Consider the following 113420-nt stretch of genomic DNA (forward strand, 5'->3'; position numbering starts at 1 on the left):
TTCGGGGTGAGCCCGCGGGAGATGCGGGCGATGGTCGAGAAGCTGACCGTCATCGGCCTTCCCGGCGAGGCGGGCTACTGGCAGCAGCCGCAGGAGATGTTCGACATCAACTGGGACCTCCTCGACCTCGAGGACGTCATCGAGATCACGAACGACGTGGCCCTGCGTCGGGTGCCGCGTTTCACGGCGCGTGAGGCCGCGGCCCTGCTCGCGGGCCTGCAGATGGTCGCCGCCGTGCCCGCCGTATCCGACTCCGGGCTCGTGGCCGGACTCATCTCCAAGCTCTCGCGGGGGGCCGCTGACGCCCCGGCCGACGTCATCGTCGCCCCGACCGCGGTGGACGAGGTGCGCGAGGTCGTCTCCCGCGGCCTGCAGACGGGCGTGGCCGTCTCGTTCACCTACCAGGCTCCCGACGCGGCCCCGATGACCCGCACCGTGGATCCCGTGCAGATCCTCATCACGAACGGACAGTGGTACCTGCAGGGCTGGTGCCACATGCGCGAGGCGATGCGCACGTTCCATCTCGATCGTGTCAGCGCGCCGACCCTGACCGACATCCCCAGCACGCACGGCGGCGACCGGGTGCCGGAGGCGTTCGCCGGGCTGGAGGAGGAGCGCGAGGTCACCGTCCGCGTCCCGGAGCGCCTCGCTCCGCTGCTCAGCGGTTTCGTGCCCACGGAGACGCTCCGCATCGGCGACGGGATGGTGACGACGCAGCTCCACCTCGCGGACCCCCGTGGCATCAAACGGCTCGCGGCCCGTTTCGGCGGTGCGATGGAGGTCACGGATCCGGGGATCGCGCGGACCGCAACCCGGGAGTGGGCTGCCGCCGGACTCGCGCTCTACCACCGGCCAGATGCCGAGGTTTGATCTGTAGACTGGGCGGAAAGCCCCCCTACGACGGGATTGTCGATATGTTCGCTGGAATGCAAGGCTGGCACCTGCTCATCGTGCTGGCCGTTATCCTCCTCCTCTTCGGCGCTGCCAAGCTGCCGGCTCTCGCGAAGAGCATGGGCCAGTCGGCCCGCGTCTTCAAGGGTGAGATGAAGGCCATGAAGGAAGAAGACGCGGTTCGTGCCGAGTCGGCTCCCGCGGAGCCGACGACGGTGAAGGACTCGGGCACCGACCCTGAGACTCCGCCTCGCGCCTGACCGGCCGTGGCAGCCATCGAACCGACCGTGATGCCGACGGCGGATCGGGATCGGCGGATGTCGCTGGGCGCACATCTCGTCGAACTGCGCAAGCGCCTCATGTACGCGGCGATCGCTCTGGTCGTCGGCATGGTCGTGGCGTTCATCATCGCGGACCCGGTCATCCATTTCATCACCGGTCCGATCCGTATCATCTCGGAACAGCGCGGTGATGACTTCAGCGCCTTGAACTTCGCGACAGTGACGTCCGCGTTCGACATGCGTATGCGCATCGCCTTCACGATCGGCCTGTTCCTCTCCGCACCTGTCTGGCTGTGGCAGATCTGGGCCTTCATCATGCCCGGCCTCACCCGCAAGGAGATCCGTTACACCGTCGGCTTCGTCGTCGCCGCAGTGCCGCTGTTCTTCGCAGGCTGCTATCTCGGGGTGCAGATCATGCCGCACGTCATCGAGCTCATGTGGAGCTTCACCCCGGAGGGCGGCACCAACTTCTACTCCGCCCAGGAGTACTACGACTTCGTGTTCAAGCTGATGATCGTCATCGGCATCTCGTTCGTCCTTCCCGTCTTCCTCGTGGCGCTCAACCTCGCCGGGGTGATGTCGGGTCGCGCGATCCTCAAGGGGTGGCGGGTGGCGATCCTCATCGCGACGATCTTCGCCGCGCTGGCGACCCCGGCCGCGGACGTGGTGAGCATGCTCATGCTGGCCGGCATCCTCATCGTCCTCTTCTTCGCAGCGGCAGGACTGTCGCTCCTCTTCGACCGACGCAAGCGCAAGCGGGACACCGCCGCTGGACTCGTCCCGGACGCCACATGAGTTCGCCGTCCGAGCGATATGCGCAGGCGCAGGAGAGTGCGGCGCATCCGGAGACGGCAGCTTTCGCGGCGCGCCAGCGCTTCCAGCTCGACCCGTTCCAGCTCGCCGGATGCCACGCGCTGGAGAACGGTCGCAGCGTACTCGTGGCGGCCCCCACCGGCGCCGGGAAGACCATCGTGGGGGAGTTCGCCATCCACCTGGCGATGCAGACCGCGACGGACAAAGCCTTCTACACCACGCCGATGAAGGCGCTCTCCAACCAGAAGTTCCGCGAACTCGTCGATGTCTACGGTGCGGACGACGTCGGTCTGCTGACGGGCGACACCAACATCAACGGCAACGCCCGCATCGTGGTCATGACCACCGAGGTCCTGCGGAACATGATCTATGCCGACTCCGCGGCGCTGCGCGACCTGCGCTACGTCGTGATGGACGAGGTGCACTATCTGGCCGACCGCTTCCGGGGAGCCGTGTGGGAAGAGGTCATCATCCACCTCCCGCCCCGTGTGCGCCTGGTGTCGCTGAGCGCGACGGTGTCGAACGCCGAGGAGTTCGGCGACTGGCTCGACACGGTTCGCGGTGACACCGAGGTCATCGTCTCCGAGATCCGTCCGGTGCCGTTGGAGCAGCACGTGCTCGTGCGTGACGACCTGCTGCCGCTCTTCGACGACCGTGCCGGCATCGCCACGGCCCAGGTGAATCAAGAGCTCATGCGGATCCGGTCGTTCACCGGTTCCACCTACGAGAGCAACCGCCAGGCCCAGTCCTACCGAAGCAACCGGCACGCCGGGCGCCAGGCCCCTCGTCCGCCTCGGGGCGGACGCCGCCCCGTGCGCGCCGCGAACGCGCGCCGGATCGAGCGCATGGACCGTCCCGATGTGGTCGAGCTCCTGGCGCGATCGAACCTTCTTCCCGCCATCTTCTTCATCTTCAGCCGCGTGGGCTGCGACGCGGCGGTGCAGCAGGTGCGGCGCTCCGGTCTCCGTCTGACCTCGTCGGAGGAGCGGGCCGAGATCCGGGCCATCGTCGAGGAGCGCACCCGCACACTCCAGGACGAAGACCTCGGGGTGCTCGGCTACTGGGACTGGCTGGACAACCTCGAACGGGGCGTGGCCGCCCATCATGCCGGCCTCCTGCCCGCCTTCAAGGAGGTCGTCGAAGACCTCTTCCAGAGGAAGCTGCTCAAGGTCGTCTTCGCGACCGAGACGCTGGCCCTCGGCATCAACATGCCGGCGCGGACGGTGGTCCTCGAGAAGATGGAGAAGTTCAACGGCGAGGCTCGAGTCGCGATCACCTCCGGTGAGTACACACAGCTCACGGGCCGCGCTGGGCGTCGCGGCATCGACGTCGAGGGGCATGCGGTCGTGCAGTGGAGCGAGGGCATGGACCCGCAGGCCGTCGCCGCCCTCGCGTCTCGGCGGACCTATCCGCTCAACTCCAGCTTCCGGCCGACGTACAACATGGCCGTCAACCTGATCGATCTCTTCTGTCAGACCAGAGCCCGGCAGATCCTGGAGTCGTCGTTCGCCCAGTTCCAGGCGGACCGCGCGGTGGTCGGACTCGCCCGACAGGTGCGGGAGGCCGAGGAGTCGCTGGCCGGCTACCAGTCGGCGATGGCGTGCGAGCACGGCGACTTCCCGGAGTACGCCGCCATCCGCCGCGAGCTGAGCGACCTCGAGAAGAAGAACCGGCAGGACACCCAGGCCCCGCGCGCTGCTCGGGACAAGCGGATGAAACGGATCCAGACGCTCCGGACGCGGATGCAGCGCCACCCCTGTCACCGGTGCCCCGACCGCGAGAAGCACGCCCGGTGGGCCGAGCGCTACTGGAAGCTCAAGCGCCAGACCGATCGCACGCGCCGTCAGATCGAGACCAGGACCGGCACGGTGGCCCGCGTCTTCGACCGTGTCGTCGAGGTGCTGGAGACGCTGGACTACGTCCGTCGCGGCGAGGATGGAATGCACCTGACCGATGCCGGGCGCACGATGCGGCGGATCTACGGTGAGCGCGACCTGCTCGTGGCCGAATCGCTGCGTCAGGGCCTCTGGAAGGGGCTGGATGCGCCGTCGCTGGCCGCGATGGCCTGCTGCCTCGTGTACGAGCCGCGCCGCGACGAAGCGAATGCAGGGGAGCGGGGCCTCCCGAGAGGCGCCTTCCGAGCGGCCTACGAGAAGACGACCGCGCTGTGGGCTGAGCTCGACGACCTGGAGCAGGACCACCAGTTGCCGGGAAGCGAGCCCCTGGCGGCCGGGCTCGCGGGTGCGATGCACGCCTGGGCGCGCGGCGGGATGCTCGATCGTGTCCTGATCGATGCCGACATGGCGGCCGGCGACTTCGTGCGGTGGGCGAAGCAGACCATCGACCTCCTGGATCAGCTGTCCATCGTCGCGGAGGACGCTGCGCTGGCACGCACTGCCCGGGCTGCCCTCGATGGTGTGCGCCGTGGCATCGTCGCCTACTCCTCGATGTGAGATCCACCCGCATGACCGAAACCTCCGTCCGTCGACGCGCCCTCCTGCCCCTGTGGGCCGCCGTTCCCGTGGCCGCACTGGCTGCGCTGCTCATGGACCTCGCGTTTCCCGAGGCCGCGGTCTGGATCCTGGCCTTCCCGGCCACGGGGCTTCTGCTTCTCGCGCTGATCGGCCGACGGGCCGGCGGAGCACTGCTCGTGGGGCTGGTCTACGGCATCGTGTTCTTCGCTGTGCTCGTGTCCTGGACCTCGCGGTACCTCGGGCCACTGCCGTGGGCCGCCCTGAGCGTCGTCGAGGGCGTCCTCACGGCCGTCGCGCTGATCCCCCTGACCCTCGCGTACCGCTGGCTGCCCCGCGCCTGGCCGGGCACCGCAGGGCGTCTGCTGACCCTCCCGGCCGTGATCGCTGCGCTCTGGGTCGGGCGGGAGCTGTTCCTCGGCTGGTGGCCGTACGGCGGCTTCCCCTGGGCCCGCCTCGGGATGAGCCAGGCCGAGAGCCCCCTCGCCGCGCTGTCCTCCTGGGTCGGCGTGAGCGGGCTGAGCTTCCTGATGGTGTTCCTCGTCGCGATGGTGATCGAGATCGTGCGCCTGGAACTGTGGCGGCGACCGGTCGCCCTGCTCGCGCCTGCTGCCCTCGTCCTGGTCCTCTTCTTCACGCCGCTCTTCCCGACGACGCCGTCCGGATCGATGCGGATCGCCGCGGTGCAGGGGAACGGGCCGACCGGCTACTTCGACGAGCGCGAGCCCTTCGCCGTGATCCAGGCACAGACCGAGGCGACCGAACCGCTGTACGGCGAGGACGTCGATCTGCTCGTGTGGCCGGAAGGCGGCCTCGACACGGATCCCTTCGCGAACTCCGCCATCGCACGACGGATGACTCTGGTGTCGAACCGCATCGATGCGCCGCTGCTCGCCAACGCCGCCACCGGCCGCGGGAACCTCTACTACAACACCTCGATGCTCTGGCTGCCGGACGGCACAGCGCCGCAGAAGCACGACAAGCGTCATCCCGTGCCCTTCGGCGAGTATGTGCCGGATCGCGCGTTCTTCAACGCTCTCGCGCCCGATCTCATCGGACTGATCCAGCGCGAGTACACCCCGGGGGCGAACCCGCCGATCGTCGAGGTCGACGATGTGCGGGTCGGCCTGGCAATCTGCTTCGACGTCATCTACGACGACGTCATCACCGAGGGCCTTTACGGCGGCGCCGAGGTACTGGTCTTCCAGACGAACAACGCCGACTTCCGCGGCACCGATGAGAATCTCCAGCAGCTCGCGTTCGCGCGGATGCGCGCGATCGAGACGGGCCGGAGCGTCGTCAACATCTCCACGGTCGGCACGAGCCAGGTCATCCTCCCGGACGGGCGGACGGTCACGAGCCTGGACGCGGATGAGGCCGGAGCGATGCTCGAGGATGTCGAGCTCCGCTCCGGCCTCACGGCGGGAATCGTCCTGGGCCCCTGGCTGCAGCAGGTGCTGCTGTGGGGCGGGCTGGGCGCACTCGGTCTCGGGTGGTGGCGCGCCCGTCGGCGCTAGGCGCCGATCTTCTCGCGGGTGGGGTCCTCCCCGGCACCGCGCCGGGCTCGGATGTAGGCGAGACGCTCCTCGAGAAGCTCCTCCAGCTCCGCACGGGTGCGACGCTCCATGAGCATGTCCCAGTGCGTGCGAGCGGCCTTCTCGTCGGTGGCCTCGAGGGTGACGGCCTCGCCGTCGACCTTCAGGCGGGCTTCCGCACCGCAGGAACGGCACTCCCAGGTCTGAGGCGGTTCGGCATCGGCAGCGAACATGAGCGTGGTGTCGTGTCCGCAGGTGTCACAGGTGTAGGTGGTCTCACGGCGCTCCATGAAAACGACGCCCTCTTCGCTCTGTAGGCTCTGGGCGCCGAGTCGGATGCCGCGCAGGCTGCGATCTGCCATTGTGTGGTCCTCTCGTCGCTGTCAGGTATAACGTTCGAGCCTGTGCGCTTCATCCACGTCGGGACGTTCTCCGCGGTATTCACAGGGGAATCCCAGCGCCGGAGGATAATGGGGGCTCAGGGCTTCCGGAGCGTGGCGACGGCGAGGTCGGCGCGATCGGTCACGATGCCGTCCACGCCGGCGTCCACGAGGCGGCGCATGTCGTCCGCGTCGTTCACGGTCCAGACGTGGACCTCGGTGCCGGCCCGGTGGGCGGCGCGGAGGAGCGCCGGCGTCAGCACTCGGATCGCCCCATGACGCTCGGGGATCTGCAGGGCGTCGATCTCCCGGAGCGCTCTGGCGGGGGAGAGGCGCACGGCGGAGAGCGCACGCACCGCCGCGATCGTCCGACTACCGCCGGAGGTGGCGGGACGGAGCCCGGTGCCGATCTGCCGTACGGCCTCCAGCGTCGCCCGCCGGTTGGCATCCGAGAAGCTGGTGACGAGGACACGATGGGTGTGCGCCGCGAGGATGGGGCCCAGCGGCGCCGCGGCGGCCGGTGTCTTCACGTCGATGTTGAACCGGGTCTCCGGGAAGGCGGAGAGCGCCTCGGCCACCGTGAGCAGACCGCCGTGCTCGGCGAACAGGGCGCTCAGCTCCCGCGTCCTGACCTCGTGCACAGCGCGCGGATCGTGAACCAGACGGCGCAGGTCGTGATCGTGGAAGAGCACGACGTCGCCGTCCGCGGTGACCTGGCAGTCCGTCTCGATGTACTCGGCTCCGGCGGCATGCGCCGCGGCGAAGGCGGCCGCGGTGTTCTCCCAGACGCCGGACTCCCGCCCCTCGGCGGTCACGAGACCCCGATGGGCCAGGATGCGGGGCTGCTCGGCCTTGACGAAGTACGGGTGGGTCACGCGCCCGCGGGGGGAGTGGTCGACCCGGGTCCGACCTTCGGGGTGAAGGCGGTGCCGATGCCCTTGAGCGCCTCGGTCAGCTCGCTCGGGATGATCCAGAGCTTGCTGGACGGGCTCTCGCTGATCTTCGGGAGCATCTGCAGATACTGGTACGCGAGGAGCTTGTCGTCCGGCGCGCCCTGGTGGATCGCGGAGAAGACGCTCTGGATCGCCTCCGCCTCACCCTGGGCGCGGAGGACGGCGGCCTGCTTGTCACCCTCGGCGCGGAGGATCTCCGCCTGACGGAGGCCTTCCGCTTCGAGGATCGCGGACTGCTTCGTGCCCTCGGCGGTCAGGATCGCGGCACGGCGGTCCCGCTCGGCGCGCATCTGCTTCTCCATGGAGTCCTGGATGGACACGGGCGGGTCGATCGCCTTGAGCTCGACGCGGCCCACGCGGATGCCCCATTTGCCGGTCGCCTCGTCCAGGACGACGCGGAGCTGCCCGTTGATGTTGTCACGGCTCGTCAGCGCCTCTTCGAGGTTCAGACCGCCCACGACGTTACGGAGAGTCGTCGTGGTGAGCTGTTCCACGGCGCCGAGGTAGTTCGCGATCTCGTAGGTCGCCGCGCGGGCATCGGTCACCTGGAAGTAGACGACGGTGTCGATGGAGACGACCAGGTTGTCCTCGGTGATCACGGGCTGCGGCGGGAACGACACCACCTGTTCGCGCATGTCGATCAGCGGCCGCAGGCGGTCGATGAACGGCACGAGGATGTTGAGCCCGGGGGAGAGAGTCTTGTGATAGCGGCCGAGCCGCTCGACCACTCCCGCGGTCGCCTGCGGGATGATGCGGATAGCCCGCGCGATCGTGACGATCACGAAGATGATGACCGCGATCACCAGGATCCAGATGATCACGGTCGGGATGATCGATGCGTCGTCCACGCGTGCTCCTAGTCGTTGAGGGGTCGGACGATGGCGGTCGCGCCGTTGATCGCGCTGACGGCGACAGGCGCCCCCGCGGGGATCGCCATCGGGGTGGTCGTTCGGGCGGTCCAGGTGTCGCCGTTCGCGAGCTTCGCCTGACCGGAGATCTGCGTGATCTCGCTGAGCGCGATGCCCCGCAGGTCGACGAGCGCCTCCACGTTCGAGCGTGTGGGGTCGGCACCGCGGTGCAGGCGCCGCAGGAGCGGCGGCCGCAGGAAGAGGATGAAGAGGGCGGATGCCAAGGCGGCGATGAGGATCTGGATCCAGACCGGGAGCCCGACGAAGTCGGTGACGAGTCCGATCACGCTGCCGAAGCTCAGCATCAGGAAGGTGAAGTCGAGGGAGAGCATCTCGATGACGAGGAAGACCGCGATGAGGACCAGCCATCCGATCCATGCCCAGTGGTCGATGAACGTGACGAACGTCGAGAAGTTGTCCATGCGGCCTCCTTTGCCGTCAACGTACCACGCGCGGCGGCAGCCGACCGGCCGCCACTGCGCCCCTTGGTAATCTGTGAGAGCCGTGCGCTCACGGCGTTCCACGCACCATGAGGAGTCACCCGTGACCGACGTTCTTCCCGCAGGATCCCTCGACGGCAAGGTGGCCCTCGTCACCGGCTCATCGCGGGGGATCGGCGCCGACACCGTGCGATACCTCGCCGAGGCCGGCGCCGACGTCGTCATCAACTACCGGAACAAGGCCCCGCGCGCGGAGAAGCTCGCGGCGCAGCTGCGCGAGCTCGGCCGCCGGGCGCTCGTCGTCGGCGCGGACCTCACCGACCCCGCGTCCGTGGCCGAGATGTTCGACGCCGTCCGCGCCGAGTACGGACGCCTCGACGTTCTCGTCCTGAACGCCTCGGGCGGCATGGAGTCGGGGATGGCCGAGGACTACGCCCTGAAGCTCAACCGCGACGCGCAACTCAACGTCCTCGACGCCGCGACGCCGCTGCTGTCGGAGGGCGCACGCGTCGTGTTCGTCACCAGCCACCAGGCGCACTTCATCCGCACGACGCCGACGATGCCGGAGTACGAGCCCGTCGCGCTGTCGAAGCGGGCCGGTGAGGACGCGCTGCGGGAGCTCATCCCCGGTCTCGCGGAGAAGGGGATCGGCTTCACGGTCGTCTCCGGCGACATGATCGAGGGCACGATCACCGCGACGCTGCTCGAGCGCGCGAACCCCGGTGCCATCGCCGAGCGCCGCGAGTCCGCCGGGCGCCTCTACAACGTGTCCGAGTTCGCCGCCGAGGTTGCCAAGGCCGCGATCGACCCCATCCCCGCGGACAACACCCGCCTCGTCGGCGACGTGAGCGCGTTCGCCGCGGAATAGCCGTCAGACGCGAGACGCCCCGGACCCGCTGCTGCAGGTCCGGGGCGTCTCGCGTGTGCGGATCAGACGGCGGCAGCACCCGTGGTGAAGGCCTTCTCGTCCTTGCCGAGCGTGATCGCGCGGATGATCTGCACGATGCCGAGCACGACGAGCGAGATGCCCAGGAGCAGCCAGAGCGCGAATCCGGCGATGACCGGCGAGAAGAGGACGATGATTCCGGCGATGATGCTGAGGATCGCGTAGATCAGCGTCCAGACCCGCGATCCGTCGCTGCCGAGCAGCGAGAGTGCCACGACACCATCGACGATCCAGCTCACGCCGATGAAGATCACGACGACCAGCGCCAGGGTGGCGGCGGCGACGTTCAGGTTGAAGAACGCGATGACGCCGGCGACGATGTAGAGCAGGCCGAGCACGATGTGTCCGACGCGCGACCAACCGCCCTTCGCGCGGGAGAAGATGCCGAGGCCGATGTACACGACTCCCGCGACGATCAGGTAGGACGCGAAGATCGCCGTCACGATGACGGCGGACTTCACCGGCCAGACCAGCAGCGCGATGCCCGCGAGCAGCGCGAGAACGCCGGAGACCGCGAGAGCGACGCGGATGGATTTGAAGAACGACTTCGTTTCAGCGAGTGCTTCAGACATGGCGGTGAACCCCTTCTGAGAAAATCCTGTGAGGATGCCCCCAGGGTAGCGCCGGATCTCCGACAGGCGGGGGAGGAGGGCCTCCGCGCGTCGCGGATGGTCATTCCGCGTCTTCCGGGGTCATGGCAGGATCGTCACGTGACACCGGTGGATGAGGCTCGCCTGCGGGAGCTGGTCGTGATGCGGAAGGTCCGCGACCGCATCGACCGCGAGTACGCGAAGCCCTTGGACGTCGAGGCTCTGGCGCGGGGCGTGCACCTGTCGGCCGGCCATCTCAGCCGGCGGTTTCGCGAGACGTACGGCGAATCCCCGTACTCGTATCTGATGACCCGCCGCATCGAACGCGCCATGGCACTGCTGCGTCGCGGCGACCTCACCGTCACCGAGGTGTGCTTCGCCGTGGGCTGCTCCTCGCTGGGAACCTTCAGCACCCGGTTCTCGGAACTGGTGGGTGTCTCACCCCGCGTGTACCGTGAACGCGCCGCCGACGTCGAGGGCATCCCGTCGTTCCAGGCCAAGCAGGTCACCCGACCGATCAGGAATCGAGAAGCGCCGCGCCCCGAGGCGCACCTAACGTGAGCATCATGAAGATCCGCATCCATTACGCCTTCCTCCCGCACACCGACGCCGAGGCAGCCCTCGGCTTCTATCGCGACGCCCTCGGCTTCGAGGTGCGCAACGACGTCGGGTACGACGGCCTGCGCTGGCTCACGGTCGGCCCGGCCGGCCAGCCCGAGACCTCGATCGTGCTCCATCCGCCGGCCACCGACCCCGGCATCACCGACGCGGAGCGGCAGACCATCCTGGAGCTCATCGCGAAGGGCAGCTACGGCGCGCTGACTCTGGCGAGCGACGACCTGGACGCCCTGTTCGACCGGCTGGTCGCTGTCGGCGCCGATGTCGTCCAGGAGCCGATGGACCAGCCCTACGGCGTCCGCGACTGCGCCTTCCGCGATCCCGCCGGCAACCTGCTCCGTATCAATCAGGCCGCCTGACGGCCCCACCACCACGAAGGACGCCGCATGACCGCTGCCGAGCACCCCGCGGACACCCACGACCTCATCCGCGTCCAGGGCGCGCGAGAGAACAACCTCAAGGACGTGAGCGTCGACATCCCGAAGCGACGTCTGACGGTCTTCACCGGAGTCTCCGGGTCGGGGAAGAGCTCTCTCGTCTTCGACACGATCGCCGCCGAGTCGCGTCGGATGATCGACGAGACGTACAGCGCGTTCGTGCAGGGGTTCATGCCGTCTGTGCCGCGGCCCGACGTCGACGTGCTGGAAGGGCTCACCACGGCGATCATCGTGGACCAGGAGCGTCTCGGCGCGAACCCGCGGTCGACCGTCGGCACCGTGACGGATGCCAACGCCATGCTCCGCATCCTGTTCAGCAAGCTGGGCCAGCCCTACATCGGCGGCCCGACGGCGTTCTCCTTCAACATCCCGACGCAGAAGGCCAGCGGCGTCATGACCGGGCCGGGTGGCGAGAAGAAGATCGTGAAGGACGCGATCTACCTCGGCGGCATGTGCCCGCGCTGCGAGGGCAGGGGAGTGGTGTCCGACCTCGACCTGTCGCAGATCGTCGATGAGTCGAAGTCCCTCGACGAGGGCGCGATCATGGTGCCCGGGTACACCGCCGACGGCTGGATGGTGAAGGGGTTCTCGCAGTCCGGGTTCTATCCGGGGGACAAGCCCATCTCGTCGTTCACAGAAAAGCAGCGTCACCTCTTCCTCTACGGAGAGGTCACGAAGGTCAAGATCTCCGGCATCAACATGACCTACGAGGGCCTGATCCCGAAGATCACGAAGTCCATGCTCTCGAAGGACCTCGACGCGCTCCAGCCGCACATCCGCGCGTTCGTCGAGCGCGTTGCCACCTTCGCGGTGTGCCCGGAGTGCGACGGCACCCGGCTCACCGAGGGCGCACGGTCGTCGAAGATCGACGGCGTGAGCATCGCCGACGCGTGCCGCATGCAGGTGACGGATCTCGCCACGTGGGTCCGCGGCCTGGATCTCCCGGGAGCCGGGCCGCTGCTCCAGGCGCTGAGTGCCAACCTCGACGCCTTCGTGACCCTCGGCCTGGGGTATCTGAGCCTGGATCGACCGTCGGGCACGCTGTCCGGGGGAGAGGCGCAGCGGATCAAGATGCTGCGCCATCTCGGCTCCTCGTTGACTGACGTCACGTATGTCTTCGACGAGCCGACGATCGGGCTGCACCCGCACGACATCGAGCGGATGAACGGCCTGCTGCTCCGCCTTCGCGACAAGGGGAACACGGTGCTCGTCGTCGAGCACAAGCCGGAGACCATCATGATCGGCGACCATGTCGTGGATCTGGGTCCGGGTGCCGGAAGCGCCGGGGGAGAGGTCTGCTATCAGGGGAGCGTCGAGGGTCTCACGGCCAGTGGAACGCTGACGGGGCAGCACCTCAACGACCGTGCACAGCTCAAGGACGCCGTGCGTGACCGCACCGGCGCGATCGAGGTGCGCGGCGCATCCACGAACAACCTCCAGAACGTGGACGTCGACGTCCCGACCGGCGTCCTGACCGTCGTCACCGGTGTCGCCGGCTCAGGTAAGAGCTCGCTCATCCACGGTTCGGTGACCGGACGCGAGGGCGTGGTGGCGATCGACCAGTCCGCCATCAAGGGCTCACGTCGCAGCAACCCCGCGACCTACACGGGGCTGCTCGAGCCCATCCGCAAGGCCTTCGCGAAGACGAACGGCGTGAAGCCCGCCCTGTTCAGCGCGAACTCCGAGGGCGCCTGTCCTACGTGCAAGGGTGCCGGTGTCATCATCACCGAGCTCGGGTTCATGGACACGATCGAGACACCCTGTGAGGACTGCGGTGGTAAGCGCTTCCAGGCGGCGGTGCTGGAGTACAAGCTCGGCGGGAAGGACATCACCGAGGTGCTCGACCTTCCGGTGTCTGAAGCCCGTGTGTTCTTCAGCGAGGGTGACGCGAAGCTCCCGGCTGCGGCCGCCATCCTCGGACGCCTGGAAGACGTGGGGCTCGGCTACCTGTCGCTCGGACAGCCGTTGTCGACTCTGTCGGGCGGAGAGCGCCAGCGCATCAAGCTCGCGATCCAGATGGGTGAGAAGGGCGACGTCTACGTGCTGGACGAGCCGACGACGGGTCTGCATCTCGCCGACGTCGACACGATCCTCGGTCTGCTGGATCGACTTGTCGATGCTGGCAAGACGGTGGTCGTGATCGAGCATCATCAGGCCGTCATGGCACACGCCGACTGGATCATCGACGTCGGACCGGGAGCCGGCCATGACGGCGGTCGCATCGTGTTCGAGGGAACGCCCGCCGAGCTCGTCGCAGACGGGTCGACGCTGACGGGCGAACATCTCGCGGCGTACGTCAACGCATGACCGAGGGCCACGGTGGCGACTTTCCCGCCCTCTCTCGTCCCGCAGATCCCTGGTACGGATTATCCGATAATGCACATTATGTCAGCTTGAGAACAGAACGCTACCGCGACCATCTCCCCGTCATCCCTCGAACGCCCACCCCATGATCGCCTGCTGCACGCTCTTCAGGTGACGTTTGAACTCGTAGCCCACGAACGCGGGATGGTTGGCGGCAGCGACCGAAACCTCACGCCCGCGGACGAACGGCGGGCACGGCGCGAAACGAACACCGTCAGGGGCGCTGTCCAGGAGATCCGCAGTGATCCGATAGGGCGCCATGGCCGCACTGTGCTCCCCCGGCCCATCTGTGATGATCACGTCGGCCTCCTGCACGGCATCGCTGAGATCCTCCTTCCACGGCAGCGCGGGTGTGCGGACCTTCTCCGGGCAGGCCTGCACGACATCGATTCCGAACGCCCGATGGGCTTCCTCCCAGGCTCGAGCGATGTTGCCGTCTGGTCCCACTACGAGGACTCGGAGTGAGCGGACATCCGTCTCGCGCGAGAGCGCGAAGAGATCGGACAGCACCTCGCAGGGGTGGTTCGCGTCGGTCATCGCGTTGACCACCGGGAGAATCCCAGGGGCAGCCAGCTCACGAAGCACTTGGAGATCGGCATGCCGGACGACGAGGAGTTCGACCCACGCTGACAGGTATCCGACGATGTCAACCGCGTCCTCGACGGTGTCGAGCGCCTCCGGAGGGAAGACGATCGGCTGCAAACCCATCTCCGCAGCGCCGCGTTCGAACGAGACACGCGTCCGCAGGCTCGAGGAAGGGAAGAACAGCGCGGCCGCGCCGTCCCTCCTCGCTAGGGTTCCCGCTTCGATCCGCGCGGCGCGCGCGAAGATCTCCCTCAGATCGTCCCAGGTGAGTTCGGTCAATGAGAGAAGGTGGCGCACTCCCCTGTTGTCGCGGACGGCTCCAGCCTCATGACGTCGTGAAGATCTCTTGCGCCCGCGCAACGATGTCTTCCACTCGCGCTTGGAGGAACGGGCCGGGACACTCCGTTCCCGACCACGTCTCCTGGTGGGTGATGACGTGTACTCCGGGGCTCCGGTGAAATCGAGCGTCTCCACCGCCACGGACCGCCAGTTCCAGTCCGCGCCGGTGGACGACGGCTTCGCTCCCGGGCGGATGGTCTCGATGACCGAGCCGTCGTGCCGAAGATCGAAGGTGGGAGCCGATGATCTCCTGTTGCAGCGGGAGAAGAAGTCCAACTGATCCGTTGTCGTGCCGGTGTGGTGGATGATGAAGCGGTCGATGACCGGACTCACGGTTCGACGTTCGCTGCCCGCGATGCCCCGGTCTGCGCGAACCGTGGGGTGGGCGCAGTCGTCGAAACCGAGCGGTACCTCGAGACCTGTGACCGCGCGGTCGTAGACCGGCTCGTACTCGGACAGTCCTCGGGGGTTGTCGGGGCGTCCGGTGACGTCTGCCTCTCCCCCGGAGCTCGTGGAGAGCCAGATGCCGACGCCGGTCACCGCGACGCCGGTTCCGGCAGCGATGAGGAATCCCCGCCGCGTGTGCGTCGGGACGTGCTCATCGGCGTCCCGTGCTCCCGGGCCCTCCGGATGCTGACCCTCCCTGCCCGTGCTCACGCGGCCTGGTCGTCGTCTCGGGGTGCGCGGAACCCACCCCGCCGGCGTCGCCGTGGCCAGACGAAATGCGCGACCGAGAAGGCGAGGACCGACCACGAGATGACGAACACCCACCACGCGAGTGCCGCTCCCCCGCTAACGCTCGCCAGCACGACCGACACGATGCAGGCGCCGAGTCCGACGACGACCCCGACGACGGTGAGCTCGCCGTGGGCGAGCCACCGCGCGCGCAGCGCCGAGACGAGGCGAAGGGGCAGACCGATCACCAGCGCGGTGACGATCGACACGACGGATAGCACGACGGCGATGATGCTCGCCCCGGTGAAGGACGTCACCCCGTCGTACTCTTCCGCAACTCCGAGCGCGAGGAAGAAAGCCACGATGAACAGGAAGAAGCCACCGACGAAGAACTGGCCAAGGATGAGCGAGGCGGTCGAATCGTCGGCTCCCCGAAAGCCCCCGCGTTTCCGCAGGTCTGCCGGGATGCGGCGAGGGGAGGTCATGTCGCGATCCTACGAGATGGGATGCGCGCGTCGGTCACAATGATCGGCGGAACGTGATCATCGGCTCGCCCCCGAGCGGATGATCCGCCGGGCCCGAAGTGGCCCGAAACCCGAGGGCCTCGTACAGGCGGACGGCTGGGTTCCCTCGACGCACGGCCAACTCCATCGCCGACCGCCCTCGTCGCCGGGAAGAGTCGATGGCATCGGTCAACAACGCCCGCCCGATCCCCTGCCCGGTCTTCCCCGGTGCGACCGCGATTCGCTCCAGTACCGCCGTCATCGGCTCGCCGACTTTCCCGACAGTCACCGCGAACCCCGAAAAGGGATGGTCGACGATGGCGAACCTGATGAGCGGACGACCGAAGACGCCACGTGTCCTTTCGCCGACCGCGTGGCTGTCGACTTCTCCGTCTCGTGCGAGGAGAGCACGGACCCACAGTTGGACACATCGGTCCACATCGTCAGGGAGCGTGCCGCTCACGATGACCCCGTCCGGCACCGCCGCCACCCTCCCCTCGGCGCGGGAACTCTGGCTGAGCGTCCTGACGGTCAGGATGTTTCGACCGTGGACGGAGGACGGGCGTTCCCGTCCGGATTCGACGAAGCCGAGCTTCTCGAGCACGCGCCGGGACGGGAGGTTCCATTCCCAGACGCCGGCCCAGACGCGGCCGATTCCCACCCCAGCTGCCCATGCCACGACAGCCTGGGCAGCTTCGGTGGCATGCCCCCGATTGTGCTCGGCACGGAGCAGCTCGAACGCGAGCTCCGGCTCATCGCCCACGCCGTCACCGCCGTAGACGAGACCGCAGTACCCGATCGGATCCCCGGTGTCGGTCCGTTCCACGGTGAGCAGCGACGACTTCTCGGCATCGCGGATCTGCGCTCGGATGTCGTCCACGTCGGGGCGACCGTCCGGGTCGAGCCGCCGGTGCGCGGGGACTCGTTCGTCACGTTCGGTCCACAGGTGCCGGAACACGGTAGCGTCCTCGATCGCCTGCCTGCGCAGGCGGAGGCGCGACGTCTCCATCTCCGGGATGCGGGGCGGGTGGCTCATCCTCGCAGTCTGGCACTCATCCGCCCCGCGCTGTGTTCTGCAGCGCCTAGTGGGAGGACCAGACGCCGAGCTCGTTGCCGCTCGGGTCGGCGAAGTGAAGGCGCCGGCCACCGGGGAACGCATACGGCTCCTGCAGGATCCGGCCGCCTGCGTCCTGGATCGTCTCCCTCGTCGCATCGAGATCGTCGGAGTAGAGCAGCACGAGCGGACCGCCGACGGGTCGCGGTGCGTCCGCGAGCAGGAGCCCGCCGACCTCGCTCCCGTCTCCGCGGGGCGAGAGGATGCCTGCATAGCCAGGGCCGTAGTCCTGGAAGCTCCACCCGAAGGCGGTGGCGAAGAAGCGTTTCGCCACGTCGAGATCCGTGACGACGAGCTCGACATAGTCGAGGGCGTGGTGCTGCGAGGAGGCTGTCATGCGGGCACTCTAGCCACGGCGTCGGACATCGCCGGTCAGGAGTAGCGTGGAAGGGTGCCTCAGGTCTCCCACTCGCCCGTCTCCACGCCGGGGTGGCGGGCCTGGGCGATCTGGTCCGTCGGCGTCGCGGCCTACGTGCTCGCCATCACCAACCGCACATCTCTGGGCGCGGTCGGTGTCGAGGCCGCCGACCGCTTCCAGGCGGACGCCTCCACGCTCGCGCTGTTCGCGGTCGTGCAGCTCGCCGTCTACGGGGGGATGCAGATCCCGGTGGGAGTCCTCCTCGATCGCTTCGGATCCCGTCCGATCATCACGGCGGGGATGCTGCTCATGGCGGCCGGACAGCTCACCATGGCCCTGTCCCCCAGCATCGGCATCGCGATCGTCGCGCGTGTCCTCCTCGGAGCCGGTGACGCCGCGGTCTTCCCCGCCGTGCTGCGACTCGTCGCCACGTGGTTCCCCGCGCAGCGCGGCCCCGTCATGGTCCAGTTCACCGGGATCATCGGGCAGGCCGGACAGCTGATCGCGCTGGTGCCGGTCGCCGCCCTGCTGCACGCCACCACCTGGTCGATCACGTTCGGCAGCATCGCCGGTCTCGGCCTGCTCTTCACGATCCTCGTGTGGCTCATCGTGCGCAACAACCCCGCGGAGAGCGGTCCCGACGTGTCGGTGAACACGGACACCGGAGTCGTGCGTGTCGTGACGTCGGCGATCGACACGGGCGTCGGCATCCGGGCGGCCTGGGCGCATCCCGGCACACGGCTCGCGTTCTGGTCGCACTTCACCACCCCGTTCGCCGGCACGGTGTTCGTGCTGCTGTGGGGCATGCCGTTCCTCACGGCCGGCGAGGGCCTGACCACCGCCCACGCGGCGGGGATCATCTCGATCTACGTGGTCGCGGGCATGATCCTCGGCCCGATCATCGGCGATCTCTCCCGCCGCCTGCCGAACCACCGCTCCCTCGCCCTCGTCCTCCCCGCCGTCGGTGTGCAGATGGCCGCGTGGATCGCGGTAATCGCCCTCCCCGGCCCCGCCCCGGACTGGCTGCTCTGGGTCCTCGCGATCGCTCTGGCGACCGGGGGCCCCGCGTCGATGATCGCCTTCGACCACGCGCGCACGCACAATCCCGTGCATCGCCTCAGCACGGCCACCGGCGTGACGAACGCGGGCGGCTTCATCGCGGCCCTGATCGCCGTGTTCGTGATCGGTCTCCTCCTCGACGCCCAGGGCGCCGGCACCCCGGACACCTACACGCTCGGCGCGTTCCGTGTCGCGTTCCTCACTCTGATCCCGCTCTGGGTCCTCGGAGTCGTGTTCATCCTGATCGAACGCAAGCGGACGCGGATCCGCATGGGGCTGGATCCCGAGCGGCGTCGCTGAGCGCCCATAGGATGAGGCTTGGCCTCCGCTCCCCCGTCGACCGCCGCCCTCCCGCGCGCCCGAGACGGCCGCACGAGGCCGCCGTTGACGGCGGGACTGCTCGCCGGACTGATCCTCGGCGCACTGTGGATCGTCTCCGGCGCCATCGCCCGACTGACCGGTTCCGACATCGTGCTGACGCGGTTGCTGAGCTTCGCCGGTATCGGATCGCTGCAGAGTCATGCCTGGCTGCTCCCCGGTGCGTGGGGCGTCCTCGTGCTAACGGTGACGGCCGCCGTCCTGTGCAGCGTCGTCTGGGTCGCGGGACGGGGTGCGCAGGGCGTCGGCCGGGCACCCGCGGTCGTCGAGTCCGCGCCGGACACCGCCTACTGGGGATTCGCCTGGGGCTGGATCCCCGCCTGGGCGTTCTCGCGCAGGGCCGGTGAGGAATCTGCGCGGCGGTGGTCCCCGCGCCTTCTCGGCGTCACCGTCGCGAGCGTGGTCGCTCTCGTCGTCGTCGGGAGCCTTCGTCGATCCGGCGGCCGTGGGCGATCCGGTACCGGAGCGGGCCCCGGGGGCCTCGACTCCCCAACTCCCCGCGGACGCCTGCACTCCCGACCGGGCCACGCTGCTACTCGGAACGGCCGACGGGGCCACGGGGCACCGTGCCCAGAGCATCCGTCTGATGAACATCAGCGAGGAGCCGTGCGTGGTCGAGGGGTATCCCGACATCGCCTTCGCCGACCAGAACGGGCATGCGCTCGACGTCGAGGTGCGACCCGGTTCGTCCTTCCTGGCCACCGACCCCGGCTCCGCGCCCGTCACCGTGCTGCCCCAGGGCGAGGCGACCGCGGTGATCGGATGGGACGCGAATGCCACGGACGGCGCTCTCGTGGCGCGTGCGTTGCACGCCTCGCTGCTCCCCGGGTACGACCGCGGTTCGTGGCCGGTCGAACTCGACATCGTGTCGGGCTCCGAGGTCGCGATCACCGCCTGGCACCTCGGCGCCGCACCCGCCGCGCCGTGACGGCACTCCGCGCCGTCAGCGCAGCAGGTGCTGGACCGTCTCCACGATCAACTCGACGCTGACGCGCTCCGGCACCTCCGCGTCGCCCGCCTCGAACTCGGCGAGCTCCACGCCGCGGACGTCCGCGGCCGGGATCGCGGCGAACAGCGCGGCCACCTGGTGCGGCAGCAGACCGTCGCCGACCCGATAGGCCGCGGGGATGTAGCCGGGCTCCAGGACGTCCCAGTCGACATGGATCCACACCGGTCGCCCGGCGATGAGAGCGCTCAGTCGCTCCGGCGTGCTCTCCGCGGGGCTGAGGACGGTCACTCCCGCGCCGGCGAGGAGCTCTCCCTCGGCGGGGTCGATGTCGCGGCCGCCGACGACGATGACCTGCCGCGGGTCGATGCCCGCCCCGTGGCCGCTGTCCCACAGCCCGCAGGCGGCGGCGAGGACCATGCCGCCGAGGTAGCCGGAGTCGGTGGTGTCCGGCGTGTTGAAGTCGCCATGCGCATCGATCCAGAGCACCACCGCGTCGGGGTGGTGCTCGGCGACGCTCGGCAGCGTTCCGAGGCTCGCCGCACACGTGTTCGTCACGAGGAGCGGCGTCGTCTCCCCCATGATCGCCTCCTGCACCGCGGCACGGAGGCCCGTGAGCGTGTCCGAGGCCTCGGGCAGCGCGACCGACCAGTCGTCGAGCCGACCGGGCTCCGGAGTGCCGACCACGACGGGCTCCCGCCGGAGGAGCGAGGACAGGGCGTCGGCGACGCGGCGCGCCCCGACGAGGGCTCCGTCCGTGCGGTCGGCGACGCGACCCTGGTTGAGGATGAGCGCGAAGGGCCTGGTCATCCGCTCAGTCTCCCACCCGGCACAGATCACGGCCAAAACCGCCGCACCCGGCCTGCACTAACGCCGGCGCGGCGTCCATCCCGACGGGAGCCCTCCGTCGACGAAGGCGCGGTCCCTGTCCGCTGCTGCCGACCAGCCCTGCGCCTCCTCCTCGGTGTCGAAGGCGCCGCGGGCCACGCGGAAGCCGACGTCCTCGTGGTGCATGCGCGGCGCTCCCCCACGGCGGACCGAGGCGCGGACGCTCCAGGCGTCGTCGGCGAACCCGCCGCCCCGGAAGACCCGGTAGTCGTCGTACCGCGCGGGGTCGAGGAGGTCCCAGCACCATTCCCACACGTTCCCGAGCGTGTCGAAGAGCCCGTGCAGGTTCGGGAGCTTCCCGCCCACGTCCTGCGGCGTGCCGACTCCGTCGGCAGCCGTCCAGGCGGCCTCCGCCAGCGGCGCGTAATGCGGCCCGGTGGAACCGGCGCGGCAGGCGTACTCCCACTCGGCCTCGGTCGGCAGGCGGTAGCCGTCCGCTGTAGTGTCCCAGGCCACATCCTCACCCTCGAAGTGGTAGACGGGATCGAGCCCCTCCCACTCCGAGGCGGCGTTGCAGAAGTGGATGGCCCGCAGCCAGCTCACGTCGGCGACCGGGCGACGAGGATGCCGTGACGGGGTGCCCAGGACCTCGGTGACCTGTTCTTCGGTCACCGGGAAGACACCGAGGGCGAAGGGTTCGAGTTCCACGGTGCGGCGCGTGCGTCGCCGGGCGTCGTGCAGCGTCACCGTGCCGGCGGCGAGACGGACGAGCTCGATATCGCTCATGCGCGGGGTACGGCGACGCTCACGCCGGAGTCCGTTCGACCCAGGTGGGGTACTTCGCTGCGCGGCCGTCTCCCGACGAGGTCCTCGTCACGCGTCGACGCACCCAGGGCCCGACGAACTCCCGGTAGTAGGCCAAACCCGCGGGGCCGGCGGTCCAGCGATCGAGCGGCGCCCACCAGGCTGCCGGCGGCTCGAAGCCGAGTCCGTGCAGCACGCGGGCCGCGACGCGATGGTGTCCGGCCGCGTTCATGTGAAGCCGGTCCTCCGACCAGTACGCGGGCTTCGAGAGCTCCGTGTCCGGCCAGTTGAGGGCGCGGATCACGTCGGGGCGGTCCTCGATCCGCCGCAGGACCGCCTCGGAGAGCAGGTCGCCCCGGCGCTGCACGAGGGAGCCCATCGGAAGCTGCCCGCTGGGGTTGGCGCCGGAGAGCAGGATCATCGTCACCCCCTCTTCGTCGCACCGTCGCAGGACCCGGCTGAACGCATCGGCGATGTGCTCCACGTCGGTCCGCGGCCGCAGCATGTCGTTGCCGCCACCGTTGAACGACAGGTGCGTGGGACGCAGGGCCAGCGCTGGTTCGAGCTGCTCCTCGACGATCGGCCAGGCCAGCTTCCCCCGGATCGCCAGGTTCGCGTACTGGATGGTGTGCCCCGCGGCATCCGCCCACCCCTGCGCGGCGATGTCGGCCCAGCCGCGCTCGCGCCCATCGGGGAGCACATCGCCCACGCCTTCGGTGAAGGAGTCGCCTATCGCGACGAAACGTACATCAGCCACGCGCCCAGCCTATTCCCGGTCCCGGACGTCACCGGTCGTCCAGCGCCGCTCCGCTCCGGTCGACGAGTCCCCACGCGGCGGCCGCCGCGACGAGGAAGCAGGCCGCGAACACGACGAACAGCAGAGGAGCGCCGCCGGCGACGAGGAGGACAGGAACGGCGAGGGGCGCCACGATGGAGGCGATGCGTCCGACCCCCGCGGCCCAGCCCGCCCCGGTGCCGCGCAGCGAGGTCGGGTAGATCTCAGGCGTCACCGCGTACAGCGCGCCCCACGCGCCGAGGGTGAAGAACGACAGGGCCATGCCGGCGCCGATGATCATCGGCACGGTCGTGGCGGTGCCGAAGACGACGGCCGAGGCGGTCGCCCCCAGGAGGAAGACCGACAGCGTGATGCGTCGTCCCCACACCTCGATGAGCCAGGCCGCCACGGCGTAGCCCGGGAGCTGCGCGAGCGTGATGATGAGGGTGAAGCCGAACGAACGGACGAGGTCGAATCCGGCGTCGACGAGGATGCTGGGGATCCAGATGAAGGCCCCGTAGTAGGCGAAGTTCACAGCCAGCCACACGAGCCAGAGGCAGGCCGTCCGCACCCGGAACTCCGCGTTCCAGAGGGTCGTGAGCCGGGCCCGCGCCGTCTTCGCGATCGCCCGCGACGCCGGCTCCTTCCGAAGAGGCGGGGTGTACTCGACCCCCGCATCGGCTTCGAACGCCGCCACGATGCGATCGGCTTCCGCGATGCGTCCGCGGGACGCCAGCCAGCGCGGCGACTCGGGCAGACCCCACCGCACGACGAGCGCGTAGACCGCGGGGATCGCGCCGAGTGCGAAGGCCCACCGCCAGCCTGCCTCGGAGGCGGGGATGACGAAGTACCCGATGAGCGCGGAGGCGGTCCAGCCGACGGCCCAGAACGCTTCCAGGATGACGATCAGCCGTCCCCGGATGCGCGCGGGGGCGAACTCGCTCACGTAGGTCGAGGCGACCGGCAGCTCCGCCCCGAGCCCGAGGCCGACGAAGAAACGCAGCACGAGCAGGGCCGCCACTGACCCGACCAGAGCACTCGCTCCGGTGGCCACGCCGTAGATGAGCAGCGTGAGGGCGAACACCTGCCGGCGGCCGAAGCGGTCAGCGAGAAGACCGCCGAGGGTCGCACCGACCGCCATGCCGACGAAGCCGAGCGAGGCGATCCAGCCGGCCTCCCCCTTGGAGATGCCCCACTGCTGTGTGAGCGCCGCGATGATGAAGGAGATGAGCCCCACGTCCATCGCGTCCAGGGCCCAGCCCACGCCGGACCCGGTGAGCAGGCGCAGGTGTCGGCGGGTGAACGGAAGGACGTCGAGGCGCTCGGCGAGCGACGTGCGGCTCGGCAGGGCGGTATCGGCCATGATTCTCATCGTAGGGCCGTCCCGTCCCGCCGAGCCGCGAGATGACGCCGGCTCAGTCGCGGTCGGCGAGGAGCTTCCGCACCCGAGGGATCACCTCGGTGCCGTACAGCTCGATGCTGCGCATCATCGACTCGTGCGAGAGGGTGCCCGTCGCGTACTTGAGGTCGAAGCGGCCGAGCCCGAGGGTCGTGATCGTGTCGGCGATCTTCGCCGCCACACGCTCGGGCGAGCCGGCATAGAGGGAGCCCTCGGGACCGATGTCGTTCTGGAACCGCGCACGGCTGTAGGGCGGCCAGCCGCGCTCACGACCGATGGTGTTGTTCATCGCCTCGAAGCCCGGGTAGGCCTCGTCCCATGCCTCCGCGTCGGTGGGCGCGATGTGACCGGGCGAGTGCACGGCCACCGGGTGCGCCGTCGTCCCGAAGGAGGCGACCGAGCGGTGGTACAGGTCGACGAACGGCTTGAACCGCCCGGCCGGGCCGCCGATGATCGCCAGCATCAGGCCGAGACCGTGACGCGCGACACGCACGACGGACTCAGGACTCCCGCCGACGCCGACCCACGTGCGCAGACCCTTCTCGGTCTTCGGGAACACGTCCGCGTTGTCGAGCGACGGCCGCAGCGACCCAGACCACGTCACGGGCTCCTCCTTGAGGAGCTCGACGAACAGCTCCAGCTTCTCCTCGAAGAGCCGGTCGTAATCGCGCAGGTCGTAGCCGAACAGCGGGAAGGACTCGATGAACGAACCGCGCCCGAGCACGACCTCCGCCCGCCCTCCGGACAGGGCGTCGAGGGTCGAGAAACGCTCGAACACGCGCACCGGGTCGTCCGAGGACAGGACGGTCACGGCGGTGCCCAGCCGGATCCGCTCGGTACGGGCGGCGATCGCCGCGAGCACCATCTCCGGTGAGGACACCGCGAACTCGCGCCGATGGTGCTCCCCCACGCCGAAGAAGTCCACGCCGACGGTATCGGCCAGCTCCGCCTGGGCGACGACGTTCCGGATGGTCTGCGCGCCGCTGAGCAGCTCGCCGTCCTGATCCCGGGTGATGTCGCCGAACGTGTCCAGCCCGAATTCGATGTCCATGTCACACCTTCCTATTCAGGTGAATGGAACGCGCGGACTCGAGCCGGCATTCCCGTCACCGAGGGAGCAGCGCGCTCCGCAGCGTGTCCAGTCCGACGCCGCCCAGATCGAGGGCGCGCTTGTGGAAGCCCTTGAAGCTGAACGCGTCGCCCTCCGCCTGCTGGACGGCGTCGCGGACCTGCTCCCAGATGCGCTGACCGACCTTGTACGACGGCGCCTGACCCGGCCAGCCGAGGTACCGGTTGACCTCGAACTGCACGAACTGGTCCGACATGTTGACGTTGCGACGGAGGAAGTCGAGCGCGTAGTCGGCATCCCAGACGCCGTCACCGTCGAGACGGGGCTTGCCGAGGTGCACGCCGATGTCGAGGACCACGCGCGCCGCCCGCATCCGCTGCCCGTCCAGCATGCCGAGGCGATCCGCCGGGTCGTCCAGGTAACCGAGCTGCTCCATCAGTCGCTCCGCATACAGCGCCCAGCCCTCCGCGTGGCCGGAGGTGCCGGCGAGCAGCCGTCGCCACGAGTTGAGCTCGGCGCGGTTGTACACGGCCTGGGCGATCTGCAGGTGATGCCCCGGCACACCCTCGTGGTACACGGTGGTGAGCTCGCGCCACGTGTCGAACTCGGTGACGCCCTCGGGGACCGACCACCACATGCGGCCGGGGCGCGAGAAGTCGTCGGTGGGGCCGGTGTAGTAGATCCCGCCCTCCTGCGTCGGCGCGATCATGCACTCCAGGGTGCGGATGGCCTCCGGGATGTCGAAGTGCGAGGCGCCGAGCTCGGCGACCGCGCGGTCGCTGGTCTCCTGCATCCACCGCTGAAGCGCCTCGGTGCCGACGAGCTTGCGGGCGGGGTCGGACTCCAGATGCGCGACGGCCTCTTCGACGGAGGCGCCGGGGAGGATCTCGTTCGCGATCGCCGTCTGCTCGGCCACCATGCGGGCGAGCTCTTCGCGACCCCACTCGTAGGTCTCGTCGAGGTCGATGGTGGCGCCGAGGAATCGACGGGAGTTGAGGGCGTAAAGGTCGCGCCCCACGGCGTCCGTCTCACCGGCCTCGGGCGCGAGCTCCTCGGCAAGGAAGCGCCGCAGCTCCCCGTACGCGACCCGCGCAGCCGCGGAGTTGTCCGCCAGGGTGCGGGCGAGCGAGGCGGGAAGCTGGCCTTCCTCGGGATCGGCGTGCGCGACGAACGCCGCGAAGAAGCCGTCGTCGGCGATGTAGCGGTCGATCTGCGTCGCGACCTCCGCGACCTGGCGTCGTGCGGGCGTCACGCCCTCGGCGATGCCCAGGCGCAGCGTCTCGACGTATCCGCGCAGCGCCGCGGGAACCGCGGAGAGCCGGGTGGAGATGACCTCCCAGTCCTCGACCGTCGCGGTGGGCATCAGGTCGAAGGCGGAGCGGACGTCCTGCGCGGCGGAGGCGATGACGTTCAGGTCGCGCAGGTGCCACTTCGCGTCGTGCAGCTCGAGGTCGAGGCGCAGCTCCGCACTGAGGTCGGTCTTGGTGACCTCGTCGATCGCGTCGACGGGCTCCAGCGCCGAGAGCTTGTCGAGCGTGGCCCGCGTCGCCGCGGCGATCTCCTCATGACCTTCCGGGCTCAGATCGCCGAACCGGTCGTTGACCTCGGAGCGGCCGATGTAGGTGCCGAGAGTCGGCGCCAGAACGGCGATCGTGTAGACCCATTCATCGGCGACCTTGTCGATGGCGGAGGGGGTGCGGGGTGCTGAAGTCATACCTTCCAGCCTAATCCCCGCCCCCGGCGGCCACCGGGATCAGTGCGCGGCTTCGTTCCAGTCCCGACCGCGGCCCACCTGCACGTCGAGCGGCACGGAGAGCTGAGCGGCATCCCCCATCCGCGTGCGGACGATCTGCTCCACCGCATCCCACTCCCCTGCCGCGACCTCGACGACGAGTTCGTCGTGGATCTGCAGCAGCACCCGCGACTCCAGCTTCGCGGCGTGGAGGTCGTCGTGGATGTGGAACAGCGCGATCTTCATGATGTCGGCCGCGCTCCCCTGGATCGGGGCGTTCAGCGCCGCACGCTCGGCGTTCTCCCGCAGCACACGGTTGGGGCTCGCGAGGTCGGGGAACGGCCGCCGACGCCCGAAGATCGTCTCGGTGTAGCCGACCTCCTTCGCCTTCATCACCGAGGCCCGCAGGTAGTCGCGGACCGCGCCGAACCGCGCGAAGTACTCCACCATGAGCTGCTTGGCCTCGGACTGCTCAATGCGCAGCTGCTTGGACAGCCCGAACGCGGAGAGGCCGTAGACGAGGCCGTACGACATCGCCTTCACCTTGGTGCGCATCGCCGGCGTGACCTCGGAGGGATCGACCCCGAACACGCGGGCGCCGACGAAGCGGTGCAGGTCTTCACCGCTGTTGAAGGCCTCGATCAGTCCCTCGTCGCCCGAGAGGTGCGCCATGATGCGCATCTCGATCTGCGAGTAGTCGGCGGTGAGCAGGGTCTCGTACCCCTCGCCGACCTCGAAGGCGCTGCGGATGCGCCGCGACTCCTCGGTGCGGACCGGGATGTTCTGGAGGTTCGGGTCGGTGCTCGACAGGCGCCCGGTCTGACTGCCGGTCTGCACATAGGTCGTGTGCACCCGGTGGTCTTCGCGGATCGCGGTGTCGAGGGACTCGATGATCTGCCGCAGCTTCGTCGCCTCACGGTGCTGCAGCAGCAGGCTCAGGAACGGGTGCGGGTGCGACTCCTGGAGGTCGGCGAGCACTGCGGCATCTGTCGAGTACCCGGTCTTCGTCTTGCGCGTCTTCGGAAGCTGCAGGTCTTCGAACAGCACCTCCTGGAGCTGTTTCGGGGACCCGAGATTGAACTCGCGACCGACGACCGCGAACGCCTCCTGGGCCAGGGCATCCGCCCGCGTCGCGAGCTCCGCCGAGAACGTCGACAGCACCTCGTGCGACACGGCGACGCCCGCGAGCTCCATGTCGGCGAGCGTGCGGAGCGTCGGCAGCTCGATGTCGCGGAGCACCGCATCCACCGGCTCCGGCAGATCGTTCCGCAGCGCCTCGGCCACGCGCAGGATGAACCACGCCTCCTGCGATGGGGTGGCGCCCTCGGTCTCCGGCACGAGTTGCGACGGATCGGCCTCGGGGAGCTTCTCCCCCAGGTAGCGCTGGACGAGGTCGGACAGCGTCTTGTCGGGGAAGCTGGGGCGCAGCAGCCAGCCCGCGAGACTCGTGTCGTAGGCGAGCCCGCCCAGACGGATGCCCTGACGGAGCAGCGCCTTCACCTGCGGCTTGGCATCGTGCAGCACCTTCGGCGCGTCGGACTCCAGCCACGGGCGCAGCGCCGCGGCCGCCTCCTCCGACCAGTCGAGCTCGCGCAGCTCGCTTCCGGTGGCGACACCGACGCGCGCCGGTGCCCCGGACTGCACCACGACCCGGAGCGCGACGTGTCCGGCCTGAGCCGCGGCCCAGGTGGCCAGATCGGCGGCGGACACCTGTGCCGGCGCGGGCATCTCGACGACGGAGGCCGGGTCGTCGGCAACCTCGCCCGCACCGACGGCTTCGAAGACCCGCGGCAGCAGCGTCCGGAACTCCAGCCGGGCGAAGATGTCGCGGACGGCCTCGGCGTCGATCGGGGCGACCGCGAGGTCGGCCGGTGCGACCGGCAGCTCCACGTCGGTGAGCAGGCGGTTGAGCTTGCGGTTGCGGCGGACGTCCTCGATGTGGTCGCGGAGGTTGCCGCCGACCACGCCCTTGATCTCACCGGCACGCTCGAGCAGCTCGTCGAGGGAGCCGAACTGCGTGAGCCACTTGACGGCCGTCTTCTCCCCCACCTTCGGCACGCCGGGGAGGTTGTCGCTGGTCTCACCCACGAGGGCGGCGATGTCGGGGTACTGCTCGGGACGGACGCCGTAGCGCTCCTGCACGGTCGCCGGGTCATAGCGCTTGAGCTGCGAGACACCCTGCACGGACGGATACAGCAGCGTGACGTCGTCGGTGACGAGCTGGATGGTGTCGCGGTCTCCCGAGACCACGAGCACGTCGTAGCCCTGGGCCGCCCCCTGCGTGGAGAGGGTGGCGAGGATGTCGTCGGCCTCGATGCCCTCCTGCGTCAGCACGGGGATCGACATGGCGGCGAGGCAGTCCTGCAGCAGCGGGATCTGGCCCTTGAACTCCTGCGGCGTCTCGGACCGGGTGGCCTTGTACTCCGGGTACTCGTCGGTGCGGAACGAGTGACGGGAGGTGTCGAACGCGATCGCGAGGTGCGTGGGCTGCTCGGCCTTGATCAGGTTGACCAGCATGGACAGGAACCCGTAGATGGCGTTCGTGTGCTGGTTGTCCTTGGTGGTGAAGTTGTCGACCGGGAGGGCGAAGAAGGCCCGGTAGGCGAGCGAGTGGCCGTCGACGACCATGAGGGTAGGCTTTGCGGAGTCCGTCACCCTGTCAGCCTAACGAGGAGCACGGACACCCGCAGAGGAGGATGCATGAGCGAGGTCGCCACCAGCGAAGGACTCGAGTGGGCGGCCGCCCGCCGCATGGGTGCGCTGGCCGAGAAGATGGGCATGGAGTTCGTCGAGTTCGGCGTCGATCGGTGCGTGGCGACGATGCCGGTGGAGGGCAACACCCAGCCGGTCGGTCTCATGCACGGCGGCGCCTACGTCGTGCTCGGCGAATCGCTCGGCTCGATGGCGGCCAACCTGCACGCGGGCGCCGGCCGCCTCGCTGTCGGCGTCGACATCAACGCCACACACACCCGGTCAGCCACCTCGGGCGTGGTCACCGGAGTCTGCACGCCCGTGCACCTGGGCCGGAGCATCACGGTGCACGAGATCGTCGTGACCGACGATCAGGGCCGGCGCTGCTCGACGATCCGCATCACCAACATGATCAAGGACGCTCCCGCCGCGGGCTGAGCGGCTCCTCCAGCAGCAGCTGGAACAGGATGTGGTCCTGCCACTCCCCCGCGATCCGCAGGTACTTCGGGGCGATGCCGATGCGCTCGAAGCCGGTGGCGGCGAGGACCCGCTGCGAGGCGACGTTGTGCAGCAGCGTCGACGCCTGGAGGCGGTGCAGCCGCAGCTCGTCCCGCGCGTGCTCCGCCACGAGGGCGACCGCGCGCCCGGCGAGCCCGCGGCGCAGTCGGGTGGAATCGATCCAGTACCCGAGATCGGCGCTCCAGAACGCACCGCGCACGATGGTGTTGAGGTTGACCCGGCCGCGGATCTCGCCGTCGTCCGAGAGGATCACGAACCGGGAACTCCGGCCGAGGGCGGCTTCCGCGACGCACTGCTGCGCGTTCTGCTCCTGCCAGTCCTCGGTGAAGAACGCCTCGGAGCGCTCCGGCTCCCACGGGGCGAGGTGCTCTCTGTTCGCGAGGTACGCGCGCGCGAGCGCCGCACCGTCGCCGGCGCGGACCGGCCGCAGAACGTGCTCTGCGTCCAGCCGGAGCACCGGATGCCCTACTTCTTGGGAGCGAGCTGTTCGATGATCGCCTTGGCGACGTCCTGCATCGTCAGGCGACGGTCCATCGACGCCTTCTGGATCCAGCGGAACGCCTCGGGCTCGCTCAGGCCCATCTTCTCGTTGAGCAGGCCCTTGGCCCGATCGACGAGCTTGCGGGTCTCGAAGCGCTCGACCATGTCGGCGACCTCGGCCTCGAGGGTGATGATTTGCTCGTGGCGGGCCAGGGCGATCTCGATCGCGGGGAGGAGGTCGTTCGGGGTGAAGGGCTTCACGACGTAGGCCAGGGCTCCGGCCTCGCTCGCCCGCTCCACGAGCTCCTTCTGGCTGAACGCGGTCAGCAGCACGACGGGGGCGATGTTGCCCTTGTGGAGCTTCTCGGCAGCGCTGATGCCGTCGAGCTGGGGCATCTTCACGTCCATGATGACGAGGTCGGGACGCAGCTCGGTGGCGAGTGCCACCGCCGTCTCGCCGTCGCCGGCCTCGCCGACGACATCGAAGCCGTTGTCGCGGAGGATCTCGACGATGTCGAGACGGATCAGCGATTCGTCTTCGGCGACGACGACGCGTCGGGGTGCGGATGCCGTGGGCTGCTCAGCCTGTTCTTGCTCGGTCACCCCTCCATCCTAACGGAGAGGCCCCCGCCGCCGGCTGAAGACGGCGGGCGCGCGGGGAACCGTCCGTCGTCTGCGCTACAGTCGAAGTCGCGAGACACGGGCCGGCGTGGCGGAATGGCAGACGCGGAGCACTCAAAATGCTTTGTCCGAGAGGGCGTGTGGGTTCGAGTCCCACCGCCGGCACCAGTATCGCGAGCCCCTCGCCCCGTCACTCGGTGAGGGCGGCGAGTTCGGCCATCACGCGGGGGTGGGCGAGGATGCGGAAGTGTCCGCCCGTCTCCAGGACGACGTTCTTGGCACCGGGCAGCTCGCTCCCCTCCGGGATGTGCGGATCGAACGCGGCGTAGATCGAGACGATGCGCGCGTTCACGTCGAGCTCCCGCCCCAGCGCGACGATCGAGGGGTCGTCAGGCGCGAACGCCCGCAGCACCCGACCGGGCAGGAGCCGCGCATATCGGGAGCCGCCGAACGGCGTCGCGATGGCGAGCATGCCGCGGATCCGCGCACCCTCCGGGCCGGTCATCACCAGCTTCCCGGCGAGACCGCCCTTGCTGTGGGCGACGAGGAACACGCCGGAGAGGTCGTGCGCGCGCAGGTAGTCGGCCACCTGATCGGCCTCATCCTGCACCGGGAACTGGTTGCGGCGCAGCGCATCCACGACATGGACCGGATGACCCCTCTCGTGCAGCGCGACGATGAGCGGCTCCAGGAAGCGCCAGGTCTCGTAGACACCGGCGAGCACCACGATGGGGGCGCGGTCTCCGGTGGCGAAGTCGTCCGCCTGGTCACGGCCGAAGAACGAGCGGACCTGCCAGAACCCCGCGTAGGCGTAGTCCGCAGCCCACCAGCCCAGGATCCTCAGGACGCTGATCGTGCCCTCCCCCGTCGGATGGGTGCGGCCGGCACCGCCGTCGGCCATGCTCCCGTCGTGTGGGCCAGGATCGCGGACGCCACCGCCCGGGGCGCGGACTGCTGCGCGACATGATGATGACCGGGGATCTCCACCAATCGCGAGACGGCCGCCGCGTCGCGCAGCCGCCGGCACCACGCGCGTCCGGCGATCGGATCGTCGCTCCCCCGGACGACGAGCACCGGCATGGTCAGAGCCGCAACCCTCTCCTCCAGGGGATACGCGAGCATGTGCCGGACCTGACCGAGATACCACCGCACGCCGCAGCGCAGATAGTCGGTGAAGACGACGGCGTTGATCGCAGGGGTCTCACCGAACGTATCGAGGGCCAGTGCCTGGGCCTGGGCGCGGAGAGTCCGGTGGGCGTCATCGGCGACGGGACCGATCGTCACGACGGTCCGGACGTACTCGGGATGCCGCAGCGCCGTGTCCACGGCCCACTGCACGCCCATCGAGTGCCCGACGAGCACGACCCTGTCGTCGTCGAGGCTCGCCACCACCTGAGCCAGGCCCGCCGCCATCTGCGGGATGGAGACGTCGAACCGGGGCTTCGGCAGGCCGCCGAAGCCCGGCAGGTCGACGGAGACCACCCGGGTCGTATCGGCGAGCACGGCGTGCAGCCGCGACAGGTACCGGTGCGACATCCCGATCCCGTGCACGAGGACCACGGTCGGAGCGGTGCTGCCGGCGGGCCGCGGACTCTCCAGGATGCGGAACGTCAGCCCGGAGGTGACGAGGAGACGACGGAGGACCATGGCAGCACGCTAACCGAGACCGCCGCCCCGGCCGAGAGGCTTGACGCCCCGGCCCGGAGATGACAGAGAGGGGCGAGACCGAAGCCCCACCCCTCTCGGAACGCCCTGCGTCAGACGCCGGCCTTGTAGATCGGCGCGGCGCCACGGAGCGCATCGCCGACCTTGTGCACGCGCAGGTCGTTCGTGGATCCGATGATCCCGGGAGGGGAACCGGAGATGACGACGACCTTGTCCCCCTCGACGGCGAGGCCGTTCCCGAGGAGGTACTCGTCGACCTGGTGGTACATGAGGTCGGTGTGCTGCACCATGTCAACGAGCGTGGAGCGCAGGCCCCAGGTGAGCGCCATCCGACGACGGATGCCCGGCTCCGGCGTGAAGGCCAGCATCGGGATGCGGGAGCGCAGGCGGGACAGACGGCGCGCCGAGTCGCCCGACTGCGTGAAGACGCACAGGAACTTGGCGTCCACGAACTCCGCGACCTCGAGGGCCGCGAGCGTGATGGCCCCACCCTGCGTGCGCGGCTTCGTGGTGAGCGGCAGGATGCGCTCCAGACCGTGCTCCTCCGTCGACTCGATGATCCGGGCCATCGTCTCGACGACGACGACCGGGTAGTCGCCCACGCTGGTCTCGCCGGAGAGCATGACCGCGTCGGCACCGTCGAGGACGGCGTTGGCGACGTCGGAGGTCTCGGCGCGGGTCGGCACCGGGCTGTTGATCATCGACTCGAGCATCTGCGTCGCCACGATCACGGGCTTGGCGTTGCGACGGGCCAGCTCGACGGCGCGCTTCTGCACGATCGGGACGGCTTCGAGCGGCAGCTCCACGCCGAGGTCGCCACGGGCGACCATGATGCCGTCGAACGCGTCGACGATCTCTTCGAGCGCGTCGACGGCCTGCGGCTTCTCGATCTTGGCGATGACCGGGACGCGGACGCCCTCCTCCGCCATGATCTCGTGCACGCGGGTCACGTCCGAGGCGTTGCGCACGAACGACAGCGCGATGAGGTCGGCACCGGTCCGGAGGCCCCAGCGGAGGTCCTCCTCGTCCTTCTCGCTGAGCGCGGGGACGTTGACGGCGACGCCGGGCAGGTTGATGCCCTTGTTGTTCGAGACGGCGCCGGCGACGACGACACGCGTGGTGACCGTCACGCCGTCGGTCTCGACGACCTCGACGCGCACCTTGCCGTCGTCGATCAGCAGGAAGTCGCCGGGCTTGACGTCCTGAGGAAGCCCCTTGAACGTCGTGCCGCAGATCTCCTTGTTGCCGATGATGTCCTCGGTGGTGATCTTGAAGATGTCGCCCTTGGCGAGCTCGTACGGGCCGTCCTCGAAGCGGCCCAGACGGATCTTCGGACCCTGGAGGTCCACGAGGATGGCGACGGCACGACCGGAGTCCTCCGCCGCACGGCGCACGTTCGCGTAGTTGTTCTCGTGCACGGAGTAGTCACCGTGGCTGAGGTTCAGTCGGGCGACGTCCACACCCGCATCGATCAGTGCGCGCACCGTCTCATACGTGGAAGTGGCGGGGCCCAGGGTGGCGACGATTTTCGCGCGTCTCAACATGTCTCCAGGGTAGAAGTGGGGGATTACAAACAGGCGACACTGCCGGCCTCAGCCTACGCGGGCTGGAGGCCGATCGCGACATCGCTCGGGCGCACCGGCTCCGGCAGCACGGTGGTGCCCATGAGGAAGCGGTCGACGTTCGCCGCCGCCGCCCGGCCCTCCGCGATCGCCCAGACGATGAGCGACTGCCCGCGTCCCGCATCGCCGGCGACGAACACGCCAGGGATCGACGACTCGTAGCTCGCGGCACGACGGAAGGCGCCGCGCTCGGTCACCTCCGGCCGGGTGTCCTCGGTGTAGCCGTCCTGCTCCGGTCCGGTGAAGCCCATCGCGATGAGCACCAGGTCGGCCGGGATCTCCCGCTCCGTGCCGCTCTTGGGCACGCGGCGACCGTCGATGTACTCGGTCTCGGCCACGCGCAGCGCGCGGACCTCGCCGACGTCGTTCGACAGGAACTCCACGGTCGAGGCGAGGAAGACCCGCTCTCCGCCCTCCTCGTGAGCCGAGGCCACCTCGAAGATCGTCGGCATCATCGGCCACGGCTGGTGATCCGGCCGCGTCTCGCTCGGCTGCTTGCCGATGGCGAGGTTGGTGACGCTGAGCGCGCCCTGGCGGTGCGCGGTGCCGATGCAGTCGGCGCCCGTGTCGCCGCCGCCGATGACGATGACGTGCTTGCCCTCGGCGGTGATCTGGTCCGGGACGGTGTCGCCGGCGACCGCGTGGTTCGACTCGACGAGGTACTCCATCGCGAAGTGGACGCCGTCAAGATCGCGACCGGGGATCGGCAGGTCGCGCGGGAGCGTGGCGCCGGTGGCGATCACGACCGCGTCGTACCGGGCGCGCAGGTCGGCCCAGGAGATGTCCTTGCCGATCTCGACGCCGGCACGGAACCGCGTGCCCTCCTCCTGCATCTGGCGCAGGCGCGCTTCGAGCTGGCTCTTCTCCATCTTGAAGTCCGGGATGCCGTAGCGCAGCAGGCCGCCGATGCGGTCGTCACGCTCGAAGACGGCGACGGTGTGCCCCGCGCGCGTGAGCTGCTGGGCGGCCGCGAGACCGGCGGGGCCCGAGCCCACGACGGCCACGGTCTTGCCCGTCAGACGCTCCGGCGGCTCCGGCTCGACCCAGCCCTTGGCGAAGGCCTCGTCGATGATGGAGACCTCGATCTGCTTGATCGTCACGGCCGGCTGGTTGATGCCGAGGACGCACGAGCTCTCGCACGGGGCCGGGCAGAGCCGTCCGGTGAACTCCGGGAAGTTGTTCGTCGCGTGCAGCCGCTCGATCGCCGCGCGCCCCTCCCCGCGCCAGGTGAGGTCGTTCCACTCCGGGATGAGGTTGCCCAGGGGGCAGCCGGAGTGGCAGAAGGGCACGCCGCAGTCCATGCAGCGACTGGCCTGGCGACGGAGCACCGCCTTGTCGCCGGGCTCGTACACCTCTTTCCAGTCCATGATGCGCACGGGCACCGGACGGCGAGCGGGAAGTTCCCGCTCGGTCACCTTCAGAAAGCCTTTGGGGTCAGCCACCGGTCACCTCCAGGATGCGGTTCCAGACGATGTCGCCGTCGGGGTCGATCCCCTCGGCCAGTGCCTCCTCGCGCATGCTGCGCACGGCGGCGAAGTCGCGCGGGAGCACCTTCACGAACTCCGCCGCGCTGGCGTCGAAGTCCTCCAGCAGGGCGGCGGCGCGCGGGGACGCCGTGCGCTCCACATGCTCCACGAGCAGCCCGCGCAGCACTTCGAGGTCCGCGCGGTCCAGCGGCTCGAGCCGCAGCTCGCCGCTGCCGAGCGACTGCGCGTTGACCTTCGCGGTGTCCAGAGCGTGCACGTAGGCCACTCCCCCGGACATGCCGGCGCCGAAGTTGCGGCCGGTCGATCCGAGGATCACCGCGAGGCCGCCGGTCATGTACTCGAGCGCGTGGTCGCCCACGCCCTCGACCACCGCGGTCGCACCGGAGTTGCGGACGAGGAAGCGCTCGCCCACCACACCGGAGATGAACATGGTGCCGGACGTGGCGCCGTACCCGATCACGTTGCCCGCGATGACGTTCTCGTGCGGGGCGATCGCGGAGCGGCGGGGCGGCCGGATCGTGATGTCCCCACCGGAGAGTCCCTTGCCGACGTAGTCGTTCGCGTCGCCCTCCAGCCGGAGGATGATGCCCGGCGGAAGGAACGCCCCGAGCGACTGCCCGGCCGTGCCGGTGAGGGTGACGTCGATCGTCTCCTTCGGCAGTCCGGTGGCGCCGTGGCGCGAGGTCACCTGATGGCCGAGCATCGTGCCGACCGCGCGCTCGGTGTTGGCGATCGGGAGCTCCGCCATGACGGGCTCTCCGTTCAGCAGCGCCGCCTTCGCGATGTCGATGAGCTGCACGTCGAAGTGCTTGTCGAGTTCGTGGTCCTGGGCGCGGCCGCTGCGACGCGGCTCGCCGGCCGGGAACGCCGGTCCCTCCAGCACCGGGCTGAGGTCGAGCCCCTCGGCCTTCCAATGCGCGATCGCCGCGTTCGTCTCCAGGAGCTCGGTGCGACCGACGATCTCGTCGATCGAACGGTAGCCGAGCTCGGCGAGCAGCTCGCGCACCTCCTCGGCGATGAACTCCATGAAGTTCACGACGAACTCGGGCTTGCCGGTGAACCGGTCGCGCAGGACGGGGTTCTGCGTGGCGACGCCCACCGGACAGGTGTCGAGGTGGCAGACGCGCATCATGATGCAGCCGCTGACCACGAGGGGCGCGGTGGCGAAGCCGAACTCCTCGGCACCGAGCAGGGCGCCGATGATGACGTCCCGTCCGGTCTTGAGCTGCCCGTCGACCTGCACGACGACGCGGTCGCGCATGCCGTTGAGCATGAGCGTCTGCTGCGTCTCCGCGAGCCCGAGCTCCCATGGCGTTCCGGCGTGCTTCAGCGAGTTCAGCGGGCTGGCGCCCGTACCGCCGTCGTGACCGGACACGAGGATGACATCGCTGAGCGCCTTGGCGACACCGGCCGAGACCGCGCCGATGCCGGACTGGCTGACGAGCTTCGTGTGGATGCGCGCCTCGGGGTTGGCCCGCTTCAGGTCGAAGATGAGCTGCTTGAGGTCTTCGATCGAGTAGATGTCGTGATGCGGTGGCGGCGAGATGAGGCCGACCCCTGCAGTGGCGTGCCGGGTCCGCGCGACCCACGGGTAGACCTTGGTGGGCGGGAGCTGGCCGCCCTCACCGGGCTTGGCGCCCTGGGCGAGCTTGATCTGGATGTCGTCGGCCTCGGTGAGGTAGAGGCTCGTGACGCCGAATCGACCGGAGGCCACCTGCTTGATCGCACTGCGCCGCTCGGGGTCGACGAGACGGTCGGGGTCTTCCCCACCTTCCCCCGTGTTCGACTTGCCGCCGATCCGGTTCATCGCGATCGCGAGCGTCTCGTGCGCCTCCTTGGAGATGGAGCCGTAGCTCATCGCCCCCGTGGAGAAGCGCTTGACGATCGCCGAGACGGGCTCGACCTCGTCCAGCGGCACGGGCTTGCGCGTGCCGGTCCGCAGCGAGAACAGGCCGCGCAGCGTCTTCAGCTCCGCCGCCTGGTCGTCGACGAGCTTCGTGTACTCGCGGAAGATGTCGTAACGGCGGGTCCGCGTGGAGTGCTGCAGCTTGAACACCGTCTCCGGGTTGAAGAGGTGCGGAGAGCCGTCGCGGCGCCACTGGTACTCGCCACCGGTCCACAGCCGCTCATGGGCACGGGCCGCGGCATCCTCCGGGTAGGCGTAGTCATGGCGGGCCTGGTTCTCGGCGAAGATCTCCTCGATCCCGATTCCGCCCAGCTTCGACTCGGTACGCGTGAAGTAGGCGTCGATGAACTCCGGGCTGAGGCCGACCGCCTCGAACACCTGCGCTCCCGCATAGGACGACACCGTGGAGATGCCCATCTTCGACATGATCTTCAGCACGCCCTTGCCGAGCGCGTAGATGAGGTTCTTGACCGCCTTCTCCGGGGAGATGCCCGTGATGTAGCCGGTCCGCACGAGGTGCTCGACCGTCTCCATGGCGAGGTAGGGGTTGATCGCCGAGGCACCGTAGCCGATGAGCGTCGCGACGTGGTGCACCTCGCGCACGTCGCCGGCCTCGACGATCAGACCGACCTTCATCCGGTTCTCGCGCCGGATGAGGTGGTGGTGGATGGCCGACACCATGAGCAGCGACGGGATCGGGACGAGGTCCTTGTTCGAATCGCGGTCGGACAGGATGATGAACTCCGCACCGTCCTCGATGGCCTGATCGACCTCGGCGCACATCTCGGTGAGGCGCTCCGCGAGGGTGTGGGGTCCCGCGTCGAAGTGGTAGAGGCCGCGGATCGTGGCGCTCGAACGCCCGGGCAGCGCCTTGTCGATGTGCCGGATCTTCGCGAGCTCGTCGTTGTCGATGACCGGGAAGTCGAGCGACACCGTGCGCGTGTGCTCCGGACCCCAGGTCAGCAGATTGACCTCAGGTCCCAGACCGAGCTTGAGGCTCGTGACGACCTCTTCGCGGATCGAGTCGAGCGGCGGGTTGGTCACCTGCGCGAACTGCTGCGTGAAGTAGTCGAAGAGCAGCCGCGGGCGCTTGCTGAGCACGGCGATCGGGGTGTCCGATCCCATCGCGCCCAGCGGCTCGACACCCGTCTGGCCCATCGGGGTGAGGAGGATGCGGACCTCCTCCTCGGTGTAGCCGAAGGTCCGCTGTCGCCGGGTGATCGACGCGGGCGGGTGCACGATGTGCTCCCGCTCGGGAAGGTCGGCGAGGCGGACGGAGCCGGCGTCGAGCCACTCCTGCCACGGGTGCATCGTCGCGAGGTCGTGCTTGATCTCCTCGTCCTCGACGATCCGGCGCTGGGCAGTGTCGACGAGGAACATCTTGCCGGGCTGCAGCCGGCCGCGACGCTTGATGCGCTCGGGCTCGAAGTGCAGGACACCGGTCTCGGAGCCGATGACGACGAGCCCGTCGGTGGTCTCCGTCCAGCGTCCGGGGCGCAGGCCGTTGCGGTCGAGGGTCGCGCCGACGAGCGTGCCGTCGGTGAAGATGAGGGCGGCCGGGCCGTCCCACGGCTCCATCTGGTTGGAGTGGTACTCGTAGAACGCGCGCAGCTCCGGCGAGATGTCGGCCTGCTTCTCGTAGGCCTCCGGCACCATCATCATGATCGCGTGCGGCAGGCTGCGGCCGGTGAGGGTGAGCAGCTCCAGCACCTCGTCGAACGAGGCGGAGTCGCTGGCGCCGTCGGTGCAGATGGGCAGCAGGGGCGAGATGTCGCCGAGGAGCTCGGACTCGAGCTGCGACTGGCGGGCGCGCATCCAGTTGCGGTTGCCGCCGACGGTGTTGATCTCGCCGTTGTGGGCCAGCATCCGCAGCGGCTGCGCGAGCGGCCACGACGGGAACGTGTTCGTCGAGTACCGCGAGTGAACGACGGCGAGCTCGGAGGCGAAGCGCTCGTCCTGCAGATCCGGGTAGAACGGCTCGAGCTGGAGCGTGGTGACCATGCCCTTGTAGCCGAGCGTGCGGCTGGACAGGGAGACGAAGTAGGCGCCGAGCTCGTGGCCCGCCCGCTTGCGGAGGCGATAGGCGACGCGATCGAGCGCGATGCCGGTCAGCGGCGCATCGGCCAGGGTGGCGCCGCCGGCGCTCACGAAGAGCTGCTCGAAGGCCGGACGGGCCTCGTCGGCGAGCTTGCCGAGGTTCTCGTTGGCCGTGGGGACCTCGCGCCAGCCGAGGACGCGGAGCCCCTCCGCGCGGGCGATCTTCTCGATCCCGGCCTTCTGCTGGCGGCGCTCGCTCGAATCGCGAGGAAGGAAGGCCAGCCCGGCCGCGTACTCCCCCACGGGCGGCAGTTCGAAGCCGGTGACCGCGCGGAGGAACTCGTCCGGCATCTGGGTGAGGATGCCGGCTCCGTCCCCGGTGCCCGCATCGGACCCGATGGCCCCGCGGTGCTCCAGGTTGCGCAGGGCCTCGAGGGCCAGCGCGATGATGTCGTGCCCGGCTTCGCCGCGCAGCGTTGCCACCATGGCCAGGCCGCAGGCGTCCTTTTCAAACGCCGGGTTGTACATGCCCTGCTTCGGGGGGTATGCGCCGGAGGCGCCGTAAGGGGGCTGGAAGTACACCAGTTACCGTCCTCAGATCTTCAGTGAAACCCGGGGACGTCGTCGGCCCGCTCGTTCAGTGCAATGGTTCTCCCGCCGCGAGTCGGCGTTATCGGGAGCCGTCCCCGCTCGAGGGAGCAGCGCTTGTGGCAGTGGCTCCGGCGGCGACTTCTTCGGCCGGAGGCTCGCTCACGTCCACGAAATCAGAGGGATTGTCCTGCGATTGTACATCAGCGTCCACGTCCTTCCGTCCGCGGCCCGGCTGGTACGGCGAGGGCTCGAGACCGGGGTGACGGCGCGTCTGCACCACGAGGATGACGAGGCCGAGGACCACGCCGATGATGGCGGCCCAGACGTTGCTGCGCAGGCCCAGGATGATCTCGCTCGGGTCGATGCGGATCGACTCCCACAGGATGCGTCCGGCGCTGTACCAGATGAGGTAGATCGCGAAGAGACGGCCCCACTGGAAGAACAGCTTCCGGCCGAGCCACAGCAGCACGAGGACGCCGAGGCCGTTCCAGATGACCTCGTACAGGAAGGTCGGGTGGAAGAGGGTGCCCTCGGGGAGACCGGGAGGGAAGGCCGAGTTGTCGGACGGGATCTCCAGTCCCCACGGCAGGTCGGTCGGCAGGCCGTAGAGCTCCTTGTTGAACCAGTTGCCGAACCGGCCCATCGCCTGCGCGAGGAGCAGTCCGGGAGCCAGCGCGTCCGCGAACGTCCAGAAGCGGATGCCCGTCCACCGGCAGCCCAGGTAGGCGCCGACGGCACCGCCGATGAGCGCACCGAAGATCGCGATGCCACCCTCCCAGATCGCCCAGACCGAGCCCGGTTCGAACGGGTTCCAGGTGTTCTTGCCCTCGCCGAAGTAGAAGTTCGGGTGGGTGAGCACGTGGAAGATGCGCGCGCCGATGATGGCGAGCGGCACCGCGAGGATGGAGATGTCGATGACCACCCACGGCTCTGCGCCGCGCTTGGTGAGACGGTGGTTCGTCATCAGCACGGCGACGATGATGCCGGCGATGATGCACAGCGCGTAGAAGTGGATCCGGAGCGGGCCGAGATCGATGTACGAGACGGACGGGCTCGGGATGCTGGCGAGCACGCTGGCGGCGGTGCTGTGGAGCGCGGAGGACATGAGTGCGATCCTACTTCTCTGAGGCGAAGCGCGCCGACGCGGTGCCGGCGGCCAGGGTTCGGGTGACTTCGGCGAGGGCCGGCACGCCGCCGTCGCGGAGGGCGCGGACGAGCGCGGTGCCCACGATGGCCCCGTCGGCATACTCGGACACGCCCGCGATCTGCTCCGGCGTCGAGATGCCGATGCCGACGCAGGCGCGGCGGGCGCCGTGGTCGCGGAGCCGCGACACGAGGGTGCGCGCCGCACGGTCGAGCTCGGCCCGCTCCCCCGTGATGCCCATGGTCGAGACGGTGTAGACGAAGCCCGTCGAGGACCGCACGACGAGGTCGAGGCGCTCGTCAGACGAGGTCGGAGCCGCGAGGAAGACCCGGTCGAGACCGAGCCGCTCGCTGGCCGCCATCCACTCGCCTGCGGCCTCCGGGGTGATGTCCGGGGTGATCAGACCCGCGCCGCCCGCGGCGAGCAGGTCCTCGGCATACCGGTCCACCCCGTACTGCAGCACCGGGTTCCAGTAGGTCATCACGAGGACGGGGACGTCGGTGGCAGCGGTGATCGCACGGATCGCCGTGAAGAGGTCCTTCATCCGGAAGCCCGCAGCGAGGGCCTTGGTCGTCGCCTCCTGGATGATGGCGCCGTCCATGACGGGATCGCTGTAGGGCGGGCCGAGCTCGATGATGTCCACGCCGTTCTCGGCGAGGGCGATCGCGGCCTGGATGCTGGTCTCCAGGTCGGGGAAGCCGACGGGCAGGTAGCCGACGAAGGCGCTGCGGCCGGCGTCGTGCGCACGCTGGATGGCCTGTTCGACGCGGCTCACAGCTGCGGCTCTCCCTTCGAGGCCGCGTCCTCGGCGGCGCTCTCGTCGGACACGTCGTGCGCGAGGGCGTCCTCGTCGTAGAGCTCGAAGTAGCGGGCGGCGGTGTCCATGTCCTTGTCGCCGCGACCGGAGAGGCAGATCGCGATCAGGCCGTCGGGGCCGAGCTCGCGGCCGATCCGCAGCGCGCCGGCGAGGGCATGGGCCGACTCGATGGCGGGGATGATCCCCTCGGTCCGGCTGAGCAGCCGCAGGGCCTGCATCGCTTCGTCGTCGGTGGCCGGGATGTACTCGGCGCGACCGATGTCGGCCAGCCAGGAGTGCTCAGGGCCCACGCCCGGGTAGTCGAGACCCGCGGAGATCGAGTGCGATTCGACCGTCTGGCCGTCTTCGTCCTGCAGCACGTACGTCTTCGCGCCGTGCAGCACGCCGGGCCGACCGCGCTCGATGGAGGCGGCGTGCTTGTCGGTGTCGACGCCGTCGCCCGCCGCCTCCACGCCGTACAGCCGCACGCCCTCGTCGTCCAGGAACGCATCGAACATGCCGATCGCGTTGGACCCGCCACCGACACAGGCGACGACGGCGTCCGGGAGCCGGCCGACCTCGTCGAGGATCTGGGCGCGGGCCTCCTCCCCGATGATCTTCTGGAAGTCGCGGACCATCGCCGGGAACGGGTGCGGGCCCGCGGCGGTGCCGAAGATGTAGTTGGTGGTCTCGACCGAGGCCACCCAATCGCGGTAGGCGTCGTTGATCGCGTCCTTCAACGTGCGCGATCCGGAAGTCACCGCGACGACCTCGGCGCCCAGCAGACGCATGCGGGCGACGTTCAGCGCCTGCCGCTCGGTGTCGACCTCGCCCATGTAGATGGTGCAGTCCAGCCCGAACAGCGCCGCAGCGGTCGCCGTCGCGACGCCGTGCTGACCCGCTCCGGTCTCGGCGATGACCCGAGTCTTGCCGAGGCGCTTGGTGAGCAGGGCCTGGCCCAGCACGTTGTTGATCTTGTGCGAACCGGTGTGGTTGAGGTCCTCGCGCTTGAGGAAGACCCGCGCGCCGCCCGCGTGCTCGGCGAACCGGGGCACCTCGGTGAGCGCGGAGGGGCGCCCGGCATAGGACGACAGCAGATGGGAGAGCTCGGCTCGGAACTCCGGGTCGGCGATGGCCTCCTCGTACGCGACGGTGAGCTCGTCGATCGCGGCGACCAGGGATTCCGGCATGTACCGTCCTCCGAACTCGCCGAAGAACGGACCGTGCTGGTCGCGCAGACTCACTTCGCCTCCAGGAAGCTCTCGAGAGTGGCGACCGGGTCTCCGGTCACCAGGGCCTCCCCGATCAACACGACATCGGCACCGGCCGAACGGTAGTGCGCGACGTCGGCCGGGGTGAGCACCGCGGACTCCGCGATCTTGATCGCCGAGTCGGGGATGCGGCCCACGAGCCGGCCGAACAGATCGCGGTCGAGCTCGAGGGTCTTGAGATTGCGGGCGTTCACGCCGATCAGGGCGGCGCCGAGATCGATCGCGGCGTCCAGCTCGTCCGCGGAGTGGGTCTCCACGAGCGGGGTCATGCCGAGCTCGAGGATGAACCCGTACAAGTCGCGGAGGACGTCGGGCTCCAGGCCCGCGACGATCAGGAGCACGAGATCGGCACCCGCGGCACGGGCCTCCAGCACCTGGTACCGAGTGGCGATGAAGTCCTTCCGGAGAACCGGCAGCGAGACCCGGGCGGTGACCGCCTCCAGATCGGCCAGACTGCCGCCGAAGCGGCGCTCCTCCGTGAGGACGCTGATCGCAGAGGCGCCGCCGGTCTCGTAGAGCGCAGCCTGGTGCGCGGGATCCGGGATCTCCGCGAGGGCACCGCGGGATGGACTCGCCCGCTTCACCTCGGCGATGATCTTCACCCGGTCGGCGGGAGCGAGGAACGACAGCGCGTCCTTCGCCGCGGGGCGCGCGAGGGCGTCACGCTCCACGACCGAGAGCGGACGGGACTCGGAACGACGCTCGGCGTCTGCGACAGCGCCGGCCGTCAGGTCGGCGAGGACCACTAGTGCGCCTTCGGAGCGTACTTGGGACCCTTCACGCCGTATCCCGCCTTCGCGAGCACCCAGCCGACGATCGCCCCGATCGGGATCAGCGCGGCGGAGATCCACACCAGGGTCGGCTGCTCGAAGCAGAACGCGACGGTCGCGGCGGCGAAGCCGACGAGCATGATCACGACGGCGGTCCAGGCCGCAGGCGAGTGTCCGTGGCCGGGGTCAGCGATCGGGTTGGTCATGTTCTCCTCCGGGGGACGACGTGGGATCTGGATTCAGTCTATCGGGGTCAGCGTGTCGGGTCGGACCCGCGGGACAGCTCGTCCCAGGAATCGACCGCGTCGACGGGACCATCATGCCGCGCCTCGGCGGGCGTGTCGGTGCGGTAGCGCCGACCGCCGACCTTCCAGCGTCGCCAGGTCGTCAGCACGAGGACCGCGGCCGCGAGCAGGATCGCCCAGCCGACGAGGGCGAGGTACGGCCAGGCCGACGGCACGATGCTCGCCGCGACCTCGTGGACGGCTCCGCTCCCGGCGAGCCCGGTCGTCTCGGTGACCGTCGCGGCCACGGCGCCGTACGCGTCGCCGAGGAGCAGCTGCAACGTGGACCACCCCAGGAACAGCGCCGCCGCGGCAGCCAGCACACCGAAGACGATGCGCACGGCACGGCCGGCGATCGCGAGTGCTGCACCGAGGGCGAGCACGGCGAGGCTCAGCGGGGCGAGCAGCACGAGGGCGGAGGCACCAGGGACGAGGATGTCCTCCCCCGCATCCGCGCGCTGCACGGTGAACCAGGTCTGCGTGGAGGAGATGATGCCGATGGCGCCGGCCAGCAGGAATCCCGTCACGGAGAGGGAGCGGCCGCGCTGCGCGATGCTCACGAGGCGCTCACCCCGTCGACGGCGTCCAGGTCGGTGGTGTCGAAGCACGTCCGCGTGCCGGTATGGCATGCGGGGCCGGTCTGGTCGACGAGGAGCAGGAGCGCATCCCCGTCGCAGTCGAGCCGGGCCTCCCGCACGACCTGGATGTGGCCGGACGTGTCACCCTTGCGCCAGTACTCCTGGCGGGAGCGGGACCAGTAGGTCGCACGACCGGAGGTGAGCGTGCGGCGCAGCGCCTCGGCGTCCACCCACGCGAGCATGAGCACCTCGCGCGAATCCCACTGCTGCACGATGATCGGGGCGAGCCCGTCGGCGTTGAAGGCGACCTGTGCGATGCGGTCGTCGACGGAGACCTGCTTCGGTGTATCGGTCATCGGACGAGCACTCCTTCCGCGCGCAGCGCGTCCTTCACGTCGCCGACGGTCAGAGCCCCGGTGTGGAACACGCTCGCCGCGAGCACCGCGTCGGCTCCCGCTTTGATAGCCGGTGCGAAGTCGGTCGCCCGCCCTGCACCGCCGGAGGCGATCACCGGGATCGGCGCCACCTCGCGCATGAGGCGGACGAGCTCGAGATCGAAGCCGTCGCGGGTGCCGTCGGCGTCGATCGAGTTCACGAGCAGCTCCCCCGCGCCGCGCTCGGACGCCTCGCGCGCCCAGTCGAGCGCATCCAGCGTGGTCTGCGTACGGCCGCCGTGCGTGGTGACGACGAAGCCGGATCGCGTGGTGTCGGCGCGCTTGACGTCGAGCGAGAGCACGAGCACCTGGGCACCGAAGCGATCCGCGATCTCGCCGATGAGCTCAGGACGGGCGATCGCCGCGGAGTTCACGCCGACCTTGTCCGCACCGACCGCGAGGAGCCGCGCGACGTCGTCGACGCTGCGCACCCCGCCTCCCACCGTCAGCGGCACGAAGACCTGCTCCGCGGTGCGCTGCACGACGTCGTAGGTCGTGGCCCGCGCATCCACCGTCGCGGTGACGTCCAGGAACGTGATCTCGTCGGCGCCCTGGGCGGCGTAGTGGCGGGCGAGCTCGACCGGATCGCCCATGTCGCGGAGGTTCTCGAAGTTGACGCCCTTGACGACGCGGCCGTCCGCGACGTCCAGGCAGGGGATGACGCGACTCGCGAGGGTCATCAGAGCCTCGCCGCGTGGATCGCGGTGACCAGGATGGCCCGGGCGCCGAGGGCGTAGAGGTCGTCCATCACCTGGTTGACGCGACGCCGCGGGATCATCACGCGGACCGCCACCCAGGACGGATCGCGGAGCGGCGAGATCGTCGCGGACTCCCGGCCGGGGGCGATGGCCACGGCCTGATCGACCAGCTCGGTGGGGAGGTCGTAGTCGAGGAGCACGTAGCGGCGCGCCACCATCACGCCGCGGAGCCGCCGCAGCAGCGTGTCGACGCCGTCGGCCTCGCCGGGACGACTGATGAGCACGGCCTCGGACTCCAGGATCACGGGGCCGAAGATCTCCAGCCCGGCCTGCCGGAGCGTGGTCCCGGTGGACACGACGTCGGCGACCGCGTCGGCGACGCCGAGGCGTACCGCGGACTCCACGGCACCGTCGAGCTGCACGAGCTCGGCGTTCACGCCCTGGTCGCGGAGGAAGGATCCCACCAGACCCGGATAGGCGGAGGCGACGCGGACGCCGTCGAGGTCCTGGACGGAGGTGAAGCGTCCGGGAGGACCGGCGAAGCGGAACGTGGACGCCCCGAAACCGAGCTGCTCGATCTCGCGCGCCGGCTGCTGCACGTCGAGGAGGAGATCACGACCGGTGATCCCCACATCGAGGGCTCCGGAGGCCACATAGGTGGCGATGTCGCGCGGGCGGAGGAAGAAGAACTCGACGTCGTTCTCGGCGTCGATGACATGCAGGGTCTTGGGGTCGCGGCGGCCGGCGTAGCCCGCCTCCGCGAGCATCTCGGCGGCGGTCTCGGAGAGCGAGCCCTTGTTGGGAACGGCGATGCGCAGCATGATCGGCTTTCAGTTCGAAGGAGTGGGACCGGAGCGCATCACAGATGTCGGTAGACGTCCTGCAGGGAGAGGCCCTTCGCGAGCATCATCACCTGCAGGTGGTAGAGGAGCTGGGAGATCTCCTCGGCGGCAGCGGCATCCGACTCGTACTCCGCCGCCATCCAGACCTCGGCGGCCTCTTCGACGATCTTCTTGCCGATCGCATGCACGCCGCCGTCGAGCTCCGCCACGGTGCCCGATCCCTCGGGTCGGGTCTCGGCCTTGACGCTGAGCTCGGCGAACAGCTCGTCGAAAGTCTTCACCCCTCCAGGCTACCGGCTCGCGCGAGGTCCCTGAGCCGGGTGACGGCCGCCTCCACGTCGTCCGCACCGTAGACCGCGGATCCGGCGACGAAGGTGTCGGCTCCCGCTTCGGCCGCCTGGGCGATCGTCGCGGCGGAGATGCCGCCGTCGACCTGGAGCCAGACGGACGAGCCGCGGCGCCGCGCCTCGGCGGAGAGCGCCTGCAGCTTCGGCATGGTCTCGGGCAGGAAGCCCTGTCCGCCGAACCCCGGCTCGACGGTCATCACGAGGATCTGGTCGAACTCGTCCAGCAGGTCGAAGAGTCCCTCGACAGGAGTCGCGGGCTTGACCGCGACCCCGGCACGGGCGCCGATGTCGCGCAGCCGCCGCGCGAGAGCCACCGGCTCCCCCGCCGCCTCCAGGTGGAAGGTCACGCTCGCGGCGCCCAGCTCGGCGTAGCCCGGGGCCCAGCGATCCGGATCCGTGATCATGAGATGCACGTCCAGCGGGACCGGGCTGGTCTCCTGGATGCGCTGGACCATCTGCGGGCCGAACGTGAGGTTCGGGACGAAGTGGTTGTCCATGACGTCGACGTGCGCGAAGTCGGCGGTCGCGATGCGGGCGAGCTCCGCCTGCATGTTGACGAAGTCGGCGGCGAGGATGCTGGGGTTGATGCGCGGGGCGCGGGGCAGATCCATGGTCTCAACCTTCCTTCGGGGCGTCTGTCGCCTCCAGCGGTCGCTGCAGGAGTGCGAGGAACATCGCATCGGTGCCGTGCCGATGCGGCCAGAGCTGAGCGCTGCCCGTCTGCGCCCGCCCGTCGTCGGCGAGATCGATCGGCGACTGCGCCACGCCGTGCAGCACCGCACGCGCATCGAGCTCGACGAGCTCCGGGCGGATGCGCCGCACCTCCTCGACCACCGCCGTGGTCTCCGCGAGATGGGGAGAACAGGTGACGTACGCGACGACGCCTCCCGGTGCGAGAGCGTCCACAGCCGCCGTGAGCAGGCCGACCTGCAGCGGCACGAGCTCGGCGACGTCTGCCGGGGACTTGCGCCATCGGGCCTCCGGGCGCCGACGGAGGGCGCCGAGGCCGGTGCAGGGCGCGTCCACGAGGATCCGATCGAACGCGTCCGGCCGCTCGGCCGCCAGCTCCCGGCCGTCCCGCTCGTGCACGGTGACCTCGCCCGGAACGGCGCGCAGGGCGTTGCGCACGAGCCTGGCGCGGGCGGGCACCACCTCGTTGGCTTCCAGGACGGCGTCGTTCTGCCGGGCGACGGCAGCGAGCAGGGCGGTCTTCCCGCCGGGGCCCGCGCAGAGATCGAGCCACCGCTCCCCTGTGCGCAGCGGCGTCGCCGCGGTCAGCGCGAGCGCGACGAGCTGAGACCCCTCGTCCTGCACCCGGACCGCGCCGTCGGAGGCGGTCAACGCGAGGCGCGGATCGCCTCCCGGAGACGCGAAAGCCGTGGCGGCGTAGGGCCGGCGCGGCTCCTGGGGCTTTGCCAGACCGGGAAGGGCGACGAGCGTGACCTCGGGCGAGACGTTGTCGGCCTCCAGCAGGGCGTCCAGTTCCTCGACCCGCCCCTCAGCGGCGAGGGCGCGCCGTAGCGCCCGGATGATCCAGACCGGGTGCGCGGCGCGGAGGGCCAGGCGTTCGTCGTCCGATCGCGCTGCCGCCTCGATGCGCGCGAGCCACTCGCCCGGCGATTCGCGGGCGATCCGCCGGAGCACCGCGTTGGCGAAGCTCGATGCCCCGCGTCCCGCCGTGAGGGCCACGAGGTTCACCGATTCGTTCACGGCCGCGTGCGAGGCCACCCGTGTCGCGAGGAGCTGATGCACCGCGAGCCGGAGGGCGTCGAGCACCACGGGGTCGATCGCGTCGGCGGGGCGGTCCGCCGCGGCGGCGATGATCGCGTCGTACGTGCCCCGGCGGCGGAGCGTGCCGTAGGTCAGCTCGGTTGCGAGAGCCGCGTCCTGCGGGTTCAGGCCCGCCTCGGCGATCGCCGTCGGCAGGAGCAGGTTGGCGTAGGCGTCGGAGTCCGACACCGCCCTGAGCACGTCGTAGGCCACGCGGCGCGCCGGCTGGACCGACCGGTTCGGGCCGCGGCCGCCTCCGTTCCGGGCCCGGCCGTCGTGCTGCCGACCCGAGCCGGGGCGCCGTCCGTCGTTCGCGTTCACGAGCCGGCTACCGGAGTCGCGCCCTGCAGGCCCCGCCACCAGTCCGCGGCGTTCATGGGGCCCTTGCCCGCGGGCTGCAGCCGGGTGACCGCCAGCGGCGCGGTGGCCGTCCCGATGAGGACCTCCGCTCGCGTGCCCGCCATGGCGCCCGACGACAGATCCTCCGCCTCGGCACCGGCGGGTCGCGCCTCGAGGATCTTGAGCCGCTGACCGTCGATCGTCGTGTGCGCTCCCGGCTCCGGCGTGACTCCGCGAAACCGGGCGTACACGGCGTCGAACGGCTCGCGGAAGTCGAGGAGACCGTCTTCGAGCGTCAGCTTGCCGGCGAACGTCGGCTCGCCCTCCTGCGGCACGGCGCGGGCGCTGCCGTCCGCGATCGCAGCGACCACGTCGGCGGTGAGAGCGGCGCCGTCGAGTGCCAGGGCCTCCAGCGCCTCCCCCGCCGTTGATGTGCCCGGGAGTTCGACGGCACGCATCGCGAACACGTCGCCGGCATCGAGCTCGGGGACGAGCTGGAAGACGCTCGCACCGAGGACCGGATCTCCGGCGATCAGGGCGCGCTGCACCGGAGCGGCACCGCGCCACGCCGGCAGCAGCGAGAAGTGCAGATTGATCCACCCGGCCTCCGGCGTGGACAGCAGCGGCTCGCGGACGAGTCCGCCGTACGCGACGATCACGCCGAGCTCCGGGCGCAGGGCCGCGATCTCGGTCGTCACCGCCTCGTCCAGCCGGGCAGCGTGGATGACCGGCAGGCCAAGCTCAACCGCAGCCTGAGCGACCGGCGACGGGGTCAGCACACGCTTGCGCCCGAGGGGGGCGTCCGGGCGCGTCACCACGGCAACGATGTCGTGCTCGGCGGCGAGGCGTCGCAGAGTGGGGACCGCGGCGGCGGGAGTGCCGGCGAAGACGAGGCGCATGAAGGTTCTCCGGAAGGGTCAGAGTTCTGGATCGAGGATATCGAGGCGGACCGAGAGCGTGCTGCGGGCGGCCTTGGTGCGGCCTCGGCGGCCGCTCACCGCCTCGGCCACGACGGCAGCACGGAGGGTGGTCGCGACGCGGCTCCCCGCGCCGTAGTCAAAGCGCACGAGAGCACGGACCCGCGGCGGGACGTCGTCGGACTCGACGGGGACGGGGCCGAGCACCGCGTCCGCGGGCAGGGAGAGTTCGGACAGCGCCTCCAGGGCGCGAGCGACGGCGGCCGCTGACCCTTCCACGAGCGCGACCCGCGCGGTCGGGGGCATGTGCAGCGGTGCGCGGTGCTCCAGCTCCGTGCGCGCGTAGGCGGCCTGGTTCCAGGTGGCCAGCGCTCTGGCGACGGCGCCGTCGACGCCGACGAGGTGGACCGGAGCGCCGGGGGCGGCCAGGGCGGCGGCATTCGACCACCACCGCAGACACGCTTCGCCGATGCGCAGATCCGGCGCCTGCAGCATCCGCGGGCCGTCGAGCAGGACGACGGCCCGGTAGCCGCCTTCCGCGAGCGGCTCGGCGCCACGAGTGGCGACCACGAGGGCTGGACGCGCATCGACGCGCTCCACCGGGTGACTGCCGTCGGCGACGATGACGCGGACACCGGGGAAGGCGCGGCCCAGCTCATCGGCTGTCCGTTCGCTTCCCGACGAGGCGAGTCGGAGACGGGTCGAGGAACACGCCGGGCACGTCCATGCCCTGGCACCGCGCCCGCACCACCCGCAGACCGGGACCGCGCCGCGATGGCGGGCGCCGAGGGGGCCGCCGCAGTGCGGGCATCGGGCGGGAGCTCGGCAGTCGGCGCAGACGAGCGACGGCGCGAAGCCGGGCCGCGAGACCTGGATGAGCACCGGCCCGTCCGCGGCCGCGTTCCGGGCGGCGAGGAAGGCCGACGATGGCATGCGCTGCGGCGTCGGCTGCTCCATCTCCTGGGGAGTGCTGAGCACGACACGCGGGAGCACGCGCCGGGTCGCGCGGATATCCCGCAGCCAGCCGTGCACGACGAGCCGCTCGACCTCGGTCGTCCGCGTATGACCGGCGAAGAGCAGGGCCGAGCCCTCCGCCTCCTGCCGCAGCAGCGCCGCATCCCGGGCGTGGACGTAGGGTGCGAGCGGCTCGCCCAGCAGACTGTCGCCGTCGTCCCACATCGCCACGAGACCGGGGACGACGGGGGCGTACACCGCGGACCTGTTCCCGACGACGATGCAGGGCGCGTCCTCGAGCGTGCGCAGGAAGGAGCGGTAGCGATCCGGGTTGGTCTGTCGCGAGTCGTACCGTGCGATCGCCTCCGCGGGGACGAACCCGTCGAGGGCCGCGAGGAGTCGATCGAGATCGCGATGGTCGGGCACGACGAGGATGCTCGACTTCCCGGCCGCGAGCGTCGTGGCCGCGGCGGCGGCGAGCATCCGCGCCCAGCCCGGCATGTCGTCGGTGAGCTGCGGGATGGCCTCGACGGCCGCACGACCGCTCTCGTCGAGCACCGCCTGCAGTCCGTCATAGAGTGCGACGACGGACGTGGCCGCGTCGTGAGCCTCGGGTTCGAGCAGCGGCGTCGGGGCGTCGGCGGTCCAGGCTTTCTCGACCCGCACCTGCCGCTTCGGGATCACCAGCCGCAGCACGTCGGACGCCGACCCTGCCGCGCGATCCGCGACGCGCCGCGCCAGTCGGTACAGGCGATCCGGCAGCACGGGGATGTTCGACACGATGCTCTCGACCTCGGAGAGCGGCCGATCGGCGTCGTCCTCCACGCCCAGTTCCACCACGAATCCGTCGACCACGCGCCCCGCGGTCCGCAGGGGCACGCGCACGCGGACCCCGGGCTCGATGTCACCGAGCTCCGGCGGGAGGGCGTAGTCGAACAGGCGGTCGAGCTGCGGCAGCGGCGACTCGAGGAGCACCCGCGCGATGCGCCGGCTCTCCGGAGAGATCAGCACCGCAGGCCCCTCAGAGCCCGGCAGCGCGCCGCAGCTCCTCGGCCCGGTCCGTCCGCTCCCATGTGAAGTCCGGCAGCTCCCGGCCGAAGTGCCCGTACGCGGCCGTCTGCGCGTAGATCGGACGCAGGAGGTCGAGCTGCTCGATGATGGCCTGCGGCCGGAGGTCGAACACCTCGTCGATGGCCCGGGTGATGACCTCGTCGGACACCCGTCCGGTGCCGAACGTCTCCACGTACAGGCCGACCGGTCGCGCGACGCCGATCGCGTAGGCGACCTGCACCTCGAGGCGGTCGGCGAGACCCGCGGCGACCGCGTTCTTGGCGACCCAGCGGGTCGCGTACGCGCCCGAGCGGTCGACCTTCGACGGGTCCTTGCCGCTGAAGGCGCCGCCGCCGTGTCGTGCGGCGCCGCCGTACGTGTCGATGATGATCTTGCGACCCGTGAGCCCGGCGTCGCCCTTGGGACCGCCGGTGACGAAGGGGCCCGCCGGGTTGATGTAGTACGTGACGTCGTCGAGGTCGAGGCCCGTCGTGGCGAGGACGGGATCGATGACGTGCTCGCGGATCTGCGCCTTGAGGTCGTCCTGGGCGATGTCCGGGTTGTGCTGGGTGGACAGCACGACGGCGTCGACGGTCTTCGGGGTGAAGCCGTCGTACCCGAGGGTGACCTGCGTCTTCCCGTCCGGGCGCAGGAAGGGCAGCAGCCCGCTGCGGCGCACCTCCGTCAGCCGCTCGGCGATGCGGTGCGCGGTCCATGCGGCCATCGGCATGAGCTGCGGGGTCTCGTTGGTGGCGAACCCGAACATGATGCCCTGGTCTCCGGCGCCGAGACCGTCGAGCGGATCCACAGACGAGCCGTCACGGTGCTCCTGAGCGTTGTCGACGCCGTGGGCGATGTCGGTGGACTGCTCCCCCACCGAGACGCTGACGCCGCAGGAGTCGCCGTCGAAGCCGGTGTCGGAGGAGGTGTAGCCGATGCCGTTCACGACCTGGCGGACGATCGTCGGGATGTCGACGTAGGCGTCGGTCCGGATCTCCCCCGCCACGTGGACGAGGCCGGTCGTGACGAGCGTCTCGACCGCGACCCGGGAACCGGGATCCTTCGCGAGGAGCCCGTCGAGGATGCTGTCCGAGATCTGGTCGCAGATCTTGTCCGGATGCCCTTCAGTGACGGACTCGGACGTGAACAGACGCAGCGCGCTCATCGATGCTCCAGAACGGGGACGGACGGTGGGAGGGTGTGGCACCCATTCTGGACCGCGCCACCGACGTCGGGGCGGCGCGGTCGTCGAGTTACTCCGCGTGACGCAGGCGGAGCTTGTCCTCGTTGATCTCGTGCAGGGCGATGGTGAGCGGCTTGTCCTCGACCGAGGAGTCGACGAGCGGGCCCACGTTGTCGAAGAGGTTCCCCTCGTGCAGGTCGGAGTAGTAGTCGTTGATCTGACGAGCGCGCTTGGCGGCGTAGATCACGAGCTCGTACTTGGAGTCGACGCGCTCCAGCAGGTTGTCGATGGGGGGATCGATGATGCCGTTGTTGCGTCCGGCCATGGGTGGACCTCCTGATCAGGCGACGGGATTCGCCGCGAAGACGATGCTGCGGGCCCGCGACGACCCTTCGACGGACTCGGGGACGGGCGTGGTGCTCGACCCCGGAAACGGGTCAGCGCGCAGAGCTTGTAGACAAGTCTACGACCTCGCGAGCGGCGGTGGCGACGTCCTCGTTCACGATGAGGTGGTCGAACTCGTTCTGCGCCGCCAGCTCGACCTTCGCGGTGCGCAGTCGGCGGCTCCGTTCCTCGGCGTCCTCGGTGCCGCGCCCGACCAGCCGGTGCACCAGCTCATCCCAGCTCGGCGGCAGGAGGAAGATGAGCGTCGCGGACGGCTCGGCCTCGCGTACCTGGCGCGCGCCCTGGAGGTCGATCTCCAGCAGGACGGTCTTCCCCTCGGCCAGGGCGGCGTCGATAGGGGCGCGCGGAGTGCCGTAGCGGGAGCGATTGTGCACCACCGCGTACTCCAGCAGCTCACCGTCGGCGATCAGACGGTCGAACTCGGCGTCGTCGACGAAGTAGTAGTGCACGCCGTCGATCTCGCCGGGGCGCGGTGGTCGGGTGGTGGCCGACACGGACAGGTGGATCTCGGGGTTGTTCTCGCGGATGTGCGCGGCGACCGTCCCCTTGCCCACCGCCGTGGGGCCGGCGAGGACGAGGAGCCGGCTGCGCGCCCCGCGCGGCGTCGGCACCGGGAAGCGCTCGTCCAGCCACTCCTCCAGCACCCGTCGCTGCCGCGCCCCGAGACCGCCGAGCCGCTTGACGGGCGAGATGTGCAGCTGCTCCAGCACGCGGTCGCGCTTTCCCGCGCCGATCGCCGGGAGGGCGAGGAGGAAGTCGGTGATGCGCATGGACCCCTCGACCGAGTCGGGGTCCTCCGTCGCTCGATGCAGCACGGACTGCGGGGTGACGACGCGCATCGTCAGGTCGCGCTTCACCGAGGCTCTGGCGCGTCGTCTCTCGACGGCGCGGCGCGCCGCGGCGGCCCTGTCGACCTCGGGGACGGTGCGGCGTTCCTCAGCCACGGCTGACCTCTCGATATCGGGCGGCACGGTCGGCGATCGTCTCGGCGAGGGCCGCCGGGCCCGCGGAGAGGAGGCTGCGGCTCTCGCTCGCGATCACCGAGGCGGCCTGAGGGCCGAAGCGGCGGGCGAGATCCGCGGAAGTGGCGCCCTGCGCGCCGAAGCCAGGGGCGAGGATCGGGGCGACCGGCGCGAACGGCGCGACGCCGGCCTGTTCCTGGTCCACCGTGGCACCGATGACGAAGCCGAAACTGCCCCACTCCCCCGCGGGCGTCGCGTCGGCGTTCCGACGCGACACCTCGGCGATGACGGCGGCGGAGACGGTCTCGCCGTCCGCGGTCGTCGCCTGCTGCAGCGCGGTCGCCTCGGGGTTGCTCGTCGCGGCCAGGACGAAGAGCCCCTTGCCGTGCTCCTCGGCCAGGGCGAACGCGCCCTCCAGCGCTCCGACGCCGAGGTACGGATTCGCCGTCAGCGCATCGGCCTCCAGCGGCGCGCCGGTGGGCAGCCACGCCTGGGCGTAGTCCGTCATCGTCGACCCGATGTCGCCGCGCTTGGCGTCCGCGATCACGAGCAGTCCGGCCGCCCGCGCGGCGGCGAGCACATCCTCCAGCGCGGCGAACCCGGCCGCGCCGTATCGCTCGAAGAACGACACCTGCGGCTTGACGATCCCGACGCGACCGGCGGCCGCCTCGACGGTACGGAGCCCGAACTCGCGGACTCCGGCGGCATCGGGCGGCAGCCCCCACGCCGCCAGCAGAGCGGCGTGGGGGTCGATGCCGACGCAGAGCGGGCCGTGCGCCTCGAGGGCCTCGCGAGCCCGCTCGCCGAAGCGTGCCGTCATACCGCGGCCATCCGGTCCTGCGCGTACTCCTGCAGGCTCTTGACCTGGAAGCCCTCGTGCGCGGCGTCCATCCCGCTCACCGCTGCGCCGAGCACGGCGATGGTCGTGAAGAGCGCCTTGTCGGCGGCCACCGCGGCGGCGCGGATCTCGTAGCCGTCCGCGCGAGCAGCGCCACCCGACGGGGTGTTCACGACGATGTCGATCTCCCCGTCGTTGATGAGGTCGACGATGTTCCGGGCGCCGGACTCCTGGGTCTCGCTGTACTTCTCCACCACCGTGACCGCGATGCCGTTGCGGGACAGGATCTCCGCGGTGCCCTCGGTCGCAACGATCGTGAAGCCGAGCTGCTGGAGGCGGTGCGCCGGGAGGATCACCGCGCGCTTGTCGGAGTCGGCGACCGAGATGAACACGGTGCCCGAGGTCGGCATGCCGCCGTAGGCAGCCGCCTGCGACTTCGCGAACGCGGTCGGGAAGTCGCGGTCGATGCCCATGACCTCGCCGGTCGAGCGCATCTCCGGGCCCAGGACCGAGTCGACCGTCTTGCCGTCGGCGGTGCGGAACCGCTTGAAGGGCAGCACGGCCTCCTTGACCGAGACCGGGGCGTCCAGCGGGACGCGTGAGCCGTCCTGCTCGGGCAGCATCCCCTCGGCGCGGAGCTCGGCGATGGTGGAGCCGGCCATGATGCGGCTGGCGGCCTTCGCCATCGGGATGCCCAGCGCCTTCGAGACGAACGGCACCGTGCGGCTGGCCCGCGGGTTGGCCTCGATGACGTAGAGGACGCCGGCGCTGATCGCGAACTGCACGTTCAGCAGACCGCGCACGCCGACGCCCTGCGCGATGGCGAGGGTAGCCTCGCGGACGCGGTCCACGTCGCTGCGGCCGAGCGAGACCGGCGGCAGCGTGCAGCTCGAGTCACCGGAGTGGATGCCGGCTTCCTCCAGGTGCTCCATGACGCCGCCGATGAAGAGATCGGTGCCGTCGTACAGGGCGTCCACGTCGAGCTCGATCGCGTCGTCGAGGAAGCGGTCGACCAGGAGCGGCTTGCCCTCCTCGATCACGACCTCCCCGGCCGTCCGCACGAAGTAGTCGCGCAGCGCATCGGTGCCGTAGACGATCTCCATGCCGCGTCCGCCGAGCACGAAGCTCGGGCGCACGAGCACCGGGTAGCCGATCTCCTCGGCGATGCGCACCGCGCCTTCCACGTCGATCGCCGTGCCGTTGCGGGGCGCGAGGAGTCCGGCCTCATCGAGCAGGCGCGAGAACAGCTCGCGCTCCTCGGCCAGGTCGATGGCCTCCGGACTCGTCCCCAGGACCGTGTAGCCGGCCGCCTCGATGCCCTTCGCGAGCCCGAGCGGGGTCTGGCCGCCGAGCTGGCAGACGACGCCGAGGATGGTGCCGCTCGCCGCCTCCGCGTCCAGGACCTCCAGCACGTCTTCGAGCGTCAGCGGCTCGAAGTACAGCCGGTCGGACGTGTCGTAGTCGGTCGACACGGTCTCCGGGTTGCAGTTGATCATCACGGTCTCGAAGCCCGCGTCAGACAGCGCGAACGAGGCGTGCACGCAGGAGTAGTCGAACTCGACGCCCTGACCGATGCGGTTCGGGCCGGAGCCGATGATGACGACCTTGGTGCGGTCGGACGGCGCGACCTCGGTCTCGGCGTCGTAGCTCGAGTAGTGGTACGGCGTCAGCGCGGGGAACTCACCTGCACACGTGTCGACCGTCTTGTAGACGGGGCGGATGCCGAGACCGTGGCGCACGCCGCGGATCTCGGCCTCGCTCTCGCCGCGGAGCTGGGCGATCTGCGCGTCGGAGAAGCCGTGCTCCTTGGCGTAGCGCAGCGTCTCGTCGTCCAGCTCGCCGGCGGTGCGGACGACTTCGGCGACCTCGTTGATGAGGACGATCTGGTCGAGGAACCAGGGGTCGATGGCCGTGGCCTCGAACGCCTGCTCGATGGTCGCGCCCTTGCGCAGCGCCTGCTGCAGGGTGACGATCCGGCCGTCGGTCGGAGTCTTCGCGATCTCGAGCAGTTCCTCGACGCTGCGCGGCTCCTCGCCCCAGTGGAAGCTGGAGCCCCGCTTCTCGAGCGACCGCAGCGCCTTCTGCAGGGCGGTGGCGTAGTTGCGGCCGATGGCCATCGCCTCGCCGACCGACTTCATGGTCGTGGTGAGGGTGGCGTCGGCGGCCGGGAACTTCTCGAACGCGAAGCGCGGGACCTTGACGACGACGTAGTCGAGCGTCGGCTCGAAGCTCGCCGGGGTCACGCCGGTGATGTCGTTCGGGATCTCGTCGAGGCGGTAGCCGAGGGCGAGCTTGGCCGCGAGCTTGGCGATCGGGAAGCCGGTGGCCTTCGACGCCAGGGCGCTCGACCGGGAGACGCGCGGGTTCATCTCGATGACGATGATGCGCCCGTTCTCGGGGTTGACCGCGAACTGGATGTTGCAGCCACCGGTGTCCACGCCCACGGCGCGGATGATGTCGATGCCGATGTCGCGGAGCTTCTGGTACTCGCGGTCGGTCAGGGTCAGCGCCGGTGCCACCGTGATCGAATCACCGGTGTGCACGCCGACCGGGTCGACGTTCTCGATGGAGCAGACGACCACCGTGTTGTCGGCGGTGTCGCGCATGAGCTCAAGCTCGTACTCCTTCCAGCCGAGGATCGACTCCTCCAGGAGCACCTCGGTCGTCGGCGAGTCGCGCAGCCCGGCGCCGCCGATACGGCGCAAGTCCTCCTCGTCGTAGGCGAAGCCGGAACCCAGCCCGCCCATGGTGAAGGACGGCCGAACCACGAGCGGGTAGCCGAGCTGCTCGGCGCCGGCGAGGAGATCGTCCATGGTGTGGGCGATGACGCTCTTGGCGACGTCCGCGCCCGCCTCGAGGACGAGCTCCTTGAAGACCTGACGGTCCTCGCCCTTCTTGATGGCGTCCACCTTCGCGCCGATGAGCTCGACGTCGTACTTCTCGAGGATCCCCTGCTCGTGCAGGGCCATCGCGGCGTTCAGCGCCGTCTGACCACCGAGCGTCGGCAGGATCGCGTCGGGCTTCTCCTTCGCGATGATCGTCTCGATCACCGCGGGGGTGATCGGCTCGATGTAGGTCGCGTCGGCGAAGTCGGGGTCGGTCATGATCGTCGCAGGGTTGGAGTTGACGAGGATGACCCGGACGCCCTCCTCACGGAGGACGCGGCACGCCTGGGTGCCGGAGTAGTCGAACTCGCAGGCCTGGCCGATGACGATCGGGCCGGAGCCGATGACGAGGACGGAGTGGATGTCGTCGCGCTTGGGCATTACTGTGCGTCCTTCTTGTTCGCGATGACCATGTCGCGGAAGCGGTCGAAGAGGTAGTTGGCGTCGTGCGGTCCGGCCGCGGCCTCGGGGTGGTACTGCACCGAGAAGGCGGGGATGTCGAGGGCGCGCAGGCCCTCCACGACGTTGTCGTTGAGGCCGACGTGGCTGACCTCGACCTTGCCGTAGCCGTGCGGGCTGTCGAAGGAGCCCTCCAGGGGCGCCTCCACGGCGAAGCCGTGGTTGTGCGCGGTGATCTCCACCTTGCCGGTCTGCTTGTCCAGCACGGGCTGGTTGATGCCGCGGTGGCCGAACGGCAGCTTGTACGTGCCGAGCCCCAGGGCCCGGCCGAGGAGCTGGTTGCCGAAGCAGATCCCGAAGAAGGGCAGCCCGTCGTCGAGGACCGCGCGCAGCAGCTCGACGTGGTCGCCCGACGCCGCGGGGTCGCCGGGACCGTTCGAGTAGAAGACGGCGACCGGCTCGATGGCCCGGATCTCGTCGATGCTGACGTCCTGCGGGAGGACGTGCACGTCGAAGCCGCGGGCGGCGAGGTTGTCGATCGTCGCCTGCTTCACGCCGAGGTCGAGCACGGCGAGGTTGCCGATGCGCTCCCCCACCGCCGGGGTGACGGTCGCGGTCTCGACGGAGACCTGGGCCGAGAGGTTGAGGCCGGTCATCTCCGGAGCCTCGCGGACGATGCGCAGCTGCTCCTCCGGGTCGAGCTCCGCCTCCGCACCCGAGAAGATGCCGCCGCGCATGGAGCCGGCGGAGCGGATGTGCCGGGTGACCGCGCGGGTGTCGACGCCGCTGATGCCGACGATGCCGTCCTCGACGAGGACCTCGTCGAGGGAGGCGTTCGCGCGCCAGTTCGAGACGACGCGCGAGGGGTCGCGCACGATGTAGCCGGCGACCCAGATGCGGCGCGACTCGGTGTCCTCGTCGTTCATGCCGGTGTTGCCGATATGCGGGGCGGTCTGCAGGACGATCTGCCCGGCGTAGGACGGGTCGGTGATGGTCTCCTGGTATCCCGACATGCCGGTGGCGAACACGACCTCGCCGAGAGTGCGCCCGCGCGCGCCGTAGGCACGTCCGCGGTGTCGGGTGCCGTCCTCCAGGACGAGGACGGCGGGGTCGGGAAGGCGGGCCGTGGAGGCCTGCGGGGAGGAAGTCGAGAGGGTCATGACGAAACTCCTGTGTCAGGGGCGGCGGGGATGAGCCGCTGCAGGTCGGAGATGAGGGTCGGGAGGTCGCCGCCGGTGAGGCGCACATAGCTGTCGACGACGGTCGTGTCGTCGACGTGCCACGAGATGCGCACGAGCCCGCCGGGCTCCACGACGCGATCGATGGTGACGGTCGCACGGTCGACGGAGACGAGGCGGTCGGCGGCGAGGAAGACGGTGGGGGCACCGTCCAGGGCCAGCGCGATGCCGCGGTCGGTCACGGCCAGCTCACCGCGTGCGCGGAACGCAAGCGGGGTGATCGCGAGCCGTTCGAGTGGCTGCTCGTGCCGGGTGGTGGACACGTAGAGCACCTCGTCGCGGCGCGTCACCTCCGCGTGCTCCGGCACCCCGAGCGGGGCCGTGTACGCGGCATCGCGCCGCACTCGTCGTCGCCAGGCGAACAGCATCGAGAGCAGGATCAGCAGCGCGACGGCGATGATGATCGCGACCGCGAGGTCCCGTGTGCTCATGCGCCGAGCTCCTCGACGACGGCGCCGCCGTCGACCGTGAGGACGCCGCCGTGCACCGTGTACTCCACCCTGCCGGGCAGTGCGCGGCCCAGGTAGGGCGAGTTCACGCTGCGCCCGTGCAGGTCCGCGGCGGTGAACACGCCGTCGACCGCGGGGTCGTACAGCGTGATGTGCGCGGGCTGCCCGGCGGCGAGCGGCGTGCCGTGGCCGGAGAGCCGTCCGATGCGGGCGGGCGTCGCGCTCATGACCCGGCCCACGTCGGCCCAGTCGAGCAGGCCGGTCTGCACCATCGACTGGTGCACGACCCGCAGGGCGCTCTCCAGACCGACCATGCCGTTCGCGGCGGCCTGCCACTCGCACGCCTTGTGCTCGCTGGGGTGCGGCGCGTGATCGGTCGCGACGATGTCGATCGTGCCGTCGGCGAGGCCCGCCCGGACCGCGAGGACGTCCTCTTCGCGGCGCAGCGGCGGGTTGACCTTGAACCGCGCGTCGTAGCCGCGGACGAGTTCGTCGGTGAGCAGCAGATGGTGCGGCGTGACCTCGGCCGTCACGTTGACACCGCGCTTCTTGGCCCAGCGGATGATGTCGACGGAGCCGGCCGTCGAGAGGTGGCACACGTGCAGGCGGGAGCCGACGTGCTCGGCGAGGAGCACGTCGCGGGCGATGATCGACTCCTCGGCGACCGCCGGCCACCCGGACAGCCCGAGCTCGGCCGAGACGGTGCCCTCGTTCATCTGGGCGCCCTCGGTGAGCCGCGGGTCCTGCGCATGCTGGGCGATGACGCCGTCGAAGGACTTCACGTACTCCAGGGCCCGGCGCATGATCAGCGGGTCCCACACGCAGAAGCCGTCGTCGCTGAAGACGCGCACCTGGGCACGCGACGTGGCCATGGCGCCCAGCTCGGCGAGGCGCTCGCCCTTCTGCCCCACGGTGACGGCGCCGATCGGCTGCACGGTCGCATAGCCGGCCGCCTCGCCGAGGGCGAGTTCCTGCTCGACCACGCCCGCCGTGTCGGCGACCGGAGAGGTGTTGGGCATCGCGAACACGGCGGTGAACCCGCCGGCGGCGGCCGCTCTGGTACCGGTGAGGATCGTCTCGGAGGCCTCGAACCCGGGTTCACGCAGATGGGTGTGCAGATCGACGAGACCCGGCAGCGCGACCAGGCCCGCGGCGTCGATCACGCGTGCGCCGGTGCGGGTGAGCCCTGCTCCGATCTCGGCGATGACGCCGTCCTCGATGATGATGTCGGCGCTGTCCGCGCCGAGCAGCTGTGCACCGGTGATGACGAGGGTCTCGCTCACAGGTCTCCCCCTCGTTCGTCGTCTCGTTCTCCTGCCAGCAGCAGGTACAGCACCGCCATGCGCACGGAGACCCCGTTCGACACCTGTTCCAGCACCGTCGAACGGGGGGAATCGGCAGCTTCGGAGGAGATCTCCAGTCCCCGGTTCATGGGTCCGGGGTGCAGGACAATGCTACCGCCCGGCAGAGCCGCCACGCGCCGTGCGTCAAGGCCCCACCGGCGCGAATACTCCCGCTCAGTCGGGAAATACGCCGCGTTCATGCGCTCGAGCTGGATGCGTAGCATCATCACGGCGTCCGGCCCCTCCGCGAGGGCTTCGTCCAGGTCGTAGACCACGCGGACCGGCCACAGGGACACGTTCTGCGGAACCAGGGTCGGCGGCGAGACGAGCGTGACCTCGGCGCCGAGCGTGGTGAGCAGCCAGACGTTGGAGCGCGCCACGCGGGAGTGCAGCACGTCGCCGACGATCGTCACCCGGAGACCGGAGAGGTCGCGTCCGCGGCTGTCGGGACCGAAGCGACGCTTGCGGATGGTGAAGGCGTCGAGGAGCGCCTGGGTGGGGTGCTCGTGGGTGCCGTCGCCCGCGTTCACGACGCCGGCGGAGATCCAGCCGCTCGTGGCCAGGGTCTGCGGGGCGCCGGAGCCGGGGTGTCGTACGACGACCGCGTCGGCGCCGATCGCCTCGAGCGTCTGCGCGGTGTCTTTCAGGCTCTCACCCTTGGAGACGCTGGAGCCCTTCGCGGCGAAGTTGATGACATCGGCGGACAGGCGCTTCGCCGCGGCCTCGAACGAGATGCGGGTGCGCGTGGAGTCCTCGAAGAAGAGGTTCACGACCGTCTTGCCGCGGAGCGTGGGCAGCTTCTTGACCTCGCGGGACTGGGTGTCGGCCATGTCCTCCGCGACATCGAGGATGCGCAGGGCGGTCGCTCTGTCGAGCGTGCGGGTGTCGAGGAGATGCCTCATTCGCCGATCGTCACCTCCTCGGCGCCGTCGTTCTCGAACAGACGCACGTTGACGCGCTCGGTGCGCGCGGACGGGATGTTCTTGCCCACGAAGTCGGGGCGGATGGGAAGCTCCCGGTGTCCGCGGTCGATGAGGATCGCGAGCCGCACGACGGCGGGACGACCGATCGACTGCAGGGCGTCGAGCGCGGCGCGGATGCTCCGGCCGGAGAACAGGACGTCGTCGACGAGGACGACCGTCTTCCCGTCGATGCCGCCCGCGGGGATCTCCGTCGGCTGCGGGGTCCGCGTCGGGTGCTTGGCGAGGTCGTCGCGGAAGAGCGTCACGTCGAGGGACCCGACGGGGACGGAGACCTGGGCGATCTCGCTGATCAGCGCGGCGAGCCGGTGGCCTAGCGTGACGCCGCGGGTCGGGATGCCCAGCAGGACCAGGTCGTCGGCCCCGCGATTGGACTCGAGGATCTCGTGCGCGATCCGGGTCAGCGCTCGTGAGATGTCGGCTTGGTGCAGCACAGTGCGCACACTCATCAGCCGCTCCCTTCTCCGCCTCACAGGACGGTGTTAAAGGTTGCTTGTGATCCCAGTCTAGCGGTGCGATCGGACGCCGACGACCTCGACACCGCGCTCTCTGGCGACCGCCGCGAGACGACGGTCGAAGGTCGCCAGCGTCGCGCCGAACGCCTCCGCTGTGACGAGTACCGCGCAGTCCGGGAGCTTCAGGGAGGTTGCGGCGCGGAGCCGCGCGATATGGACCGGTTCGTCGACCGTCTCCTCCCGACGCAGCAGCCCAAGGGAGTCGATCTTGGCGAGATCGGCGAGCTCTGTGCCCATCCGCGCCGGATGCACGAGCACCTCCGCGAGGGTGATCGGGTGGATCAGAAGGTCTTCCTCGGTATCGAGGATGTCGAACGCCGCATCCTGGTGGACATCGTCGGCGGAAAGGTGCGCGATGAGGACACCGGTGTCCACGACGATCACTCCGGCCAGTCCTTCCGAAGAGCGTCGAGATACCCCGGTGGATACGCGATCGATCCTCGCGTCGCCTCGAGCGCCGCCCGCCGGGTCGCGCGCCGGTGGGATCCTCGCTCTGCGAGCCGCTCCGCCCCCAGCACCGCGAGCCTCGCCACCTGCTCCGACTTCGGTAGACCCGGCCACTCGCTTTCCGCGAGTTCCAGCGCGTCGCGCAGCACGGCGGTCTGCGTCACCTGGATACGGGTCAGAGCGGTCGGCATCGCCTCACTGTACCACCGGCTGCGCTCGGTGGTACAGGCGCGCTCAGCTCGCCTCGCGGAGCACCGGATCCGTCACGTCGTCGATCTTCGAGGAACGGATCGGGTGGCCGCTCGTGGAGAGGCAGCGTCCGGTCTTCAGGTCCCACTTCCAGTCGTGCATGCTGCACGTGAGGATGCCGTCCTCGTCGACCTTCCCCGTCTTGGTGAGGTCGGCGCGTAGGTGCGGGCAGCGGCGCTGGACGACCCAGTCGCCGATCTCCGCGTCCTCGGTCTGGTCGGTCTGCTCCTGGTACCAGTTCTCGACGTACTCGATCCGGTCGACCGAGAGGCACTTGAGGAACGTGGTGAGGAACTCGTTGAACTTGCCGCTGCGCCCGACCGAGAACTGCATCGACAGGAAGATCGAGTTCGACCAGTCGATCTCGTGGTCGCGGATGTTCGTCGAGACGAGGTCGGCCGGGATCGTGTACCAGTACACGCACTCCTCCCCTGCGTACTCGCGGACCTTGGCGCGCGGGAAGTCGACCACCATGTCCAGCTCCCCGATGCGGAAGCGGACGTGCCCGCCGACTCCGAGGCGGATGGTGCGCGACTTCTTCAGCAGCGGCTCCCACCACTCCTTGATCGCCGCGAGCATCTCGTCCGGCGGGATGATCGCGGCGCGAGAGGCCTCCTCGTCGCGGATCTCCTGCTGGCGGGTCGCGCGCTGCTCCTCCAGGTACTCCCACTTCTCGTCGAAGATGTGGGCGAGCTCCGCCTCGGTGTAGAGCGTCTGCTCGGTGGTCACCGCACCGCCGTCGATCGTGACGAGCGTGCCGGGAACGAAGAGCTGCCCGTCGTACTTCGGTGCCAGCTCCTTCATGTGCGCGATGAACTGCTTCTGGTCCGTGAAGATGGACTCGCCGTTGCGACCCATCCCGTTGAAGTCGAAGAGGTCGTCGCGGAGGAACATGGGCGGACCCGCCATCGGGAAGACGTGCGGAGCGTCGACCTTCTCGATGTAGTACATCGCCCGCTTGTTCTGCGCCTCGCGCTTGAGGCGGGCGAAGTTCTGCTTCGCGTCCAGCGGCAGGTCGTAGACCATGGGCCACCAGATCGCTCCGGAGACCTGCGTGAAGTAGGCGTCGGGCTTGCCGAAGTGCAGGAGCTTGTCGAGATCGAGCGGGTGCGAGTCGTTCTGGTTCAGCATCGAGCCTGTGCCGTCGTCCACGCTGAGCGACGAGTCGCCGATCGGGCCGTCGCTCGGCGCGCGCAGCGGGGTGATCATCATCTTGAGCGCCCCGCGCTCGATGATCTCGCCGGCGGGCGCGTAGGTGATGTTCGTATAGCCGAGCGCCCGGATGTCCTGCTCCAGGTCGTCGATCGGGTACTCCGGCAGGAGCACCTCGATGTCCTTGCGAATGTACCGCTCCAGCAGCGCCGGATCGAAGTGGTCGCGGTGCCGGTGCGAGATGTAGAGGAAGTCGGCTTCGCGGCCGTAGCGCTCCCAGTCGAGGGCACGGTTGTCCGGGAACGGGAACCAGGACCCGAAGAAGGACGGGCCGAGCACCGGGTCGCAGATGATGTTGCCGCCGACCGTCTCGATGAACATGCCGGCGTGGCCGAGTCCCGTGATCCGCATTGCATTCCTCTCGAAGATGAACCGTTCGATTGTACCGACGGCTCCCTGAGCACCCGGCGGGACGAGCCGGGGAAAACGGTCTAGTCGTCGAAGAGACCACGGATGTCGTCGGCGGTGAGCGTCTGGGCGAAGAGCGCGTCGTCGTCGAGCACGGCGGTGAACAGCCGGGCCTTGCGTCGCTGCAGCGCGAGGACCTTCTCCTCGATCGTGCCGGTGGCAATCATCCGGTAGACGAACACCTGGCTGCGCTGGCCGATGCGGTGCGTGCGGTCGACGGCCTGCGCCTCGGCGGCGGGGTTCCACCACGGGTCGAGGAGGAAGACGTAGTCGGCCTCGGTCAGCGTGAGCCCGAACCCGCCGGCCTTCAGGCTGATGAGGAAGACGGGCTGCTCCCCCTCCGCGAAGTCCGCGACCACCCGCTCGCGATGCCGCGTCGATCCGTCGAGGTGCGCGTACGGGATGCCGGCGGCGTCCAGACGGGCGGCCGCCATGTCGAGGAAGGACGTGAACTGGCTGAACACGAGCGCGCGGTGCCCCTCCGCCTGCAGCTCGACGATCCGTTCCAGGAGCTCGTCGAGCTTGCGGGAGCCGAGGCGCGCGTCGGCCGGGTCGATCAGCGCCGGAGCGAGGCTCAGCATGCGCAGGAGCGTCAGGGAGCGGAACACGATGAAGCGGTTCCGGTCCAGGTCCTCCAGCAGGCCGAGCACCTTCTGCCGCTCCCGCTGCAGCACCGTCTCGTAGAGCTCGCGATGCCCCGCGCTCAGCTCGACCTCCAGCACCTGCTCCTGCTTCGGCGGCAGATCGGGGGCAACGAGCTCCTTGGTGCGGCGGAGCACGAGCGGGCGGATCCGTCGTCGGAGCTGCGCGAGGCGGCGCTGCCGATACGGTCCGCCCTCCGCATTCTCCGGGACCTTCCCCTGCTCGATCGGCTGGATGTAGTGCTCGCGGAACTTCCGCGCCGAGGCGAACAGGCCGGGTGCCGTGAGCTTCAGCAGCGCCCAGAGCTCCTCCAGGCTGTTCTCCAGCGGCGTGCCCGTGACCGCGATGGTGACGTCGGCCGGGAAGCGAGCGACGGCGCGGTGCAGCTTCGTCGCCGGATTCTTCACGAACTGAGCTTCGTCGAGGATCAGTCCGCCCCAGGCGACGCGTGCGAACCCCTCATCGTCGAGCCGGGCGACGGCGTAGGTCGTGAGCACCACATCGGCCTCGCGAGCCACGACGGCCACGGCAGGCCCGGCGGTGGAGTCCCGGGTGACCACGCGGAGGCCCGGAGCGAACCGCGCCGCCTCGGTGCGCCAGGTGGCCAGCACGGACGTCGGGACCACGACGAGGAACGGACGTCCCTCCCCCGCCGCACGGGCATGCAGGATGAGGGCGAGCAGCTGGACCGTCTTCCCGAGACCCATGTCGTCGGAGAGGATGCCGCCGAGCCGGTGCGACCAGAGGAACGCGAGCCAGTCAAGGCCGTCCTTCTGGTAGGGCCGCAACTGTGCGGTGAGCCCCGGAGGGATCGGCACCGCCGGCACCGCGGTGGCGCTGCGCAGTCCCTCGGCGGTGGCCCGCCAGCTCACCGCGGGAAGGGCCTCGTCCGCCAGATCCTCGAACTCCTCCCACAGATCCGTCTGATGACGGCTGATCCGCGGGCCCGTCTCCCACTCGTCGAGGTCTCCGGCCTCGTCGAGGAGGTCGCGCAGCCGGTCGAGCGCCGGGTGGTTCAGCGAGAAGTAGCTGCCGTCGACGAGCAGGAGCTTTCGCCGGCCCGCGCTCAGAGCCGTGAACAGCGGCTCGAACGGGATGCTCCGTCCGTCGATGCGGACGATGACGCCGAGGTCGAACCAGTCCGGGTCGGTGCTCTCCACGGTCGACACGGTGATCTCCGGCTCTCCGGCGAGCTCGCGATACGTCTTGCGACGGCCGGACACCTCCACCTCGACGCCGTCCGCCTCCAGCGCCGGGACGACGCGGGTCATGAACTCCGCAGCCGCCACGTCATGGAAAGCCCCCGAGGGAGCGAACGCGACGCCGTGCTCCGCCCAGACGCTCCGGAGCCGCTCCGTCACCCCGGCCTCGGCCTCCGGATCCCGCACGGCCTCCGGACCAAGCGTGAACGGCACCCGCCCGAAGCCGCGATAGTCCCACTCGACGGCGTACTCCACGGTGTCTCCGCGGCGGAACGCCACCCGGAGCACGGCACGAGGCGGCGGAAGCGCGGGCAGCGAGACGCGGCCGACCGCGCGGACGGGGAGGCGGCGCGCCAGGAGCGGATAGGCATCCTGGAGGAACGCCGTCTCCTCCTCCACGGGGACGACGAGCGTCCGGGCGCGGATCAGCGACTGCGCGGGGCCCGCGAGCGGAAGCTCCGCGAGCGTCACCTGGAGGCGCGATCCGCTCTGCGCGACCTCGTACACGCCGGAGCGCCCGAGGGACCTGATGCTGCCCGGCGGTGTCTCGCGCCCGTCCACCGTCACGACCGGCCGGACCACGAGGCCGCCGTCGTCGCCACGGGACACGGTCGCCGTCAGTTCCGCGGCGTCGGCGAGGACGAGCGTCGTCGACCGCTGGGCCGCCACGAGCGGGATGCCGAGGTCGGTCGCCGACCGCAGATGCCCCCAGAGGAGCCGCGACTCGATCAGGTCGGCGACGAGCCAGTCCCCCGCCGTGCCGGAGAGCAGCGCGTCGCGCGCGATGCTCAGCAGATCGGCGAACCACCGCGACTGCTCCCGACCGTACTGGTCCGGCGCGCGGCGGACCGCGTCCCAGGTGGCGGAGCCGAGCACCCAGGACCCCGTCGCCGCGCTCCGCTCCAGCGGACGGATGCCGAGGAGGATCTCCCCCACACCCTTGGCGACATCGCGTGGGGTCGCCGTGCGCTGCGGGCGTGACGCCCAGGGATTGGCTCCGCGGGCGTCGCGGACACGCACCTCGAACCCGAGGGCGAGAGGGGTCGCCGCCGTCGGAGCGGCGGCCGCGTCGAACAGGGCACGCCAATCCCGCGCGCCGTCTCCCGGGGCGGCGGAGGCGGGCGGGCGGATCATGAGACGATCCTGCCCGCCACCGCCGACACCGCCGCTGCGGCGCTCAGGCCGAGCGGGCGACGCGGGCGAGCACGCCGTGCACGAACGCGCCCGACTCGTCGGTGGAGAACTCCTTCGCGAGCTCCACCGCCTCGTCGATCGCGACCGCGGTCGGCACCTCGTCGTTGTAGAGGATCTCCCACGCGCCGATGCGCAGCAGGGCGCGGTCGACGGCGGGCATCCGCTCGAGCTTCCAGTCGCGGCTGTGCGTCGTGATCTGCTCGTCGATCTCGTCGCGCTGGTCGATGATGCCGTCGACGATCTCGCGGGCGTACAGCCACGACGCCTCACGTGCGGGCTCGTTCGCCGCGCGCTTCGCCTCGGCGGCGAGGGCCACCGCGACCTCGTCGCCGCGGACGTCGGCCGAGAACAGGATGTCGAGCGCGCGCTTGCGCGCCTTCGTGCGGGCGCTCACGCCTTACTTCTCGCGGCCGAGGTACTCGCCCGTGCGGGTGTCGACCTTGACCTTCGTGCCGGTCTCCAGGAACAGCGGGACCTGGATCTCGTAGCCGGTCTCGAGCGTCGCGGGCTTGGTGCCGGCGGACGAGCGGTCGCCCTGCAGACCGGGCTCGGTGTAGGTCACCTCGAGGATGACCGAGGCCGGGAGGTCGATGTAGAGGGGGTTGCCGTTGTTGAGGGCGATGGTGACCTGCTGGTTCTCGAGCAGGAAGTTCTTCGCGTCGCCGACCGTGGCCGCCGGCAGCGTGATCTGGTCGAAGTCGGTCTGGTCCATGAACACGAACCCGTCACCGTCGGTGTAGAGGTAGGTGTAGTCGCGGCGGTCGACGTTCTCGATGTCGACCTTCGCCCCGGCGTTGTACGTACGGTCCACGGTCTTGCCCGAGACGACGTTCTTCAGCTTCGTGCGGACGAAGGCGCCGCCCTTGCCGGGCTTGACGTGCTGGAACTCGATGACGCTCCAGAGCTGCCCGTCGATGCTGAGGACGACGCCGTTCTTGATGTCTGCGGTGGATGCCATGTGCGAGGAGTTCCGTTCCTGAGTCCGTGGGGGCCGGGGTCGGCCGACAGTCGATTCTACGGGATGCCCGGCGCGGGCCGTCGCGGGGGCACGATAGACGCTCCTCCGCGAGAGCGGAAGCCCCGTGACGCTGCCCGTCGCCCCGGGCAGCGTGGACGAGGACAGGAGGAATCGAGATGAGCGAGGACGATCGCGACCGGGACCCGACCAGGATGGCGAATCAGCCGGCGCTGCGGACGTCGTCCGGGGCGGTGTGGCTCATCGTCGCCGCGATCTTCACGGCGGTAAGCCTCGTGCCCCTCGTCGGGATCGTCCGCAGCGGCGGCGCCGCGGGGACCGTCGGGCTGGTCACCGCGATCGTCCTGGTCCTGGGCCTGGTCGCGATGGTCGTCATCCGCCTCGCGGTGTCGAGCGTGCGGCCGCGGCTCCGTGCGCTGGCCGCCTGTTTCCTCGCCATGGCCCTGCTGACACTCGTGGGCATCACCGTGTGCGTGCTGCTCGTCGGCCTGCCCTGATCCCGCGCGCTCAGAGCTGCGCGACGAGGTCCCGCACCGCGTCGGCGTAGCCCTCCACGCCGCGTCCGATGACGCGGACCGCGGCGACGTCGTGCAGGTACGAGTGGTGACGGAACTCCTCGCGGGCGTACACGTCGGAGATGTGGACCTCGGCGAAGGGCAACGCGACGCCGGTGAGCGCGTCACGCAGGGCGACAGAGGTGTGGGTGAGGCCGCCCGGGTTGATGACGATGCCCGCGCAGTCCGCGCGCGCATCGTGGATCGCGTCGATGAGCACGCCCTCGTGGTTGCTCTGCAACGCCCGCAGCTCGAACCCGAGCGCGGCAGCGGTCTCCGCCGTGATGCGCTCGACGTCGGCGAGGGTCGCCGTGCCGTAGACCTCGGGTTCGCGGGTGCCGAGGAGGTTGAGGTTCGGGCCGTTGACGAGCAGTAGCCGACGCGGTGCGCTCATGCGGGCACGCTCCCGGTGTCGACCAGCTCGCGGCGCATGACCCATTCCCGCCCGAAGCCCGAGGTCTCGATCTCGCCGGTCCGGACGAAGCCGCGGCGGCGGTAGACGGCCTGCGCCCGGGAGTTGTCCACGTGGACCTCGAGCACGAGGGCGCGGAGGTCGCGATCGCGGGCCCAGGCCGCCGCGGCGTCGAGGAGCGCATCGATGACGCCCGCACCGCGGTGCGCGTCCGCCACGTAGACCCCCACGACCAGTCCGGCATCGTGCTGCTCGCGATGCGGGAGCACGGTCACGGTCCCGGTCCAGGTGCCGTCGTCCGCGATCGCGACGAACTGCGCAGCGGCGGCGTCACCCGCGGCATTCGCGGCGCGCTCCTGCCAGAAGCGGTCGGGCTGTGCGGCGGCGTGCTCGACGGTGTCGAGGAACGCCATCGGTGCGGCCGGATCGGCAAGGGCTTGCAGCCGCAGCGCCTTGACCTCCTGCCAGTCCTCCGGCGTGATGCGCCGGACGGCGATGGTCATGCGCCGATCTCCTGGTAGGCGGCGAAGAGCAGCGACTCGTCCGGCGCCTGGAGCACGGTGGGCTTGGCGATGTCGTCGAGGAGGATGAATCGGAGCATGCCGCCGCGGCTCTTCTTGTCGCGCTGCATCGTGGCGAGCAGCTGCGGCCAGGCTCCGGCGCGGTACGACGTGGGCAGGCCCAGCGACTCGAGGATCGTGCGGTGGCGCTCCGCGGCGGCGTCCGACAGCCGCCCCGCGAGCCGGGACAGCTCCGCGGCGTACAGCATGCCGATCGAGATGGCCGCCCCATGCCGCCAGCGGTACCGCTCGGCGTGCTCGATCGCGTGGCCGAGCGTGTGGCCGTAGTTCAGGATCTCCCGCTGCCCGGCCTCGCGGAAGTCGTCCGAGACGACCTGCGCCTTCATGTCGATCGCGAGCTCCACGGCCCGGCGGAACTCGTCCGTCGAGGTGTCGACCGCGCGCGCGGGATCGGCCTCGACGATGTCCAGGATCTCCGGGGCCCAGATGAAACCGGCCTTGACGACCTCCGCGAAGCCGGCGGTGGCCTCGTTGGGGCTCAGACTGCCCAGTTCGTCGAGGTCGCCGACGACGGCGCGCGGGGCCCAGAAGGCGCCCACGAGGTTCTTGCCCTCCGCGGTGTTGACGCCCGTCTTGCCGCCGACCGCGGCGTCCACGAGGCCGAGGACGGTGGTGGGCACCTGGACGATCTGGATGCCGCGCAGCCACGTCGCCGCGACGAAGCCGGCGAGGTCGGTCACCGCTCCCCCGCCGTAGCCGACGACGGCGTCCGTCCGGGTGAAGTCGGCTTGGCCCATGACCTGCCAGCAGAACGCGGCGACCTCGATGCGCTTGCCCTGCTCGGCATCCGGGATCTCGGCGAGCAGCACCTCGCGCGGGCCGTCCACGGTGTCGGCGAGGAGCCGGTCGCGGAGCTCGGCGGCGCGGGCCGCGAGGGTCGGCGGGTGCACGACGAGGATCTTGCGGACGCTCGGGGCCAGAGCCGCCGACACCTGGTCGAGGATCCCCCGTCCGATCGTGATGTCGTAGGCGTCGTTCCCGGTGACGCTGATGGTCGTCGTGCTCATCGCTGTTCTCTCCTCCATGCCACGATCTCGTCCGCGATGCGCTGCATCGGACGCCGCGAGGTGTCGAACGTGGTCGACGCCACCTCGTCGTACCATCCTCGCCGTTCGGCGAAGATGCGCTTCCACTTCTCGACCGGGTCCTCGCCCGCCAGCAGCGGGCGCGTCCCGCCGCGCAGGCGGTCGGCGACCGCGGCCTCGCTCACGGTGAGGAAGACCACGGGATGGGCGCGCAGCAGCGCCCGCGTCTCCGGATCCGTGACGGCGCCACCGCCGAGGGAGATCACGCCACCCTCGGCGAGGGCCTCGCGGACCGCCGCGCGCTCCAGGTCCCGGAAGTGCGCCTCGCCGTGCGTGGCGAAGATCTCGGGGATCGGACCGTGCGCGGCGACGATGCGCTTGTCGGTGTCGATGAATGCGACGCCCAGCCGCCGCGCGACCCGTCGCCCGACGCTGGTCTTGCCGGCCGCCATCGGTCCCACGAGGACCAGCGTCGGCGGCTCAGCCTCGTTCGTCATGCGCGATGAGCGCCGCCTCGGACGCGGGGGCCGTGCGCAGCTCCGCGGGGATGCCGTCGAGGTACCCCTCCAGGTTGCGGCGCGTCTCGCGGATGCTGTCGCCGCCGAACTTCTCCAGCACGGCGCGGGCCAGCTCGATGGCGACCATGGCCTCCGCGACGACGCCCGCCGCTGGCACGGCACAGACGTCGGAACGCTGGTGGTGCGCGGTCGCCTCGTCGCCGGTCGCCACGTCGATCGTGCGCAGCGCGTGCGGCACGGTCGCGATCGGCTTCATGCCGGCGCGGACGCGCAGCACGGTCCCGGTGGACATGCCGCCCTCGGTACCGCCGGCGCGGTCCGTGCCGCGGGCGATGCCGTCGGCGGTGGCGAAGAGCTCGTCGTGGGCGGCGGAGCCGCGGCGGCGCGTGGTCTCGAAGCCGTCGCCGACCTCCACGCCCTTGATGGCCTGGATGCTCATGAGCGCCTGGGCCAGCCGGGCGTCCAGGCGGCGGTCCCAGTGCACGTGGGAACCGAGCCCCGGCGGCAGGCCGTACGCGAGGACCTCGACGATGCCGCCGAGGGTGTCGCCGTCCTTCTTGGCGTCGTCCACCTCGGCGACCATGAGCGCCGAGGTCGCGGGGTCGAAGCACCGCAGCGGGTCGGCGTCCAGGGCATCCACGTCGTCCGGGGTCGGCAGCGCTGCGCCATCCGGCACGCGCACCGGCCCGATGGAGAGCGTGTGGCTGACGAGTCGGATGCCGAGCTCGCCGAGGAACGAGCGGGCGACGGCACCGAGCGCCACGCGGGCGGCGGTCTCCCGGGCGCTCGCGCGCTCGAGGATCGGACGGGCCTCGTCGAAGTCGTACTTCTGCATGCCCACGAGGTCGGCGTGGCCCGGACGTGGCCGGGTCAGCGGGGCGCCACGACCGCGCGAGCGATCGGTGAGCTCCACCGGCTCCGGGTTCATGACCTCGATCCACTTCGGCCACTCGGTGTTGCCGATGCGCAGGGCGATGGGGCTGCCCAGCGTCTTCCCGTGCCGGACGCCGCCGGAGATCGTGAGCTCGTCCTGTTCGAACTTCATCCGGGAGCCGCGTCCATAGCCGAGCTTGCGGCGGGCGAGGTCGGCCTGGATGGCCTCGGACGACACCGGGACGCCGGAGGGGAGACCCTCCATGACGGCGATGAGTTCTGGGCCGTGCGATTCGCCGGCCGTGAGCACGCGGAGCATGTGCTCTAGTCTCCCATGCGTTTCCCCCCGCGCCGTGCCGCGTTTCGTCCGGCGGCGCTCAGAGGGTGGCGCGCATCGCGGCGAGGACAGCCTCCTCGTCCGGCAGCGGCGAGACCGGGTCGCCGTGCAGGAAGATCCGGATCTGCCGGACCGCCTGATGCAGCAGCATTCCGAGCCCGGAGACCACCGACTGATCGCCCCACTCCGTCGCGAGCGCGGATGGCCACGGGGCATAGGCCGCATCGAAGAGCGTCCCGCCCATGTCGGACAGGCGGGAGGCGACGTCCGGTGGCAACGCGGTGCCGGAGGGCAACGTCGCCACCGTGAGGTCCGCGTCGCAGTCCACCTCCTCGAACGATCGAGGGGCGACCACGACGCCGCGACGCTCTCCGATGCGGACGAGCCCGGCGGCGCGTTCCGGCCGACGGGCGGCGACCTCGACTCGTGTCGCCCCCAGGTCGGCGAGGGCGACGAGGGCCGAGGCCGCCGTGGCTCCGGCGCCCAGGATCCGCGCCGTCCCGATCTCGCGGATGCCGGCGTCCCCGAGCGCATCGACGATCCCGCCGACGTCGGTGTTGAATCCCGCCGGGGTCTCGGAGAGCAGGAGCGTGTTGACCGCGCCGGTCAGCTCCGCGTGGGCATCCCGGCTGGCGGCGTACCGGTAGGCCTCCTCCTTGAGCGGCATCGTCAGCGACAGGCCGCGCCAGGAGTCGTCGAGGGCCTCGACCGCGTCCGCGAAGCTCTCTGCGCCGATCTGACGGCGCCCGTACTCCCAGTCCAGTCCGAGCACGCCGTACGCCGCGGCGTGCAGCTCCGGCGAACGGGAGTGCCCGATCGGGTCGCCCCAGACCGCCAACCGTCTCCGGTTCACCGAGTCCGTCACACGCGTCACTCCGCGTAGCACCCGGAATCCGGGTTGTCCTTGCACCACGCGTGCAGCTTCTTCTCGGCCTCCTGCTGCTCCGCGTACGTCGCCGAGAACACCGTCTCCCCCGTGTTGAGGTTGACCGTGACGAAGTAGAACCAGGGACCGTCGGCAGGGTGCATCGCCGCGTCGATCGCCGCATCGGTCGCGGTCGCGATCGGACCCTTCGGCAGGCCCGGGTGGATGTATGTGTTCCACGGATTCGGGTCCGTGAGGGCCTTCTCGGACGAGCCCGCGGCTCCCGCATGCAGCTCTCCGACACCGTACTGAGCCGTCGAGTCCATCTGCAGAAGCCCGTTCGTCTCGCTGTTTCCAGGCGCGAGACGGTTCTCGATCACACGAGAGACCTTGGGAAAGTCGTCGGTCCGGCCTTCACGCTGGATGATGGAGGCGATGGTGAGGATGCGCTGCTCATCCCCGGCCGGAACACCGGCCTTTGCCAGCGACTCGCGTGTCCGGTCGACCATCCGCTGGATGACCTGCGTTGCTGTGGTCTCCGGATCGAACGTGTAGACAGCCGGGAACAACCATCCCTCCAAGCTGTCCGCCTCGACTCCGTAGACCGATGGGTCCTTCACAGCCGCTTGAAGCTCCTCGAGTGGCATGCCCATCGTGTCGGCGACCTGCGGAAGGAAGTACTCGATGGTGGCGCCTTCGGGTACGGATGCCGAGTTCTCGATCTTGTTCTCCGCGTTACGGAGCGCGGCCAGGGCGTCCTCCGCCGTCATCTTCTCCTGCAGGCGGTAGACGCCGGGATAGAAGGTCACCGCGATGTTCTCGTCGATGAGGTAGTCATAGAAGACGTCCTCGGTCTTCGTGACGCCCGCCTCGTAGAGCGCCGTCGACACGGGTCCGCCGGTATCGCCCTCCTTGATCGTGACGTACACCTCGCCGGTCGCCTGACCGGGCTCCCAGTCCTTCGGCTCGCCCCACCCCATGGCGTCGGCGATGCGGTCGCCGTAGGTGTTCGCGACCCAGACGCCGCCGGCGGCGATGCCGCCGAGGATCACCAGGACGATGATCAGGGCGATGAGGCAGCCCTTGCGGCGCTTCTTCCTGGTCGGCGCGCCGTGATCGCGGCCGTCGTTCTGAGCGGCGAAGATCTCGTCGAGTCCTCCGCCCAGCGTCGGTGCGGGGTCTTCGGTGCCGGTCGACCGGCGCGGGCCCGGGGCGGGGGTCTCGTCCGCGCTCGTCGCGGCGACGGGCATCGCGCGGGTCACGACCGGTTCGACGTCTGCGGCATTCGCCTGCGGCCGGTGGTCGGTCACGGCCGCATCCGCGGTGGTCGCCGCCGACGCCGAGACCGGACGGGCGGGCACATGGGCATCGGGCTCGATCCCCGCGTCGGGAGCGGGCGGCGCCTGCTGCTCGCGCGCGGCGGCCTCCCTGGCCGCACGGCGGGATCCGGGTGCCGGCGTGTCGTCACCGGCCGTCGGGACCTGCGGGGACGGAGCGGGGAGGTTCGCGAACAGATCCCCCAAGCGGGTGCTCTGCTCGTGCTCGGGCGCACGGCTCTCGCGTTCGGACATGTTCAGGCGGGCTCCTCGTCAACGGGGACCGGGGCACCGGCCGGGTTTCCGGTGCTCTTCTCCGTGTCGATCGCCTGCTGCAGCAGCACCACGGCGGCGACCTGATCCACAACGCTACGAGAGTTCTTCTGTGATCGCCCAGAACTCCGCAACGCCGCATGCGCGGAGACGGTGCTCAGACGCTCGTCGACGAGGCGGACCGGCACGCCGCTGCGCGCCTGGATCGCGGCCGCGAACTCGCGCGCATCCACCGTCGACGGCGTGTCCGCACCCTGCATGTTCACCGGCAGACCGACGACGATCTCCAGCGGCTCGTACTCCGCGGCCAGCTCGGCGATGCGCGTGAGCGAGCGCTCGTCGCGGGGAACGGTCTCGACGGGGACGGCCAGCATGCCGTCCGGATCGGACCGGGCCACGCCCACGCGGGCCCGGCCGACGTCGATGCCGAGCCGGACCCCGCGGCGATAACCGCTCACGCGCCGCGCAGCTCCTGGGAGACGGCCTCGAGCGCGGCGGGCAGTGCCGCTGCGTCGGTACCGCCGCCCTGGGCGACGTCGTCCCGACCGCCGCCGCCTCCGCCGAGCACCCCGGCGGCGCGCTTCGCGAGCGCACCCGCCTTCGCGCCAGCACCGCGCGCGGCCTCGTTTGTGGCGACGACGACGACGGGGCGACCGTTGACGACCGCACCGAGCGCGACGACCGCGGGATCGGAACCCAGCCGGTCGCGCACGCCGTTGACGAGCTCGCGGACATCGTCCGCGGAGGCCACATCGCCCAGCGTTTGCGCCGCCACGCGGAAGTCTCCGACGCGCGTCGCGGCCTCGGCGATGGCGGGAATGCGCCCCGCCCGCTCCTTCGCCTCGAACTGCGCGATGCGCTTCTCCGCGGCCTTGAGGCTCGCGGCGAGATCGGCGATCCGCTCGGGGAGCTGCTCGCGCGGGGTCTTCAGAGAGGCGGTGAGCTGCGAGACGAGAGCCCGCTCCGCCGCGAGCTCACGGAAGGCATCCGCGCCGACGAGAGCCTCGATCCGGCGGTTGGAGGCGCCGACCGACGACTCCCCCACCACGCTGACCAGACCGATCTCCGCACTGGTCGACACGTGCGTGCCGGCGCAGAGCTCTCGCGACCACGGGCCGCCGATGTCGACCATCCGCACGACGTCGCCGTACTTCTCGCCGAAGAGCGCCATGGCGCCCGCTTCCTTGGCCTCGTCGAGCGTCACGATGCGGGTGGTCACCTCGAGGGCGTCCTGCACGGCGCGGTTGGTGATCTCCTCGATCTCCGTGCGGGTGTCCGTCGACAGCGCCTGCGACCAGGCGAAGTCGAATCGCATGTACCCGGCGCGGTTCAGCGACCCGGACTGCGTGGCCGTCGGGCCGAGAGTGTCGCGGAGGGCGGCGTGCACGAGGTGGGTGGCGGAATGCGCCTGACGGGCGGCGCGCCGGTTCGCGGCGTCGACGATCGTCGTCGCGATGTCATCGACCGCGACCGTGCCGCGGGAGACCTCGACCGTGTGGCTGATCAGCCCGGGGACCGGACGCTGCACGTCGAGCACCTCGAGCTCGTAGCCCGGGCCCACGATGGTGCCCTTGTCGGCGACCTGACCACCCGATTCGGCGTACAGCGTCGTCTCGGCGAGCACGACCTCGGCGATCTGCCCCTCGGCGGCGCTGCGCACCGGCGCGCCGTCGACGAGCAGGCCGAGCACGCGGGACTCCACCTCGAGGGCCGTGTAGCCGTCGAAGCCCGTCTCGCCCAGCGCGCGCAGGTCGCGGTACACCGAGACATCCGCGAGCTGGCGCTTGCGGTTGCGGGCGTCGTCCTTCGCGCGCTGACGCTGCTCCTGCATGAGGGAGTCGAACGCGGCGCGGTCCACGTCCAGCCCGGCCTCTTCGGCGACCTCCAGGGTGAGGTCGATCGGGAAGCCGTAGGTGTCGTGCAGCAGGAACGCCTCGGAACCGCTGAGGGTCTTCCCGCCGCCCTTCTTCGTCTCGTCGAGCGCGAGGTCGAGGATGGTCGATCCCTGCGCCAGGGTGCGCCGGAAGGTCTCCTCCTCGGCGAAGGCCGCCGAGGAGAGCACGGACCAGTCCCGCTCCAGCTCCGGGTACGCCGACTTCATCGCGTCGCGGGAGGCGGCGAACAGCTCGGGGAACGCGGGGTCGTCGACACCGAGGAGCCGCATGGCGCGGACGGTCCGGCGCATGAGGCGCCGCAGGATGTAGCCGCGGCCCTCGTTCGACGGACGGACGCCGTCGGAGAGGAGCATGAGCGAGGAGCGCACGTGGTCCGCGATCACCCGGAAGCGGACGTCGTCCTCGTGCACGGCGCCGTAACGGCGGCCGGAGAGTTCGACGGCGCGGTCGAGCACCGGACGCACCTGGTCGGTCTCGTACATGTTCTCGACGCCCTGCTTGAGGAAGGCGACGCGCTCCAGCCCCATGCCGGTGTCGATGTTCTTCATCGGCAGTTCGCCGACGATGTCGAACTCGGTCTTGCCGCGGATGTTCTCGATGAAGTCCTGCATGAACACGAGGTTCCAGATCTCCAGGAACCGCGAGTCGTCGACAGCGGGGCCGCCGTCCTTGCCGTAGGCCGGGCCGCGGTCGAAGAAGATCTCGGAGTCAGGGCCACCGGGACCGGGCTGCCCGGTGTTCCAGTAGTTGTCCGCGCGGCCGAGGCGCTGGATGCGCTCCGGCTTGAGTCCGATGATGTCGCGCCAGATCGCCTCGGCCTCGTCGTCGGTCTCGTAGACGGTGACCCAGAGATCCTTCTCGTCGAAGCCGAGGCCGCCGTCGGCCTCCGAGCTCGTGAGCAGCTCCCAGGCGTAGCGGATCGCGCCTTCCTTGAAGTAGTCGCCGAACGACCAGTTGCCGAGCATCTGGAAGAACGTGCCGTGACGCGCGGTGCGCCCGACCTCCTCGATGTCGTTGGTCCGGATGCACTTCTGCAGGTCGGCGATGCGCGGATGCGGCGCCGGGACCACGCCCGTGAGGTACGGGATCATCGGGACCATGCCGGCGACCGTGAACAGCAGCGAGGGGTCGTCGCTGACCAGGGATGCCGAGGGGACGATGAGGTGGTCGTTCTTCTCGAAGTAGGAGAGGTAGCGCTGCGCGATTTCCGCAGTTTTCATAGGAGTGCCGGATGTCCTTGCGTGAGGGGGCGCGCCGAGGCGCAGATGCGGGGGGGTCAGTTCTCGCCCGGCTCGGTCAGCCGAGCCTCCTGCGCGCGATACGCGTCGCTGAGGATCGCGGCGAGGCCGTTGAGGCGGGCGTCGACGTCGGCCAGGATGTCGTGGCCCCGCGGGTCCTTGTTCATGAAGTGAGCCGCGACGAAGCCGCCGATCACGCCGATCAGGAACCACAGCACATTCTTCATGTCGTCATCCTTGCCCTAGAGCCGCGAAGGCGCGGTCTCTCCATCGTAGGCGGAAACGACAGGAGGCGTCGGGAACCCCGACGCCTCCTGCCTGATGCTCTTCCGCTGGATCAGCGGGCCGCGTAGTACTCGACGACGAGCTGCACTTCACAGGTCACGGGGACCTCGGCGCGCTTCGGACGACGGACCAGACGGGCCTGGAGCTTGTCGAGCTCGACCTCGAGGTAACCCGGAACGGCCGGCAGGACCTCGGCGTGACCGCCGGCGGCCGCCACCTGGAAGGGCTCGAGGCCCTCGCTCTTGGGCTTGACGTGGATGAGCTGACCCGGCTTCACGCGGAACGACGGGCGGTCGACGAGCTGGCCGTCGACGAGGATGTGACGGTGCACGACGAGCTGGCGTGCCTGTGCCGTGGTGCGGGCGAAGCCCGAACGCAGGACGAGGGCGTCGAGACGCATCTCGAGGAGCTCGACGAGGTTCTCACCGGTCAGGCCGTCCTGACGACGGGCCTCGTTGAACGCGATGCGCAGCTGCTTCTCGCGGATGCCGTACTGCTCGCGCAGACGCTGCTTCTCACGCAGACGGACGGCGTAGTCGCTGTCGGCCTTGCGCTTGGTGCGGCCGTGCTCACCCGGAGCGTAGGGACGCTTCTCGAGGTAGCGGGCGGCCTTGGGGGTGAGGGCCACGCCGAGGGCGCGGCTGAGACGCACCTTGCGGCGGTCCTGGGACTTCGTGACCACGAAGTTATCCTTCCGATGACGTGGACGTGGATTTCACGTCCGACGGACGTATCACCGCGTTCTGCCTCGGGGCGCACGCCGGGGTGCCGTCGAGGTGGGGTGTGAACGAGGAGATGCCCGAAAACTCGGTTTCGAGCCGCTCAAGTCTAACAGACGGCGGCAGACGCCCGAGGTCGTCGGCTCACCGGTCGCCGAGGATGCGCCGGATGCGCTCCAGCCGTGCGCTGATGTCGCGCTCCGCGCCGAGGTTCTTCGGCTCGTAGTAGTGCCGCCCGTCGAGCTCGTCCGGCAGGTACTGCTGCGGCACGATCCCGAACTCGCTGTCGTGCGCGTAGCGGTAGCCGCGCCCGTGCCCGAGGCGCTTCGCCCCGGGGTAGTGCGCGTCGCGGAGGTGAAGGGGCACGCGCCCGAATCCCCCCGCGCGGATGTCGGCGATGGCGGCGTCGATGCCGACGTAGGCCGCGTTCGACTTCGCGGTCGTGGCCAGATACACGGTAGCTTCTGCGAGCGGGATGCGCCCCTCCGGCATTCCGATGAAAGCCACGGCGTCAGCGGCGGCCACGGCGATGCCGAGCGCCTGAGGGTCGGCGAGCCCCACGTCCTCGGAGGCGGAGATGACGAGCCGTCGGGCGATGAAGCGCGGATCCTCCCCCGCCTCGATCATGCGGGCGAGGTAGTGCAGTGCGGCGTCCGGGTCGGAACCGCGGATCGACTTGATGAAGGCGCTGATGACGTCGTAGTGCTCGTCGCCCTGCCGGTCGTAGCGGAGGAGTGCCTTGTCGACGGCCTGCGCCACATCGTCGGCGGTGACCTCGGGGACGACCGTCTCCCGGTCTTCGCCGTCGTCATCGGCCTCGGAGGCGGCGGCGTGCGAGAGCGCCACGGCAGCGGCGGCCTCCAGTCCGGTGAGAGCGCGACGGGCGTCCCCCGAGGCGAGGCGGATCAGAGCAGACCGTGCTTCGTCGCTGAGCGCGACCGCACCGGAGAGTCCGCGGGCATCCGACACCGCGCGATCCACGAGCACGCCGATGTCGTCATCGGTGAGCGGCTGCAGCGTGAGCAGCAGCGACCGGGACAGCAGCGGCGAGATCACCGAGAACGAGGGGTTCTCCGTGGTCGCGGCGATGAGGATGACCCAGCCGTTCTCCACACCGGGCAGGAGCGCGTCCTGCTGTGCCTTGGTGAAGCGGTGGATCTCGTCCAGGAACAGGATCGTCGTCTGCCCGTACAGGTCGCGCTGCGTGATCGCCTCCTGCATGACCTCCCGCACGTCCTTGACGCCGGCGGTGATCGCGGAGAGCTCGACGAAGCGGCGCCCGGATGATCGGGCGATGGCCTGGGCGAGTGTGGTCTTGCCGGTGCCGGGCGGGCCCCAGAGGATGATCGACACCGCGCCGGGGGAACTGGCCTCCGGGTCGGCGAGGGCCACGATGGGCGAGCCGGCCCGCAACAGGTGTCGCTGCCCCGCGACCTCGTCCAGCGACACCGGGCGCATGCGCACGGCGAGCGGTGTCTGCCCGGAGAGCAGGGCGGAGGGAGAGGACATTCCTCCAGGCTAACGGCGGCCAGGGACACGAGGCGAGGCCGGGGCCCCGGTAGGCTCTCAGGCGACGCCGTAGACCGGCGTCGGACGGGAGAAGCAGGGCATGGCCGCACGCGGTTCCAAGAAGGCGCAGACACGCACCGAGGCGGAGCGCGCCCGGCTGCACACCGCTCGCACCCGCTGGCACCAGGACCAGATCCGTCGACGCACTCGCGACAACATCATCGCGGTCACAGTCGGCTCCCTCATCGTCGTGGGCGCCATCGTCAGCCAGGTCGTGCACGCGCAGGTGACCACGCCGGAGCCGACGCCCGCGCCGTCGCCGACCTCGTCGATCGCTCCCTCCCCGGCACCGAGCGACACCCCGAGCCCGGCACCGACCGCACCCGAGACCCCCTCGGAGTGAGGCCCGCCGGCGTCGTCAGTCCTCGTCGAGGACAGCGAGCCGATACCCGCGCTTGACCACCGTCTGAACGAGGTCGAAGTCGTCGAGGGCCTCCCTCAGCCGCGCCACCGCGACCTCGACCGCACGCGCACTGCGGCGACCGCCGGGGAGCAGCTGGCCGATCTCCGCCCTCGTGAGCACGCGCCCGTCGGCGATGAACAGGGCCTCGAGGATGCTGACCGCGCCGCGGGAGAGCGGCACGAAGCCGCCGTCGATCACCGCGCCGCCACTGCGCACCGCCAGCCGACCCGCCGCAGTCCGCCGCTCGAGGACCCCCTGTGTGAGAGGGGCGAGAGCGCTCCGGGCGAGGTCGTCCGCGGTGGGCCCGCACGACGTCGATGCCGGCAGGCCGCTCTCCACCAATCGCGCGGTCGCGGCGGCGTCGGTCGTGGCGAGCAGCAGGCGGGACGCACGTGACCGTTCGCGGATGGCGTCGAGCATGCCCAGCCGTTCCACGGTGGCGAGCCACCCCGGCAGAGCCTCCGCCACGGGGAACAGCACTGCTTCCACCTGACCGGACGCGATCCGGTACAGCGTCCGCTTCGCGCCTGCGGGGATCGCGTGGTCCGCCCGCGGCGGAGTGATCCGGACGACCTCCGAGCCCGTCGCCGCGAGGATCCGGAGAAGCGTGTCGACGTCGACCGGCTCCGGGCGCACCGGCCGCGGCACCTCGACCACGACGACACGGCAGCCGACGAGGGCCGGAGCGGGGCGCGGGGGCGCACTCACGCGGAGCCCTTCGCCGACCTCGCGCCACCGGCACGCCGATTTACCCGTGACGGCTGTCGGACGACGCCGACCGGACTTCCGCGCCGCGTGAGGTCAGCCCCGCCAGGTTTCTCCGGAACGACGGCGCCGGCGCTTCGCAGGTCCGCGAGTGCGTCCGGTATGTCCTCCGCCCGGAGCCCGCTGACGGCGAGGAGCCCTCGATCGATCCGTACCGTCGCCTCGCGTCGTGCCGCGAGATGACCCACGACGAGGAGCAGCGCACCGTCGGACTCGGCTTCGACGCGCACCTCCAGGACGGGAGCGGCCGTCGTCCCGCGAAGTCGCACCTCGGAGCGCGGGGTTCCGTGATCGCCGTGCCGTACGGCGGCGTCCGCCTCGGCGCACTCCTGCAGCGCGAGCGCGAGACGGCGGAGACAGGGGCCGCAGCCGCGGCTCTCCACGGCACCGTCGAGAGCCTCCGCGACGGTGCGGATTCCTCGGTCCGTGAGCTCCGCAGCCAGCACCGCCAGGGGCGAAGACATCAGCCCGTGTCCGCAGGCCGCCGCACCGTCCTCGGCCACGGCGGCGGCCAGGAGCTCCCGCGCCGCCCGCAGGCCATCGGGCATCCCGGGCGCGAAGCCGGCGAGCGGAGCGTGCGCCGGCGCCCCGATGACCGTCAGGCGGTGCACCACGCGGGCATCCTCCGACAGCACGACCTCACCGAACACGCGGTCTCCCCCGCTCGGAAGAGGGACGGAGACCGTCGGCCCGTCACCATCCGCGAGACGCGAGGTCACGATCTCGATACCGCCGGGGCTCCCGCGCCACCCGTGTCCCGCCGGGCTCGCGATCCGAGCGTCGAGCAGGGCCGCCGCCGCTCGATCCGCGGACGCCAGCGCAGCCTCCGTGCCGCCGGATCCCGGGTCTACGGCGACGTCGCCGATCGCCAGGACGCGCGAGTCGGGCGTCCTCCCGTCCGCGTCCACGAGGAGACCGCCGCCCACCCGCGTGGGGAGCCCCGCGTTCCGTGCCAGCTCATCCCGCGCCCGCGCACCCGTCGTCACGATGAGGTCGGTCCGCGCGAACGTGCCGTCCTGGAACTCCACGGCCGTCACCGCGCCCGTCGCGTCCGGGTCGACGCGGGTCACCCGCGTCCGCGTCCGGACGACGATGCCGCGCGCCTCGACGACCCCGCGGAGTGCGGTCGCCGCGGGAACCGTGAGGTGTGCGGGCAGCAGGTGATCGACGGTGTCGACGATGGTCGTCTGCACCCCGGCGTCGTGCAGCGCGCACGCGACGTCCACTCCACCCTCGTCGCCGCCGACGACGATAGCGCGCAGAGCCCGCGGCACCTCCGTCGCACGGACCGCCAGGAACGCACGCAGCATGTGCGCGTCCTCCATGGTGCGCAGGGCGAAGGAGCCACGGGCACGGATCCCCGGCACGTCGAGCCGCTGGGCGTGGGTCCCCGTCGCGAGCACGAGCGCGTGGTAGTCGTACCACCGCTGCGAACGAGTCCGCACGCGGTGCCCTCCCCTGTCGATCCGCAGGACTCTGTCGTCGTCGATGAGGCGCACGCGGTCGTCGCGGAACGGCGCGCGGTCGAGCTCCCCCGCCGACGCCGGGCCGCCGCCGACGACGCGCGCCAGACCGGAACGGTCGTACGGCAGGCGTCCCTCGTCCCCGAACACCGTGATCCGCACGGCACGGTCCGGGTCCTCCAGCATCCGTGCGACGAAGCGATGCGCCGCGACGCCCGCCCCCACGACGACGATCTCCGCCGTACGCGCTGCGTTGTCGTCCATGGAACTCCTGTCGACCTGGGGACTGTCGTGGTCGCGACGATAGGAGCGCCGTGTTACTCGGAGATGACGCGGAGTGTTTCCTGCGTCGAACGTTCTGCTCACGAAACGGTAACGTCCCACCCCGCGAGACCCCGCCTCGTCGCCGAGACCCCGCCTCGTTCGCGCACGAATCGCGGGGTCTCGGCGGGAAGACGGGGTCTCGCGGATCAGAGAGGGCGTACTAGGCTGAGCCTCGTCCTTTCCGCCTCCCGCGGCGTGACCGCGCAAGGAGAATCATCGTGTCTGCCAACGAGCCCGCGAAGCCGACCCCGCCCGTTCCCACCCCGCCCGGAGTGCCGATGCCGCGGAAGGCGCCGACACCGGCCGCCGTCGCGCCGGCCGCGGCGAAGCCGACCCCGGTCTCGTCCGCCGGCGACTGGGGCCGCGTCTCCGAAGACGGCACCGTCGAGGTCCGCGAAGGCGAGTCCTGGCGCGTCGTCGGTCAGTACCCGGACGGGACCCCCGATGAGGCTCTGGCCTACTTCGTCCGCAAGTACGACGACATCGCCTTCAAGGTCGTCGCCCTGGAGCAGCGCCACCAGGCCGGCGGCGCCTCCGCGAGCGACCTGTCCAAGCAGGCCGCACACCTCATCGACGAGGCCACGGATGCCGCGGCCGTCGGCGACCTCGCGGGGCTCCGCGACCGTCTCACCGCGCTGACCGCGTCTCTGTCCGAGGCCACCGCCCAGGAGGCGCAGCAGGCGAAGGAGCTCGTCGAGCAGGCCGTCGCCGAGCGCACCGCCCTCGTCGAGCGCGCCGAGGCCATCGCCGCCCGCGACCTGAGCAAGGTGCAGTGGAAGCAGGTCACCGCCGAGCTCAACGAGCTGTTCGAGTCCTGGCAGGCCCAGCAGCAGAACGGTCCGCGCCTGTCGAAGGGCGTCTCGCAGCAGCTCTGGAAGCGGTTCCGCGATGCCAGGGCCGTCGTCGACAAGCACCGCCGGGCGTTCTACTCCGAGCTCGACGATGCACACAAGGCGGCGCGTGACGCGAAGTCGCGACTGGTCGAGCGCGCCGAAGCCCTGGCCCCGCGCGGCGTCGACGGCATCCCCGCCTACCGCTCGCTCCTCGACGAGTGGAAGACGGCCGGACGCGCCGGACGCAAGGCCGACGACGCCCTCTGGGCGCGTTTCAAGGCCGCCGGAGACGCGCTCTACGCCGCTCGTGCCGAGCAGGCCGCAGCGGAAGAAGCCGACTCCGCTCCGAAGATCGAAGCCCGCCAGGCGCTGCTCGAGCAGGCCAAGGCGGTCGCCGACGAGCCGAACATCAAGCGCGCCCGCGCCCTGCTCACGCGCATCCAGCGCGAGTGGGACGAGGTCGGCCGCATCTTCCCGCGCGACAAGGAGCGTGCCCTCGACGACAAGCTCCGCGTCATCGAGCAGGCACTCAAGGCCCGCGAGGACGTCGACTGGAAGAAGAACAACCCGGAGACCAAGGCTCGTGCGAACGACATGAGCTCACAGCTCCACGAGGCGATCGAGAAGCTGGAGGCGGAACTGGCAGCCGCCGAGAAGGCCGGTGACAGCAAGGCCGTCAAGGAGGCCGCGGACGCCCTCGAGGCCCGTCGCGCCTGGCTCAACGCCCTGGGCGGCTGAGCTCTCCACAGATCCACTGATCTCCGCACGAGCGGGGTGCCGGCCGCCACACTGGCGGGATGCACCCCGCTCTGCTGTATCTGCCCGGCGCGCGACTCAGTCTCTGTGAACTCAGCGCCGCCCGCCTCGACGGACATGTCGTCGAGATCGGCGACGCCTACATCCCCGCAGATCTTCCCGAATCCGCCGATGTCCGTGCGAGCAGCATCGCCGCCCTGGTCCAGGAGGGTGCCGCCGCATGCGGGCCGAGCGCCGCCTGGATACACGGCGCGGGCGATGCCCCGCCGTCGATCCATCACGTGCGTCGCTGTGTGGAACGTCGCGTGCGCCCGCGCGTGCACACCCGCGTGTCGTTCCACGACACGATGGTCCCCGCGTCGGACGTGCGCCGCCTCGGCGGGATACTCGTGACATCTCCCGTCCGCACGATGTGCGATCTCGCCACGACGCTGCACCGCGATCCGCGTGTGCTGTCCTGGATGCAGGCGCTTGCCCCTGCCCACCCCGCGGCTCTTGAGGGTGCGATCCGGACCCTCAAGAGAGGGCACCGGGTTCCCGGGAGCGTCAGCGGTCTCGCCGCGCTGGAGCGTCTGGTCAGGAGGAGGTGAGGCGGTACACGTCGTAGACCGCATCGATCCGGCGCACCGCGTTCAGGACGCGGTCCAGGTGCACGGCGTCGCCCATCTCGAACACGAAGCGGCTCAGCGCCAGGCGCTCGTCCGTCGTCGACACGGTCGCCGAGAGGATGTTCACGTGGTGCTCGCTGAGCACCCGCGTGACGTCGGAGAGGAGGCCGGAGCGGTCAAGGGCCTCGACTTGGATCTGCACCCGGAACACGCTCTTCGTCGTCGGCGCCCAGGAGACCTCGACGAACCGGTCCTGCTCGCCGCTGAGGGCCTTCACGTTCACGCAGTCCGCCCGGTGCACGGAGACGCCGCTCCCCCGCGTGACGAACCCGACGATCGGATCGCCGGGGACGGGCGTGCAGCACTTCGCCAGCTTCACCAGGATGTCGTTCGCGCCACGCACGAGCACACCGGAATCGCCGCCCCGGGACTCGCGGGTCTGGACGCTTCCCGGCAGGTCGATCGCCCCGGTCGTGGGCTCGTCGGTGGCGACGAGCGCGGTGACCTTCTCGAGCACCGACTGGGTCGAGACGTGCCCCTCGCCGACGGCGGCGTAGAGACCCGAGACATCCTCGTAGTGCATCTGGTGGGCGACCTCGGTGAACGAGTCCTGGCTCATCAGCCGCTGCAGCGGCAGGTTCTGCCGGCGCATCGCGCGCGCGATGGCCTCCTTGCCCTGCTCGATGGCCTCTTCGCGGCGCTCCTTCGTGAACCAGCCGCGGATCTTGTTCCTGGCGCGTGTGCTCTTGACGAAGCCGAGCCAGTCCTGGCTGGGTCCCGCATCCGGGTTCTTCGACGTGAAGACCTCGACGACGTCGCCGCTCTTCAGCTCCGACTCCAGCGGCACCAGGCGTCCGTTGACCTTGGCGCCCATGGTGCGGTGCCCGATCTCGGTGTGCACGGCATAGGCGAAATCGACCGGAGTGGCACCGGCCGGGAGGCCGATCACGCGCCCCTTCGGAGTGAAGACGTAGACCTCCTTGGCGCCGATCTCGAACCGGAGGGAGTCGAGGAACTCCCCGGGGTCTGCGGTCTCGGCCTGCCAGTCGGAGATGTGCGCGAGCCACGCCATGTCGGTGTCGGAGGCGCGGACCTCGGCCTTGCCGCCGCCGTTCATCCGCTCCTTGTACATCCAGTGCGCGGCGACACCGTACTCCGCCTGGTGATGCATCTCGTGCGTGCGGATCTGGATCTCGACCGTGCGTCCGGCCGGGCCGATCACGGTCGTGTGCAGCGACTGATAGAGGTTGAACTTCGGGGTGGCGATGTAGTCCTTGAACCGGCCGGGCAACGGCGTCCAGCGCGCGTGGATGGCGCCGAGCACGGCGTAGCAGTCGCGCACGGACGACACGAGGACACGGATCCCGATCAGGTCGTAGATGTCGTCGAACTCGCGGCCGCGGATGACCATCTTCTGGTACACCGAGTACAGCTGCTTGGGTCGGCCGACGACCTTGCCGCGGATGCGCAGGTCGCGGAGGTCTTCATCGATCTCCTCGATGACCTGGCTCAGGTACTTCTCCCGCTGCGGGGTGCGCTGGGCGATGAGGCTGTGGATCTCGTTGTAGATTTTCGGATGGAGGACGGCGAAGGAGAGGTCTTCGAGCTCCGACTTGATCGCCTGGATACCGAGGCGGTTGGCCAGCGGCGCGTAGATCTCCAGCGTCTCCTTGGCCTTCTTCGCCGCCTTCTCCGGGGGGACGAAGCCCCAGGTGCGGGCGTTGTGCAACCGGTCGGCGAGCTTGATGAGCAGCACGCGGATGTCCTTCGACATCGCGACGATCATCTTGCGCACCGTCTCGGCCTGCGCGCTCTCGCCGTACTTGACCTTGTCGAGCTTGGTCACGCCGTCGACGAGCATCGCGACCTCGTCGCCGAACTCGGCGGTGAGATCGGTGAGCGCGTAGCCCGTGTCCTCGACGGTGTCGTGCAGCAGCGCGGCGGCGATCGCGCGCGGCCCGAGACCGAGCTCCGCGAGGATCTGCGCGACGGCGAGCGGGTGCGTGATGTACGGCTCGCCGCTCTGCCGCTTCTGTCCCTCGTGCTTCTCCTTCGCCACGGCGTAGGCACGGGAGATGACGGCGAAGTCGCCCTTGGGGTGGTTGGCCCTGACGGTGCGGATCAGATTGTCGAGATCGTTGATCCGGGACGCACGCGAGAAGATGCGGGGCACCAGCCGTCGCAGACTCGAACCCTGCGATGCCGTCTGCGGCTCCGCCATCCACTCACCTCCGAATCAGACAATCCTACGCGCGCTGAGCGGGGGTCGGCCCCGCGACGGGGGGCGTCAGGCTTCGACAGCCGCTTTGGCTCGCGCCGCGCGGATACGGGCGTCGCGCTCCTTGATCTGCGGCTCGTTCTCACGGAAGAGCGAGTACAGCGGCGCCGCCACGAACAGGGTCGAGTAGGTCGCCACGAGGATGCCCACGAAGATCGACAGCGAGATGTCGGTCAGCGTCTCCGCACCGAGCCAGAAGGCACCGATAAAGAGGATCGCGCCGACCGGCAGCGCGGCCACCACGGAGGTGTTGATCGAGCGGACGAGGGTCTGGTTCACCGCGAGGTTGACCGACTCCCCGAACAGCCGCGAGGTCTTCTCCCCGTCTTCCGTCGTGTTCTCCCTGATCTTGTCGAACACCACGGTGGTGTCGTACAGGGAGTACGCGAGGATCGTCAGGAAGCCGATGACCGCCGCCGGCGAGATCTCGAATCCGGCGAGGGCGTACACGCCGACCGTGATCACGAGCACGTCGAGCAGACCGATGATCGCGGCCGCCGACATCTTCCACGTGCGGAAGTAGATGGCGAGGATGAGGAAGGTCAGCGCGAGGAAGATCGCCAGGCCCCACAGCGACTGCCGGGTCACGCTCTCGCCCCAGGCCGGGCCGATGAACGAGGAGGTGACCGCATCCGGCTCGACGCCGTAGGCGTCGGCAAGGGCGCGTGCCACCTGCTGCGTCTCCGCCGCAGTCATCTGGTCGGTCTGCACCCGGATGTCCTGGTCGTTGACGATGACGACCTTGGTCGCGGCCCCGGGCACGACGGACTGCACCGCCTCGGACGCGGTGTCCTGGTCCGTGGTGTCGGGCGCAGCGACGGTGAACTGCGAGCCGCCGGTGAACTCGATCGAGAACTGGATCGGACGGAACAGCGGCACGAGGGCCGAGCCGACGACAAGAGCGATCGCGATGATGAACCAGAGGCGACGGCGTCCGACGAACGGGAAGGACGTCTTGCCCGTGTAGAGGTTGTTGCCGAACTCATTCATGGAAGGCATCAGTTGTCTCCCTCACTTCCGGCCGTGGTCTGTCTCTCGGCGGCGAGGGCCTCCGCCCGTTTGCGCTCGGCGATGGTCTGCCGGCGATCCGCCTCTCCGCGCGAACGCGCGTTCTTCGCCCCGCGCCCCGCGGACGCCGTCGCGACCTCACGGAACTGCGAGCGGCTCCGGTACACGGCGCCCAGGGCCTCCGGATCCAGACCGGAGAGCTTGTGCCCGCCGCCGAAGAACCGCGTACGAGCGAGCAGCTGCATGACCGGGTGGGTGAAGATCACGAAGATCAGCACGTCGATCACGGTCGTGAGGCCCAGCGTGAACGCGAAGCCCTTCACCGTCGAGTCGGCGAGGATGTACAGCACCACGGCGGCCAGGACGTTGATGGACTTGGAGATGTAGATCGTCCGCTTCGCCCGACCCCAGCCGTCCTCGACGGCACCCGTGATCGACTTGCCGTCGCGCAGCTCATCGCGGATGCGTTCGAAGTAGACGATGAAGGAGTCGGCGGTGAAGCCGATCGACACGATCAGACCGGCGACGCCGGCCAGCGACAGCCGGAAGCCGATCCGCCACGCCAGGATGCAGATGACGATGTACGTGAGCACCGCCATCACCGCGATCGACGCGATGATCACCGTCCCGAGCGCCCGGTACGACAGCAGTGAGTACACCGCCACGAGCGCGAGGCCGATGAGGCCCGCGATCAGACCGATCTGGAGCTGCTGGGTGCCGAGGGTCGCGGAGATCGTGTCCGAGCTCTGCACCTCGAAGCTGAGCGGGAGGGCTCCGAACTTGAGCTGGTCGGCCAGGGTCGTCGCGCTCTCCTGCGTGAAACTGCCCGAGATGCTCGGGCGGCCGTCGAGGATGACGCCGTTCATGCGCGGCGCGCTGATGACCTCGCCGTCGAGCACGAAGGCGAACTGGTCGCGCGGCGACAGCCCGTCGATGCGGTTCTGGTTGAGCCGCGTGCTGACCTGACCGAACGCGTCTGCGCCGTCGCCGTTCATCGTGAGCTGCACGATCCAGGCGCCCGAGCGCGGGTCGCGCCCCGCGGTGGCGTCGGTAATCGCGCGGCCGTCCAGCTCCGCCGGGCCGAGGATGAACTTGGCGGTGTCATCGGGCGAGCAGGCGATGACCGGCTCGTCCTTCGGCGCCTTCGACGGGTCGTTGGACGGGTTGGCGCAGTCGTACGCCTGGAACTCCGCCGCGAGCTTGTCGGTAACCCAGGACAGGTCGCTGGCATCGGTGGGCTCGGCCGTCGGCTGGTCGTTCAGCGACGGATCAGGGCTCGGGTACGGCGTGGAGTTGCCGTCCTCCCCCACGAACTCCGTGCTCGCGGCCGTCGTGTAGAGCACCGGGCGGAATTCGAGCTGCGCGCTGGACTGGATGCGCTCCCGGGTCTGCTCGTCCGCCTCACCGGGGATCTGGACGACGATGTTGCGTCCACCCTCGGTCGTGATGTCGGCCTCGGCCACACCGGAGGCGTCGACGCGCTGACGGATGATCGCCGCGGCCTGGTCGAGCTGCTCCTGCGTCGGTGCGGCGCCGTCCTCCGTCTCGGCGCTCAGGACGATCTGGGTGCCGCCCTGCAGATCGAGCGCCAGCTCGGGTGTCCACGAGCTCTGCTTGAAGACATACACACCCAGCGCGTTGATGCCGAAGAGCACGCCCGTCACCAGAAGCAGGCCGAGGAGGACCCGCCAGGCGTGACGGACAGGAGAGGATGAAGCCACGTGTGTTCAGCTTTCTGGAAGGACGGTGATCCGGGAGGCCGCGACGGCCCTCGTCTTACTTGTCGTCGGCGTCCCGCTCGAGGCGGGCGCGGGTCTCCTCCGGTGTCTCCAGCGCGGGAGCGGCGGTCTCGTCGACGACGTGGTCGTCCGCGGCGTCGGCGGGCGCGTCGACGATGGCGTCCTTGGGCTCCACGACCCGGAGGATCGCCTGGCTGTGCACCTCGATGACGGTGCCGGGAGCGATCTCCACCAGCGCCGGGGAGTCGAGGTCTTCGGCGTCGTACGCGACGATGGTGCCGTAGAGGCCGCCCTGCAGCAGGACCTTGGCGCCGGGAACCGTCTTGGTCGCCTTCTCCTCCTGCTCGGCCTTCATCTGCCTCGTGCGCTTGCGCGTGTTGAAGATCATGAAGATCAGCAGGACGGCGAGGAGTCCGAAGAGGACAAATTCCATGGGCATGGGGATGGCGCCTTTCTCAGGTGCACGCACCAGCCTTTGGGCGCACAGCGGTATCGGGGAAGTCTTCAGCGATTATAGGTCATCCAACTTCAGCATCCCGTCCGGGTGCGCCACGCCGAGGTGCGCGTAGGCCTCCGGCGTCGCGACCCGCCCCCGGGGCGTGCGACCGAGGAAGCCGATCCGGACGAGATAGGGCTCGACCACGCTCTCCACGGTCTCCGGTTCCTCCCCCACCGCGACCGCCAGTGTGCTGAGGCCGACGGGCCCGCCGCGGAACCGACGGACCAGGGCGTCCAGCACCGCGCGGTCCAGGCGGTCCAGGCCGATCGCATCAACGTCGTAGAGGTCGAGCGCCGCCCGCACACCCCCGAGGGTCGCCTCGCCTCCGCCGTGCACGAGCGCATAGTCGCGCACCCGTCGCAGCAGGCGGTTGGCGATGCGCGGAGTCCCGCGGGAGCGTCGTGCGATCTCGGAGAGCGAGTCGGTCGGCATGTCGACGCCGAGCACGGAGGCGGACCGCTCGATGACCTGCTCCAGCTCGCCCTCGTCATAGAACTCGAGGTGACCGGTGAAGCCGAAGCGGTCGCGGAGCGGGTTCGGCAGCAGTCCGGAGCGCGTCGTGGCGCCGACGAGCGTGAACGGGGACAGCTCCAACGGGATGCTGGTGGCCCCCGCACCCTTCCCGACCATGATGTCGATCCGGTAGTCCTCCATGGCGAGGTACAGCATCTCCTCCGCCGACCGGGCCATGCGATGGATCTCGTCGATGAAGAGCACCTCCCCGGGCACGAGGCTCGACAGCAGCGCCGCGAGGTCTCCGGCGTGCTGGATGGCGGGACCGCTGGACATGCGCAGCGGACGATCGCTCTCGTGGGCGACGATCATCGCCAGCGTGGTCTTGCCCAGTCCGGGAGGACCGGCGAGCAGGATGTGGTCTGCAGGGCGGGACTGGAGGCGGGCCGCCTCCAGGAGCAGCTGCAGCTGTCCGCGCACCTTCTGCTGTCCCACGAACTCGCCGAGGCTCGATGGGCGGAGCGCGCCCTCGATGGCGAGCTCGGACTCGTCGGTCGGCTCGGTCGGATCGAGGGCGTCAGCCACGGCCCTGGCCTGCCTGCGCCGGGCCGAGGAGCGCGAGCGTACGCCGCAGGAGAAGCGCCACGGAGGCCCGCTCGGCGTCCGCCGCCTCCGTTGCCGTCTGGGTGGCCGCCTCGGCCGCGACCTTCTCCGACCAGCCGAGACCCACCAGGGCGACCGAGACCTGGGCGACGACGTCGTTGCCACTCGCAGCGGCAGCGGCCGACGGGGCGGCCACTGCCTGGACCTTGCCGGCGAGCTGCACGACGATGAGCTTCGCCGTCTTGGGGCCGATGCCGGAGACGCGGCGGAACGGCGCGTCGTCCTCTGCCGTCACGGCCTCCGCGATCTGGTCGGCGGTGAGGTGCGACAGCACACCGAGCGCCGACTTCGGGCCGACCCCGGTGACGCTGAGCAGCAGGCCGAAGATCTCCAGCTCTCCGCGATCGGCGAAGCCGAACAGCGACAGCGAGTCCTCCCGCACGATGAGGCTCGTGTGCAGCAGGAGCTTCTCCCCCACCGTCGCGGTGTGGGCGACATCGGCAGGGACGGCGACCGCGAAGCCCACGCCCCCGACGTCGATGATGACCTGGTCCGGCGTCGTGTGCAGCACGGTGCCGTGCAGAGAGGAGATCATCCTCTCAGTCTAGGAGCCGGCTCGTAGATATGTTCGAGCGACACGCTCCGCGTCGGCCCAAGCACGCTGCGCCGGCGTGAGGCCGCCGCCGGACCGGCTCGTCGAGGGAGCGCCGCGACGCCAGGCGTGACACAGGGCGATCGCCAGGGCGTCCGCCGCATCCGCGGGCTGCGGAGGCGCGTCCAGCCGCAGGATCCGCGCGATCATCGCCTGGACCTGACGCTTGTCGGCGGAGCCGTACCCGGTCACCGCAGCCTTCACCTCGCTGGGCGTGTGGGTCGCCGCCGGCAGGCCGGCCTCGGCCGCGATCAGGAGGGCGACGCCGCTCGCCTGCGCCGTGCCCATCACGGTGTGCGTGTTCTGCTGCGCGAAGACCCGCTCCACGGCGACCGCGTCGGGCCGGTGCTCGGCGATCGCGGCGCGGATCCCCGCCGCGACGATCGCGAGACGGTCGCCGATCTCCGCATCCGGGGCGGAGCGGATGACCCCCACATGGACCAACGTGCCGCGGCGGGCGCGATCGACGTCGACGATGCCCACACCGCACCGGGTCAGTCCGGGGTCGATGCCGAGCACGCGCAACGAAGTGGTCACCCGATCAGGCTAGGCCGCGTGCCCCGTCGTCGGCGCGCGCCGCGCCTAGGCGTCGTCGTTCTCGAGCTCCGCCTGGACCTCGGCGGACAGGTCGAAGTTGCTGAAGACGTTCTGCACGTCCTCGCTGTCCTCGAGCGCATCGATGAGGCGGAACACCTTGCGGGCGGTCTCGGCGTCGATCTCGACCTTGAGGTTCGGCACGAACTCGACGTCGGCCGACTCGTACTCGATCCCGGCGTCCTGCAGCGCGGAGCGGACGGCCACGAGGTCGCTCGCCTCGGTGATGACCTCGAAGCCCTCGGCGTGCGGCTCGATCTCCTCGGCGCCGGCCTCCAGCGCGGCCATCATGACGTCGTCCTCGGTCGTGCCCTCGGAACCGACGACGATGACGCCCTTGCGGCTGAAGTTGTACGCCACGCTGCCCGGGTCGGCGAGGGTGCCGCCGTTGCGGCTGAGCGCGGTGCGCACCTCGGCCGCTGCACGGTTCTTGTTGTCGGTCAGACACTCGATCATGAGCGCGACGCCGTTGGGGCCGTAGCCCTCGTACATGATCGAGGTGTACTCGACGGCCTCGCCGCCGATGCCGGCGCCGCGCTTGATGGCGCGGTCGATGTTGTCCTTGGGGACCGAGGTCTTCTTCGCCTTGAGCACCGCGTCGAAGAGCGTGGGGTTGCCCTGCAGATCGGCGCCGCCCAGCTTGGCCGCGACCTCGATGTTCTTGATGAGCTTGGCCCAGGACTTCGCACGGCGCGCGTCGATGACGGCCTTCTTGTGCTTGGTCGTGGCCCACTTGGAATGCCCGGACATAAGTCTCCGCTCGTCGTCTGCGCCCCGGAACGCCGCCCAGGGCGTCGTCCAGTCTATCGAACCGTGCCGCGGTGCCGCTGTTGTCCCGCTCGCGCAGGCGTTCGCGCGAGTTCAGGCGCCTGCGCGCGGACGCGCCTGTTCTCGCGCCAGGGCCTGAACCCACGACACTGTCAGCGGCGAGATACCCGGTCGAGGAAGCGTCGGTGGAACCGCGTCTCGTTCGTGATCTCCGGGTGGAAGCTGAGCCCGAGCAGTCCGTCCTGCTCCACTCCGACCACGCGACCGTCGGGCAGGCTCGCGAGCACCGAGGCCCGCGGTCCGACCGCCTCCACGACGGGTCCGCGGATGAAGGCGGCCGTGACCGGCTCGTCGAACGCGGGCACCATCAGCTCGGCCTCGAACGATTCGGCCTGACGCCCGAACGCGTTGCGCCGCACGACCGCATCGAGTCCGCCGAAACTCTGCTGTCCGTCGATCGCGTCGACGACCTCATCGGCCAGCAGGATCAGCCCCGCACAGGTGCCGAGCACCGGCATCCCCTCCGCAATCGCGTCCCGGATCGGCTGCTGCAACCCGAACAACCGGGCGAGCTTGTCGATCACGGTCGATTCACCGCCCGGGATCACGAGTCCGTCGACCCGGGCGAGCTCCTCGGGCCGACGGACCAGCGCCACGTCGGCGCCGAGCGCCTCGAGGAGCGCGGCATGCTCTCGCACGTCCCCCTGAAGCGCGAGGACGCCGACGCGCGGGCTACCAGCCACGCTCGGCGAGGCGGTGCGGCGCAGGCAGGTCGCTGACGTTGATGCCGACCATCGCCTCGCCCAGGCCGCGCGAGACCTCGGCGATCACCTTCGGGTCGTCGAAGAACGTGGTGGCCTTGACGATGGCCTTCGCCCGCTCCGCGGGGTTGCCGGACTTGAAGATGCCGGAGCCGACGAAGACGCCGTCGGCGCCGAGCTGCATCATCATCGCCGCGTCGGCCGGGGTCGCGACCCCACCGGCGACGAAGAGCACCACGGGGAGCTTCCCGGTCTCGGCGATCTCCGCGACGAGCTCGTACGGTGCCTGCAGCTCCTTCGCGGCGACGAACAGCTCATCCTTCGGCAGCGCGGTCAGCGCGGCGATCTCTCCCCGGATCTTCCGGATGTGCTTCATCGCCTCGGAGACGTCACCCGTGCCGGCCTCACCCTTGGAGCGGATCATCGCGGCGCCCTCGTTGATACGACGCAGCGCCTCCCCGAGGTTCGTGGCGCCGCAGACGAACGGCACGGTGAAGCCGAACTTGTCGATGTGGTTCACATAGTCGGCGGGCGAGAGCACCTCGGACTCGTCGATGTAGTCGACGCCGAGCTCCTGCAGCACCTGGGCCTCGACGAAGTGCCCGATCCGCGCCTTCGCCATGACGGGGATGGACACTGCGTCGATGATGCTGTCGATCATGTCCGGGTCGCTCATCCGCGAGACCCCGCCCTGCGCACGGATGTCCGCGGGGACACGCTCCAGCGCCATCACGGCGACGGCCCCGGCGTCCTCGGCGATCTTCGCCTGCTCGGCGGTGACGACGTCCATGATGACGCCGCCCTTGAGCATCTCGGCGAGACCGCGCTTCACGCGTGCGGATCCGGTGGTGGGCTGCTCGGTCATGGGGGTCTCCTGTCGGATGATCCGAAATCGGTTTTGATCTAGATCAAAGGTAGCACTGTCCGATCCACCTAGAATCTCGGAGGAGGATCATGAGCGAGCAGATCAGGGGAACCACCGCGGCCGAGATCGCGGACAGCGTGCGCGCCCTCCGGGATCGCGGCACGCTCCGGCCCGGCGAGGTCCTCCCTCCCGTGCGCGAGCTCGCGGCGACCCTCGGGGTCAACCGCAACACCGCGGTCGCCGCCTACCGCCAGCTCGCGCAGGCGGGTCTCGTGCACTCGCGGGGGCGCGCCGGCACCGTCGTCGCCGGCGTCGATGCGGTGCCGCAGGAGGGCTACGCGCCCGACACCGTCCTCCGCGACATCGGCACGGGCAACCCCGACCCGGCCCGGATCCCCGATCCGTCCCCGGCGCTCCGTACGATCGGTCGCCGACCCGTGCTCTACGGGGAGCCGGTGATCGACCGGGGTCTCGAGGCGTGGGCACGGGAGTGGATGGGCGCCGACTTCACCGGTCACGACTTCCGGGTCACCGTGACCAGCGGTGCAGTGGACGCCGTCGAGCGCCTGCTCGCCCAGGCCCTGATGCGTGACGACGCCGTGGCGCTCGAGGACCCCTGCTTCCTCGCGAGCATCCATACCGTGCGGCTGGGCGGATACCGGGCCATCACGGTGCCGGTGGACGAGGAGGGGATGACGGTCGACGGTCTCCGCGCCGCTCTGGACGCGGGGGTCCGTGCCGTCATCTGCACCCCGCGCGCACAGAATCCGACGGGGGTGAGCCTCTCCCCCGCCCGCGCGAAGGCGCTGCGGGCCGTGCTCGCCGACCACCCGTATGTGCTCGTCATCGAGGACGACCACTTCTCTCTGCTCTCCCAGCGTCCGTACGAATCGCTGATCGGACCCGAGCATCGGCGATTCGCCCTGGTCCGCTCGGTGTCGAAGTTCCTCGGCCCTGACATGTGCCTGGCGCTCGCGGCGACCGACCCGGAGACGGCGGAGCGCCTGGCGATGCGGCTCAGCCCCGGCACCACCTGGGTCAGCCACCTGCTGCAGCGGCTCACGCTCGCCCAGCTCACCGACCCCGCCGTGCGCGAGGAGATCGCGGAGGCAGGCCGGCACTACGCCGCGCGGAACGCCGCTTTCGCGGGACGCCTGCGCGCGGAGGGGATCGACGCGCCCGACCCGGACGGCCTGAGCCTGTGGGTCGGCTTCGAGAAGCCCGCGCGCACCGTCGCCGACCACCTGATGCGGCGCGGCTGGCTCGCGCGCACCGGTGACGACTTCGCGCTCGACGAGCGCGCCGAGCCCTCGCATCACCTCCGACTCACCGTGCACGACCTCTCCGAGGACGACACGGAGACCCTCATCGCCGACCTCGTCGCCGCCGGACGATGACCACCCGACGCGGGCACCGCCCCGCCCAGAATGAAAGGGACCGGGTATGAAGATCCTGTCCATCCAGTCCGCCGTCGCGTACGGTCACGTCGGCAACTCCGCCGCCGTCTTCCCGCTGCAGCGCATCGGCGTCGAGGTGCTGCCGGTCTACACCGTGACGTTCTCGAACCACACCGGCTACGGCGCCTGGCGCGGCCCGCTGATCGACCCGACCGACGTCGGCGAGGTCATCACCGGCATCGAGGAACGCGGCGTGTTCGGTTCCATCGACGCCGTGCTCAGCGGCTACCAGGGCAGCGAGGGCATCGGCGACGTCATCATCGACGCGGTCTCCCGGGTGAAGGCTGCCAACCCCGAGGCGCTGTACGCGTGCGACCCGGTCATGGGCAACGCCAAGTCGGGCTGCTTCGTGGCTCCGGCCATCCCGATCCTGCTCCGCGAACGCGTGGTTCCGGTGGCCGACATCATCACGCCGAACCAGTTCGAGCTGGGCTTCCTCACCGAGACCGAGCCCGACACGCTCGAGTCGACCCTCGCCTCGGTCGACCTCGCGCGGGCGATGGGGCCGCGCACGGTGCTCGTCACGAGTGTCGAGCGGCCGGACCGCGAAGAGGGCACGATCGAGATGCTCGCCGTGGACGACGCGGGCGCCTGGCTCGTGCAGACCCCGCACCTGCCGATGAAGGCCAACGGGTCCGGAGACGTGACGGCGGCGCTGTTCACCGCGCACTACGTCGCCACCGGCAGCGCGCAGACCGCTCTGGAGCGCACCGCCTCCAGCGTCTACGACCTCTTGCAGGCCACGCTCGACTCGGGCGAGCGCGAGCTGCAGCTCGTCGAGGCGCAGGAGTTCTACGCGAACCCGCGGATGCAGTTCACCGCCCGCCAGGTGCGCTGACCCCTGCTCGGCCCTGGGTCTGGGACGCCGACGCGACGACTTAGCGTTCGGCGGCGGGCCAGGCCTCCGCGACGGCCTCCCGCACCTCTCCGAGGAGCTGCGGGAGCGCCTTCGTCTTGGCGATGATCGGAAAGAAGTTCGCGTCCGAGCGCCACCGCGGCACGACGTGCTGGTGCAGGTGCGCGTCCACGCCCGCTCCGGCCACCGCACCCTGGTTCATGCCGAGATTGAAGCCGTCGCAGCCGGAGACCTCGCGGAGCACGCGCATCGCCGTCTGCGTGAGGGCGCCGATCTCCGCGACCTCCTCGGGCGTCGCCTGGTCGTAGGTGGCGATGTGCCGGTACGGGCACACGAGCAGGTGCCCCGAGTTGTACGGGAAGAGGTTCAGCAGCACGTACGCGGTCTCCCCGCGCGCCACGATAAGCCGCTCCGCATCCGGGTACTTCGGCGCTTCGCAGAACGGGCATTCCTCGCGCAGCGGTTCCGGCCCGGCCTGGATGTACGCCATCCGGTGCGGGGTCCACAGGCGCTGGAACTCGTCGGGCACCCCGACGAGACGGGAGGCGTCCTCGAGGTCCGCCTCACCGCCCGTCATGCGAGATCTCCTGCCTTCAGCACCAGCGCGTGCGACGTGATGGCCGCGCCGATCCGGCGCACCGCGTCGGCGACCGGCACGCCGTTCTCCTGCGTGCCGTCGCGGAAGCGGAACGACACCGTGCCGGCGGCGCGATCCTGCTCCCCCACGATGAGGATGAGCGGGACCTTCGCCGTGGTGTGGGTGCGGATCTTCTTCTGCATGCGGTCGTCGGAGTGATCGACGTCGGCCCGCACGCCCGCCGCGCGCAGCTGCGCGATGACGTCGTCCAGGTAGTCGCCGTACTGCTCGGCCACGGGCACGCCCACGACCTGGCTCGGCGCGAGCCAGAGCGGGAAGTCGCCGGCATAGTGCTCGAGGAGGATCGCGAAGAAGCGCTCGACGGAGCCGAGGAGCGCCCGGTGGATCATCACGGGCCGGTGCTTCTGCCCGTCGGGACCGGTGTACTCCAGCTCGAAGCGGTCGGGCTGGTTGAAGTCGAGCTGGATGGTCGACATCTGCCAGGTGCGGCCGATGGCGTCGCGGGCCTGCACCGAGATCTTCGGTCCGTAGAAGGCGGCGCCCCCGGGGTCGGCCACGAGCTCGAGACCGGACTCGATCGCGACCTCGCGCAGCGTGTCGATCGCGGTCGACCACTGCTCGGGCTCGCCCAGGAACTTCGGGTTGCCCTCCTCGTTCGTCGAGAGCTCGAGGTAGAAGTCGTTGAGGCCGTAGTCGCGGAGCAGGTCGAGCACGAGGTTCAGGTTGGTGGTGAGCTCCTCCTTGACCTGGTCCTGGGCGACGTAGATGTGCGCGTCGTCCTGGGTCAGGCCGCGCACGCGGGTGAGTCCGGACAGCGTTCCGCTCTTCTCGTAGCGGTAGACCGTGCCAAACTCGGCCAGACGCAGCGGCAACTCTCGGTAGGAGCGCCCGCGCGAACGGAAGATGAGGTTGTGGAACGGGCAGTTCATCGGCTTGAGGTAGTAGTCCTGGCCCTGGCGGGTGACGTTGCCCTCATCGTCGACGACCTCGTCGAGGTGCATCGGGGGGAACATGCCGTCCGCGTAGGTCTGCAGGTGCCCGGACGTCATGAAGAGATCCTTCTTCGTGATGTGCGGACTGTTGACGAGGTCGTAGCCGTTGCGCAGCAGGTGTTTGCGCAGGTTCTCCTCGATCTCGTAGCGGATGATGCCGCCCTTGGGGTGGAACACCGCCAGTCCCGAGCCGATCTCGTCCGGGAAGGAGAACAGGTCCATCTCGGCGCCGAGCTTGCGGTGGTCACGGCGCTCGGCCTCGGCGATGCGCTCCTGGTAGGCGCGCAGCTCGTCCTTCGTCGGCCACGCGGTGCCGTAGATGCGCTGGAGCTGCGGGTTCTTCTCGCTTCCCCGCCAGTACGCGGCGGCGATGCGGGTGAGGTCCCAGCCGTTGCCGATCATGCGCGTGTTGGGCAGGTGCGGACCGCGGCAGAGGTCCTTCCAGACGACCTCGCCGTCGCGGGTGGTGTTGTCGTAGATCGTGAGCTCGCCCTCCCCCACCTCGACGGAGGCCCCCTCGGCGATCTCGCCCTCGGAGCCCGTCGAAGGGCCCTTGAGCCCGATGAGCTCGAGCTTGAACGGCTCGTCCGCGAGCTCCGCACGAGCCTCCTCGTCGGTCACGACGCGACGGACGAAGCGCTGGCCCTCGCGGACGATGCGCTGCATCTCCTTGGAGATCGCCTTGATGTCCTCCGGCGTGAACGGCGTGTCGACGCCGAAGTCGTAGTAGAAGCCGTCCGTGATGGGCGGACCGATGCCGAGGTTCGCCTGCGGGTTGATCCGCTGCACCGCCTGGGCGAGCACGTGCGCGGTCGAGTGACGCAGGATGTTCAGGCCGTCGGGGCTGTCGATCGTGACGGGCTCGACGTCGTCGGTCTCGGTGACCGTCGCAGCGAGGTCCTTCAGGACGCCGCCGACGCGCATGGCGACGACGTTTCGGTCAGAGAACAGGGCGAAGCCGTCGGTCGGCTGGGCGTTTTCAGGCACTGATCACTCCATCTGGGTCTGGATCTAGGCTACTCGTCCGCTCGCAGGTCGCCGACCGTCACGCGGCGGTCTCCGACAGCGGATCCGCGGCCGTCGGCGCGAAGATGATGATCGCCGCCCCGACCAGCGCCACCGCGGAGCCGATCACGTCCCACGAGGTGGGGCGGAATCCGTCGACGATGACGCCCCAGGCGAGGGATCCGGCGATGAAGATCCCGCCGTACGCAGCCAGGACGCGGCCGAAGTTCGCATCCGGCTGCAGGGCCGCGATGAAACCGTAGGCCCCGAGCGCCATGACCCCCAGGACCGCGAACAGCCAGCCCCTCTCCTCCTTCACCGCCTGCCAGACGAGCCAGGCGCCGCCGATCTCGGCGACGGCGGCGAGGAGGAAGAGGACGGTGATGCGCAGCACGGTCATCGCCTCAGTGTGACAGCCGCGGCGTCCGACGGGGACGGTAGCGTGGGCGCATGACACGGACGATCGCCCGCTGGCTCCTCGCTCTCGCCCTCGGGGCGATGGGCGTGCTGCACTTCACCCAGACACGTGGGTTCCGGGTCGTCGTGCCCGACTGGGCGACCCGCCTGACCCGGATGGACAAGGACACGATCGTCCTGGCGTCGGGTGCGGCCGAGGTCGCGCTCGCGGCGGGGCTGGTGGCCCTGCCCCGCGAGCGCCGACGGATGGGGTGGGCCACGGCGGGCTTCTTCGCCGCGGTCTTCCCCGGCAACTGGCATCAGTGGCGCACCGGGCGTTCGACGCCGGGGCTCGACACGGACCAGCGGCGGTTGGGCCGCCTGTTCCTGCAGCCTCTGCTGATCGCCTGGGCGCTGTGGGCGACCCGATGACGTCGCCCTCGATCGTCTGGTTCCGCGACGATCTCCGCCTGGCCGACAACCCCGCGCTGCGTGCCGCCGTCGAGCGCGACGAACCGATCATCGCGCTCTTCCTCCTCGACGAGGAGTCCCCCGGCATCCGTCCGCTGGGCGGCGCGGCGCGCTGGTGGCTGCACCATTCGCTGGCCTCGCTCGCCGGACGACTGCGTGAGAAGGGGGCGACGCTGGTGCTGCGGCGCGGGCCCGCCGACCGGGTCGTGCGAGAACTGGTCGCCGAGTCGGGTGCGGGAGCGGTCTTCTGGAGCCGCCGATACGGGGCGGCCGGGCGCGAGATCGATGCCGGGCTGAAGGCGACCCTGCGCGACGACGGTCTCCAGGTGGAATCCTTCGCCGGGTCGCTCCTCCACGAGCCGTGGACCGTCACCACCGGGAGCGGCACGCACTACTCCGTCTTCACACCGTTCTGGCGGGCCTGTCTGGCCCTTCCGGCCCCGCGCGCTCCGCTCCCCGAGCCCCGCGAGCTTCGCGGCGTCGGCACGCGGCTCTCCTCCGACGCGCTGGACGACTGGGGGCTGCTGCCCACCACCCCGGACTGGGCGGGCGGTCTGCGCGACACCTGGGAGCCCGGCGAGCCCGCCGCGCGCCGCCGGTTACAGCACTTCCTCGCCGAAGACCTCCGCACGTACGACCACGCTCGCGACGCGCCGGCTGCCGGTGCCACCTCCCGGCTGTCTCCGCGTCTGCGCTGGGGCGAGCTCAGCCCCTTCACCGTGTGGCACGAGGCGATCGAGGTCGACGGCGCCGGCGGATTCCTCTCGGAACTCGGCTGGCGCGAGTTCGCCTGGCACACGCTGTTCCACTTCCCCGATCTCGCGACGAAGAACCTGCGGCGCGAGTTCGACGCGTTCCCGTGGCCTCCGCTGGATCCCGCACGCCTGGAGCTCTGGCAGCACGGCGAGACCGGCGTCCCCCTCGTCGACGCGGGCATGCGGGAGCTCTGGCACACGGGGTACATGCACAACCGGGTGCGGATGGTCACGGCATCGTTCCTCGTCAAGAATCTTCTCATCGACTGGCGGCTCGGCGAGGAGTGGTTCTGGGACACGTTGGTCGACGCCGATGACGCGAGCAACCCGTTCAACTGGCAGTGGGTCGCGGGTTCCGGTGCCGACGCCGCCCCGTACTTCCGCGTGTTCAACCCGGAGCTGCAGGCCAAGAAGTTCGACGGCGAGGGGCAGTACATCGGGCGCTGGGCCGCAGACGCCCCCACTGAGCCGATCGTCGACCTCGGCGAGACCCGCAAGGCAGCGCTCGCGGCCTACGACGTCGTGAAGCGCTCGGGCGCACCGCGGAGCTGACGCCTGGCTCACGCCCGCGGCGACCACCGGCGCATGGCAGACTGGTGCCCGTGAGCCCGTCCCGCAAGCCCGCCGTCGTGCGGGGCTTCGCGACCTCGTCGCTCGCGATCTTCGTGGCCCTGGCGGGTCACGTGAGCGGCGGCGGGGAGATGCCGGGTCCTCTCGGCATCCTGGTGCCCTGGCTGTTCGCCTTCATGGTGTGCGTGCTCCTCGCCGGACGAAGGCTCTCCCTCACCCGGCTCACCCTCTCCGTGGCCGTGAGCCAGTTCCTCTTCCACGTGCTCTTCGTGCTCGGCACGGTCAGCGCGTCCGGCGTGGCTGTCCGTCACGTGCACGGCGCTCCGCTCGTCCTCCCTGCGGTCGAGGGCTCCGCGGTCGTCGCGACCATCGACGCCTCGATGTGGCTCGGGCACGCCCTCGCTTCCCTCCTCACTGTGGCGGCTCTCCACCGCGGGGAGCGGCTGCTCCTCACCCTGCGCGATCTCGCCGTCCGACTGGTCCGCTGGGTGCGTCGACGTGCGGACGTGACGCTCGCCCCGCGCTCCGCCGCTTCTCCGTTCCGCCTCGCCGGGCTCTTCCTCGTGCCGGCGGGCCGTGGTCTTCGCCTTCTCACTCCGCTTCTCGGGCGCGCCCCGCCCGCTCTCCCCGCGCTCTGATCCGCGCCCGCGGCCTCCCGCCGTGCGGTGCGTCCTCGCGCCGTCCCCGGTGACGCGCGTTCGAACGCAGGTACCCGCGTCGCTCGGCGACGTCTGAAGAGAGGCTCTTCCATGTCCCCTGTCCGCAGATTCGCGGCCGGGGCGGTGCTGGCGGCTGTCGCGATCCTCGCGACGGCAGCGCCGGCGACCGCCCATGACCAACTCATCGAGAGCAGCCCTGCCGACGGGGAACGGCTCGACACCGCGCCCGTCAGCGTCACGATGACGTTCTCGGGCGAGCTCCTCGTCCTCGACGAGTCGACCGCCGGGGCCGTCGTCCTCGTCGTCGACGCGGAGGGTGAGGACTGGGCGACGGGCGAAGTGGAGGTCCGCGGACGGAACGTCACCGCTGCCCTCCTGCCCGACATGCCGGACGGCGGGTACCAGGTGCGCTGGCAGGTCGTCTCCGAGGACGGGCACCCGATCGCGGGGATCATCCCCTTCGCGATCGGAGACGCCGTTCCGCTGGAGTCGACCGGGAACCCGGGGCCGACCGCGTCCGCCCCGAGCGGATCGTCGACCGCATCGGATCAGAACGCAGACGAGACGGGCGATCCGATCCGGGTCCTGCTCGTCGGCGGGTCAGGGGCGGCAGTCGCCGTCGCCGTCTTCGCCGTCCTCCTCCTCATCCTCCGCCGCCGTCGCGCGGCCGCCGTGGCGCCGGAATCCGGCGACGACACGGCAGAGAACTCCTGAAAGGCATCATCATGAACACTCGCACCTCCCTCCCCCGCCTCGGCGCGGCGATCGTCCTCTCGCTCCTCGCGCTCACCGGGTGCACCGCGCCCACCGCCGAAACGCCGACCAGCGCCCCCGCCGGCGAGGTCCTCCGGATCGACGACGCCTGGGTCAAGTCGGCCGATGAAGGCATGTCCGCGGCTTTCGGCGTGCTCGTCAACGAGGGCGAGGAGGACGTGACGGTGACATCGGTCGCCTCCGCCGCCTCGCCGATGATCGAGCTGCACGAGACCGTGGAGAACGAGGCCGGGGAGATGGTCATGCGGGAGATCGCCGGAGGTTTCGTCGTCCCCGCCGGCGGCCGCCTCGCCCTCGAGCCCGGGGGGAATCACATCATGATGATGGACCTCTCCGAGCCTCTGGAAGCCGGTGACGAGATCGCTTTCACCGTCACCCTGTCGGACGACTCCACGTTCGAGTTCGCCGCGCCGGTGAAGGACTACTCCGGCGCGAACGAGAACTACGACGGCGCGGACGACCACGAGGGCATGGACCACTGATGCCCGCGCGCGTCTCGGGCGCGCGCACCGGCCGCACCGGCTCGACCCGGCGGCAGTTCCTTCTCGGAGGGGCTGTCGCCGGTGTCGGGGCCGCCGTCGCGGTCGGGGCGGACCTCGCCCTCACGCGAGCGGACACGGAGGCTCCCGCGGCCCGTGCTCCGCTCAACGGCTCCCTCACCGTTCCGTTCCACGGCGTCCATCAGGCCGGGATCGACACCCCCGCCCAGGCGCACGGCTCGTTCGTGGCGCTCGATCTCCGGCCGGAAGTCGACCGCGACGGACTTCGCCGGCTCCTGCGTATCCTCACGGACGATGCGGCGCGGCTGACCCAGGGACGCGGGGCGCTGGCGGACTCCGAGCCGGAGCTCGCCGTCGCCCCCGCCCGGTTGACCGTCACGTTCGGCTTCGGCCCGGCTCTTGTGGCACGGGCCGGCGGCAGCAGTCCGTCCTGGCTCGCTCCCCTGCCCGCCTTCCGGGTGGATCGCCTGCAGCCGGGGTTCAGCGAGGGAGACCTGCTCCTCCAGCTCGCCGCCGACGATCCCCTGACGGTCGCGCACGCGCAGCGCATGCTCCTGAAGGACGCGCGCGGCTTCGCGACCGTCCGGTGGATCCAGCAGGGCTTCCGCCGCGCGCACGGCACCGAGCGACCGGGGACGACCATGCGCAACCTCTTCGGGCAGGTCGACGGGACGAGCAACCCGCAGCCGGGAACCGACGACTTCGACCGGGTGGTCTGGAGCGATGACGGCTGGCTGGCCGGCGGCACGGGCATGGTCCTCCGCCGCATCCGCATGGACCTCGACGCGTGGGACCGCCTGGATCGCGGAGGCCGTGAGGCCTCGGTGGGGCGGTTGCTCCGCGACGGTGCGCCGCTCACGGGGACGTCGGAGTTCGACGAGCCGGACTTCGACGCGACGACGGCCATCGGGTTCCCCGTCATCCCGGCGTTCGCGCACATCCGGCGCGCTCGCGGCGACGGCGCGGAACGCATCTTCCGCCGGGCGTACAACTACGACGAGCGCCCGGCCGGAGACGGCGTCTCCGAATCCGGACTGCTCTTCGCCGCGTTCCAGGCCGACGTCGCGCGGCAGTTCGTCCCCATGCAGCAACGGCTCGACGAACTCGACCTGCTCAACGAGTGGACCGTCCCGATCGGATCCGCCGTGTTCGCCGTGCCCCCGGGCTGTGCGGAGGGCGGCTACATCGGGGAGACACTGCTCGCCTGAGGTGCGAGGCAAGTGAGGTCCGCGTCGTCGCGCCGCAGCGACGGCGAGTCTGAGCCTCGCTGCACCACGTCGGGACGCCTCCACTTCGCCTCGCGGAGGGGGCGTCCCGACTCTCGCGGCCCGGTGGCCTACGACACGTCCAGATTCTTGGTGACGGCGCTGCCAGCCGGCTCCGGCACGAGATACAGGCCGCTCGGCGAGTTGGCGGTGTACGCCAGCGCGTCGACCCAGGCCCGATTGACCTCCGGCTGACGGCTCCCCCCGTACTTAAACACCATGGAGCTCCCGGCATGGATCCAGACGGTGATCCGTCCGCCCCCGATGCTGGCGTCCTCCTTCCAGGTGTACGGGAAGGGCTCGCCCCGCCGCAGCTTCGCCGTCATCACCAGCTGCAGATGTCGCAGCGCGCGGTCTTCGACCTCGACCTTGGTGCTTCCTTCGTAGATGAACCTGCCCATGTCCGCCCTCCTGAGGTGATCGCCACGAAATCTCGTCCCACGGAGGAGCGATCGTCGATCGCGGGTGGTGATGTCGGTCCACCCTGTCATCGGCACCACCCCGTGGGGCCGAAGACGCCGATGTGCGGACGGGAAACGAACAGATCGTGCGAGTGGTGTCCACTCTCGGAGTCACCCCTCCACCGGCTGGACAGCGTTCCCCCAGACCCAGCAGCGGTACGTGCGCTCGCCGGCACGGAACTCGATGCCCGCCGCGAGCGGAGTGGAGCGGACGACCTTGGCCTCCACGCGGATCGCCTCCGGGCCGAACCGCACCCACGCCCGCACCCGCCGCTGGAGCGCGTGCGGATAGACGGTGACGGCGGACTCACGCAGGGCGAGCTCGCGATCGGACAGGGACTGCAGGGGGCCGCGGCGTGCGGCGGCCTCGATGGCCTGATGCTGCGACCGCATGTCGTTGTACGCGGAGAGCGCGCGACCCGAGTTCCCCACACCGGCTCCTTCCTCCGGCCTCGTCCAGGATACCGATATTCGAACACATCTTCGAGCTCGATCCCGGCGGCACCGAAACGCAGATTCGCACCGAGGTCGCAGAGCTCTGCCGTGAGGCTGCGACCGCGCGCGGATCTGCGACCCCGCGCGAGGGAGGAGCGGGGGGAACGGCGTGCGTGCAAGAAAAAACCCCCGGTAGAACCGGGGGTTTCAGGTGGTGCGCGATACTGGGATCGAACCAGTGACCTCTTCCGTGTCAGGGAAGCGCGCTACCGCTGCGCCAATCGCGCCCGTTGGGGCTATTCAGTTTTCCCGTGAGGTGGCGACGGGATTCGAACCCGTGTAAACGGCTTTGCAGGCCGGTGCCTAGCCGCTCGGCCACGCCACCGTGTGGATTGACCCCACGTGCCGCCGATCTTCGAGAAGATCTACTGCACTCGAGCGGATGACGAGACTCGAACTCGCGACCCCAACCTTGGCAAGGTTGTGCGCTACCAACTGCGCTACATCCGCATTTCGTTCCCGGTTGTCCCGGGCACTTATGAAACATTAGCCGATGATCCGCGCTCCGCCAAACCCGTGGCGAATCTCGCGCGTGTCTCCCGGACTGGTCATCCGAGCGCTTTCCGGTCGGGTAGTATCGGTTGACGTACCCCACGGGTATGGGCGATTGGCGCAGTTGGTAGCGCGCTTCCTTCACACGGAAGAGGTCATCGGTTCGAGTCCGGTATCGCCCACAGAATCCCTCCGAAGGCCCCGATCATCCGGGGCCTTCGGTGTTTCCACCGGTCACAGGACCCTGCCGTCCCCCGGGCGCAAGACCCGCAGCCACCGATAGCCGTACGCGGGAAGCTCCAGCTCCACCCCGCCGTCGTCGTCGAGGGGCACGCGCCGCGCGTCGAGGAGGTCGACCAGGGTCGTACCCGCGGGCTCCTCCCCCAGCCGGAACCGCGTCGTCGCCGGCCGTTCGGCGAAGTTGTGGACGGCGATCGTGCGCCCGACATCGGCCTCCAGGGAGTTCACCAGCAGGGCGTCCTGCGGCTGATCGATGACGCGGAACATCCCCCACCCAAGCTCCGGAGACACCCGGTAGCGCGCGGTCAGATCGCGGATGAAGTGCAGCAACGACCCCCGGTCCTCGAGCTGCGCGACGGCGTTCACGTGCGCCGGGGCATAGCCGTCCGTCGGCACCGGCGCGACCAGGCGAGAGGGACGCGCATCGGAGAAGCCGCCATTGCGATCCGCCGACCACTGCATCGGCGTCCGAACGGCCTGCCGTCCCTCGATGGCGATGTTCTCGCCCATCCCGATCTCCTCGCCGTAGAACAGCACCGGCGTCCCGGGGAGGGTGAAGAGCAGACTGTAGGCCATCCGGATCCTCCGGGGATCGCCCTCCAGCATCGGCGGCAGCCGTCGGGTGATCCCGCGACCGAACACTCGCTGCCTCTCGTCCGGCGCGAAGGCCTCGAAGACCTCCTGGCGCTCGGCCTCGGTCAGCTTGTCGAGGGTGAGCTCGTCGTGGTTCCGGAGGAAGTTCGCCCACTGCACCTCCGGTCCGAGAACCGGGCGGGCCGTGAGCGCTTCGATGAGCGGCGCGGGGTCGCGGCGAGCGAGCGACAGATAGAGCGCCTGCATCGCCACGAAGTCGAACTGCATGGTCAGCTCATCGCCGTCCGCGCCCCCGAAGTACGCCCGCTGCTCCTCGTACGGCAGGTTGACCTCGCCGAGCAGGATCGCCTCGCTGGACCGACGCTGCAGGAAGCGTCGCATATCCCGCAGCAGCTCGTGCGGGTCGGGGATGTCGGCCGTCTTCGGGACCTCGAGGAGGAACGGCACGGCGTCCACCCGGAAACCCGAAACGCCGAGCTGCAGCCAGAATCCGATCACCTTCGCGATCTCGTCCCTGACCACGGGGTTGGCGATGTTGAGGTCGGGCTGGTGCTCGTAGAAGCTGTGCTGGTACCACTGCCCGGACTTGTCGTCCTTCGTCCAGATCCCGTCGGCCTGCCCGGGGAACACCGCGTTCTTCTGGCCCTTGGGCGGCGCATCGTCCCGCCACACGTAGTAGTCGCGATAGGGCGAGTCGACGCTCCGGAGCGCCGCGCGGAACCACGGGTGACGGTCGGAGGTGTGGTTGACGACGAGGTCGACGATCACGCGGATGCCGCGGTCGCGGGCGGTGCGGATCACCTCCACGAGGTCGCCGTGGGTGCCCAGACGAGGGTCCACGCCGTAGAAGTCGCTGACGTCGTAACCGTCGTCGAGGTCGGGAGAGGGGTAGAACGGCATGAGCCACAGGCACGTCACGCCCAGCTGTGCCAGATAGTCGATCCGCTGCGCGAGGCCGCGGAGGTCGCCGACGCCGTCGCCGTCCGCATCCAGGAACGTCTCCACGTCGAGGCAGTAGACGACGGCCGTCTTCCACCACAGGTCGCTCGTGTCGGTGATCTTCATGTGCGCTCCCTCAGGGCGGGCAGGATCTCGGACGCGGCCGCCTTCAGGAACCCGGTCTGCTCGCGGCCCACGTGGTGCAGGTAGATCCGGTCGAAGCCGACGCCGACGAGCTCCGCCAGTCGTCCCGCGAGGGAACGGGCGTCATGATCCACGAGGACCGCCGCGCGCAGCCCTGCCTCGTCGACCTCGCCCACCGCCGCGTCGAAGTCCTCCGGCTGCTCGATGTTCCACGCAAGCGGCGGGGTGACGACTCCCTGCCGCCACTGCTCCTTCGCGGTCGCGTACGCCTCGGCGTCGTCGGCGCCCCAGCTCACGTGCGTCTGCAGGATGCACGGCCCCTGTCCCCCGGCCGAGCGGTAGGCCTCGACCACCCTCCGGAGCGCGGACGGCTCCTGGGCGACGGTCGCGAGCCCGTCCGCCCACCCGGCCGCCCACTCCGCGGTCCCGGCGCTGACCGCGGTGGCGAAGAGGGGTGGCGGCTGCGCCGGCCGGGTCCAGATCCGCGCGCGGTGCACGCGCACGAGACCGTCATGGTCGACCTCCTCTCCGGCCAGCAGCCGGCGGATCACGTCCACGCTCTCGCGCAACCGCGCGTTCCGGACGTCCTTGGCGGGCCAGACGTCGCCGGTCACGTGCTCGTTCATGGCTTCCCCGCTGCCGAGTGCGGCCCAGAACCGTCCAGGGAACATCTCCTCCAGCGTCCCGAAGGCCTGTGCGACGATCGCCGGGTGGTATCGCTGTCCCGGCGCGTTGACCATGCCGATCGGGAAGCGGGTGCGGGCCAGCGCCGCGGCGATCCAGCTGAAGGCGAATCCCGACTCCCCCTGCTCGGGCAGCCACGGGGCCAGGTGATCGGAGCACATCGCCCCGTCGAAGCCGGCCCACTCCGCGCTGACGACCGCGTCGAGCAAGGCACTGGGCGGGATCTGCTCGTGGGAGGCGTGGAATCCGATGAAGACCATAGGCCGAGTCTGGCAAGGGACGACGCTCCGCGGCAGTGGTTGACAGGAGCGCCGGCTGCTGCCAGATGGCGGCGATGTCCGAGGGACGACGTACGCTGCTCCGGTGCCGAAACCCCGCCTTCTCCCCGGACCCTGCCCGCTGTGCGGCGGTCTCGCCGGGCTGCGGACGGACGACGCGTGGCACTGCGCGCTCTGCGACTGGCGCTACGGGGACTCCCCCGACCCCGACCTGCCGTTCCCGCGGATCGACGTCGTGTACTACCTCCGTTACGACCGCAGGGTGAAGATCGGCACGAGCAGGCAGCCGCGGCGCCGCCTGGCGAGCATCCGTCACGACGAGCTCCTCGCCTTCGAACAGGGCGACCGGGTGCGCGAACAGCAGCGTCACCGCGAGTTCGCCTCTGCGCGCGAAGGCGGCGAGTGGTTCACGCTGACGCCTGAGATCCGCGCGCACATCGCGGTCCTGCAACAGGGCGGCGACCCCTGGCACCAGTACGCCCGCTGGATCAGCGCCGCTCTCCGGGGCTGATCGCGCCTATCACTGCGCGTCCGATCGCACCAGGGGATCCCGTCCTCCGCCGAGGGCGGGCAGACTCGCCTGCGAACGGGCGCACCCGGCGCCCCGCGTGAGAGGACAGGACATGAACGGACGAGAGAACATCCCCGCCGACGACGTCAGCGCGCAGGATCCGCTCGCCGGCGACGGGAGCGGCGACCCGAACAGCGACCGCCAGTTCCTCCAGGACCTGCCTCCCGCCCAGGTCGACACCGAGCAGCAGCAGGAGCATCAGGCCGAGGCCGACAACGAGGAGTAGCCCTCATGACGAAGGGGCGGCCGGATCGGATCCGGTCGCCCCTTCGTCCTGTCCCGCGTCAGGCGGTCGCCGCCCGTCCGCGCGTGCTCTGCGGCTGCGGCTGGGAGAACAGCACGACGACGATGACGGCGGCACCGACGACGACGTGCGGGAGCCAGACGTTCAGCGCCTCGTCCGCGAAGCCGAACAGCCACGGCGACAGGGCGAGGAAGAGGCTCGCGACGATGTCGAAGACGAGGTGCACGGGCATGGGGATCAGACCGAACGGACCCCACTCGTACTTCGTGAAGAGGCTGTAGACGATGAGGCCGATGCCGAGCACGATCGGGATGACGACGGGAGCTCCACCCATGCCGGCGAAGCCGAAGAGCCAGGGCGCGGCGATCAGAGCGATCCCGACGACGTAGTCGAGAACTCCATGGACCTTGGTCGGGATGAAACGCATGATTCCTCCTTGGGTGCCGCCGGCGGCGACTCACAGGAAGGTTCGGAGCCCCGCGTCGATCGGATGGGAACCGGCGCCGGTCTCAGCTCTGCGCCCACCCGTATCGCCGCTGGAGCGCCGCCGCTACTCGTGCGTACCGGGTACGATCCAGGGCCGCCGCCTCCCGGCGGAGTCCACGCTCGTGGACGCT

Annotated in this window: 113 protein-coding genes and 5 tRNA genes (2 of these 118 running past the window's edge); 29 read left to right on the forward strand and 89 right to left on the reverse strand. The window is 70.1% G+C overall.

Features of this window, described 5'->3' with window-relative positions; translation table 11 throughout:
• The 5 genes in view from B2W79_RS11385 to lnt are tightly spaced (at most 57 nt apart) and all read left to right on the forward strand, a layout consistent with a single transcriptional unit that may run on beyond the window.
• Positions 1–870: the 3' portion of a helix-turn-helix transcriptional regulator gene (locus tag B2W79_RS11385; protein ID WP_292789603.1), read on the forward strand. Its footprint begins 114 nt before the window's first position; only the last 870 of its 984 coding nucleotides appear in the window; its start codon lies off the left edge, out of view; it ends in the stop codon at positions 868–870.
• Positions 871–914: 44 nt separating this feature from the next.
• Complete coding sequence (gene tatA / locus B2W79_RS11390) at positions 915–1151, forward strand: twin-arginine translocase TatA/TatE family subunit (protein WP_025103438.1); 237 nt, start codon at positions 915–917, stop codon at positions 1149–1151.
• Positions 1152–1208: 57 nt separating this feature from the next.
• Complete coding sequence (gene tatC / locus B2W79_RS11395; protein ID WP_025103439.1) at positions 1209–1967, forward strand: twin-arginine translocase subunit TatC; 759 nt, start codon at positions 1209–1211, stop codon at positions 1965–1967.
• Entirely contained in the window at positions 1964–4438 is a 2475-nt protein-coding gene (locus B2W79_RS11400; RefSeq protein ID WP_292789607.1) for a DEAD/DEAH box helicase, read from the forward strand. The genes tatC and B2W79_RS11400 overlap by 4 nt, the downstream gene beginning before the upstream one ends.
• Before the next feature lie 11 nt (positions 4439–4449).
• Complete coding sequence (gene lnt, locus B2W79_RS11405; RefSeq protein WP_292789609.1) at positions 4450–5973, forward strand: apolipoprotein N-acyltransferase; 1524 nt, start codon at positions 4450–4452, stop codon at positions 5971–5973.
• Here the strand turns inward: lnt and B2W79_RS11410 are convergent.
• The 4 genes from B2W79_RS11410 to B2W79_RS11425 form a co-directional block, all read right to left on the reverse strand.
• Positions 5970–6353 carry an RNA polymerase-binding protein RbpA gene (locus tag B2W79_RS11410; RefSeq protein ID WP_060921636.1) on the reverse strand — a complete coding sequence of 128 codons (384 nt, stop codon included), beginning with the start codon at positions 6351–6353 and terminating at the stop codon, positions 5970–5972. The genes lnt and B2W79_RS11410 overlap by 4 nt on opposite strands.
• Before the next feature lie 116 nt (positions 6354–6469).
• Positions 6470–7246, reverse strand: a complete 777-nt coding sequence (locus tag B2W79_RS11415) for a glycerophosphodiester phosphodiesterase family protein (protein WP_292789612.1) — start codon at positions 7244–7246, stop codon at positions 6470–6472.
• Positions 7243–8172: an SPFH domain-containing protein gene (locus tag B2W79_RS11420; protein WP_071328597.1), complete on the reverse strand. Its 930-nt coding sequence runs from the start codon at positions 8170–8172 to the stop codon at positions 7243–7245. The genes B2W79_RS11415 and B2W79_RS11420 overlap by 4 nt, the downstream gene beginning before the upstream one ends.
• An 8-nt stretch (positions 8173–8180) precedes the next feature.
• Positions 8181–8654, reverse strand: a complete 474-nt coding sequence (locus B2W79_RS11425; protein WP_025103445.1) for an NfeD family protein — start codon at positions 8652–8654, stop codon at positions 8181–8183.
• Between the two features lie 121 nt (positions 8655–8775).
• Between B2W79_RS11425 and B2W79_RS11430 the strand changes: the two genes are divergently transcribed.
• On the forward strand, positions 8776–9540 hold the full coding sequence (locus B2W79_RS11430) for an SDR family oxidoreductase (protein WP_292789614.1): 765 nt from the start codon (positions 8776–8778) through the stop codon (positions 9538–9540).
• A 62-nt stretch (positions 9541–9602) separates the two neighbouring features.
• On the opposite strand, the gene B2W79_RS11435 is transcribed toward B2W79_RS11430, so the two are convergent.
• A complete protein-coding gene (locus B2W79_RS11435; protein ID WP_025103447.1) occupies positions 9603–10190 on the reverse strand; it encodes an HdeD family acid-resistance protein in 588 nt (195 codons plus the stop codon).
• Between the two features lie 180 nt (positions 10191–10370).
• Here B2W79_RS11435 and B2W79_RS11440 point away from each other — a divergent pair, with 180 nt between their 5' ends.
• The 3 genes from B2W79_RS11440 to B2W79_RS11450 are packed head-to-tail and all read left to right on the forward strand — an operon-like array spanning position 10371 to position 13570.
• Positions 10371–10769, forward strand: a complete 399-nt coding sequence (locus tag B2W79_RS11440; RefSeq protein ID WP_071328767.1) for a helix-turn-helix transcriptional regulator — start codon at positions 10371–10373, stop codon at positions 10767–10769.
• Positions 10770–10774: 5 nt separating this feature from the next.
• On the forward strand, positions 10775–11185 hold the full coding sequence (locus tag B2W79_RS11445; RefSeq protein WP_071328768.1) for a VOC family protein: 411 nt from the start codon (positions 10775–10777) through the stop codon (positions 11183–11185).
• 27 nt (positions 11186–11212) lie between these two features.
• Positions 11213–13570, forward strand: coding sequence for an excinuclease ABC subunit UvrA (locus tag B2W79_RS11450; RefSeq protein WP_292789618.1), 2358 nt, complete (start codon positions 11213–11215; stop codon positions 13568–13570).
• A 120-nt stretch (positions 13571–13690) separates the two neighbouring features.
• Here B2W79_RS11450 and B2W79_RS11455 read toward each other — a convergent pair whose 3' ends face one another.
• A complete protein-coding gene (locus B2W79_RS11455; protein WP_292789810.1) occupies positions 13691–14509 on the reverse strand; it encodes an ornithine carbamoyltransferase in 819 nt (272 codons plus the stop codon).
• A gap of 127 nt (positions 14510–14636) precedes the next feature.
• Between B2W79_RS11455 and B2W79_RS11460 the strand changes: the two genes are divergently transcribed.
• Positions 14637–14831 carry a hypothetical protein gene (locus B2W79_RS11460; protein ID WP_292789620.1) on the forward strand — a complete coding sequence of 65 codons (195 nt, stop codon included), beginning with the start codon at positions 14637–14639 and terminating at the stop codon, positions 14829–14831.
• 373 nt (positions 14832–15204) lie between these two features.
• Here B2W79_RS11460 and B2W79_RS11465 read toward each other — a convergent pair whose 3' ends face one another.
• The 3 genes from B2W79_RS11465 to B2W79_RS11475 are packed head-to-tail and all read right to left on the reverse strand — an operon-like array spanning position 15205 to position 17180.
• Positions 15205–15711: a hypothetical protein gene (locus B2W79_RS11465; protein WP_071328600.1), complete on the reverse strand. Its 507-nt coding sequence runs from the start codon at positions 15709–15711 to the stop codon at positions 15205–15207.
• Positions 15712–15745: 34 nt separating this feature from the next.
• On the reverse strand, positions 15746–16765 hold the full coding sequence (locus B2W79_RS11470; RefSeq protein ID WP_143049262.1) for a GNAT family N-acetyltransferase: 1020 nt from the start codon (positions 16763–16765) through the stop codon (positions 15746–15748).
• A 46-nt stretch (positions 16766–16811) separates the two neighbouring features.
• On the reverse strand, positions 16812–17180 hold the full coding sequence (locus B2W79_RS11475; protein WP_292789626.1) for a VOC family protein: 369 nt from the start codon (positions 17178–17180) through the stop codon (positions 16812–16814).
• A gap of 54 nt (positions 17181–17234) precedes the next feature.
• Between B2W79_RS11475 and B2W79_RS11480 the strand changes: the two genes are divergently transcribed.
• A complete protein-coding gene (locus tag B2W79_RS11480) occupies positions 17235–18560 on the forward strand; it encodes an MFS transporter (protein WP_071328602.1) in 1326 nt (441 codons plus the stop codon).
• A 523-nt stretch (positions 18561–19083) separates the two neighbouring features.
• Entirely contained in the window at positions 19084–19566 is a 483-nt protein-coding gene (locus B2W79_RS11485; RefSeq protein WP_292789812.1) for a DUF4232 domain-containing protein, read from the forward strand.
• 15 nt (positions 19567–19581) lie between these two features.
• Here B2W79_RS11485 and B2W79_RS11490 read toward each other — a convergent pair whose 3' ends face one another.
• The 7 genes from B2W79_RS11490 to polA are packed head-to-tail and all read right to left on the reverse strand — an operon-like array spanning position 19582 to position 28846.
• Positions 19582–20394: an arginase family protein gene (locus tag B2W79_RS11490; protein WP_292789629.1), complete on the reverse strand. Its 813-nt coding sequence runs from the start codon at positions 20392–20394 to the stop codon at positions 19582–19584.
• 57 nt (positions 20395–20451) lie between these two features.
• Positions 20452–21198: a formylglycine-generating enzyme family protein gene (locus B2W79_RS11495; RefSeq protein ID WP_292789631.1), complete on the reverse strand. Its 747-nt coding sequence runs from the start codon at positions 21196–21198 to the stop codon at positions 20452–20454.
• A gap of 19 nt (positions 21199–21217) precedes the next feature.
• Positions 21218–21973, reverse strand: a complete 756-nt coding sequence (locus tag B2W79_RS11500; RefSeq protein ID WP_292789633.1) for an SGNH/GDSL hydrolase family protein — start codon at positions 21971–21973, stop codon at positions 21218–21220.
• 28 nt (positions 21974–22001) lie between these two features.
• A complete protein-coding gene (locus B2W79_RS11505; protein WP_071328607.1) occupies positions 22002–23354 on the reverse strand; it encodes an MFS transporter in 1353 nt (450 codons plus the stop codon).
• 52 nt (positions 23355–23406) lie between these two features.
• Positions 23407–24441, reverse strand: a complete 1035-nt coding sequence (locus tag B2W79_RS11510; protein ID WP_062634549.1) for an LLM class flavin-dependent oxidoreductase — start codon at positions 24439–24441, stop codon at positions 23407–23409.
• Between the two features lie 55 nt (positions 24442–24496).
• On the reverse strand, positions 24497–26173 hold the full coding sequence (locus tag B2W79_RS11515) for a DUF885 domain-containing protein (RefSeq protein ID WP_292789636.1): 1677 nt from the start codon (positions 26171–26173) through the stop codon (positions 24497–24499).
• Between the two features lie 39 nt (positions 26174–26212).
• Entirely contained in the window at positions 26213–28846 is a 2634-nt protein-coding gene (gene polA / locus B2W79_RS11520; protein WP_292789638.1) for a DNA polymerase I, read from the reverse strand.
• Between the two features lie 45 nt (positions 28847–28891).
• On the opposite strand from polA, the gene B2W79_RS11525 reads away from it, so the two are divergent.
• Entirely contained in the window at positions 28892–29320 is a 429-nt protein-coding gene (locus B2W79_RS11525) for a hotdog fold thioesterase (protein WP_292789640.1), read from the forward strand.
• Here the strand turns inward: B2W79_RS11525 and B2W79_RS11530 are convergent.
• Both B2W79_RS11530 and B2W79_RS11535 read right to left on the reverse strand, forming a co-directional pair.
• Positions 29295–29858: a GNAT family N-acetyltransferase gene (locus B2W79_RS11530; RefSeq protein ID WP_085607522.1), complete on the reverse strand. Its 564-nt coding sequence runs from the start codon at positions 29856–29858 to the stop codon at positions 29295–29297. The genes B2W79_RS11525 and B2W79_RS11530 overlap by 26 nt on opposite strands.
• 8 nt (positions 29859–29866) lie before the next feature.
• The gene (locus B2W79_RS11535) at positions 29867–30484 is read right to left on the reverse strand and encodes an ANTAR domain-containing response regulator (protein ID WP_025103469.1); all 618 of its coding nucleotides are present in this window, start codon (positions 30482–30484) and stop codon (positions 29867–29869) included.
• Positions 30485–30584: 100 nt separating this feature from the next.
• Here B2W79_RS11535 and B2W79_RS11540 point away from each other — a divergent pair.
• Positions 30585–30670, forward strand: a tRNA-Leu gene (locus tag B2W79_RS11540).
• Positions 30671–30692: 22 nt separating this feature from the next.
• On the opposite strand, the gene B2W79_RS11545 is transcribed toward B2W79_RS11540, so the two are convergent.
• The 35 genes from B2W79_RS11545 to efp form a co-directional block, all read right to left on the reverse strand.
• Positions 30693–31403: an esterase/lipase family protein gene (locus B2W79_RS11545; protein WP_292789648.1), complete on the reverse strand. Its 711-nt coding sequence runs from the start codon at positions 31401–31403 to the stop codon at positions 30693–30695.
• The gene (locus B2W79_RS11550) at positions 31343–32149 is read right to left on the reverse strand and encodes an alpha/beta fold hydrolase (RefSeq protein WP_292789650.1); all 807 of its coding nucleotides are present in this window, start codon (positions 32147–32149) and stop codon (positions 31343–31345) included. The genes B2W79_RS11545 and B2W79_RS11550 overlap by 61 nt, the downstream gene beginning before the upstream one ends.
• A gap of 110 nt (positions 32150–32259) precedes the next feature.
• On the reverse strand, positions 32260–33708 hold the full coding sequence (pyk, locus tag B2W79_RS11555; protein ID WP_025103472.1) for a pyruvate kinase: 1449 nt from the start codon (positions 33706–33708) through the stop codon (positions 32260–32262).
• Between the two features lie 56 nt (positions 33709–33764).
• Positions 33765–35231, reverse strand: a complete 1467-nt coding sequence (locus B2W79_RS11560; RefSeq protein ID WP_292789652.1) for a glutamate synthase subunit beta — start codon at positions 35229–35231, stop codon at positions 33765–33767.
• A complete protein-coding gene (gltB, locus tag B2W79_RS11565) occupies positions 35224–39747 on the reverse strand; it encodes a glutamate synthase large subunit (protein WP_292789815.1) in 4524 nt (1507 codons plus the stop codon). The genes B2W79_RS11560 and gltB overlap by 8 nt, the downstream gene beginning before the upstream one ends.
• A gap of 142 nt (positions 39748–39889) precedes the next feature.
• Positions 39890–40915, reverse strand: a complete 1026-nt coding sequence (gene lgt, locus B2W79_RS11570; protein WP_292789654.1) for a prolipoprotein diacylglyceryl transferase — start codon at positions 40913–40915, stop codon at positions 39890–39892.
• Positions 40916–40925: 10 nt separating this feature from the next.
• Positions 40926–41729: a tryptophan synthase subunit alpha gene (gene trpA, locus B2W79_RS11575; RefSeq protein ID WP_292789656.1), complete on the reverse strand. Its 804-nt coding sequence runs from the start codon at positions 41727–41729 to the stop codon at positions 40926–40928.
• Complete coding sequence (trpB, locus tag B2W79_RS11580; protein ID WP_292789658.1) at positions 41726–42994, reverse strand: tryptophan synthase subunit beta; 1269 nt, start codon at positions 42992–42994, stop codon at positions 41726–41728. The genes trpA and trpB overlap by 4 nt, the downstream gene beginning before the upstream one ends.
• Positions 42991–43767, reverse strand: coding sequence for an indole-3-glycerol phosphate synthase TrpC (gene trpC, locus B2W79_RS11585; protein WP_292789660.1), 777 nt, complete (start codon positions 43765–43767; stop codon positions 42991–42993). Before trpC ends, trpB begins: the two co-directional genes overlap by 4 nt.
• The gene (locus tag B2W79_RS11590) at positions 43767–43997 is read right to left on the reverse strand and encodes an HGxxPAAW family protein (protein WP_071328620.1); all 231 of its coding nucleotides are present in this window, start codon (positions 43995–43997) and stop codon (positions 43767–43769) included. The genes trpC and B2W79_RS11590 overlap by 1 nt, the downstream gene beginning before the upstream one ends.
• 47 nt (positions 43998–44044) lie before the next feature.
• Positions 44045–44635 (reverse strand): Trp biosynthesis-associated membrane protein, encoded by a 591-nt coding sequence (locus tag B2W79_RS11595; protein WP_292789662.1) that lies wholly within the window; start codon positions 44633–44635, stop codon positions 44045–44047.
• On the reverse strand, positions 44632–45009 hold the full coding sequence (hisI, locus tag B2W79_RS11600) for a phosphoribosyl-AMP cyclohydrolase (protein WP_292789664.1): 378 nt from the start codon (positions 45007–45009) through the stop codon (positions 44632–44634). Before hisI ends, B2W79_RS11595 begins: the two co-directional genes overlap by 4 nt.
• Entirely contained in the window at positions 45006–45767 is a 762-nt protein-coding gene (hisF, locus tag B2W79_RS11605) for an imidazole glycerol phosphate synthase subunit HisF (protein ID WP_071328622.1), read from the reverse strand. The genes hisI and hisF overlap by 4 nt, the downstream gene beginning before the upstream one ends.
• Positions 45767–46606 (reverse strand): ATP phosphoribosyltransferase, encoded by an 840-nt coding sequence (gene hisG, locus B2W79_RS11610; RefSeq protein ID WP_187661494.1) that lies wholly within the window; start codon positions 46604–46606, stop codon positions 45767–45769. Before hisG ends, hisF begins: the two co-directional genes overlap by 1 nt.
• A 38-nt stretch (positions 46607–46644) precedes the next feature.
• Positions 46645–46908, reverse strand: a complete 264-nt coding sequence (locus B2W79_RS11615; RefSeq protein WP_071328624.1) for a phosphoribosyl-ATP diphosphatase — start codon at positions 46906–46908, stop codon at positions 46645–46647.
• Complete coding sequence (gene rpe / locus B2W79_RS11620) at positions 46905–47585, reverse strand: ribulose-phosphate 3-epimerase (RefSeq protein WP_071328625.1); 681 nt, start codon at positions 47583–47585, stop codon at positions 46905–46907. The genes B2W79_RS11615 and rpe overlap by 4 nt, the downstream gene beginning before the upstream one ends.
• Before the next feature lie 4 nt (positions 47586–47589).
• Complete coding sequence (locus B2W79_RS11625) at positions 47590–48957, reverse strand: RsmB/NOP family class I SAM-dependent RNA methyltransferase (protein WP_292789817.1); 1368 nt, start codon at positions 48955–48957, stop codon at positions 47590–47592.
• Between the two features lie 104 nt (positions 48958–49061).
• Positions 49062–49982 carry a methionyl-tRNA formyltransferase gene (gene fmt / locus B2W79_RS11630; protein WP_292789670.1) on the reverse strand — a complete coding sequence of 307 codons (921 nt, stop codon included), beginning with the start codon at positions 49980–49982 and terminating at the stop codon, positions 49062–49064.
• An 18-nt stretch (positions 49983–50000) separates the two neighbouring features.
• On the reverse strand, positions 50001–51959 hold the full coding sequence (locus B2W79_RS11635; RefSeq protein WP_292789820.1) for a primosomal protein N': 1959 nt from the start codon (positions 51957–51959) through the stop codon (positions 50001–50003).
• A 16-nt stretch (positions 51960–51975) separates the two neighbouring features.
• Positions 51976–53169, reverse strand: a complete 1194-nt coding sequence (gene metK / locus B2W79_RS11640) for a methionine adenosyltransferase (protein WP_071328627.1) — start codon at positions 53167–53169, stop codon at positions 51976–51978.
• Positions 53170–53257: 88 nt separating this feature from the next.
• Positions 53258–53512 (reverse strand): DNA-directed RNA polymerase subunit omega, encoded by a 255-nt coding sequence (gene rpoZ / locus B2W79_RS11645; protein WP_025103490.1) that lies wholly within the window; start codon positions 53510–53512, stop codon positions 53258–53260.
• 112 nt (positions 53513–53624) lie between these two features.
• Positions 53625–54536: a guanylate kinase gene (gene gmk / locus B2W79_RS11650; protein ID WP_292789673.1), complete on the reverse strand. Its 912-nt coding sequence runs from the start codon at positions 54534–54536 to the stop codon at positions 53625–53627.
• A complete protein-coding gene (pyrF, locus tag B2W79_RS11655) occupies positions 54529–55374 on the reverse strand; it encodes an orotidine-5'-phosphate decarboxylase (RefSeq protein ID WP_292789675.1) in 846 nt (281 codons plus the stop codon). The genes gmk and pyrF overlap by 8 nt, the downstream gene beginning before the upstream one ends.
• The gene (gene carB / locus B2W79_RS11660; RefSeq protein WP_292789677.1) at positions 55371–58658 is read right to left on the reverse strand and encodes a carbamoyl-phosphate synthase large subunit; all 3288 of its coding nucleotides are present in this window, start codon (positions 58656–58658) and stop codon (positions 55371–55373) included. The genes pyrF and carB overlap by 4 nt, the downstream gene beginning before the upstream one ends.
• On the reverse strand, positions 58658–59836 hold the full coding sequence (gene carA, locus B2W79_RS11665; RefSeq protein ID WP_071328631.1) for a glutamine-hydrolyzing carbamoyl-phosphate synthase small subunit: 1179 nt from the start codon (positions 59834–59836) through the stop codon (positions 58658–58660). Before carA ends, carB begins: the two co-directional genes overlap by 1 nt.
• On the reverse strand, positions 59833–60345 hold the full coding sequence (locus tag B2W79_RS11670; protein ID WP_292789680.1) for a hypothetical protein: 513 nt from the start codon (positions 60343–60345) through the stop codon (positions 59833–59835). The genes carA and B2W79_RS11670 overlap by 4 nt, the downstream gene beginning before the upstream one ends.
• On the reverse strand, positions 60342–61646 hold the full coding sequence (locus tag B2W79_RS11675) for a dihydroorotase (RefSeq protein ID WP_292789682.1): 1305 nt from the start codon (positions 61644–61646) through the stop codon (positions 60342–60344). Before B2W79_RS11675 ends, B2W79_RS11670 begins: the two co-directional genes overlap by 4 nt.
• A complete protein-coding gene (locus B2W79_RS11680) occupies positions 61643–62608 on the reverse strand; it encodes an aspartate carbamoyltransferase catalytic subunit (protein ID WP_292789684.1) in 966 nt (321 codons plus the stop codon). Before B2W79_RS11680 ends, B2W79_RS11675 begins: the two co-directional genes overlap by 4 nt.
• A complete protein-coding gene (gene pyrR, locus B2W79_RS11685) occupies positions 62605–63135 on the reverse strand; it encodes a bifunctional pyr operon transcriptional regulator/uracil phosphoribosyltransferase PyrR (RefSeq protein WP_292789686.1) in 531 nt (176 codons plus the stop codon). Before pyrR ends, B2W79_RS11680 begins: the two co-directional genes overlap by 4 nt.
• A 57-nt stretch (positions 63136–63192) precedes the next feature.
• Positions 63193–63585 carry a type II toxin-antitoxin system VapC family toxin gene (locus B2W79_RS11690; protein WP_071328636.1) on the reverse strand — a complete coding sequence of 131 codons (393 nt, stop codon included), beginning with the start codon at positions 63583–63585 and terminating at the stop codon, positions 63193–63195.
• Positions 63582–63839 (reverse strand): hypothetical protein, encoded by a 258-nt coding sequence (locus B2W79_RS11695; protein WP_292789690.1) that lies wholly within the window; start codon positions 63837–63839, stop codon positions 63582–63584. The genes B2W79_RS11690 and B2W79_RS11695 overlap by 4 nt, the downstream gene beginning before the upstream one ends.
• A gap of 43 nt (positions 63840–63882) precedes the next feature.
• Entirely contained in the window at positions 63883–65460 is a 1578-nt protein-coding gene (locus B2W79_RS11700) for a Rieske 2Fe-2S domain-containing protein (protein WP_292789692.1), read from the reverse strand.
• An 80-nt stretch (positions 65461–65540) separates the two neighbouring features.
• Entirely contained in the window at positions 65541–68495 is a 2955-nt protein-coding gene (locus B2W79_RS11705) for a DEAD/DEAH box helicase (protein ID WP_292789694.1), read from the reverse strand.
• A gap of 43 nt (positions 68496–68538) precedes the next feature.
• Entirely contained in the window at positions 68539–68949 is a 411-nt protein-coding gene (gene nusB / locus B2W79_RS11710; RefSeq protein WP_060922157.1) for a transcription antitermination factor NusB, read from the reverse strand.
• A 3-nt stretch (positions 68950–68952) separates the two neighbouring features.
• Positions 68953–69513: an elongation factor P gene (gene efp / locus B2W79_RS11715; RefSeq protein WP_071328640.1), complete on the reverse strand. Its 561-nt coding sequence runs from the start codon at positions 69511–69513 to the stop codon at positions 68953–68955.
• A gap of 176 nt (positions 69514–69689) precedes the next feature.
• On the opposite strand from efp, the gene B2W79_RS11720 reads away from it, so the two are divergent.
• On the forward strand, positions 69690–70028 hold the full coding sequence (locus B2W79_RS11720; protein ID WP_292789708.1) for a hypothetical protein: 339 nt from the start codon (positions 69690–69692) through the stop codon (positions 70026–70028).
• A 10-nt stretch (positions 70029–70038) separates the two neighbouring features.
• Here B2W79_RS11720 and aroQ read toward each other — a convergent pair whose 3' ends face one another.
• The 12 genes from aroQ to B2W79_RS11780 form a co-directional block, all read right to left on the reverse strand.
• Positions 70039–70479 (reverse strand): type II 3-dehydroquinate dehydratase, encoded by a 441-nt coding sequence (gene aroQ / locus B2W79_RS11725; protein WP_071328642.1) that lies wholly within the window; start codon positions 70477–70479, stop codon positions 70039–70041.
• Complete coding sequence (locus tag B2W79_RS11730; RefSeq protein ID WP_292789712.1) at positions 70476–71000, reverse strand: GNAT family N-acetyltransferase; 525 nt, start codon at positions 70998–71000, stop codon at positions 70476–70478. Before B2W79_RS11730 ends, aroQ begins: the two co-directional genes overlap by 4 nt.
• Entirely contained in the window at positions 70997–72085 is a 1089-nt protein-coding gene (gene aroB / locus B2W79_RS11735; RefSeq protein WP_292789714.1) for a 3-dehydroquinate synthase, read from the reverse strand. Before aroB ends, B2W79_RS11730 begins: the two co-directional genes overlap by 4 nt.
• The gene (locus B2W79_RS11740) at positions 72082–72600 is read right to left on the reverse strand and encodes a shikimate kinase (RefSeq protein WP_071328645.1); all 519 of its coding nucleotides are present in this window, start codon (positions 72598–72600) and stop codon (positions 72082–72084) included. Before B2W79_RS11740 ends, aroB begins: the two co-directional genes overlap by 4 nt.
• Complete coding sequence (aroC, locus tag B2W79_RS11745; protein ID WP_025103508.1) at positions 72584–73813, reverse strand: chorismate synthase; 1230 nt, start codon at positions 73811–73813, stop codon at positions 72584–72586. The genes B2W79_RS11740 and aroC overlap by 17 nt, the downstream gene beginning before the upstream one ends.
• Positions 73814–73871: 58 nt before the next feature.
• Complete coding sequence (locus B2W79_RS11750; protein WP_292789717.1) at positions 73872–74696, reverse strand: shikimate dehydrogenase; 825 nt, start codon at positions 74694–74696, stop codon at positions 73872–73874.
• Between the two features lie 5 nt (positions 74697–74701).
• Complete coding sequence (gene mltG, locus B2W79_RS11755; protein WP_292789719.1) at positions 74702–76267, reverse strand: endolytic transglycosylase MltG; 1566 nt, start codon at positions 76265–76267, stop codon at positions 74702–74704.
• 2 nt (positions 76268–76269) lie between these two features.
• Entirely contained in the window at positions 76270–76743 is a 474-nt protein-coding gene (gene ruvX / locus B2W79_RS11760) for a Holliday junction resolvase RuvX (RefSeq protein ID WP_292789721.1), read from the reverse strand.
• Entirely contained in the window at positions 76740–79400 is a 2661-nt protein-coding gene (alaS, locus tag B2W79_RS11765; protein ID WP_292789723.1) for an alanine--tRNA ligase, read from the reverse strand. Before alaS ends, ruvX begins: the two co-directional genes overlap by 4 nt.
• Before the next feature lie 56 nt (positions 79401–79456).
• Complete coding sequence (locus tag B2W79_RS11770) at positions 79457–79645, reverse strand: hypothetical protein (protein ID WP_025103513.1); 189 nt, start codon at positions 79643–79645, stop codon at positions 79457–79459.
• Positions 79646–79755: 110 nt separating this feature from the next.
• Complete coding sequence (gene rpsD, locus B2W79_RS11775; protein ID WP_025103514.1) at positions 79756–80385, reverse strand: 30S ribosomal protein S4; 630 nt, start codon at positions 80383–80385, stop codon at positions 79756–79758.
• Between the two features lie 181 nt (positions 80386–80566).
• Complete coding sequence (locus B2W79_RS11780) at positions 80567–81931, reverse strand: replication-associated recombination protein A (RefSeq protein WP_292789727.1); 1365 nt, start codon at positions 81929–81931, stop codon at positions 80567–80569.
• A gap of 100 nt (positions 81932–82031) precedes the next feature.
• Between B2W79_RS11780 and B2W79_RS11785 the strand changes: the two genes are divergently transcribed.
• Positions 82032–82334: a hypothetical protein gene (locus B2W79_RS11785; protein ID WP_071328647.1), complete on the forward strand. Its 303-nt coding sequence runs from the start codon at positions 82032–82034 to the stop codon at positions 82332–82334.
• A 15-nt stretch (positions 82335–82349) separates the two neighbouring features.
• Here the strand turns inward: B2W79_RS11785 and B2W79_RS11790 are convergent, their stop codons facing one another.
• Complete coding sequence (locus B2W79_RS11790) at positions 82350–83102, reverse strand: winged helix-turn-helix domain-containing protein (protein ID WP_071328648.1); 753 nt, start codon at positions 83100–83102, stop codon at positions 82350–82352.
• On the reverse strand, positions 83099–84886 hold the full coding sequence (locus B2W79_RS11795; RefSeq protein WP_292789730.1) for an FAD-dependent oxidoreductase: 1788 nt from the start codon (positions 84884–84886) through the stop codon (positions 83099–83101). Before B2W79_RS11795 ends, B2W79_RS11790 begins: the two co-directional genes overlap by 4 nt.
• A gap of 278 nt (positions 84887–85164) precedes the next feature.
• On the opposite strand from B2W79_RS11795, the gene B2W79_RS11800 reads away from it, so the two are divergent.
• Together B2W79_RS11800 and B2W79_RS11805 are read left to right on the forward strand one after the other, a co-directional pair.
• Entirely contained in the window at positions 85165–86517 is a 1353-nt protein-coding gene (locus B2W79_RS11800; protein WP_292789732.1) for a DUF349 domain-containing protein, read from the forward strand.
• A gap of 59 nt (positions 86518–86576) precedes the next feature.
• Complete coding sequence (locus B2W79_RS11805) at positions 86577–87125, forward strand: type IV toxin-antitoxin system AbiEi family antitoxin (protein ID WP_071328651.1); 549 nt, start codon at positions 86577–86579, stop codon at positions 87123–87125.
• Here the strand turns inward: B2W79_RS11805 and B2W79_RS11810 are convergent.
• The 10 genes from B2W79_RS11810 to pdxS all read right to left on the reverse strand — a co-directional run bounded on the left by B2W79_RS11810 (position 87112) and on the right by pdxS (position 97363).
• On the reverse strand, positions 87112–89364 hold the full coding sequence (locus tag B2W79_RS11810) for a RelA/SpoT family protein (protein WP_292789735.1): 2253 nt from the start codon (positions 89362–89364) through the stop codon (positions 87112–87114). The genes B2W79_RS11805 and B2W79_RS11810 overlap by 14 nt on opposite strands.
• A 66-nt stretch (positions 89365–89430) precedes the next feature.
• Positions 89431–90420, reverse strand: a complete 990-nt coding sequence (secF, locus tag B2W79_RS11815; protein WP_071328653.1) for a protein translocase subunit SecF — start codon at positions 90418–90420, stop codon at positions 89431–89433.
• The gene (gene secD / locus B2W79_RS11820) at positions 90420–92150 is read right to left on the reverse strand and encodes a protein translocase subunit SecD (RefSeq protein WP_071328654.1); all 1731 of its coding nucleotides are present in this window, start codon (positions 92148–92150) and stop codon (positions 90420–90422) included. Before secD ends, secF begins: the two co-directional genes overlap by 1 nt.
• 55 nt (positions 92151–92205) lie before the next feature.
• Entirely contained in the window at positions 92206–92601 is a 396-nt protein-coding gene (locus tag B2W79_RS11825; RefSeq protein ID WP_292789822.1) for a preprotein translocase subunit YajC, read from the reverse strand.
• 78 nt (positions 92602–92679) lie between these two features.
• The gene (gene ruvB, locus B2W79_RS11830) at positions 92680–93705 is read right to left on the reverse strand and encodes a Holliday junction branch migration DNA helicase RuvB (protein WP_292789739.1); all 1026 of its coding nucleotides are present in this window, start codon (positions 93703–93705) and stop codon (positions 92680–92682) included.
• Positions 93698–94318: a Holliday junction branch migration protein RuvA gene (ruvA, locus tag B2W79_RS11835; RefSeq protein WP_292789741.1), complete on the reverse strand. Its 621-nt coding sequence runs from the start codon at positions 94316–94318 to the stop codon at positions 93698–93700. The genes ruvB and ruvA overlap by 8 nt, the downstream gene beginning before the upstream one ends.
• Positions 94319–94327: 9 nt before the next feature.
• Positions 94328–94912 (reverse strand): crossover junction endodeoxyribonuclease RuvC, encoded by a 585-nt coding sequence (gene ruvC, locus B2W79_RS11840; RefSeq protein WP_071328658.1) that lies wholly within the window; start codon positions 94910–94912, stop codon positions 94328–94330.
• Between the two features lie 45 nt (positions 94913–94957).
• On the reverse strand, positions 94958–95719 hold the full coding sequence (locus B2W79_RS11845; RefSeq protein ID WP_060922277.1) for a YebC/PmpR family DNA-binding transcriptional regulator: 762 nt from the start codon (positions 95717–95719) through the stop codon (positions 94958–94960).
• Between the two features lie 170 nt (positions 95720–95889).
• Positions 95890–96480, reverse strand: a complete 591-nt coding sequence (pdxT, locus tag B2W79_RS11850) for a pyridoxal 5'-phosphate synthase glutaminase subunit PdxT (protein ID WP_292789744.1) — start codon at positions 96478–96480, stop codon at positions 95890–95892.
• Positions 96470–97363 (reverse strand): pyridoxal 5'-phosphate synthase lyase subunit PdxS, encoded by an 894-nt coding sequence (gene pdxS, locus B2W79_RS11855; protein ID WP_025103530.1) that lies wholly within the window; start codon positions 97361–97363, stop codon positions 96470–96472. The genes pdxT and pdxS overlap by 11 nt, the downstream gene beginning before the upstream one ends.
• Before the next feature lie 89 nt (positions 97364–97452).
• Here pdxS and B2W79_RS11860 point away from each other — a divergent pair, with 89 nt between their 5' ends.
• Together B2W79_RS11860 and pdxY are read left to right on the forward strand one after the other, a co-directional pair.
• Positions 97453–98760 carry an aminotransferase class I/II-fold pyridoxal phosphate-dependent enzyme gene (locus tag B2W79_RS11860; protein WP_292789747.1) on the forward strand — a complete coding sequence of 436 codons (1308 nt, stop codon included), beginning with the start codon at positions 97453–97455 and terminating at the stop codon, positions 98758–98760.
• 46 nt (positions 98761–98806) lie between these two features.
• Positions 98807–99658 (forward strand): pyridoxal kinase PdxY, encoded by an 852-nt coding sequence (pdxY, locus tag B2W79_RS11865; protein WP_292789749.1) that lies wholly within the window; start codon positions 98807–98809, stop codon positions 99656–99658.
• 40 nt (positions 99659–99698) lie between these two features.
• Here pdxY and B2W79_RS11870 read toward each other — a convergent pair whose 3' ends face one another.
• The 3 genes from B2W79_RS11870 to B2W79_RS11880 all read right to left on the reverse strand — a co-directional run bounded on the left by B2W79_RS11870 (position 99699) and on the right by B2W79_RS11880 (position 102671).
• Positions 99699–100253 carry an HIT family protein gene (locus B2W79_RS11870; RefSeq protein WP_292789750.1) on the reverse strand — a complete coding sequence of 185 codons (555 nt, stop codon included), beginning with the start codon at positions 100251–100253 and terminating at the stop codon, positions 99699–99701.
• Positions 100250–102190 carry a threonine--tRNA ligase gene (thrS, locus tag B2W79_RS11875; RefSeq protein WP_292789824.1) on the reverse strand — a complete coding sequence of 647 codons (1941 nt, stop codon included), beginning with the start codon at positions 102188–102190 and terminating at the stop codon, positions 100250–100252. The genes B2W79_RS11870 and thrS overlap by 4 nt, the downstream gene beginning before the upstream one ends.
• 121 nt (positions 102191–102311) lie before the next feature.
• Positions 102312–102671, reverse strand: a complete 360-nt coding sequence (locus B2W79_RS11880; RefSeq protein ID WP_071328664.1) for a YnfA family protein — start codon at positions 102669–102671, stop codon at positions 102312–102314.
• A 50-nt stretch (positions 102672–102721) separates the two neighbouring features.
• Between B2W79_RS11880 and B2W79_RS11885 the strand changes: the two genes are divergently transcribed.
• The 6 genes from B2W79_RS11885 to B2W79_RS11910 all read left to right on the forward strand — a co-directional run bounded on the left by B2W79_RS11885 (position 102722) and on the right by B2W79_RS11910 (position 107604).
• A complete protein-coding gene (locus B2W79_RS11885) occupies positions 102722–103099 on the forward strand; it encodes a DoxX family protein (protein ID WP_292789753.1) in 378 nt (125 codons plus the stop codon).
• A complete protein-coding gene (locus B2W79_RS11890) occupies positions 103096–104445 on the forward strand; it encodes a cryptochrome/photolyase family protein (protein ID WP_292789755.1) in 1350 nt (449 codons plus the stop codon). The genes B2W79_RS11885 and B2W79_RS11890 overlap by 4 nt, the downstream gene beginning before the upstream one ends.
• 50 nt (positions 104446–104495) lie before the next feature.
• Positions 104496–105101 (forward strand): hypothetical protein, encoded by a 606-nt coding sequence (locus B2W79_RS11895; protein ID WP_143049263.1) that lies wholly within the window; start codon positions 104496–104498, stop codon positions 105099–105101.
• A gap of 111 nt (positions 105102–105212) precedes the next feature.
• Positions 105213–105836, forward strand: a complete 624-nt coding sequence (locus B2W79_RS11900) for a copper resistance CopC family protein (protein WP_071328667.1) — start codon at positions 105213–105215, stop codon at positions 105834–105836.
• A gap of 11 nt (positions 105837–105847) precedes the next feature.
• On the forward strand, positions 105848–106378 hold the full coding sequence (locus B2W79_RS11905) for a copper chaperone PCu(A)C (RefSeq protein WP_292789758.1): 531 nt from the start codon (positions 105848–105850) through the stop codon (positions 106376–106378).
• Positions 106378–107604, forward strand: a complete 1227-nt coding sequence (locus B2W79_RS11910; protein ID WP_292789760.1) for a Dyp-type peroxidase — start codon at positions 106378–106380, stop codon at positions 107602–107604. The genes B2W79_RS11905 and B2W79_RS11910 overlap by 1 nt, the downstream gene beginning before the upstream one ends.
• Before the next feature lie 128 nt (positions 107605–107732).
• Here the strand turns inward: B2W79_RS11910 and B2W79_RS11915 are convergent, their stop codons facing one another.
• The 5 genes from B2W79_RS11915 to B2W79_RS11935 form a co-directional block, all read right to left on the reverse strand.
• A complete protein-coding gene (locus B2W79_RS11915) occupies positions 107733–108062 on the reverse strand; it encodes an ATP-dependent DNA ligase (protein WP_292789761.1) in 330 nt (109 codons plus the stop codon).
• A 171-nt stretch (positions 108063–108233) separates the two neighbouring features.
• A complete protein-coding gene (locus B2W79_RS11920; protein ID WP_292789763.1) occupies positions 108234–108554 on the reverse strand; it encodes a hypothetical protein in 321 nt (106 codons plus the stop codon).
• A 215-nt stretch (positions 108555–108769) separates the two neighbouring features.
• Positions 108770–108844: transfer RNA gene (locus tag B2W79_RS11925), tRNA-Val, on the reverse strand.
• 27 nt (positions 108845–108871) lie between these two features.
• A tRNA-Cys gene (locus B2W79_RS11930) sits at positions 108872–108942 on the reverse strand.
• A 52-nt stretch (positions 108943–108994) separates the two neighbouring features.
• Positions 108995–109067, reverse strand: a tRNA-Gly gene (locus tag B2W79_RS11935).
• A 151-nt stretch (positions 109068–109218) separates the two neighbouring features.
• Here B2W79_RS11935 and B2W79_RS11940 point away from each other — a divergent pair.
• A tRNA-Val gene (locus B2W79_RS11940) sits at positions 109219–109291 on the forward strand.
• Positions 109292–109343: 52 nt separating this feature from the next.
• Here the strand turns inward: B2W79_RS11940 and B2W79_RS11945 are convergent.
• Both B2W79_RS11945 and B2W79_RS11950 read right to left on the reverse strand, forming a co-directional pair.
• Positions 109344–111008 (reverse strand): alpha-amylase family protein, encoded by a 1665-nt coding sequence (locus B2W79_RS11945; RefSeq protein ID WP_292789765.1) that lies wholly within the window; start codon positions 111006–111008, stop codon positions 109344–109346.
• Complete coding sequence (locus B2W79_RS11950) at positions 111005–111970, reverse strand: TIGR03885 family FMN-dependent LLM class oxidoreductase (protein ID WP_292789767.1); 966 nt, start codon at positions 111968–111970, stop codon at positions 111005–111007. The genes B2W79_RS11945 and B2W79_RS11950 overlap by 4 nt, the downstream gene beginning before the upstream one ends.
• 103 nt (positions 111971–112073) lie before the next feature.
• On the opposite strand from B2W79_RS11950, the gene B2W79_RS11955 reads away from it, so the two are divergent.
• Together B2W79_RS11955 and B2W79_RS11960 are read left to right on the forward strand one after the other, a co-directional pair.
• Complete coding sequence (locus B2W79_RS11955) at positions 112074–112499, forward strand: GIY-YIG nuclease family protein (RefSeq protein ID WP_071328673.1); 426 nt, start codon at positions 112074–112076, stop codon at positions 112497–112499.
• A gap of 112 nt (positions 112500–112611) precedes the next feature.
• Complete coding sequence (locus B2W79_RS11960) at positions 112612–112785, forward strand: hypothetical protein (RefSeq protein ID WP_292789770.1); 174 nt, start codon at positions 112612–112614, stop codon at positions 112783–112785.
• A 58-nt stretch (positions 112786–112843) separates the two neighbouring features.
• Here the strand turns inward: B2W79_RS11960 and B2W79_RS11965 are convergent, their stop codons facing one another.
• Positions 112844–113230, reverse strand: coding sequence for an SPW repeat domain-containing protein (locus B2W79_RS11965; protein ID WP_060922080.1), 387 nt, complete (start codon positions 113228–113230; stop codon positions 112844–112846).
• An 82-nt stretch (positions 113231–113312) separates the two neighbouring features.
• Positions 113313–113420, reverse strand: partial view of a type II toxin-antitoxin system PemK/MazF family toxin gene (locus B2W79_RS11970; protein ID WP_292789774.1) — the final stretch only. Its footprint extends 492 nt past the window's final position; only the last 108 of its 600 coding nucleotides appear in the window; its start codon lies beyond the right edge, outside the window — the gene reads right to left on this strand; it ends in the stop codon at positions 113313–113315.

Origin of the sequence: Microbacterium sp. UBA7513 (assembly GCF_002478345.1) — a bacterium.
Classification (GTDB): domain Bacteria; phylum Actinomycetota; class Actinomycetes; order Actinomycetales; family Microbacteriaceae; genus Microbacterium.

Coding starts and splice junctions, on each gene's coding strand:
- tatA (WP_025103438.1), top strand. CDS start 915: ATGTTCGCTGGAATGCAAGGCTGGCACCTGCTCATCGTGCTGGCCGTT.
- tatC (WP_025103439.1), top strand. CDS start 1,209: ATGTCGCTGGGCGCACATCTCGTCGAACTGCGCAAGCGCCTCATGTAC.
- B2W79_RS11400 (WP_292789607.1), top strand. CDS start 1,964: ATGAGTTCGCCGTCCGAGCGATATGCGCAGGCGCAGGAGAGTGCGGCG.
- lnt (WP_292789609.1), top strand. CDS start 4,450: ATGACCGAAACCTCCGTCCGTCGACGCGCCCTCCTGCCCCTGTGGGCC.
- B2W79_RS11410 (WP_060921636.1), bottom strand. CDS start 6,353: ATGGCAGATCGCAGCCTGCGCGGCATCCGACTCGGCGCCCAGAGCCTA.
- B2W79_RS11425 (WP_025103445.1), bottom strand. CDS start 8,654: ATGGACAACTTCTCGACGTTCGTCACGTTCATCGACCACTGGGCATGG.
- B2W79_RS11435 (WP_025103447.1), bottom strand. CDS start 10,190: ATGTCTGAAGCACTCGCTGAAACGAAGTCGTTCTTCAAATCCATCCGC.
- B2W79_RS11440 (WP_071328767.1), top strand. CDS start 10,371: ATGCGGAAGGTCCGCGACCGCATCGACCGCGAGTACGCGAAGCCCTTG.
- B2W79_RS11445 (WP_071328768.1), top strand. CDS start 10,775: ATGAAGATCCGCATCCATTACGCCTTCCTCCCGCACACCGACGCCGAG.
- B2W79_RS11450 (WP_292789618.1), top strand. CDS start 11,213: ATGACCGCTGCCGAGCACCCCGCGGACACCCACGACCTCATCCGCGTC.
- B2W79_RS11465 (WP_071328600.1), bottom strand. CDS start 15,711: ATGACCTCCCCTCGCCGCATCCCGGCAGACCTGCGGAAACGCGGGGGC.
- B2W79_RS11470 (WP_143049262.1), bottom strand. CDS start 16,765: ATGAGCCACCCGCCCCGCATCCCGGAGATGGAGACGTCGCGCCTCCGC.
- B2W79_RS11475 (WP_292789626.1), bottom strand. CDS start 17,180: ATGACAGCCTCCTCGCAGCACCACGCCCTCGACTATGTCGAGCTCGTC.
- B2W79_RS11490 (WP_292789629.1), bottom strand. CDS start 20,394: ATGACCAGGCCCTTCGCGCTCATCCTCAACCAGGGTCGCGTCGCCGAC.
- B2W79_RS11495 (WP_292789631.1), bottom strand. CDS start 21,198: ATGAGCGATATCGAGCTCGTCCGTCTCGCCGCCGGCACGGTGACGCTG.
- B2W79_RS11505 (WP_071328607.1), bottom strand. CDS start 23,354: ATGGCCGATACCGCCCTGCCGAGCCGCACGTCGCTCGCCGAGCGCCTC.
- B2W79_RS11510 (WP_062634549.1), bottom strand. CDS start 24,441: ATGGACATCGAATTCGGGCTGGACACGTTCGGCGACATCACCCGGGAT.
- B2W79_RS11515 (WP_292789636.1), bottom strand. CDS start 26,173: ATGACTTCAGCACCCCGCACCCCCTCCGCCATCGACAAGGTCGCCGAT.
- B2W79_RS11525 (WP_292789640.1), top strand. CDS start 28,892: ATGAGCGAGGTCGCCACCAGCGAAGGACTCGAGTGGGCGGCCGCCCGC.
- B2W79_RS11545 (WP_292789648.1), bottom strand. CDS start 31,403: ATGGCCGACGGCGGTGCCGGCCGCACCCATCCGACGGGGGAGGGCACG.
- B2W79_RS11550 (WP_292789650.1), bottom strand. CDS start 32,149: ATGGTCCTCCGTCGTCTCCTCGTCACCTCCGGGCTGACGTTCCGCATC.
- gltB (WP_292789815.1), bottom strand. CDS start 39,747: ATGTACAACCCGGCGTTTGAAAAGGACGCCTGCGGCCTGGCCATGGTG.
- lgt (WP_292789654.1), bottom strand. CDS start 40,915: ATGTCCTCCGCGCTCCACAGCACCGCCGCCAGCGTGCTCGCCAGCATC.
- B2W79_RS11590 (WP_071328620.1), bottom strand. CDS start 43,997: ATGACCAACCCGATCGCTGACCCCGGCCACGGACACTCGCCTGCGGCC.
- hisI (WP_292789664.1), bottom strand. CDS start 45,009: ATGACCGATACACCGAAGCAGGTCTCCGTCGACGACCGCATCGCACAG.
- hisF (WP_071328622.1), bottom strand. CDS start 45,767: ATGACCCTCGCGAGTCGCGTCATCCCCTGCCTGGACGTCGCGGACGGC.
- hisG (WP_187661494.1), bottom strand. CDS start 46,606: ATGCTGCGCATCGCCGTTCCCAACAAGGGCTCGCTCTCCGAGACCGCC.
- rpe (WP_071328625.1), bottom strand. CDS start 47,585: ATGGATCTGCCCCGCGCCCCGCGCATCAACCCCAGCATCCTCGCCGCC.
- fmt (WP_292789670.1), bottom strand. CDS start 49,982: ATGCGCCTCGTCTTCGCCGGCACTCCCGCCGCCGCGGTCCCCACTCTG.
- metK (WP_071328627.1), bottom strand. CDS start 53,169: ATGAGCGCGCTGCGTCTGTTCACGTCCGAGTCCGTCACTGAAGGGCAT.
- rpoZ (WP_025103490.1), bottom strand. CDS start 53,512: ATGGCCGGACGCAACAACGGCATCATCGATCCCCCCATCGACAACCTG.
- pyrF (WP_292789675.1), bottom strand. CDS start 55,374: ATGACGGCACGCTTCGGCGAGCGGGCTCGCGAGGCCCTCGAGGCGCAC.
- carB (WP_292789677.1), bottom strand. CDS start 58,658: ATGCCCAAGCGCGACGACATCCACTCCGTCCTCGTCATCGGCTCCGGC.
- carA (WP_071328631.1), bottom strand. CDS start 59,836: ATGACCCTCTCGACTTCCTCCCCGCAGGCCTCCACGGCCCGCCTTCCC.
- B2W79_RS11670 (WP_292789680.1), bottom strand. CDS start 60,345: ATGAGCACACGGGACCTCGCGGTCGCGATCATCATCGCCGTCGCGCTG.
- B2W79_RS11680 (WP_292789684.1), bottom strand. CDS start 62,608: ATGAGGCATCTCCTCGACACCCGCACGCTCGACAGAGCGACCGCCCTG.
- pyrR (WP_292789686.1), bottom strand. CDS start 63,135: ATGAGTGTGCGCACTGTGCTGCACCAAGCCGACATCTCACGAGCGCTG.
- B2W79_RS11695 (WP_292789690.1), bottom strand. CDS start 63,839: ATGCCGACCGCTCTGACCCGTATCCAGGTGACGCAGACCGCCGTGCTG.
- B2W79_RS11700 (WP_292789692.1), bottom strand. CDS start 65,460: ATGCGGATCACGGGACTCGGCCACGCCGGCATGTTCATCGAGACGGTC.
- B2W79_RS11705 (WP_292789694.1), bottom strand. CDS start 68,495: ATGATCCGCCCGCCCGCCTCCGCCGCCCCGGGAGACGGCGCGCGGGAT.
- efp (WP_071328640.1), bottom strand. CDS start 69,513: ATGGCATCCACCGCAGACATCAAGAACGGCGTCGTCCTCAGCATCGAC.
- B2W79_RS11720 (WP_292789708.1), top strand. CDS start 69,690: ATGAGCGAGGACGATCGCGACCGGGACCCGACCAGGATGGCGAATCAG.
- aroQ (WP_071328642.1), bottom strand. CDS start 70,479: ATGAGCGCACCGCGTCGGCTACTGCTCGTCAACGGCCCGAACCTCAAC.
- B2W79_RS11730 (WP_292789712.1), bottom strand. CDS start 71,000: ATGACCATCGCCGTCCGGCGCATCACGCCGGAGGACTGGCAGGAGGTC.
- aroB (WP_292789714.1), bottom strand. CDS start 72,085: ATGAGCACGACGACCATCAGCGTCACCGGGAACGACGCCTACGACATC.
- B2W79_RS11740 (WP_071328645.1), bottom strand. CDS start 72,600: ATGACGAACGAGGCTGAGCCGCCGACGCTGGTCCTCGTGGGACCGATG.
- aroC (WP_025103508.1), bottom strand. CDS start 73,813: ATGCTCCGCGTGCTCACGGCCGGCGAATCGCACGGCCCAGAACTCATC.
- mltG (WP_292789719.1), bottom strand. CDS start 76,267: ATGTCCGAACGCGAGAGCCGTGCGCCCGAGCACGAGCAGAGCACCCGC.
- alaS (WP_292789723.1), bottom strand. CDS start 79,400: ATGAAAACTGCGGAAATCGCGCAGCGCTACCTCTCCTACTTCGAGAAG.
- B2W79_RS11770 (WP_025103513.1), bottom strand. CDS start 79,645: ATGAAGAATGTGCTGTGGTTCCTGATCGGCGTGATCGGCGGCTTCGTC.
- B2W79_RS11780 (WP_292789727.1), bottom strand. CDS start 81,931: ATGTCCTCTCCCTCCGCCCTGCTCTCCGGGCAGACACCGCTCGCCGTG.
- B2W79_RS11785 (WP_071328647.1), top strand. CDS start 82,032: ATGGCCGCACGCGGTTCCAAGAAGGCGCAGACACGCACCGAGGCGGAG.
- B2W79_RS11795 (WP_292789730.1), bottom strand. CDS start 84,886: ATGGACGACAACGCAGCGCGTACGGCGGAGATCGTCGTCGTGGGGGCG.
- B2W79_RS11805 (WP_071328651.1), top strand. CDS start 86,577: ATGCACCCCGCTCTGCTGTATCTGCCCGGCGCGCGACTCAGTCTCTGT.
- B2W79_RS11810 (WP_292789735.1), bottom strand. CDS start 89,364: ATGGCGGAGCCGCAGACGGCATCGCAGGGTTCGAGTCTGCGACGGCTG.
- secF (WP_071328653.1), bottom strand. CDS start 90,420: ATGCCTTCCATGAATGAGTTCGGCAACAACCTCTACACGGGCAAGACG.
- B2W79_RS11825 (WP_292789822.1), bottom strand. CDS start 92,601: ATGGAATTTGTCCTCTTCGGACTCCTCGCCGTCCTGCTGATCTTCATG.
- ruvA (WP_292789741.1), bottom strand. CDS start 94,318: ATGATCTCCTCTCTGCACGGCACCGTGCTGCACACGACGCCGGACCAG.
- B2W79_RS11845 (WP_060922277.1), bottom strand. CDS start 95,719: ATGTCCGGGCATTCCAAGTGGGCCACGACCAAGCACAAGAAGGCCGTC.
- pdxS (WP_025103530.1), bottom strand. CDS start 97,363: ATGACCGAGCAGCCCACCACCGGATCCGCACGCGTGAAGCGCGGTCTC.
- B2W79_RS11860 (WP_292789747.1), top strand. CDS start 97,453: ATGAGCGAGCAGATCAGGGGAACCACCGCGGCCGAGATCGCGGACAGC.
- pdxY (WP_292789749.1), top strand. CDS start 98,807: ATGAAGATCCTGTCCATCCAGTCCGCCGTCGCGTACGGTCACGTCGGC.
- B2W79_RS11870 (WP_292789750.1), bottom strand. CDS start 100,253: ATGACGGGCGGTGAGGCGGACCTCGAGGACGCCTCCCGTCTCGTCGGG.
- thrS (WP_292789824.1), bottom strand. CDS start 102,190: ATGCGCGTCGGCGGCGTCCTGAAGGACCTCGCTGCGACGGTCACCGAG.
- B2W79_RS11880 (WP_071328664.1), bottom strand. CDS start 102,671: ATGACCGTGCTGCGCATCACCGTCCTCTTCCTCCTCGCCGCCGTCGCC.
- B2W79_RS11885 (WP_292789753.1), top strand. CDS start 102,722: ATGACACGGACGATCGCCCGCTGGCTCCTCGCTCTCGCCCTCGGGGCG.
- B2W79_RS11890 (WP_292789755.1), top strand. CDS start 103,096: ATGACGTCGCCCTCGATCGTCTGGTTCCGCGACGATCTCCGCCTGGCC.
- B2W79_RS11900 (WP_071328667.1), top strand. CDS start 105,213: ATGTCCCCTGTCCGCAGATTCGCGGCCGGGGCGGTGCTGGCGGCTGTC.
- B2W79_RS11905 (WP_292789758.1), top strand. CDS start 105,848: ATGAACACTCGCACCTCCCTCCCCCGCCTCGGCGCGGCGATCGTCCTC.
- B2W79_RS11910 (WP_292789760.1), top strand. CDS start 106,378: ATGCCCGCGCGCGTCTCGGGCGCGCGCACCGGCCGCACCGGCTCGACC.
- B2W79_RS11915 (WP_292789761.1), bottom strand. CDS start 108,062: ATGGGCAGGTTCATCTACGAAGGAAGCACCAAGGTCGAGGTCGAAGAC.
- B2W79_RS11945 (WP_292789765.1), bottom strand. CDS start 111,008: ATGAAGATCACCGACACGAGCGACCTGTGGTGGAAGACGGCCGTCGTC.
- B2W79_RS11950 (WP_292789767.1), bottom strand. CDS start 111,970: ATGGTCTTCATCGGATTCCACGCCTCCCACGAGCAGATCCCGCCCAGT.
- B2W79_RS11960 (WP_292789770.1), top strand. CDS start 112,612: ATGAACGGACGAGAGAACATCCCCGCCGACGACGTCAGCGCGCAGGAT.
- B2W79_RS11965 (WP_060922080.1), bottom strand. CDS start 113,230: ATGCGTTTCATCCCGACCAAGGTCCATGGAGTTCTCGACTACGTCGTC.